Origin of the sequence: Streptomyces sp. NPDC047971 (assembly GCF_040653355.1) — a bacterium.
Classification (GTDB): domain Bacteria; phylum Actinomycetota; class Actinomycetes; order Streptomycetales; family Streptomycetaceae; genus Streptomyces.
On the sequence record NZ_JBEZNW010000026.1, the window covers coordinates 1 to 110,995 of the forward strand.

Annotated in this window: 111 protein-coding genes and 1 riboswitch (1 of these 112 cut by a window edge); of the genes, 58 read left to right on the forward strand and 53 right to left on the reverse strand. The window is 72.0% G+C overall.

What is annotated here, in order from left to right; translation table 11 throughout:
- The first annotated feature begins 235 nt into the window (after positions 1-235).
- Positions 236-1,219: a DUF2690 domain-containing protein gene (locus AB0D99_RS23230; protein WP_362365295.1), complete on the forward strand. Its 984-nt coding sequence runs from the start codon at positions 236-238 to the stop codon at positions 1,217-1,219.
- 254 nt (positions 1,220-1,473) lie between these two features.
- Positions 1,474-2,463, forward strand: coding sequence for a malate dehydrogenase (locus AB0D99_RS23235; protein ID WP_362365298.1), 990 nt, complete (start codon positions 1,474-1,476; stop codon positions 2,461-2,463).
- 201 nt (positions 2,464-2,664) lie between these two features.
- Here the strand turns inward: AB0D99_RS23235 and AB0D99_RS23240 are convergent, their stop codons facing one another.
- On the reverse strand, positions 2,665-3,408 hold the full coding sequence (locus AB0D99_RS23240; RefSeq protein WP_362365301.1) for an isocitrate lyase/phosphoenolpyruvate mutase family protein: 744 nt from the start codon (positions 3,406-3,408) through the stop codon (positions 2,665-2,667).
- Positions 3,405-3,917 carry a carboxymuconolactone decarboxylase family protein gene (locus AB0D99_RS23245; protein WP_362365304.1) on the reverse strand — a complete coding sequence of 171 codons (513 nt, stop codon included), beginning with the start codon at positions 3,915-3,917 and terminating at the stop codon, positions 3,405-3,407. The genes AB0D99_RS23240 and AB0D99_RS23245 overlap by 4 nt, the downstream gene beginning before the upstream one ends.
- A 47-nt stretch (positions 3,918-3,964) precedes the next feature.
- Between AB0D99_RS23245 and AB0D99_RS23250 the strand changes: the two genes are divergently transcribed.
- On the forward strand, positions 3,965-5,383 hold the full coding sequence (locus tag AB0D99_RS23250) for a PLP-dependent aminotransferase family protein (RefSeq protein WP_362365307.1): 1,419 nt from the start codon (positions 3,965-3,967) through the stop codon (positions 5,381-5,383).
- Between the two features lie 267 nt (positions 5,384-5,650).
- Here the strand turns inward: AB0D99_RS23250 and AB0D99_RS23255 are convergent, their stop codons facing one another.
- Positions 5,651-6,499 carry a hypothetical protein gene (locus AB0D99_RS23255; protein WP_362365310.1) on the reverse strand — a complete coding sequence of 283 codons (849 nt, stop codon included), beginning with the start codon at positions 6,497-6,499 and terminating at the stop codon, positions 5,651-5,653.
- Between the two features lie 90 nt (positions 6,500-6,589).
- Between AB0D99_RS23255 and AB0D99_RS23260 the strand changes: the two genes are divergently transcribed.
- Positions 6,590-6,880, forward strand: a complete 291-nt coding sequence (locus tag AB0D99_RS23260; RefSeq protein ID WP_362365313.1) for a hypothetical protein — start codon at positions 6,590-6,592, stop codon at positions 6,878-6,880.
- Between the two features lie 19 nt (positions 6,881-6,899).
- Entirely contained in the window at positions 6,900-8,081 is a 1,182-nt protein-coding gene (locus tag AB0D99_RS23265) for a glutathionylspermidine synthase family protein (RefSeq protein WP_362365316.1), read from the forward strand.
- A 204-nt stretch (positions 8,082-8,285) separates the two neighbouring features.
- Here AB0D99_RS23265 and rocD read toward each other — a convergent pair whose 3' ends face one another.
- A complete protein-coding gene (gene rocD / locus AB0D99_RS23270; RefSeq protein WP_362365319.1) occupies positions 8,286-9,491 on the reverse strand; it encodes an ornithine--oxo-acid transaminase in 1,206 nt (401 codons plus the stop codon).
- A gap of 107 nt (positions 9,492-9,598) precedes the next feature.
- A riboswitch (ZMP/ZTP riboswitch) is annotated at positions 9,599-9,689 on the forward strand.
- Positions 9,690-9,769: 80 nt separating this feature from the next.
- On the opposite strand from rocD, the gene glyA reads away from it, so the two are divergent.
- Positions 9,770-11,038 carry a serine hydroxymethyltransferase gene (gene glyA, locus AB0D99_RS23275; RefSeq protein ID WP_362365321.1) on the forward strand — a complete coding sequence of 423 codons (1,269 nt, stop codon included), beginning with the start codon at positions 9,770-9,772 and terminating at the stop codon, positions 11,036-11,038.
- 22 nt (positions 11,039-11,060) lie between these two features.
- Here glyA and AB0D99_RS23280 read toward each other — a convergent pair whose 3' ends face one another.
- Both AB0D99_RS23280 and AB0D99_RS23285 read right to left on the reverse strand, forming a co-directional pair.
- A complete protein-coding gene (locus AB0D99_RS23280) occupies positions 11,061-11,846 on the reverse strand; it encodes a hypothetical protein (protein ID WP_362365324.1) in 786 nt (261 codons plus the stop codon).
- A complete protein-coding gene (locus AB0D99_RS23285) occupies positions 11,821-12,381 on the reverse strand; it encodes an RNA polymerase sigma factor (protein ID WP_362365327.1) in 561 nt (186 codons plus the stop codon). Before AB0D99_RS23285 ends, AB0D99_RS23280 begins: the two co-directional genes overlap by 26 nt.
- Before the next feature lie 212 nt (positions 12,382-12,593).
- On the opposite strand from AB0D99_RS23285, the gene trpS reads away from it, so the two are divergent.
- Together trpS and AB0D99_RS23295 are read left to right on the forward strand one after the other, a co-directional pair.
- Entirely contained in the window at positions 12,594-13,607 is a 1,014-nt protein-coding gene (gene trpS / locus AB0D99_RS23290) for a tryptophan--tRNA ligase (RefSeq protein WP_362365330.1), read from the forward strand.
- Between the two features lie 93 nt (positions 13,608-13,700).
- Positions 13,701-14,291, forward strand: a complete 591-nt coding sequence (locus AB0D99_RS23295; RefSeq protein ID WP_362365333.1) for a 2'-5' RNA ligase family protein — start codon at positions 13,701-13,703, stop codon at positions 14,289-14,291.
- A gap of 84 nt (positions 14,292-14,375) precedes the next feature.
- On the opposite strand, the gene AB0D99_RS23300 is transcribed toward AB0D99_RS23295, so the two are convergent.
- On the reverse strand, positions 14,376-15,131 hold the full coding sequence (locus AB0D99_RS23300) for a decaprenylphospho-beta-D-erythro-pentofuranosid-2-ulose 2-reductase (protein WP_362365336.1): 756 nt from the start codon (positions 15,129-15,131) through the stop codon (positions 14,376-14,378).
- A 356-nt stretch (positions 15,132-15,487) separates the two neighbouring features.
- Between AB0D99_RS23300 and AB0D99_RS23305 the strand changes: the two genes are divergently transcribed.
- Positions 15,488-16,417, forward strand: coding sequence for a YihY/virulence factor BrkB family protein (locus AB0D99_RS23305; RefSeq protein WP_362365339.1), 930 nt, complete (start codon positions 15,488-15,490; stop codon positions 16,415-16,417).
- Here AB0D99_RS23305 and AB0D99_RS23310 read toward each other — a convergent pair.
- A complete protein-coding gene (locus AB0D99_RS23310; RefSeq protein WP_362365342.1) occupies positions 16,332-17,606 on the reverse strand; it encodes a D-alanyl-D-alanine carboxypeptidase in 1,275 nt (424 codons plus the stop codon). The two genes, AB0D99_RS23305 and AB0D99_RS23310, sit on opposite strands and share 86 nt — an antisense overlap.
- A 118-nt stretch (positions 17,607-17,724) precedes the next feature.
- Here AB0D99_RS23310 and AB0D99_RS23315 point away from each other — a divergent pair, with 118 nt between their 5' ends.
- The 3 genes from AB0D99_RS23315 (at position 17,725) to AB0D99_RS23325 (ending at position 21,452) form a co-directional block, all read left to right on the forward strand.
- Positions 17,725-17,970: a hypothetical protein gene (locus AB0D99_RS23315; protein WP_362365345.1), complete on the forward strand. Its 246-nt coding sequence runs from the start codon at positions 17,725-17,727 to the stop codon at positions 17,968-17,970.
- A gap of 12 nt (positions 17,971-17,982) precedes the next feature.
- Positions 17,983-19,458: a metallophosphoesterase gene (locus AB0D99_RS23320; protein ID WP_362365348.1), complete on the forward strand. Its 1,476-nt coding sequence runs from the start codon at positions 17,983-17,985 to the stop codon at positions 19,456-19,458.
- A gap of 437 nt (positions 19,459-19,895) precedes the next feature.
- Complete coding sequence (locus tag AB0D99_RS23325; RefSeq protein ID WP_362365351.1) at positions 19,896-21,452, forward strand: ABC transporter substrate-binding protein; 1,557 nt, start codon at positions 19,896-19,898, stop codon at positions 21,450-21,452.
- 67 nt (positions 21,453-21,519) lie between these two features.
- Here AB0D99_RS23325 and AB0D99_RS23330 read toward each other — a convergent pair whose 3' ends face one another.
- From AB0D99_RS23330 to AB0D99_RS23340, 3 genes are read right to left on the reverse strand one after another with little or no spacing between them, the layout of a single operon-like run.
- Entirely contained in the window at positions 21,520-22,329 is an 810-nt protein-coding gene (locus AB0D99_RS23330) for a TetR family transcriptional regulator (RefSeq protein WP_362365354.1), read from the reverse strand.
- A gap of 20 nt (positions 22,330-22,349) precedes the next feature.
- On the reverse strand, positions 22,350-22,781 hold the full coding sequence (locus tag AB0D99_RS23335; RefSeq protein ID WP_362365358.1) for a DCC1-like thiol-disulfide oxidoreductase family protein: 432 nt from the start codon (positions 22,779-22,781) through the stop codon (positions 22,350-22,352).
- 7 nt (positions 22,782-22,788) lie between these two features.
- Complete coding sequence (locus AB0D99_RS23340; protein WP_362365361.1) at positions 22,789-23,238, reverse strand: hypothetical protein; 450 nt, start codon at positions 23,236-23,238, stop codon at positions 22,789-22,791.
- 135 nt (positions 23,239-23,373) lie between these two features.
- Between AB0D99_RS23340 and AB0D99_RS23345 the strand changes: the two genes are divergently transcribed.
- Positions 23,374-24,159 carry an alpha/beta fold hydrolase gene (locus AB0D99_RS23345; protein WP_362365616.1) on the forward strand — a complete coding sequence of 262 codons (786 nt, stop codon included), beginning with the start codon at positions 23,374-23,376 and terminating at the stop codon, positions 24,157-24,159.
- Here AB0D99_RS23345 and AB0D99_RS23350 read toward each other — a convergent pair.
- Entirely contained in the window at positions 24,131-26,620 is a 2,490-nt protein-coding gene (locus AB0D99_RS23350) for a DUF4132 domain-containing protein (protein ID WP_362365364.1), read from the reverse strand. The two genes, AB0D99_RS23345 and AB0D99_RS23350, sit on opposite strands and share 29 nt — an antisense overlap.
- A 46-nt stretch (positions 26,621-26,666) precedes the next feature.
- The gene (locus AB0D99_RS23355) at positions 26,667-27,899 is read right to left on the reverse strand and encodes an MFS transporter (protein ID WP_362365366.1); all 1,233 of its coding nucleotides are present in this window, start codon (positions 27,897-27,899) and stop codon (positions 26,667-26,669) included.
- 86 nt (positions 27,900-27,985) lie between these two features.
- On the opposite strand from AB0D99_RS23355, the gene AB0D99_RS23360 reads away from it, so the two are divergent.
- Positions 27,986-28,543: a MarR family transcriptional regulator gene (locus AB0D99_RS23360; RefSeq protein ID WP_362365369.1), complete on the forward strand. Its 558-nt coding sequence runs from the start codon at positions 27,986-27,988 to the stop codon at positions 28,541-28,543.
- Here the strand turns inward: AB0D99_RS23360 and AB0D99_RS23365 are convergent.
- From AB0D99_RS23365 to AB0D99_RS23395, 7 genes are all read right to left on the reverse strand, one after another.
- Positions 28,485-29,615 carry a serine hydrolase domain-containing protein gene (locus tag AB0D99_RS23365; protein ID WP_362365372.1) on the reverse strand — a complete coding sequence of 377 codons (1,131 nt, stop codon included), beginning with the start codon at positions 29,613-29,615 and terminating at the stop codon, positions 28,485-28,487. The genes AB0D99_RS23360 and AB0D99_RS23365 overlap by 59 nt on opposite strands.
- Positions 29,616-29,724: 109 nt before the next feature.
- A complete protein-coding gene (locus AB0D99_RS23370) occupies positions 29,725-30,240 on the reverse strand; it encodes a hypothetical protein (protein ID WP_362365375.1) in 516 nt (171 codons plus the stop codon).
- Positions 30,241-30,337: 97 nt separating this feature from the next.
- Positions 30,338-31,096, reverse strand: coding sequence for a succinate dehydrogenase iron-sulfur subunit (locus tag AB0D99_RS23375; RefSeq protein ID WP_362365378.1), 759 nt, complete (start codon positions 31,094-31,096; stop codon positions 30,338-30,340).
- Positions 31,096-32,850 (reverse strand): succinate dehydrogenase flavoprotein subunit, encoded by a 1,755-nt coding sequence (sdhA, locus tag AB0D99_RS23380; protein ID WP_362365381.1) that lies wholly within the window; start codon positions 32,848-32,850, stop codon positions 31,096-31,098. Before sdhA ends, AB0D99_RS23375 begins: the two co-directional genes overlap by 1 nt.
- A gap of 25 nt (positions 32,851-32,875) precedes the next feature.
- On the reverse strand, positions 32,876-33,352 hold the full coding sequence (locus AB0D99_RS23385) for a succinate dehydrogenase hydrophobic membrane anchor subunit (protein ID WP_329116889.1): 477 nt from the start codon (positions 33,350-33,352) through the stop codon (positions 32,876-32,878).
- Between the two features lie 8 nt (positions 33,353-33,360).
- A complete protein-coding gene (gene sdhC, locus AB0D99_RS23390; RefSeq protein WP_189948009.1) occupies positions 33,361-33,741 on the reverse strand; it encodes a succinate dehydrogenase, cytochrome b556 subunit in 381 nt (126 codons plus the stop codon).
- Positions 33,742-33,933: 192 nt separating this feature from the next.
- Positions 33,934-34,425, reverse strand: coding sequence for a 2-oxo-4-hydroxy-4-carboxy-5-ureidoimidazoline decarboxylase (locus AB0D99_RS23395; protein ID WP_362365619.1), 492 nt, complete (start codon positions 34,423-34,425; stop codon positions 33,934-33,936).
- A gap of 239 nt (positions 34,426-34,664) precedes the next feature.
- Here AB0D99_RS23395 and AB0D99_RS23400 point away from each other — a divergent pair, with 239 nt between their 5' ends.
- From AB0D99_RS23400 to AB0D99_RS23410, 3 genes are all read left to right on the forward strand, one after another.
- On the forward strand, positions 34,665-36,275 hold the full coding sequence (locus AB0D99_RS23400; protein WP_362365386.1) for a glycoside hydrolase family 20 protein: 1,611 nt from the start codon (positions 34,665-34,667) through the stop codon (positions 36,273-36,275).
- A 120-nt stretch (positions 36,276-36,395) separates the two neighbouring features.
- Complete coding sequence (locus AB0D99_RS23405; protein ID WP_362365389.1) at positions 36,396-37,043, forward strand: DUF4328 domain-containing protein; 648 nt, start codon at positions 36,396-36,398, stop codon at positions 37,041-37,043.
- 61 nt (positions 37,044-37,104) lie between these two features.
- Positions 37,105-37,653, forward strand: coding sequence for a hypothetical protein (locus AB0D99_RS23410; RefSeq protein WP_362365392.1), 549 nt, complete (start codon positions 37,105-37,107; stop codon positions 37,651-37,653).
- Positions 37,654-37,738: 85 nt separating this feature from the next.
- Here AB0D99_RS23410 and AB0D99_RS23415 read toward each other — a convergent pair whose 3' ends face one another.
- The gene (locus AB0D99_RS23415) at positions 37,739-38,473 is read right to left on the reverse strand and encodes a Clp protease N-terminal domain-containing protein (protein ID WP_362365395.1); all 735 of its coding nucleotides are present in this window, start codon (positions 38,471-38,473) and stop codon (positions 37,739-37,741) included.
- 66 nt (positions 38,474-38,539) lie between these two features.
- Between AB0D99_RS23415 and AB0D99_RS23420 the strand changes: the two genes are divergently transcribed.
- From AB0D99_RS23420 to AB0D99_RS23440, 5 genes are all read left to right on the forward strand, one after another.
- The gene (locus AB0D99_RS23420; protein WP_362365622.1) at positions 38,540-39,238 is read left to right on the forward strand and encodes a DinB family protein; all 699 of its coding nucleotides are present in this window, start codon (positions 38,540-38,542) and stop codon (positions 39,236-39,238) included.
- Positions 39,239-39,356: 118 nt separating this feature from the next.
- Positions 39,357-39,935 (forward strand): RNA polymerase sigma factor, encoded by a 579-nt coding sequence (locus AB0D99_RS23425; protein WP_362365398.1) that lies wholly within the window; start codon positions 39,357-39,359, stop codon positions 39,933-39,935.
- The gene (locus AB0D99_RS23430) at positions 39,932-40,276 is read left to right on the forward strand and encodes a hypothetical protein (protein ID WP_362365401.1); all 345 of its coding nucleotides are present in this window, start codon (positions 39,932-39,934) and stop codon (positions 40,274-40,276) included. The genes AB0D99_RS23425 and AB0D99_RS23430 overlap by 4 nt, the downstream gene beginning before the upstream one ends.
- Before the next feature lie 270 nt (positions 40,277-40,546).
- Positions 40,547-41,212, forward strand: coding sequence for an RNA polymerase sigma factor (locus tag AB0D99_RS23435; RefSeq protein WP_362365625.1), 666 nt, complete (start codon positions 40,547-40,549; stop codon positions 41,210-41,212).
- Positions 41,212-42,273: a hypothetical protein gene (locus tag AB0D99_RS23440; protein WP_362365404.1), complete on the forward strand. Its 1,062-nt coding sequence runs from the start codon at positions 41,212-41,214 to the stop codon at positions 42,271-42,273. Before AB0D99_RS23435 ends, AB0D99_RS23440 begins: the two co-directional genes overlap by 1 nt.
- 155 nt (positions 42,274-42,428) lie before the next feature.
- Here AB0D99_RS23440 and AB0D99_RS23445 read toward each other — a convergent pair whose 3' ends face one another.
- Complete coding sequence (locus tag AB0D99_RS23445) at positions 42,429-43,292, reverse strand: L,D-transpeptidase family protein (protein ID WP_362365407.1); 864 nt, start codon at positions 43,290-43,292, stop codon at positions 42,429-42,431.
- Between the two features lie 194 nt (positions 43,293-43,486).
- Between AB0D99_RS23445 and AB0D99_RS23450 the strand changes: the two genes are divergently transcribed.
- From AB0D99_RS23450 to AB0D99_RS23460, 3 genes are all read left to right on the forward strand, one after another.
- The gene (locus AB0D99_RS23450) at positions 43,487-45,067 is read left to right on the forward strand and encodes a methylmalonyl-CoA mutase family protein (protein WP_362365410.1); all 1,581 of its coding nucleotides are present in this window, start codon (positions 43,487-43,489) and stop codon (positions 45,065-45,067) included.
- Between the two features lie 99 nt (positions 45,068-45,166).
- On the forward strand, positions 45,167-45,820 hold the full coding sequence (gene leuE, locus AB0D99_RS23455) for a leucine efflux protein LeuE (protein WP_362365413.1): 654 nt from the start codon (positions 45,167-45,169) through the stop codon (positions 45,818-45,820).
- An 82-nt stretch (positions 45,821-45,902) separates the two neighbouring features.
- Positions 45,903-46,718 carry a MerR family transcriptional regulator gene (locus AB0D99_RS23460; protein ID WP_362365416.1) on the forward strand — a complete coding sequence of 272 codons (816 nt, stop codon included), beginning with the start codon at positions 45,903-45,905 and terminating at the stop codon, positions 46,716-46,718.
- A gap of 166 nt (positions 46,719-46,884) precedes the next feature.
- Here the strand turns inward: AB0D99_RS23460 and AB0D99_RS23465 are convergent, their stop codons facing one another.
- Both AB0D99_RS23465 and AB0D99_RS23470 read right to left on the reverse strand, forming a co-directional pair.
- Complete coding sequence (locus AB0D99_RS23465) at positions 46,885-48,183, reverse strand: alpha-2,8-polysialyltransferase family protein (protein ID WP_362365420.1); 1,299 nt, start codon at positions 48,181-48,183, stop codon at positions 46,885-46,887.
- Positions 48,180-49,184 carry a glycosyltransferase family 2 protein gene (locus tag AB0D99_RS23470; RefSeq protein ID WP_362365423.1) on the reverse strand — a complete coding sequence of 335 codons (1,005 nt, stop codon included), beginning with the start codon at positions 49,182-49,184 and terminating at the stop codon, positions 48,180-48,182. Before AB0D99_RS23470 ends, AB0D99_RS23465 begins: the two co-directional genes overlap by 4 nt.
- Positions 49,185-49,371: 187 nt before the next feature.
- Here AB0D99_RS23470 and AB0D99_RS23475 point away from each other — a divergent pair, with 187 nt between their 5' ends.
- The 11 genes from AB0D99_RS23475 to AB0D99_RS23525 all read left to right on the forward strand — a co-directional run bounded on the left by AB0D99_RS23475 (position 49,372) and on the right by AB0D99_RS23525 (position 62,439).
- Positions 49,372-50,640 (forward strand): DUF6716 putative glycosyltransferase, encoded by a 1,269-nt coding sequence (locus AB0D99_RS23475; RefSeq protein WP_362365426.1) that lies wholly within the window; start codon positions 49,372-49,374, stop codon positions 50,638-50,640.
- On the forward strand, positions 50,640-51,821 hold the full coding sequence (locus tag AB0D99_RS23480) for an acylneuraminate cytidylyltransferase (RefSeq protein WP_362365429.1): 1,182 nt from the start codon (positions 50,640-50,642) through the stop codon (positions 51,819-51,821). The genes AB0D99_RS23475 and AB0D99_RS23480 overlap by 1 nt, the downstream gene beginning before the upstream one ends.
- Before the next feature lie 14 nt (positions 51,822-51,835).
- Positions 51,836-52,729 carry an N-acetylneuraminate synthase family protein gene (locus tag AB0D99_RS23485; protein WP_362365432.1) on the forward strand — a complete coding sequence of 298 codons (894 nt, stop codon included), beginning with the start codon at positions 51,836-51,838 and terminating at the stop codon, positions 52,727-52,729.
- Positions 52,726-53,859, forward strand: a complete 1,134-nt coding sequence (locus tag AB0D99_RS23490; RefSeq protein ID WP_362365435.1) for a hypothetical protein — start codon at positions 52,726-52,728, stop codon at positions 53,857-53,859. Before AB0D99_RS23485 ends, AB0D99_RS23490 begins: the two co-directional genes overlap by 4 nt.
- A gap of 116 nt (positions 53,860-53,975) precedes the next feature.
- Positions 53,976-55,196, forward strand: coding sequence for a M20 family metallopeptidase (locus tag AB0D99_RS23495; protein WP_362365438.1), 1,221 nt, complete (start codon positions 53,976-53,978; stop codon positions 55,194-55,196).
- Between the two features lie 262 nt (positions 55,197-55,458).
- Complete coding sequence (locus AB0D99_RS23500) at positions 55,459-56,496, forward strand: BMP family ABC transporter substrate-binding protein (protein WP_362365441.1); 1,038 nt, start codon at positions 55,459-55,461, stop codon at positions 56,494-56,496.
- Between the two features lie 196 nt (positions 56,497-56,692).
- Entirely contained in the window at positions 56,693-58,285 is a 1,593-nt protein-coding gene (locus tag AB0D99_RS23505; protein WP_362365628.1) for an ABC transporter ATP-binding protein, read from the forward strand.
- Positions 58,282-59,394 (forward strand): ABC transporter permease, encoded by a 1,113-nt coding sequence (locus AB0D99_RS23510; RefSeq protein ID WP_362365444.1) that lies wholly within the window; start codon positions 58,282-58,284, stop codon positions 59,392-59,394. Before AB0D99_RS23505 ends, AB0D99_RS23510 begins: the two co-directional genes overlap by 4 nt.
- Positions 59,391-60,680 (forward strand): ABC transporter permease, encoded by a 1,290-nt coding sequence (locus AB0D99_RS23515; protein WP_362365447.1) that lies wholly within the window; start codon positions 59,391-59,393, stop codon positions 60,678-60,680. The genes AB0D99_RS23510 and AB0D99_RS23515 overlap by 4 nt, the downstream gene beginning before the upstream one ends.
- Positions 60,677-61,081, forward strand: a complete 405-nt coding sequence (locus AB0D99_RS23520; protein WP_362365450.1) for a cytidine deaminase — start codon at positions 60,677-60,679, stop codon at positions 61,079-61,081. Before AB0D99_RS23515 ends, AB0D99_RS23520 begins: the two co-directional genes overlap by 4 nt.
- A gap of 80 nt (positions 61,082-61,161) precedes the next feature.
- Positions 61,162-62,439: a thymidine phosphorylase gene (locus AB0D99_RS23525; protein ID WP_362365453.1), complete on the forward strand. Its 1,278-nt coding sequence runs from the start codon at positions 61,162-61,164 to the stop codon at positions 62,437-62,439.
- A 185-nt stretch (positions 62,440-62,624) separates the two neighbouring features.
- On the opposite strand, the gene AB0D99_RS23530 is transcribed toward AB0D99_RS23525, so the two are convergent.
- On the reverse strand, positions 62,625-63,278 hold the full coding sequence (locus AB0D99_RS23530) for an HAD-IA family hydrolase (protein ID WP_362365456.1): 654 nt from the start codon (positions 63,276-63,278) through the stop codon (positions 62,625-62,627).
- Between the two features lie 57 nt (positions 63,279-63,335).
- Here AB0D99_RS23530 and AB0D99_RS23535 point away from each other — a divergent pair, with 57 nt between their 5' ends.
- Positions 63,336-63,605 (forward strand): STAS domain-containing protein, encoded by a 270-nt coding sequence (locus tag AB0D99_RS23535; protein WP_362365459.1) that lies wholly within the window; start codon positions 63,336-63,338, stop codon positions 63,603-63,605.
- On the opposite strand, the gene AB0D99_RS23540 is transcribed toward AB0D99_RS23535, so the two are convergent.
- The 3 genes from AB0D99_RS23540 to AB0D99_RS23550 all read right to left on the reverse strand — a co-directional run bounded on the left by AB0D99_RS23540 (position 63,606) and on the right by AB0D99_RS23550 (position 66,710).
- Positions 63,606-64,580, reverse strand: coding sequence for a sigma-70 family RNA polymerase sigma factor (locus AB0D99_RS23540; RefSeq protein WP_362365462.1), 975 nt, complete (start codon positions 64,578-64,580; stop codon positions 63,606-63,608).
- Between the two features lie 82 nt (positions 64,581-64,662).
- Complete coding sequence (locus tag AB0D99_RS23545) at positions 64,663-65,310, reverse strand: L,D-transpeptidase (RefSeq protein ID WP_362365631.1); 648 nt, start codon at positions 65,308-65,310, stop codon at positions 64,663-64,665.
- Positions 65,311-65,435: 125 nt separating this feature from the next.
- A complete protein-coding gene (locus AB0D99_RS23550) occupies positions 65,436-66,710 on the reverse strand; it encodes an MFS transporter (protein WP_362365465.1) in 1,275 nt (424 codons plus the stop codon).
- A gap of 62 nt (positions 66,711-66,772) precedes the next feature.
- Here AB0D99_RS23550 and AB0D99_RS23555 point away from each other — a divergent pair, with 62 nt between their 5' ends.
- Positions 66,773-67,726 (forward strand): LysR family transcriptional regulator, encoded by a 954-nt coding sequence (locus AB0D99_RS23555; protein ID WP_362365468.1) that lies wholly within the window; start codon positions 66,773-66,775, stop codon positions 67,724-67,726.
- Positions 67,727-67,816: 90 nt separating this feature from the next.
- On the opposite strand, the gene AB0D99_RS23560 is transcribed toward AB0D99_RS23555, so the two are convergent.
- Positions 67,817-68,593 carry an alpha/beta hydrolase gene (locus AB0D99_RS23560; RefSeq protein WP_362365471.1) on the reverse strand — a complete coding sequence of 259 codons (777 nt, stop codon included), beginning with the start codon at positions 68,591-68,593 and terminating at the stop codon, positions 67,817-67,819.
- Between the two features lie 115 nt (positions 68,594-68,708).
- Between AB0D99_RS23560 and AB0D99_RS23565 the strand changes: the two genes are divergently transcribed.
- Positions 68,709-69,863: an adenosine deaminase gene (locus tag AB0D99_RS23565; protein WP_362365474.1), complete on the forward strand. Its 1,155-nt coding sequence runs from the start codon at positions 68,709-68,711 to the stop codon at positions 69,861-69,863.
- Between the two features lie 185 nt (positions 69,864-70,048).
- A complete protein-coding gene (locus tag AB0D99_RS23570; protein ID WP_362365477.1) occupies positions 70,049-70,399 on the forward strand; it encodes a hypothetical protein in 351 nt (116 codons plus the stop codon).
- An 82-nt stretch (positions 70,400-70,481) separates the two neighbouring features.
- On the opposite strand, the gene AB0D99_RS23575 is transcribed toward AB0D99_RS23570, so the two are convergent.
- The 5 genes from AB0D99_RS23575 to afsQ1 all read right to left on the reverse strand — a co-directional run bounded on the left by AB0D99_RS23575 (position 70,482) and on the right by afsQ1 (position 74,280).
- Positions 70,482-70,682: a PspC domain-containing protein gene (locus AB0D99_RS23575; protein WP_336546973.1), complete on the reverse strand. Its 201-nt coding sequence runs from the start codon at positions 70,680-70,682 to the stop codon at positions 70,482-70,484.
- A gap of 92 nt (positions 70,683-70,774) precedes the next feature.
- The gene (locus AB0D99_RS23580; protein ID WP_362365481.1) at positions 70,775-71,356 is read right to left on the reverse strand and encodes a VanZ family protein; all 582 of its coding nucleotides are present in this window, start codon (positions 71,354-71,356) and stop codon (positions 70,775-70,777) included.
- Positions 71,357-71,474: 118 nt separating this feature from the next.
- Entirely contained in the window at positions 71,475-72,089 is a 615-nt protein-coding gene (locus tag AB0D99_RS23585; RefSeq protein ID WP_362365484.1) for a hypothetical protein, read from the reverse strand.
- Positions 72,086-73,606, reverse strand: a complete 1,521-nt coding sequence (locus AB0D99_RS23590) for a HAMP domain-containing sensor histidine kinase (RefSeq protein WP_362365487.1) — start codon at positions 73,604-73,606, stop codon at positions 72,086-72,088. Before AB0D99_RS23590 ends, AB0D99_RS23585 begins: the two co-directional genes overlap by 4 nt.
- Positions 73,603-74,280 (reverse strand): two-component system response regulator AfsQ1, encoded by a 678-nt coding sequence (gene afsQ1 / locus AB0D99_RS23595; RefSeq protein ID WP_362365491.1) that lies wholly within the window; start codon positions 74,278-74,280, stop codon positions 73,603-73,605. Before afsQ1 ends, AB0D99_RS23590 begins: the two co-directional genes overlap by 4 nt.
- 160 nt (positions 74,281-74,440) lie before the next feature.
- Between afsQ1 and AB0D99_RS23600 the strand changes: the two genes are divergently transcribed.
- Entirely contained in the window at positions 74,441-75,169 is a 729-nt protein-coding gene (locus AB0D99_RS23600) for a SigE family RNA polymerase sigma factor (RefSeq protein ID WP_362365495.1), read from the forward strand.
- A 125-nt stretch (positions 75,170-75,294) separates the two neighbouring features.
- Here AB0D99_RS23600 and AB0D99_RS23605 read toward each other — a convergent pair whose 3' ends face one another.
- On the reverse strand, positions 75,295-75,993 hold the full coding sequence (locus AB0D99_RS23605) for a hypothetical protein (protein WP_362365498.1): 699 nt from the start codon (positions 75,991-75,993) through the stop codon (positions 75,295-75,297).
- A 54-nt stretch (positions 75,994-76,047) separates the two neighbouring features.
- Between AB0D99_RS23605 and AB0D99_RS23610 the strand changes: the two genes are divergently transcribed.
- Positions 76,048-76,440, forward strand: coding sequence for a hypothetical protein (locus AB0D99_RS23610; protein ID WP_362365501.1), 393 nt, complete (start codon positions 76,048-76,050; stop codon positions 76,438-76,440).
- Here the strand turns inward: AB0D99_RS23610 and AB0D99_RS23615 are convergent.
- Together AB0D99_RS23615 and AB0D99_RS23620 are read right to left on the reverse strand one after the other, a co-directional pair.
- On the reverse strand, positions 76,370-77,935 hold the full coding sequence (locus AB0D99_RS23615; RefSeq protein WP_362365504.1) for an MDR family MFS transporter: 1,566 nt from the start codon (positions 77,933-77,935) through the stop codon (positions 76,370-76,372). The two genes, AB0D99_RS23610 and AB0D99_RS23615, sit on opposite strands and share 71 nt — an antisense overlap.
- 3 nt (positions 77,936-77,938) lie before the next feature.
- On the reverse strand, positions 77,939-78,526 hold the full coding sequence (locus tag AB0D99_RS23620; protein ID WP_362365507.1) for an NAD(P)H-dependent oxidoreductase: 588 nt from the start codon (positions 78,524-78,526) through the stop codon (positions 77,939-77,941).
- Positions 78,527-78,638: 112 nt separating this feature from the next.
- Here AB0D99_RS23620 and AB0D99_RS23625 point away from each other — a divergent pair, with 112 nt between their 5' ends.
- Entirely contained in the window at positions 78,639-79,373 is a 735-nt protein-coding gene (locus tag AB0D99_RS23625) for a TetR/AcrR family transcriptional regulator (protein WP_362365510.1), read from the forward strand.
- 57 nt (positions 79,374-79,430) lie between these two features.
- Here AB0D99_RS23625 and AB0D99_RS23630 read toward each other — a convergent pair whose 3' ends face one another.
- The 3 genes from AB0D99_RS23630 to deoC are packed head-to-tail and all read right to left on the reverse strand — an operon-like array spanning position 79,431 to position 82,712.
- Positions 79,431-80,324 (reverse strand): aldehyde dehydrogenase family protein, encoded by an 894-nt coding sequence (locus AB0D99_RS23630; protein ID WP_362365513.1) that lies wholly within the window; start codon positions 80,322-80,324, stop codon positions 79,431-79,433.
- Positions 80,317-81,753, reverse strand: a complete 1,437-nt coding sequence (locus AB0D99_RS23635) for an aldehyde dehydrogenase family protein (protein ID WP_362365516.1) — start codon at positions 81,751-81,753, stop codon at positions 80,317-80,319. Before AB0D99_RS23635 ends, AB0D99_RS23630 begins: the two co-directional genes overlap by 8 nt.
- Before the next feature lie 5 nt (positions 81,754-81,758).
- Positions 81,759-82,712, reverse strand: a complete 954-nt coding sequence (deoC, locus tag AB0D99_RS23640) for a deoxyribose-phosphate aldolase (RefSeq protein WP_362365519.1) — start codon at positions 82,710-82,712, stop codon at positions 81,759-81,761.
- 181 nt (positions 82,713-82,893) lie between these two features.
- On the opposite strand from deoC, the gene AB0D99_RS23645 reads away from it, so the two are divergent.
- Entirely contained in the window at positions 82,894-83,532 is a 639-nt protein-coding gene (locus AB0D99_RS23645) for a PH domain-containing protein (protein ID WP_362365523.1), read from the forward strand.
- Positions 83,533-83,647: 115 nt separating this feature from the next.
- Here AB0D99_RS23645 and AB0D99_RS23650 read toward each other — a convergent pair whose 3' ends face one another.
- The 3 genes from AB0D99_RS23650 to AB0D99_RS23660 form a co-directional block, all read right to left on the reverse strand.
- Positions 83,648-85,300, reverse strand: a complete 1,653-nt coding sequence (locus AB0D99_RS23650; protein WP_362365526.1) for a phospho-sugar mutase — start codon at positions 85,298-85,300, stop codon at positions 83,648-83,650.
- Positions 85,301-85,589: 289 nt separating this feature from the next.
- Positions 85,590-86,393, reverse strand: a complete 804-nt coding sequence (locus AB0D99_RS23655) for a purine-nucleoside phosphorylase (protein WP_362365529.1) — start codon at positions 86,391-86,393, stop codon at positions 85,590-85,592.
- Positions 86,394-86,634: 241 nt separating this feature from the next.
- A complete protein-coding gene (locus AB0D99_RS23660) occupies positions 86,635-87,072 on the reverse strand; it encodes a gamma-glutamylcyclotransferase (RefSeq protein WP_362365532.1) in 438 nt (145 codons plus the stop codon).
- Between the two features lie 196 nt (positions 87,073-87,268).
- Between AB0D99_RS23660 and AB0D99_RS23665 the strand changes: the two genes are divergently transcribed.
- Positions 87,269-88,708 (forward strand): NAD(P)H-quinone dehydrogenase, encoded by a 1,440-nt coding sequence (locus AB0D99_RS23665; protein WP_362365534.1) that lies wholly within the window; start codon positions 87,269-87,271, stop codon positions 88,706-88,708.
- A 165-nt stretch (positions 88,709-88,873) separates the two neighbouring features.
- Positions 88,874-89,830, forward strand: a complete 957-nt coding sequence (locus tag AB0D99_RS23670) for a DeoR/GlpR family DNA-binding transcription regulator (protein ID WP_362365537.1) — start codon at positions 88,874-88,876, stop codon at positions 89,828-89,830.
- Positions 89,831-89,979: 149 nt separating this feature from the next.
- Here AB0D99_RS23670 and AB0D99_RS23675 read toward each other — a convergent pair whose 3' ends face one another.
- Together AB0D99_RS23675 and AB0D99_RS23680 are read right to left on the reverse strand one after the other, a co-directional pair.
- Entirely contained in the window at positions 89,980-90,525 is a 546-nt protein-coding gene (locus AB0D99_RS23675) for a helix-turn-helix domain-containing protein (RefSeq protein WP_362365540.1), read from the reverse strand.
- A gap of 85 nt (positions 90,526-90,610) precedes the next feature.
- On the reverse strand, positions 90,611-92,365 hold the full coding sequence (locus AB0D99_RS23680; protein ID WP_362365543.1) for a biotin carboxylase N-terminal domain-containing protein: 1,755 nt from the start codon (positions 92,363-92,365) through the stop codon (positions 90,611-90,613).
- 361 nt (positions 92,366-92,726) lie between these two features.
- Between AB0D99_RS23680 and AB0D99_RS23685 the strand changes: the two genes are divergently transcribed.
- Positions 92,727-93,152 carry a hypothetical protein gene (locus AB0D99_RS23685; protein WP_362365546.1) on the forward strand — a complete coding sequence of 142 codons (426 nt, stop codon included), beginning with the start codon at positions 92,727-92,729 and terminating at the stop codon, positions 93,150-93,152.
- A 13-nt stretch (positions 93,153-93,165) separates the two neighbouring features.
- Here AB0D99_RS23685 and AB0D99_RS23690 read toward each other — a convergent pair whose 3' ends face one another.
- The 3 genes from AB0D99_RS23690 to AB0D99_RS23700 all read right to left on the reverse strand — a co-directional run bounded on the left by AB0D99_RS23690 (position 93,166) and on the right by AB0D99_RS23700 (position 94,629).
- Positions 93,166-93,771 carry a nucleoside triphosphate pyrophosphatase gene (locus tag AB0D99_RS23690; protein WP_362365549.1) on the reverse strand — a complete coding sequence of 202 codons (606 nt, stop codon included), beginning with the start codon at positions 93,769-93,771 and terminating at the stop codon, positions 93,166-93,168.
- A gap of 19 nt (positions 93,772-93,790) precedes the next feature.
- On the reverse strand, positions 93,791-93,919 hold the full coding sequence (locus AB0D99_RS23695) for a hypothetical protein (RefSeq protein WP_362365552.1): 129 nt from the start codon (positions 93,917-93,919) through the stop codon (positions 93,791-93,793).
- A gap of 71 nt (positions 93,920-93,990) precedes the next feature.
- Complete coding sequence (locus AB0D99_RS23700; protein ID WP_362365555.1) at positions 93,991-94,629, reverse strand: TetR/AcrR family transcriptional regulator; 639 nt, start codon at positions 94,627-94,629, stop codon at positions 93,991-93,993.
- Between the two features lie 70 nt (positions 94,630-94,699).
- Between AB0D99_RS23700 and AB0D99_RS23705 the strand changes: the two genes are divergently transcribed.
- Positions 94,700-96,064: an MFS transporter gene (locus AB0D99_RS23705; RefSeq protein ID WP_362365558.1), complete on the forward strand. Its 1,365-nt coding sequence runs from the start codon at positions 94,700-94,702 to the stop codon at positions 96,062-96,064.
- A 47-nt stretch (positions 96,065-96,111) separates the two neighbouring features.
- Entirely contained in the window at positions 96,112-97,359 is a 1,248-nt protein-coding gene (locus AB0D99_RS23710; protein WP_362365561.1) for an SGNH/GDSL hydrolase family protein, read from the forward strand.
- Positions 97,360-97,496: 137 nt separating this feature from the next.
- On the opposite strand, the gene AB0D99_RS23715 is transcribed toward AB0D99_RS23710, so the two are convergent.
- Complete coding sequence (locus AB0D99_RS23715; RefSeq protein WP_362365564.1) at positions 97,497-97,706, reverse strand: acyl-CoA carboxylase epsilon subunit; 210 nt, start codon at positions 97,704-97,706, stop codon at positions 97,497-97,499.
- Positions 97,707-97,715: 9 nt separating this feature from the next.
- Positions 97,716-99,320, reverse strand: a complete 1,605-nt coding sequence (locus AB0D99_RS23720) for an acyl-CoA carboxylase subunit beta (RefSeq protein WP_362365566.1) — start codon at positions 99,318-99,320, stop codon at positions 97,716-97,718.
- A 133-nt stretch (positions 99,321-99,453) separates the two neighbouring features.
- Between AB0D99_RS23720 and AB0D99_RS23725 the strand changes: the two genes are divergently transcribed.
- The 4 genes from AB0D99_RS23725 to AB0D99_RS23740 all read left to right on the forward strand — a co-directional run bounded on the left by AB0D99_RS23725 (position 99,454) and on the right by AB0D99_RS23740 (position 103,923).
- Entirely contained in the window at positions 99,454-100,305 is an 852-nt protein-coding gene (locus AB0D99_RS23725) for a biotin--[acetyl-CoA-carboxylase] ligase (RefSeq protein WP_362365569.1), read from the forward strand.
- 164 nt (positions 100,306-100,469) lie between these two features.
- Positions 100,470-101,609, forward strand: a complete 1,140-nt coding sequence (locus AB0D99_RS23730) for an adenylate/guanylate cyclase domain-containing protein (protein ID WP_362365572.1) — start codon at positions 100,470-100,472, stop codon at positions 101,607-101,609.
- Positions 101,610-101,845: 236 nt separating this feature from the next.
- Entirely contained in the window at positions 101,846-102,643 is a 798-nt protein-coding gene (locus AB0D99_RS23735; protein ID WP_362365575.1) for an enoyl-CoA hydratase-related protein, read from the forward strand.
- Between the two features lie 125 nt (positions 102,644-102,768).
- Positions 102,769-103,923, forward strand: coding sequence for a GGDEF domain-containing protein (locus tag AB0D99_RS23740; RefSeq protein WP_362365578.1), 1,155 nt, complete (start codon positions 102,769-102,771; stop codon positions 103,921-103,923).
- 97 nt (positions 103,924-104,020) lie between these two features.
- On the opposite strand, the gene AB0D99_RS23745 is transcribed toward AB0D99_RS23740, so the two are convergent.
- From AB0D99_RS23745 to AB0D99_RS23755, 3 genes are all read right to left on the reverse strand, one after another.
- Entirely contained in the window at positions 104,021-104,545 is a 525-nt protein-coding gene (locus AB0D99_RS23745; RefSeq protein ID WP_362365581.1) for a VOC family protein, read from the reverse strand.
- Between the two features lie 69 nt (positions 104,546-104,614).
- Positions 104,615-105,547 (reverse strand): hypothetical protein, encoded by a 933-nt coding sequence (locus AB0D99_RS23750; protein WP_362365585.1) that lies wholly within the window; start codon positions 105,545-105,547, stop codon positions 104,615-104,617.
- Between the two features lie 451 nt (positions 105,548-105,998).
- Complete coding sequence (locus tag AB0D99_RS23755; RefSeq protein WP_362365588.1) at positions 105,999-106,235, reverse strand: hypothetical protein; 237 nt, start codon at positions 106,233-106,235, stop codon at positions 105,999-106,001.
- A gap of 109 nt (positions 106,236-106,344) precedes the next feature.
- Here AB0D99_RS23755 and AB0D99_RS23760 point away from each other — a divergent pair, with 109 nt between their 5' ends.
- The 5 genes from AB0D99_RS23760 to AB0D99_RS23780 form a co-directional block, all read left to right on the forward strand.
- Positions 106,345-107,154, forward strand: coding sequence for a Scr1 family TA system antitoxin-like transcriptional regulator (locus AB0D99_RS23760; RefSeq protein WP_362365591.1), 810 nt, complete (start codon positions 106,345-106,347; stop codon positions 107,152-107,154).
- Complete coding sequence (locus AB0D99_RS23765; RefSeq protein ID WP_362365594.1) at positions 107,147-107,332, forward strand: DUF397 domain-containing protein; 186 nt, start codon at positions 107,147-107,149, stop codon at positions 107,330-107,332. Before AB0D99_RS23760 ends, AB0D99_RS23765 begins: the two co-directional genes overlap by 8 nt.
- Positions 107,333-107,794: 462 nt before the next feature.
- Positions 107,795-109,807 (forward strand): RICIN domain-containing protein, encoded by a 2,013-nt coding sequence (locus tag AB0D99_RS23770; RefSeq protein WP_362365597.1) that lies wholly within the window; start codon positions 107,795-107,797, stop codon positions 109,805-109,807.
- Between the two features lie 157 nt (positions 109,808-109,964).
- Positions 109,965-110,612 carry a hypothetical protein gene (locus AB0D99_RS23775; RefSeq protein ID WP_362365600.1) on the forward strand — a complete coding sequence of 216 codons (648 nt, stop codon included), beginning with the start codon at positions 109,965-109,967 and terminating at the stop codon, positions 110,610-110,612.
- Between the two features lie 195 nt (positions 110,613-110,807).
- Positions 110,808-110,995 carry the 5' portion of a hypothetical protein gene (locus AB0D99_RS23780; RefSeq protein ID WP_362365604.1) on the forward strand. 523 nt of this gene lie beyond the right edge of the window, so the window shows 188 of its 711 coding nt (coding positions 1-188); its start codon is at positions 110,808-110,810; its stop codon lies beyond the right edge, outside the window.

Genomic DNA, 110,995 nt, shown 5'->3' on the forward strand with positions numbered 1-110,995 from the left:
GGCGCCCCCCCCCCCCCCCCCCGGGGCCGCCCGGCCCCCGCCTCCATTCGAGGGTCATGTACGTGCCAATGTGGTTCAAGGTCCGTCAGCGCCTTGTGGCACGGAAGTGACCATTCCGCCACGTCCCGGGTGCGCGTCCGATTCGTACGGACCCGTGCGCTCCTGCCCCGGGAACTGCCATCCTGGCCCGGAGCATCCTTCTGGGGGGAAACAGGGGGACAAGGGGGGAACGCGCATGCCTCGTTGGAAAGCCCTGCCGGACGAACTCGACCCGCGAATAACGGAGTTCGCGAGCCAGTTACGTCGGCTGATCGACCGCAGCGGACTGAGCCTCGCCGCCGTCGCGGACCGCACCGGCTACAGCAAGACCTCATGGGAGCGCTATCTCAACGGTCGACTCCTCGCGCCCCGCGGCGCCGTCGTCGCGCTCGCCGAGGTGACCGGCACCGACACCGGCCACCTCACGACGATGTGGGAGCTCGCCGAACGCGCCTGGAGCCGCTCCGAACTGCGCCGCGACCTCACCATGGAAGCCCTGCGGATCTCCCAGGCGCGCGCCGCCCTCGGGGATCCCGGCGCAGGGACCAACGCCTCGACCGAGACCCGGGGAGGGAGCGGGGACGGCCCGGCGCCCGTCCGGCACGCCACCGCCCCCGCCGGACCCGCGCCACCGGCCCCGCCGCCACCCCGGCCGTCCACCGGCCCCTCCCGTCGGCGTCGCGCCGCACTGATCCTGACCGGTCTCCTCGGCGCCCTGCTCTTCGCCGTCGGCGCCGTGCTCCTCACCGACCTCGGGGACCGCTTCGCCGGCGACGACGGGAGGAAGGCGGTCGGGCCGGCGACCGCGACTCCGAGCGCCCCGCCGAGCACCACCCTCCCCGCAGGGGTGAAATGCGCCGGCGCCGGCTGCGCGGGCCAGGACCCGGAGGCGATGGGCTGCGGAGGCGCCTTCGCCACCACCGTCTCCCGCGCCCGCGTCGGCACCACCGGCCAGGTCGAGGTGCGGTACAGCCGGACCTGCCGCGCCGCCTGGGCGCGGATCACCGGGGCGGCCCCCGGCGACACCGTCCGCGTCACCGCCGCCGGTACCAGCCAGAACGCGACCGTGGACGCCGACGCCGACGCGTACACACCGATGGTCGCCGTGGCCGAGGGCGCGGACGCGACGGCCTGCGCGACGCTCCGCAGCGGGACGCGGGGGTGCACCGGCGAGGGATGAGGGCACCGCGGCCCGGCGCGGCGAGGACGGCGGGCGGGCGGTCGTCGCGCCGCTGCCGGGCGCGGAAGCAGTCGGGTGGCAGTGAGCCGGACCACAAGGGGGTGGGGGTTGAGGGGGTCCCGGGTCGGATAGCCTGACCGCTGGATATCTCTTCACGTCGAGACATCGGGCGGACCGATCGATCGTCGATCAAGAGGAGATGTCCTGCATCAGGGGCAGGGACCCCCACCGCCAGCTGTCTTACGGAGATCGCCATGACCCGCACTCCCGTGAATGTCACCGTCACCGGCGCGGCCGGCCAGATCGGCTACGCGCTGCTCTTCCGCATCGCCTCCGGCCACCTGCTCGGCGCGGACGTGCCGGTCAAGCTGCGCCTCCTCGAGATCCCGCAGGGCGTCAAGGCCGCCGAGGGCACCGCCATGGAGCTCGACGACTGCGCCTTCCCGCTGCTCAAGGGCATCGACATCTTCGACGATCCGAACCAGGGCTTCGAGGGCGCGAACGTGGCCCTGCTCGTCGGCGCCCGCCCGCGCACCAAGGGCATGGAGCGCGGCGACCTGCTCGCCGCCAACGGCGGCATCTTCAAGCCGCAGGGCAAGGCCATCAACGACCACGCCGCGGACGACATCAAGGTCCTCGTCGTCGGCAACCCGGCCAACACCAACGCCCTGATCGCCCAGGCCGCCGCCCCGGACGTCCCGGCCGAGCGCTTCACCGCGATGACCCGCCTGGACCACAACCGCGCGCTCTCGCAGCTGGCGGCCAAGACCGGTGCGTCCGTCGAGGACATCAAGCGCCTCACCATCTGGGGCAACCACTCCGCGACGCAGTACCCGGACATCTTCCACGCGGAGATCGCCGGCAAGAACGCCGCCGAGGTCGTCGACGACGAGGCGTGGCTGGCCGACACCTTCATCCCGACCGTCGCCAAGCGCGGCGCGGCGATCATCGAGGCCCGTGGCGCGTCCTCGGCCGCCTCGGCCGCCAACGCCGCGATCGACCACGTCCACACCTGGGTCAACGGCACCGCCGCGGGCGACTGGACCTCCATGGGCATCCCGTCGGACGGCTCCTACGGCGTCCCGGAGGGCCTGATCTCCTCGTTCCCCGTCACCTGCACGGACGGCACGTACGAGATCGTCCAGGGCCTCGACGTCAACGACTTCTCCCGCGCCCGCATCGACGCCTCGGTCAAGGAGCTGGCCGAGGAGCGCGACGCGGTCCGCGAGCTCGGCCTCATCTGATCCCGAGCCCCCAAGGCCCTCTCCGCCCCCGGTCGTCCGCGACCGGGGGCGGAGTCGTGTCCGCTCCCGGCCGCCTGGGCCGGGGTGCCTCTGGCGTCGCATGAGCCGGGTGGGGGGAGCCGGGTCGCCCGAGCCGGGTCGCATGAGCCGGGGCGCGGGGGCCGGTCGCCCGCGCCGGGGTGCGGGGGCCGCCGGGTCGCCTCAGCCCGGGAGTCGGAACCCGCCCAGTCCTTCCGCCAGTTCCGCGACGCCCCGCAGGGTGCGCAGCAGCAGCCCGTGGCCGAAGGTGATCCGGGCCGCGCCCAGCCGTCCGAGTTCGGCGGGCGACGGCCCGTCCGGCAGGGAGAGCACGTTCAGCGGTGCGTCGAGCTCGGCGCGCAGCAGCGGGAGATGGGCCGTCGGCGCTTTGATCGGGTAGACGCAGTCCGCGCCGGCCGCCGCGTACAGCCTCGCCCGCTCGATCGCGGCCTCGGCGTCGTCCACCCCGCGCACATAGGTGTCCACGCGCGCGTTCAGGAAGAGCCCCGGCCCGGCCGCCGCCCGGACCTCCGCGAGCCAGGCGGCGTGCTCCCGGGGGTCCTTGAGCCCGCCGGAGCGACCGCTGTCCTCCAGGTTCATCCCGGCCGCCCCGGTCTCCAGGACCCGGGCCACCAGCTCCTTCGGGGGCAGGCCGTAGCCGTCCTCCAGATCGGCCGTGACCGGTACGGAGACGGCCCGTACGACCCTCGCCACGGCGGCGAACATCTCCTCGGGCGGGGTCTCGCCGTCCTCGTACCCGAGGGAGGCGGCGATCCCCGCGCTCGGCGTGGCCAGCGTCGGGAAACCGGCGCGCTCGAAGACCCGCGCGCTGGCCGCGTCCCACGGGCCCGGCACGACCAGCGGATCGTCCGCCGCCCGCCCGGAGTGCAGGGCACGCAGCGCGTCGGAGGGGGTCGCGGGGGTCAATTCGCGTACTGCCCGGGGGTGTAGTGGCCCGGGGTCAGGCGGGTGGTGACGCCGATGCGGTTCCAGGCGTTGATGACCGTGATGGCGGCGATGACGCGGGCGAGCTCCTGCGGGTCGAAGTGGGCCGCGGCCTTCGCGTAGACGTCGTCGGGGACGAAGCCGTCGGTGAGGACGGTGACGGCCTCCGTCAGCGCGAACGCGGCCAGCTCGCGCTCGGTGTAGAAGTGCCGCGACTCCTCCCACGCCGACAGCTGAACGATCCGCTCGACCGACTCGCCCTCCGCCAGCGCGTCCTTCGTGTGCATGTCGATGCAGAACGCGCACCGGTTGATCTGCGAGGCCCGGATCTTGATCAGGTGGTACAGGGTCGGGTCGACGTCCTTCGCGGCCGCCTGCTCCAGCCGGATCATCGCCCGGTAGAAGTCCGGGACCTGCTCGGCGAGGTTGAGGCGGGGAGCGTGCTCATGGGCGTACTCGGTCTTCGAGGTGTCGTGCGTCGTGGTCGTCATGGTCTTCACCGTACGGCCGGGATGGCGCAGGAGTATGGTCCAATCCCATGGCGAACGAGTGGGCCACTTTCGGGGCCGACCTCCATCTGGAGCTGCGGGGCACGGGTCTGCGGACGGGGCTGATGGACGCCCTGCGGGAGGCGGTGCGCAGCGGGCGCCTGGCGGCGGGCGCGCGGCTGCCGTCCTCCCGCTCGCTCGCCGCGGACCTCGGGGTGGCCCGCAACACCGTCGCCGATGCGTACGCCGAGCTGGTCGCGGAGGGATGGCTGACCGCCCGGCAGGGCTCCGGGACACGGGTCGCCCAGCGGGCCGTGCCGCGCCGGCCGGCGGCCGGCGCGGGCGCGCGGCCCCCGGTGACGGCACCCCGGCCGACCGCGGCCCGGCCGACGTACGACCTGAAGCCGGGCACGCCCGACCTCGCGTCCTTCCCGCGCGCCGAGTGGCTCAAGGCGTCCCGGCGCGCGCTCACGGCCGCGCCGCACGAGGCGTTCGGCTACGGCGATCCGCGCGGCCGGATCGAACTGCGCACCGTGCTCGCCGAGTACCTCGCCCGGGCGCGGGGCGTGTACGCGCGGCCGGACCGGATCGTGATCTGTGCCGGCTTCGTGCACGGGCTGATGCTGATGGGTCAGGTGCTGCGGGCCCGCCGCGTCCGGGAGGTGGCGGTCGAGTCGTACGGGCTCGACGCGCACTGGGAGCTGTTGCGCAGTGCGGGGCTTCGGCTGCCCGCCCTGCCGTACGACGAACTCGGCACCAGGACCGAGGGGTTGGCCGAGATGAGGGGGGTGGGTGCGGCGCTGATGACGGCCGCCCACCAGTTCCCGCTCGGTGGCGCGCTCCACCCCGACCGGCGGGCGGCGGCGATCGACTGGGCGCGCGCCTCGGGCGGGATCGTCCTGGAGGACGACTACGACGGCGAGTTCCGCTACGACCGCCAGCCGGTGGGCGCGCTCCAGGGCCTCGACCCCGAGCGGGTCGTCTACATGGGCACCTCCAGCAAGTCCCTGGCGCCCGGGCTGCGACTGGCGTGGCTGGTGGTGCCGGAGCGCCTGGTGGACGAGGTGGTGGCGGCCAAGGGGCGGGTGGACTGGGTGTCCAGCTCGCTGGAACAGCTGACCTTCGCGGAGTTCCTCGCGTCGGGCGCGTACGACCGGCACGTCCGGGCGATGCGGCTGCGCTACCGGCGCAGGCGCGACGAACTGGTGGAGGCGGTGGCCGCGTGCTCCCCGGAGACCCGGGTGAGCGGCATCGCCGCCGGTCTCCACGCGGTCCTTGAACTCCCGCCGGGCCTGGAGCCCGCGGTCCTGCGCTCCGCCGCGTGGCAGGGCCTGGCCCTCTTCGGCCTCAACCGCTTCCGCCACCCGGACGTCCCGACGACCCAGGACGGTCTGGTCGTGGGCTACGGCACGCCCCCGGACAGCGGCTGGGCGGGCGCCCTGGCGGCCCTGTGCCGCGTCCTGCCCTGAGGCGGTGCTCCGGTCGCTGAGGCGGTCCCCCGGTCGTGTGCGGGGCTCACGTCGGACTGTCCGGGGCTCCGGCCCTCGTGGGCGTTCCCGCGGCGGGTGGGGCGCCGCGCGAGCCGGGCGTTGCCCCGCGGCGGGTGGGGTGCCGGGCCGGGCGATTCCCCGCGCCGGGGCGGCCCTGGGCTCGTGGGCGCCCCCGCGGCGGGTGGGGCGCGAGCCGGGCGTTTCCGCATGCCGGGCCGGGCGATTCCCCGCGCCGGGCCGGGACGGCTACCGCGCCGGGGGCGTCGTCGACAGGTCCGGTTCGGGCAGGGGTGTCGGGGGCTCGCCGAAGCGCGCCAGGACCAGCGCCCCGGCCAGCGCGACCAAGAAGCCCAGGATCGCCAGCCAGCCCAGGCCCGCCCGCGTCTGGTCGCCCAGCCAGATCACCCCCACCAGCGCCGGGCCGATCGTCTCGCCCAGGACCGCGCCGGCCGTCGCCGTCGTCACCGAACCCCGCTGGAGCGCCGAGGTCAGCATCACGTACGCCGTCCCGCCGCCCAGCAGCAGCGCGTACACCGCGGGGTTCGCGAGGTCCCAGCCGTCGATCAGCCGGACCGCCACCTCCACCACCCCGAACCCGAAGCCCGCGAGGAGTCCGAGCGCCAGCGCCCGCGGCCGGCCGGGCAGCCGTCCGGCGGCCGTGCCCAGTCCCAGCACCGCGAACGCCGCCGCGAGCATCGCCCACCGCAGCGCCTCCGACGAGCTCTGCTCGCCCTCGTCGCCCGCGGAGAGGGCGAGCATCGCCAGACCGGCGCACACCACGCCCACCGCCGCCCACTCCATCCGGTGCAGCCGGACCTTGAGCAGCCATGACGCGGCCACCGCCGTGACCGCCAGACTCGCCGCGAGCGCGGCGCCCACCATGTAGATCGGCAGGGTCAGCAGCGCGACGATCTGCAGCCCGAACCCGATCCCGTCCAGGGCGAGGCCGGCCAGATACCGCCATTGCCGCATCGCCCGCAGTTGCAGCGCCACGTCGACTCCGGCGCCTGTCCCGGGCGCCGCCTCGCGCGCGCCGAGCGCCTGCAGCACCGATGCCATGCCGAAGCAGAGCGAGGATCCGAGCGCACAAATCATCCCGAAGAGCACAAAGGGACTCTAGTGCGAGGGCGTTCGGACAGCGGCCTAAACTGTGCGGTCGCTGACCACGCGATCGGAAGGACTGACATGCGCAGGCTGAGGTCGAGCACGGTCGTGCTCGGGGGTATGGGGGTGCTCGCGGCGACGATCACGTCCTGCGGCTCCGAGCCGGACCGGCGGTGTGTCGACCCGCTGACGCGCGAGAAGCTGCCGAGCTACGAGTGCGAGAGCGGCAGTGGCAGCGGCAGCAGCAGCTCCACGCGCGGTTCGTACTACTACGGCGGCAGCGTGAGCGACAACAGGGTCAGCGGCGGCAGCTTCGACAAGACGGCCGTCGACACCGGCGGCTTCGGCTGTTCCGGTTCCGGCGGCGGCTGAGCGGGACGGACCGTACGACATGCGGCGGCACACGATCGAACCCCGGCCGGGGTGGCAGCAGACGGTGGAGGAGCAGGGGCTCATCTACCCCCTGACCCGCTACCCCGACGACTCCCTGCGCCCGTACTGGGACGAGAGCGCGTATTACTCCTTCACCCTTCCCGAGGTCGAGGCCCTTGAGGAGGTCGTCGAGGAGCTGCACGCCATGTGTCTGGCGGCGGCGGCGCACATCGTCGAGAAGGATCGCTTCGCCGATCTGGGGCTCACCGACCCCCGGCTCGTCTCCCTCGTCGCCGAGTCCTGGCGTCGCCGGGCCGAACTGCCCTCCCTCTACGGACGGTTCGACCTCCGCTACGACGGCACGGGCCCGGCCAAGATGCTGGAGTACAACGCCGACACCCCGACCTCGCTGGTCGAGGCCGCGAGCCCGCAGTGGTTCTGGATGGAGGAGCGCTTCCCCGGCGCCGACCAGTGGAACTCGCTCCACGAGCGGCTCGTCGACGCCTGGAAGCGCCAGGCGAGGCTGCTGCCCCCCGGCCCCCTGCACTTCGTCCACTCCGACGGGGACGAACTCGGCGAGGACCTGATGACCGTCGCCTATCTGCGCGAGACGGCCCAGCAGGCCGGGCTCGACACGGAGGCGCTCTCGGTCGAACGGATCGGTTGGGACCGGCTGTCGGGGCGGTTCGTCGACGACCGGCTCCGGTTCATCCGCAGCTGCTTCAAGCTCTACCCGTGGGAGTGGCTCACCACCGACCGCTTCGGCCCCCACGTCCTGGACACCCTCGACAACGGCGGCGGTACGGGCACGACCTGCTGGATCGAGCCCGCCTGGAAGATGCTGCTCTCCAACAAGGCGCTGCTCGCGATCCTCTGGGAGCTCTATCCGGGCCACCCCAACCTGCTGCCCGCCTACCTCGACGGCCCCCGCGAACTGGCCGCGACCGGCGGCTACGTCGCCAAGCCGCTGCTCGGTCGCGAGGGCGCCGGCGTCACCGTCCACGAGTCGGGCTCCCCGGCCGTGGAGCGTGAGGAGCCCTGCTGCTACCAGGAGTTGGCCCCGCTGCCCGACTTCGACGGGAACCGCGTGGTGCTCGGCGCCTGGGTCGTGGAGGACGAGGCGGCGGGGCTCGGAATCCGTGAGTCGGCGGGCCTGATCACGGACGAGTACGCCCGCTTCCTGCCGCACGTCATCCTCTGACCCCACCGCCGACCCGAGCCCCCGGCCCCGCCGGGGCCGGGGGTCGGCCGCCCCCGGAGCGACCTCGGGACGGACGCCCGCGCCCGCCGGAACTGGCGCCGCCGGCGGGGACGGACGCCCGCCCGCCAGGGACCGGCGCCCGCGCGCCCGTCCCCGGAGCGACCTCGGGACGGACACCCGTCCCTCGGGGAGCGGGCGTCGGTGTCAGTCCGAGAGCACCGCCCGCAGCTGCTCCAGACCCCAGTCCAGATCCTCCTTGCTGATGACCAGCGGCGGCGCGATCCGGATCGTCGAACCGTGCGTGTCCTTCACCAGGACGCCGCGCTCCATCAATTTCTCGGAGATCTCCCGGCCCGTGCCCCGGGACGGGGCGATGTCCACACCGGCCCACAGCCCGCGCCCGCGCACCGCCTCCACGGCGCCTCCGCCCACGAGCAGCCCCAACTCGGAGTGGAGATGCTCGCCCAGCTCCGCCGCCCGCTGCTGGTACTCCCCGCTCCGCAGCATCGCGATCACCTCCAGCGCCACGGCGCACGCCAACGGGTTCCCGCCGAACGTCGACCCGTGCTCACCCGGCCGGAACACCCCGAGCACATCCCGGTCCGCGACCACCGCCGAGACCGGGACCACACCGCCGCCCAGCGCCTTGCCCAGGACGTACACGTCGGGCACCACGCCCTCGTGCTCGCAGGCGAAGGTCCGCCCGGTCCGGCCGAGGCCCGACTGGATCTCGTCGGCGATGAAGAGCACGTTCCGCTCGCGGGTCAACTCCCGTACCCCGCGCAGATACCCGGCGGGCGGCACCAGGACCCCCGCCTCGCCCTGGATCGGTTCCAGGAGCACCGCCACGGTGTGCGCGGTGACCGCGCGCTCCATCGCCGTCAGATCCCCGTACGGAACGATCTCGAACCCCGGCGTGTACGGGCCGTAGTGGTCGCGGGCCTCGTGGTCCGTGGAGAAACTGACGATCGTCGTCGTCCGGCCGTGGAAGTTGTTCGCCGCGACCACGATCTTCGCGTGCCCGTCCGGCACGCCCTTGACCTCGTAACCCCACTTCCGCGCGGTCTTCACCGCCGTCTCGATGGCCTCCGCGCCGGTGTTCATCGGCAGGACCATCTCCTTGCCGCACAGCTCGGCCAGCCGCGTACAGAACTCCGCGAAGCGGTCGTGGTGGAAGGCTCTCGACGTGAGCGTCACCCGCTCCAGCTGGGCCCGCGCGGCATCGATCAGCCGCCGGTTGCCGTGCCCGAAGTTGAGCGCCGAGTACCCGGCGAGCATGTCGAGGTAGCGGCGGCCCTCGACATCGGTCATCCATGCCCCGTCCGCCGAGGCGACGACGATGGGCAGGGGGTGGTAGTTGTGAGCGCTGTGCGCCTCCGCGGAAGCGATCGCGTCTTGCGTCCTCGACACGGGATCTCCGTTCGTCCTGCGGCCTGGGGCGGGTGTGGCCCCTTTTTCTATCGTCGCTCGGATGCCGGACGAAGAAACCTGGGTGACGGCGCGCCCGCTACGCTGGAAACACGCACGGCGACTGGCGTACGGGGAAGCGACCCCGGGGGAGCCGTGCGCGGCAGACCACACGAGATGCCGCCCGCCTGGGCATCTTCGGGAGACCGAACATCCCGTGTGGTGCCGCCCAGTCGAGCTGAGCCGTACCCCGGGATCCGCCGAAGGCCCGGAGGAACGCCATGAACCACCCCACCCCGCACCCCGCCCTCACCGCCACCGACCCCGAACTCGCCGCGCTCGTCGTCGCCGAGGAGCTGCTCCAGGCCGAGACCCTGCGCCTGATCCCCAGCGAGAACTACGTGTCCCGGGCCGTCCTCGAAGCCTCCGGCACCGTCCTCCAGAACAAGTACAGCGAGGGTTACCCCGGCCGCCGGTACTACGAGGGCCAGCAGAACATCGACCAGGTCGAGAGCCTCGCGATCGAGCGCGCCAAGGCCCTCTTCGGTGTCGACCACGCCAATGTGCAGCCCTACTCCGGCTCCCCGGCCAACCTCGCCGTCTACCTCGCCTTCGCCGAGCCCGGCGACACCGTGATGGGGATGGCACTGCCCATGGGCGGTCACCTCACCCACGGCTGGGGCGTCTCCGCGACCGGCAGGTGGTTCCGGGGCGTGCAGTACGGCGTACGCCAGGACACCGGGCTGATCGACTTCGACGAGGTCCGCGAGCTCGCCCTCAAGGAGCGGCCCAAGGTGATCTTCTGCGGGGGCACCGCACTGCCTCGCACCATCGACTTCGCCGCCTTCGGCGAGATCGCCCGCGAGGCCGGTGCCGTGCTCGTCGCCGACGTCGCCCACATCGCCGGCCTGATCGCCGGCGGCGCCCACCCCTCCCCGGTCCCGCACGTCGACGTCATCTCGACCACCACCCACAAGACCCTGCGCGGCCCGCGGGGCGCCATGCTGATGTCCCGCGAGGAGCACGCCAAGGCCCTCGACAAGGCCGTCTTCCCCGGCCTCCAGGGCGGCCCGCACAACCAGACCACCGCGGCCATCGCCGTCGCCCTGCGCGAGGCGGCCCAGCCCTCCTTCCGCGACTACGCCCACGCGGTCGTCGCCAACGCCAAGGCCCTCGCCGAGGCCCTGCTGGCCCGCGGCTTCGACCTCGTCTCCGGCGGCACCGACAACCACCTGATCCTGATGGACCTCACTCCCAAGGAGGTCCCCGGCAAGGTCGCCGCCAAGGCCCTCGACCGGGCGGGGATCGTCGTCAACTACAACACCGTCCCCTACGACCCCCGGAAGCCCTTCGACCCCTCCGGCGTCCGCATCGGCACCCCCTCCCTCACCTCCCGCGGCCTCGGCACGGAGCACATGGCGCAGGTCGCCGAATGGATCGACCGGGGCGTCGCGGCGGCGGGCGCGGGCGACGAGGACGCGCTCCTCGCGATCCGGGCCGAGGTCGCGGAGCTGATGGCGGCCTTCCCGGCCCCGGGCCTCCCGGCCTGATCCCCCCGGTCGGCGCGAAGGCTCAGCCGACCGACTCGGCTATCCGGCGCGCCTTCTCCAGGGAGGGCTCGCCCTCCAGGCGCAGGGTCAGGGCTCCCGCGTTCCTCGTCCAGAGGAGCGTGGGGCCCGCCGTGCGTATCGCGTGGGTCCACTCCTCACCGCTCGCGTCCGTCAGCGGGAAGCGCAGCCGATGCGGCTCGGCGAACCAGTAGCCCTCCGTGCCCTCCGGCAGATCGACCCACTCCGGCCGCGTCTGCACCAGCTTGCCGAAGGCCGCGGGGAGCCGCGCCGGGAACTCGTCGAGCCGGACCGTCCGGCCGTCCTTCCGCCAGCACAGGCTGATCACCGCCCGCCCCGGCTCCGCCGAGCCGGTCACCGAGACCGCGTCGGGCGCGCCGAGCGCGCTCGGTATCAGCGGGGTGAAGCCGGCCTCGCGTTCGGCGTCCTCCAGCGACACCGGGTCGGCGCACTCCGGCACCGTCGCGTCCCGGCCGGGGTGCGCGCCGGGGTCGTACCGCACCTCCACCCCTCCGAAGCCGAACCAGTCCGCCACCGTCGCCCGGACCGGTGGTGTGAGCACGAGCACCACCAGGACCCCGGAGAGGGCCGCGAGAAGGGCCTTCCACCGCCGACGCAGCCACGCGAACCGCAGCCACGACAACCGGGCCCGGGGGGCCGGCGGCGCCGGCACCCGTTCCGCCAGGAGCTGGGCCAGCACCCGCTCGGCCATCGTCTCCCCGCTCACGTCCGGCACTCTCAGAGCCCGTCCGAGGTCGCGCAGCTCATCCGGGAGCCCGTCGTCCTTCATGCTCGTCACCTCCCTCTAATGCCAGTCCGAGCTTCTTCAGCGCCCGGCTCAGCCGGGACTTCACCGTGCCCCGCGGCCAGCCGAGCGCCTCGGCCGTCTCCGTCTCGTCCAGCTCCAGCAGATACCGGTGGATCACCACCTGCCGATGGTCCTCGCCGAGCCCGTCCAGCGCCGCGAGCAGCCGCCGCCGGCGCTCGCCCTCCTCCGCCGCCACCGCCGGATCGGCTCCGTCCGGTATCAGCGGCTCGCCCGAGAGCAGCTCCGCCTCCCGCCCCGCGACCGCCCGCTGCCGACCCGCCGAGCGCACTGTGTTCCTCGTCTCATTGACCACGATCCGCAGCAGCCACGGCCGGAACGCGGCGCCGTCCCTGAACCGCCCCAGCGACCGGTACGCCTTGAAGAACGCCTGCTGCACCACGTCCTCGGCCTCCGCACCCGCTCCGTACGCCACGGCCGCCCGCAGCGCGACAGCGGTGTGCGCGCGGACCAGCGTCGCGTACGCCTCCGCCTCCCCGGCGCGCACGCGTGCGATCACCGCGGCTTCGGCTTCCCCTTCGCCCGCCCGCCGTCCACCGCCACCGTCGAACGGGGTCCCCCCAGACTCCGTCAGGGGGGACCCCCGGCGCGCCGCCCCGCTGAATTCCAAGACCCGGCCCCCCTCCAGCGTCCTCACACCTTTGATACACCGGCAGAACGGGATCGGTTCCCAGTCCGGGAACGCCTCCCGCACCTGAGAGAATGGGGAACATGGCCTCTGACGTTCCCCGTGTGCTCTCCGGAATCCAGCCCACCGCAGGCTCGTTCCACCTCGGCAACTACCTCGGCGCCGTCCGCCAGTGGGTCGCCCTGCAGGAGACGCACGACGCCTTCTACATGGTCGTCGACCTGCACGCGATCACGGTCCCGCAGGACCCGGCGGAGCTGCGTTCCAACACGCGGCTCGCCGCCGCCCAGCTGCTGGCCGCCGGTCTCGACCCCGAGCGCTGCACGCTCTTCGTCCAGAGCCACGTCCCGGAGCACGCACAGCTCGGCTGGATCATGAACTGCCTCACCGGCTTCGGCGAGGCGTCCCGCATGACCCAGTTCAAGGACAAGTCCGCGAAGCAGGGCGCCGACCGGGCCACCGTCGGTCTCTTCACGTACCCGATCCTCCAGGTCGCCGACATCCTCCTCTACCAGGCCAACCAGGTCCCGGTCGGCGAGGACCAGCGCCAGCACATCGAGCTGACCCGCGACCTCGCGGAGCGGTTCAACGGCCGCTTCGGCCAGACGTTCACGATCCCGGCGCCGTACATCCTCAAGGAGACGGCCAAGATCTACGACCTGCAGGACCCGACGATCAAGATGAGCAAGTCGGCGTCGACTCCCAAGGGTCTGATCAACCTGCTCGACGAGCCGAAGACGACGGCGAAGAAGGTCAAGAGCGCGGTCACCGACACGGACACGGTCATCCGCTTCGACCCGGAGAACAAGGCCGGCGTCTCCAACCTGCTGACCATCATGTCCACGCTCACCGGGACCGGCATCGCCGAGCTGGAGAAGAGCTACGAGGGCAAGATGTACGGCGCGCTGAAGACGGACCTGGCCGAGGTCATGGTGGACTTCGTCACGCCGTTCCGGACCCGTACGCAGGAATATCTGGACGACCCGGAGACGCTGGACTCCCTCCTGGCCAAGGGAGCGGAGAAGGCGCGCGCCGTCGCCGCGGAGACGCTGGCGCAGGCGTACGAGAGGCTGGGCTTCCTGCCCGCCAAGCACTGAGTCCAAGGACCCTGGCCTCAAGGGTGGTGCAGGCCGCACACTGGCGGCTGCACCACCCACCGACAGAGAAGACCGACGACGGAGGAGAACGACGTGGGGACCGTAACGCTCGGCGTTTCGATCGCGGTCCCGGAGCCCTACGGCAGCCTGCTCCAGGAGCGGCGCGCGGGCTTCGGGGATCCCGCCGCGCACGGCATTCCGACCCATGTCACCCTCGTCCCGCCGACGGAGGTCGACGAGGAGCGGCTGCCGGCGATCCGGGCGCACCTCGCCGAGGTCGCCGCCGGCGTCCGCCCCTTCCCGGTCCGGCTGAGTGGCACCGGAACGTTCCGCCCGCTGTCACCGGTCGTGTACGTCATGCTCGCCGAGGGCGTCTCCGCCTGCGCGTGGCTGCAGGAGCGGGTCCGGGACGAGTCCGGGCCGCTGGTGCGCGAGCTGCAGTTCCCGTACCACCCGCACGTCACCGTGGCGCACGGCATCTCCGAGGAGGCGATGGACCGGGCGTACGAGGAGCTGACCGACTTCGAGGCGGCCTGGACCTGCTCGTCCTTCGCGCTGTACGAGCAGGGCTCGGACGGGGTGTGGCGGAAGCTCCACACGTACGAGTTCGGCGGCTGCCACACCGTGCCCGCCGTCCCGGCCCAGGGCACCCCGGTCGACAGCCCGACCCCCGCCGCCGGCTGACCCCCGCCGACCGGCGGCCGGTGACCCCGACCGCCCGGCCGGCCCGCTCCTGACCCCGACCGCCCCGGCCCCCGGCCGCCCGTCTCACACCGGCAGGCGCCGGAAGACCGGCCTCGGGACGTGCCGGAGCGCCGACATCACCATCCGCAGCGTCCCCGGCACCCACACCGTCTCCGAGCGCCGCCGCAGCCCCAGCTCGATCGCCGTCGCGACCGCCTCCGGCGTGGTCGCCAGCGGGGCCTTCGCGAGGCCGGGCGCCGTCCGTGAGCGCACGGAACCCGGCCGTACGACCATCACGTGCACCCCCGTCCCCTGCATCGCGTCCCCGAGCCCCTGCGTGAACGTGTCGAGACCGGCCTTGGACGAGCCGTAGATGAAGTCGGCGCGGCGGGCGCGTTCCCCGGCCACGGACGAGAGCACCACCAGCGAGCCGTGCCCCTGCGCCTGCAGCGCCGCCGCACAGACGAGCGCGGCGGAGACCGCTCCCGTGTAGTTGGTCTGGGCGACCCGGACGGCGGCGAGCGGGTCGGCCTCGTCGTGGGCCTGGTCGCCGAGGACCCCGAAGGCGAGCAGCACCAGGTCGACGTCCCCCTCCGTGAAGATCTTGCCGAGCCGCTCCGCGTGCGACTCCGGGTCGAGGGCGTCGAACGGAACGGTGCGCACGTCCGCCCCCAGTACCCGCAGGGAGTCGGCGGCGGCCGTCAGGGCGGGGGAGGGGCGCCCGGCGAGCCAGACCGTGCGGGTGCGGCGGGCGATCAGCCGGCGGGCGGTGGCGAGCCCGATCTCGGAGGTTCCGCCGAGGAGGAGCAGGGACTGCGGGGTGCCGAAGGCGTCCTTCATGACGATCAAACTCCTCGGTGAGCATCGGAGGGCGGGACGACGGAGGAGGTCCGAGGGTGACGACGGACCGTGGGCCGCGCGGGGCGCAGGGCGTGGCCCGGCCGCCGGGGCTCGACGGGGTGTCGCCCCCGTTTTGGCCGTGGAGGCGACCGTATCGCCCTACATGTGATCGATGCCTGCTTTGCGCGTATTTCGTCGAAATGGGTGATCAACCGACCGTCGGAAGAGATTGTTCGCGGTGGCCGACACGGCGTCAGAGGCCGTCGTGGGCGCGGTTCTTGTGGGCGGGTCTGCGATTCTGAGGCCCGGACGCCCGCATTCCGGTCAATCGGTGGATCAAGGGGTATGCGCACGACATGGACTGGCTGACCAAGCTCCCCGTCATCGGCCCCTGGGTCGCCCGACTCATGCGGACGCACGCCTGGCGCTCGTACGAGACCCTCGACGCCGCCCACTGGACCCGGCTCGCGGCCGCCATCACCTTCATCAGCTTCCTCGCGCTGTTCCCCCTGATCGCCGTCGCGGCGGCGATCGGCGCCGCGCTGCTCAGCCAGGAACAGCTGGACAAGATCGAGGACAAGGTCTCCGACCAGGTCCCCGGCATCTCCGACCAGCTCAACATCGGCGGGCTCGTGGACAACGCGGGCACGATCGGCCTCATCGCCGGCGCGCTGCTGCTCTTCACCGGCATCGGCTGGGTCGGCTCGATGCGGGAGTGCCTGCGCGTGGTCTGGGGGCTCGACGACGAGGACGAGGGCAACCCCTTCGTGCGCAAGGGCAAGGACGCGCTCGTGCTGTTCGGGCTCGGCGCGGTCGGGCTCTGCTCGCTCGCCGCGTCCTGGCTCGGCTCCACCGCCGTCGGCTGGAGCGCCGACCGGGTGGGGATCTCCGGCGAAGGGGCCACCGGGATCCTGCTCCAGGTGGCCTCCGTCGCCGTCGCCGCCGTCGCGGGCTTCCTCGTCCTGCTGTACCTGCTGACGCTGCTTCCCGGCGTCCGTCCGCCGCGCCGCCGGCTGGTGGTGGCGGCGGTGATCGGGGCGGTCGGCTTCGAGCTGCTGAAGCTGCTGATCGGCGGCTACATGCGGGAGGTCGCGGGGAAGTCGATGTACGGCGCGTTCGGTGTTCCCGTCGCGCTGCTGCTGTGGATCAACTTCACCGCGAAGCTGCTGCTCTTCTGCGCGGCCTGGACCGCGACGGGGGCTAGTGAGTCGGCTCGCCGCCGTCGTCCTCAGGAGACTTCGGACGACGACCGAGGACCAGCTCCGGCAGCGGCCAGCGACGGTTGACGAGGAAGACCGCGCCCGCGAGCAGCACCAGCACCCCGCCGGCCACGCCGAGCGCGATCCCGGCGCCGCCGGACTTCGATCCGGCCGCCGAGCTCTCGGCGGTACCCGCGTCCGGGGCGTGCTCGCCCGGGGCGGGCGTGGAACCGTCGCTCCCGGTTCCCGTGTTCGTCCGGGCGGACTTCGGCGGCACCAGCCGGCCGACGGGCGTCACCTTCCCGGACGCCGCGAAGCCCCAGTCGAGGAGCCGGGCGGTCTCCTTGTAGACCGCGTACTGCTCCTTCGAGGAGGGGTTCATCACCGTCACGAGCAGCACCTTGCCGTTGCGCTCCGCGACGCCGGTGAAGGTGGAGCCGGCATGCGTGGTGCTGCCGTTCTTCACGCCCGCCATGCCCTGGTACGGCGCGACGCCGAGGGCACCGGTCAGCAGCCGGTTGGTGTTCTGGATCTCGAAGGTCTCGCGCTTCTTGCCCGGCTTCTGCTCGCCGGGGAACGTGGCACGTGCCGTGGCCGCGTACTCCCGGAAGTCCTCCTTCTGCATCCCGCTGCGCGCGATGAGGGTGAGGTCGTACGCGGAGGAGACCTGGCCGGGGGCGTCGTAACCGTCGGGCGACACGACGTGGGTGTCGACGGCCTGGAGCTCCTCGGCGTGGTCGTTCATGTCCTGCACCGTCTTCCGGATGCCGCCGTTCATCTCGGCGAGCACCCGCACGGCGTCGTTGCCGGAGCGGAGGAAGACACCGAGCCAGAGGTCGTGGACGGTGTAGGTCTGCTTCTCCTTGACGCCGACGAGGCTGGAGCCCGAGCCCATCCCCTGGAGTTCCCTGGGGTCGACGGTGTGGCTCGTGGTCTTGGGGAACCTCGGCAGGACCGTGTCCGCGAAGAGCATCTTGAGCGTGGAGGCGGGGGCGAGCGGCCAGTGGGAGTTGTGCGCGGCGAGCACGTCGCCGGTCTCCGCGTCCGCGACGATCCAGGACCGCCCGGTCAGCTCCTTGGGGAGGACCGGGGCGCCCGCGCCGAGCTTCACCTGGGTCCCGGGCAGGCTGAGCTGCTTGCCGCCGACGGAGGCCATGGCGGCGGGAGGCTTGGGCTGTTGGTCCTCCTTGTTGTCCGCATGCGCCGGGGAGACGGCGACAAGGGGGAGCAACGCGGCAGCGGTGACCGCCCAAGCGGTCTTCTTCGATGCAGACACGATCGAAAACGTACAGGTACGCGTCGGGGAACCGAACGCCGCGGGGCGGTTCGCCCCGGGGCGTCCACCCGGACGCCCCGGCCGTGGGGGCCGTGCGACCGGCGGTGATACTGGGGCTATGAAGCTCAGCCGTCCCGTCTCCTGGTTCCTGCTCGCCTTCGGGGTGTGGAGCTGGTTCATCTGGATCACTTTCGTCAAGAACCTGTGGAACGACGGGAGCGGTCTCGCCTTCGACGACGCGGGCGACCCGACGGCCTACTTCTGGGTTCATCTGCTGCTCGCCATCACGTCCTTTGTCCTGGGGACGGTGGTCGGCGTGATCGGGTTGCGTGGCGTGCGCGCATTGCGTCGCGAACGCGGATAGGGGTTGGGGCGCGTGCTCGTCTTCCTGCTGGTCCTGGTCGTGGTCCTCGCCCTGCTGGGCGGGGTCCACTGGTACGTGTGGAAGCGGCTGGTCCGCGATGTGACGCTCGCCGGGGGCACGGCACGGCGCCTGGGTACGGCGGCGGCCTTCGTCCTGCCCGTCCTGTCGCTCGCCGCCCTCACCGCTGGCCGGGCGGGGGCCCCGTTCTGGCTCCAGCAGGTCGTGGCGTGGCCGGGCTTCCTCTGGCTGGCCCTGCTGCTCTACGTGACGCTCGCCCTCGTGATCGGCGAGGCGGTCCGCCCGCTCCTGCGACGATGGCTCGAAGGCCGCGCCGACAGGGCGGCCGGTGACGGCCGGGACGGTCCGGCATCCGTGGCGGAACCCACGGACCCGGGGCACGGCGGACCGCGCGCCGGGACGCCGGTCGGCGTTCCGGTCGCCGCGGCCGGGGGCGGCGCCTCGGCTCCGGTCGGCGGCTCCGCTCCGGTCGGCGGGCTGCTGACCGAGGTCGACGCGGAGCCGTCGCCGACCGGACCGGCGGACGCGGCCGAGCCGGCCCACGGCGCCGGTGACACCGGTCCCGACGGCGGGAACGGTGCGACGGGCGGCTCCGCCGCCACCGGTCCCGCCGATGCCGGCGGTCCCGCCGGTGCCACCGCCGTGTCGCGCCGGCTCTTCGTCTCGCGGGTCGTCGGCGGAGCCGCGGCCGCCGCCGCGATCGGCACGGTCGGGTACGGGACCTACGGGGTGCTGCGCGGGCCCCGGGTCAAGCGGGTCACGGTGCCGCTCGCGAAGGTGCCGCGCGCCGCGCACGGCTACCGCATCGCCGTCGTCTCCGACATCCACATCGGGCCGATCCTGGGCCGCGCCCACAGTCAGCGCATCGTCGACGCCATCAACGCCACCCAGCCCGACCTGATCGCCGTCGTCGGCGACCTCGTCGACGGGACGGTGGAGAACCTCGGGGCCGCCGCCGAACCCCTCGCCCAGCTCAGGGCGCGGCACGGCTCGTTCTTCGTGACCGGCAACCACGAGTACTTCTCCGGTGCCGACGCCTGGGTCGACCACGTCCGCGAGCTCGGCCTGCGGCCGCTGCGCAACGAGCGGGTGGAGATCGCCGCCGGCTTCGACCTCGCCGGGGTCGACGACATCGCGGGCGAGAGCGAGGGCCAGGGCCCGGACTTCGGTGCCGCGCTCGGCGACCGCGACCGGGCGAAGGCGGCCGTCCTGCTCGCGCACCAGCCGATCGTCATCCACGACGCCGTCCGCCACGGCGTCGACCTCCAGCTCTCCGGCCACACCCACGGCGGCCAGCTCTGGCCCGGCAACTACCTCGCCGAACTCGCCAACCCGACGGTCGCCGGACTGGAGCGGTACGGCGACACCCAGCTCTACGTCTCGCGCGGCGCGGGCGCGTGGGGACCCCCCGTGCGGGTCGGCGCGCCCTCCGACATCACCCTCGTGGAGCTGGCCTCCAAGCAGGCGTGACACCGGACTCCCCGCCGGGGTGCCGCACCCAGCCCGGGTGCCGCACCCTGCGTGGGCGACGGCCCGGGGCGGCGGGCGTGGTGACGTGCGTGGCCGGACGCCGGGCGCCGAGGCCGGCGACGGGCGTCGGGCGACGGACGCCGGGCGCCGAGGCCGGCAACGGGCGTTGGACGCCGGACGCCGGACGCCGGGCGCCGGACGCCGGGCGACGGATGCCGGACGCCGAGGCCGGCGACGGGCGTCGGTTGGGACATCGGGGCCCCTCCGGGGCGGAACCAGGTGTGGCGGGTGGGCGTAAGTCCCTCTATCCCGGACATATGCGTGCAGTGTGAAGGTTTACTCTTCCACATGTGAAATCCGTGTGATTGGGTGGCGCCATCGCGGCATGGCTGGGCGCCGCCGCGCCAGGGGTGGGCACGAAAAAAGGAAGCACGGCGATGCGGTCGACGATCCGTCTGCGGATCCTCATCACTTGTGGAGTTCTGGTGGCCGCCGGGGTGGGAGGCTGGCAGCTCCTTCCCTCCGACGACGTCCGGAAGGACCCCATCACCGTCGGTACCACCGACGAGGTGTCCTCGCTCGACCCGGCGGGCGCGTACGACGCCGGTTCCTGGGCGATGTACAGCAACGTCTTCCAGTCGCTGCTGACGTTCAAGCCGGGCTTCACCACACCCGTCCCCGACGCCGCCGAGAGCTGCAAGTTCGTCGGGACCACGCTCACCACGTACGCGTGCGACCTCCGTGACGACCTCACCTTCGCCAACGGCCGCAAGGTCACCGCCGAGGACGTCAAGTACTCCTTCGACCGGATGCTGGGCATCAAGGCCGACGTCGGCCCCGCCCCGCTCTTCCCGACCCTGAAGAAGGTCGTGGCCGAGGGCCGGACCGTCACCTTCAGCCTGAGCGGCCGGGACGCCACCTTCCCGCTGAAGCTGGCGACGGGCGCCGGGTCGATCGTCGACCGCACCCAGTACCCGGAGAAGAAGCTGCGGGAGGGCACCACGGTCGAGGGCTCGGGGCCGTACGTCCTCAAGGAGTACAAGCCCGGTGAGAGCGCCCGTCTCGAACCGAACCCGAACTACCGGGGCGCGGTCGGCAAGACCGGCGGACCGGTCGTCGTCCGGTACTTCACCGAGTCCGAGGAGCTCGCCTCCGCCTGGAACACCAAGCAGGTCGACGTCACGCACCGGCAGATGCCGCCGGAGTTCCTCTCCCGGCTGGGGACCGAGAAGGACACGGCCCGGATCACCGAGGCGCAGACCGCCGAGATCCGCAATCTCTACTTCAACGTGAAGTCCCCGTCGCCGATGGCGAAGAAGGCGGTCCGGCAGGCCGTCGCCGCGGTCATCGACCGCCCGGCGATCGTCACCGGCGCCTACCACGACACGGTCGAGCCGCTGTACTCCCTCATCCCGCAGGGCTTCAACGGCCACAGCACTTCGTTCTACGACAGGTACCCCGAGCCGTCCCGGGACAAGGCGGAGGGCCTGCTGGAGGACGCCGACATCGAGACCCCGGTCTCCTTCACCCTCGGCTACCGCAAGGACGCCACCTACGGCGCCGAGGCGGCCGAGATGAAGCGGCAGCTGGAGGCCACCGGGCTGTTCAAGGTGAAGCTCGTCGAGGCGGAGTGGAAGGACTTCCAGCAGGCGTACGTGAAGGGCGACTACGACGCGTACCCCGTCGGCTGGCTCCCCGACTTCCCGGACTCCGACAGCTTCACCGCCCCGCTCGTGGGGACGGGCAACGCGATGCACAACGGCTTCGCGAGCGGCAAGATCGACCAGCTGATCTCCGCCACGCAGCAGTACAGCGACCGGGCGGCGGCCGCCAACGACTTCGAAGCCATCCAGGAGCAGGTGGCGGCCGACGTGCCGCTGGTGCCGCTGTGGCAGAAGAAGGACTACGTCCTGGCGACGGCCGACGTCGCGGGTTCCCAGTACCTGACCGACGGCACCGGGATCTGGCGGCTGTGGGAACTGAGCTGGATCTGACCGCCCGCTGAGGCCGAGGGCCCCGAGTCGACCTGCGACTCGGGGCCCTCGGCGCGTGTGCGGAGCGTCAGTCCTTCTCCCCGGCCGTCCTCTCCTTGGACGTCTTCGTCTTCGGGGTGGCCCGCTTGGGCTTGCCCGAGGCCGCCATGCCGGCCGCCGTCGGCATGAAGTCGGCGAGCAGGTCGTGCGTCTCGCGGACCAGAGGGCGCAGCAGCCGGAAGCGGGAGAGCGAGATCGCCCGGGCGGTGACCGGAGCGAGCCGCTCGACCAGCCGCCGGCTGTTGGCGCAGCCCTCGGACCGGTCGTACACCCAGAAGAGGACCAGCCCCATCTGCTGGAGCCAGAGCAACTGGGGCAGCGGCTCGGCCAGTTCGGGGTCGACCTTGACGTCGGCCCCCGAGATGACCCTGCGGTGGACCTCGATCGCGGCCTCGCGCGGGCCCTCCGACTCCGGGGAGAACGGGCTGAGCGGGCTGTCCGGGTCGGCCGCGTTCTTGAAGAACTGGGCCGCGAACTCGTGGTACGGCTCGGCGATGTCGAGCCAGCCGAGGAGGACCCCGCGGATGCGGGCCGTGAGGTCCTTCTCGCCGCCGTCGAGGACGTCGGCGACGGCGGTCTGGTGCTCCTCGGCGATGCGGTCGTAGAAGCCCTGGACGAGGTGTTCCTTGGAGGCGAAGTAGTAGTACGCGTTGCCGACGGAGACCCCTGCCTCCTGGGCGATGGCCCGCATCGTCGTCTTGTCGTAGCCGCGCTCCTTGAAGAGCCGGAGCGCGGTTTCGAGGATGAGCGTGCGGGTCTGTTCGCTCTTCGCGGCCTTCGCCGGGGCCTTGGCCCCGGAGGCGGGCTCGCCGGTCTCTGCGGGGTGCACTTCCTTCACGTCCTTCACAGTGCCCGAGCCTAGCCGGGCACGCCGGGCACTTCGCAGTGCCCGTCCTCGCAGGCCGGTCCGTCGCCCCTGATCGCCTCGCGCCACGTGGCGGCGGCCAGGACGGTCGCCCGGGCGAGGGGCTGCCCGGCCGGGGTGGCCAGCCAGTGGGCCTTGGCCCGGTGGTCGGCCAGTGCCCAGAGGCAGACGATCCAGGCGGACGCGGCGCGGTAGATCTGCCCCCGGTCCCCGATCACGGTGATCTCCTTCAGGGTGGAGCCGTGGTCGAGGCCGGGGAAGCGGCGCCGGGCCTCCTGGGAGGCGGCGGGGACGAGGTCGAGCGGGACGAGCTGCCGCTGCCGCATGAGCCAGTGCCGCAGATGGACACAGAGCGAGCAGTCGGCGTCGTACAGCACGGTCAGGCGGTGCACCGGTGTGACCGGTCGTCCGGTCGGCGTCGTCATGGCCGGTTCACGCGCCGGCGCTCGCGCCCGTGGCGGGCGGTGCCCAGGGGCCGCCGCTGCCGGACTGCCGGGTCCAGCCCTGCGGGGGCACCGGCGGGACCTGCTCGCGCTCCATCACTCCCCGGCGACGGATCTTGTTGAGGACGTAGACGTTGGCGAGGTGCATCACGCCGAGGACGAGGAGCACCACGCCGAGCTTGACCGAGAGGGCCTCGAAGAGCGACCGGGCGTCGGCCACGGCCTCGTCCTGGCTGAGGTAGAGGGCGACGAAGCCGAAGTTGACGAGGTAGAACCCCACCACCAGGAGGTGGTTCACGGCATCGGCGAGCTTCTCGTTCCCGTGCAGGACGTCGGAGAGGAACACCCTTCCGTTGCGGCTGAGTGTGCGGGCGACCCAGATGGTCAGAGCCACGCTGATCAGCAGATAGACGATGTACGCGACGACAGTGAGGTCCATGCCCCACGCTCCTTTGAACGCGTTCAAAAGCTGGCAGTCATGACTGTAGACCCTCGTTTGAACATGTTCAACCAGGGGGTGGGGGCGGGCGGGAAATCCCGGGGCGGTCGGGGCGCCGGCCGCCTAGAGTGGCTGCTGATGCTCTTCCATGACGTGGCCGGTGAAGGCCCTTCCATAGTTGTCCTGCTCCACTCCGGCGTCTGCGATCGGAGGATGTGGGACGCGCAGTTCGCGGCACTGGCCGCCGCCGGTCACCGCGTGGTGCGCTGCGACCTCCGCGGCTTCGGCGAGACCCCTGTCGACCGCTCGTTCACCCACTGCGACGAGGTCGTGGAACTCCTCGACGCCCTCGGCGTCGAACGGGCCGCCCTCGTCGGCTCGTCCTTCGGCGGCGAGGTCGCCCTGGAGACCGCGGTCCGCCACGCCGGCCGCGTCTCCGCGCTCGCGCTGCTCTGCTCCGGCATACCCGACTTCGACCCGAGCGACGAGCTGCGCGCCTGGGGCCGCCGCGAGGACGAGCTGCTCGAAGCCGGTGACGTGGACGGGGCGGTCGCCCTCAACGTCGACACCTGGCTCGGACCGGAGGCCGACGACGAGGCCCGCGAGCGGGTGCGGGTGATGCAGCGCCGCGCCTTCGACGTACAGCTCGCCGCCCCCGAGGAGTTCGAGCGGGGCGACGCCGGGGTGACGTCGGCGGAGCTGACCGGGATCGACGTCCCGTGCCTGGTCGTCTCCGGAGCCCATGACGTGCCCGACTTCCGGGAGATGTCGGCGCGCCTCGCGACGCTGATCCCCGGCGCCCGCCACGTCGAGCTGGAGTGGGCGGCCCATCTCCCCGCCCTGGAGCGCCCGGAGGAGACGGGCGCGCTGCTCGCCGGCTTCCTGGCCGAGGTCAGAGCCCCCGGCGTATCCGTGAACTGATCGCGCGGTCGGTGATCTCCGCGTCGGCGGCGAGCAGGAACGCCTTCGAGAGGATCACCGACAGCGTCCCGCCCTCCTCCTCGTACGGCAGGAACACCCTCTCCGGGGCCTGCGGCGAGCGGCCCGGCTCGATGTGCAGCAGGGCGTCCTCCGGCTCCATCAGGACGACGCCCGAGCCCAGATGGATCCGGTACGCCCGGAGCTCGCCGCGGACCCGCAGGAACCGCTCCGTCAGCTCCGTCCGGTCGGCGATGCCGGTGCGCGGCAGCAGCCGGGCCAGCGTCTCCCGGCGGATCCGCGCCGCAGCGGTGAGCTCGCCCGACGACCAGCTCTGCCGGTATCCGTCGTACGCCCGCTCGTCCTCGCGGTCCCGCCACTCCGGGTCCGCGCCGATCGACGCCACCCCCACGAACAGGTCGACGTCCCGCAGCGCCTCCGACAGCGGGAGCGCCGGTACGTCGGCCGGTGCGACCCGCTCCCAGGCCCCCCGCGCCCCGGCCGAGGCGGCGCGGCGCTCGAAGCGGACCGGGCCGGTGGAGCAGAGCGCGGCGACCCCGTCGCCGGAGGCGCCCGCGTCGACCAGCTCGACCAGGAACCGGGCCCGCAGGAACACCCCCTCGTCGACCGGCAGATCCCCCGGGCGCGGCAGGTCCCGCGTCATCTCGGAGGAGCCGCTGTCCCCGAAGTACCCGAGGGCGTCACCGGTCCAGCCGCGCTCTGTCATCAGCGCGCGGGCCTGGCCGTAGCGCAGGACGTGCCCGGCGAATCGGGGCGAGCCGGAGCCGGCCGCCCCCTCGGCCGGGCCGAGGGGGTAGACCTCGCGGAAGACCTGCTTGAACGGCTGGCGCAGTTCCCGCTCCGTCAGCTCGGCCCGCCACTCGCCCACTTCCTCGGCCTCGGACCGGATCGGATGCCACAGGCGCAGCCGGGACCCGGGGGAGACCGGGACCGCCGTGCCGTCCGCCCCGGCCAGGGCCCAGCCGCCGGCTGTCCGCTCCGGCACCCCGGCCGTCCAGCGCTCGTCGGCGTCCGGCGAGACCTCCCACAGCAGCGCGCGGGAGACGGTACCGGTCACGGGGTGGTCGATGTAGTAGCGCTCCCAGTCGCCCGCCGGCCAGATCGTGCCCGCCGCCAGGTGTTCCTCCAGGCGCGCCCGCTCCAGGGCCAGCAGGGTCCGGAGCTCCTTCGACGCGGCGCGGAGCGGCGCCAGTCGCTCGCCGTACCCCTCCCGGATCGCCTTGGGCGCCGACTTCAGCACCCTGCCCTGGGGGCCCAGGAACGACAGCGAGGCCACGCCCGGCTCCTGCGCGCGGAGCACGGCCGTGTACTCCCCGAGCGCCTCCTCCCGCATTCCGCGCCCGTCGAGCCCGTGCGTCGGCACCCCGCGCTCGCGCAGCATCGCGGGCGTGAGCCCGGCCCGTCCGGCGACGGCCTCCAGGGCCTTGGCGATGCCCTTGGCGACCGTCCTGTTGAGCACCTTGCCCTTGAGCCGCCCGAGCCACTGGACGGCGTCGCCGGCCCGCTCTCCCTCGCAGGCCCCGAGGACGGCGACGGCGGTGGTGGCCAGCGGCCGGCTGCGGCACTCGCCGCCCGATCCGCCGAGCCCCGTGCCCGCGTGGAGCGCGATGGCGCCGGTCAGCGGGACGGTCCAGCCCGCGTCCAGATCGAGGGCCGTCCACAGCAGTCCTCGCACGAGGCACGTGTTGCCTTCGCCCAGGAGGCCCCGGCCTTTCATCCCCCAGGGGTTGAGATCGGTGACCGCGTGCTCGGGCTGCGCGGCGATCCCCTCAAGCAGCCGCCGCACCAGCTCCGCACCGGAATCCGTCTCCGCGACAAGGGCCGATGCCTGCCTGCGCCAGGTCCTGGTGACCTTGACCTTGTCGACGAGGGCACAGTGCGCGAGGAACGCCGTCGCTCCCGGCCCCGCGAGCAGCTCCGCAAGCGCGGCCCGCATCGCGGGTCCGTAGTCGTCATGGGCGTCGAGCAGATGCCGCGGCAATCGGCCCTCGAAGACCGGCGTCTCGCGACGCAGCAGCGCGTCGATCCGGTCGCGTACGGCGGTGAACTCGTCGCTCTGATGGACGCGGAGGTGCTCGGCGGTACGGCGCAGCGCCCGAACCCGGGGTCGATCGAACTCCTCGGCCTGCTCGGCGGCCGACAGCGCTATCGGCGCGAGCGCCCTGAACCTGCCCTCCAGCTCGTGCGGAGCGACCTCGGCGTCGTTCCCCATCAGCCGCGCGAGCAGCACCTGCGACTCGTCCGTCGACCAGCCGAGTCGCTGGCCGGCGAGATGATCCAGCGCGCTCGCCACGACCGGATCGTCGCGGCGGCACATCGTCCGGTGGAGCAGCAGCGCGCTCTCCCGTCGCCCCGCCGGGTCCAGTCCGTTCAGGAACTCCCGGACCCGGCCTGCCTCCAGTGCCGCTGCCAGCCCGCTCTTCACGCTCGTGGTCCCCACCATGCGTATGACGGTAGGGGACACCACCGACAGCGCGCGCTCCCGCCCCTCAGCGGAAGTTCCGTACCCCCGGAACCAGCGCCGTCCCCAGGCAGCAGCCGCCGACCAGCACCGCGGCGGCGATCAGCGGGACCTCGGGGCCCCAGGCGGAGGCGGCGAGCGGGGCCAGGGCGTAGCCGAGCGGCATGGCGGCCAGGGAGAGCAGCCAGTCGTAGGACGTGACACGGGCCAGTGTGTGCGCGGGGATGGCCCGTTGGACGGCTGTCTCCCAGACGGGGGAGAGGAAGCCCAGGCCGGCCTGGGCGATGCCGTAGGCGGCGATCGTCACCGGCGCGGGGGCGGGCAGGGCGAGCAGCACCAGCGGCAGGGCGTACGTGGCGAGGCCGAGGTTGGCCGTGAGGACCGGGCGCCGGGGGCGCGCGCGGTGGGCGAGCAGCGAGCCCAGCAGCAGGCCCACCGCGCCGGTCTGGACGAGTGCCAACCAGACCTCCTCGCCGCCCAGCCGGCCGAGCGCGATCGACGGGCCGAGGGTCATCAGGACGGCCGCCGCGCCGTTCCAGGCGCTGTGGCCGACGAGGCTGGTCCAGTACCAGTCGCGGGACCTGACCTCCTGCCAGCCCTCCTTGAGGTCGGCGCGCAGCGAGCGGCGGGGGATCGGCACCCGCTCGACCCGTACGGCGAGGAGCAGCAGGGCGCTGATCGCGAACGTCGCCGCGTCCAGGACGAAGGCCCACCCGGCGCCCGCCGTGAGGACCAACGTGCCGGCGAGGGCCGGTCCGCCGATACGGGTGGCGCTCTTGGCGATGCTCATGGCCGCGTTGGCGCGCTGCAGGGCCTCCGGGGCCACGGTCCCCTTGACGAGGGGCGACCCGGTCGGCATCGAGAACGCGCCGGCCGCGCCGCCGAGGACCTCGGCGGCGGCGATGACCCAGAGGGACGGGCTGCCGCTCAGCAGTTGCGCGCCGACGAGGAGTTGGGTCGCGCACCGGACGAGGTCGGTCGTCAGGGCGACCGTGCGGGCGTTGAAGCGGTCGCCGACGACTCCGCCCACCGGCAGCAGGACCAGCTTGGGGACCATCGCGCAGGCCAGGACGAGCGCGAGCGCGGAGGACGAGCCGGTGGCCTCCCAGACGGCGATGGCGAGAGCGGCGGGGATCGCGGCGTCGCCGAGGAGGGACAGGGTCCGGGCGGTGAAGAGCAGCCGGAACGAGCGGCTGCGCAGCGGGTGCGGGACGGGGGAGGGCGCGGACACGGGTGCCGTGTCGGAGGGGGCCGAAGGCATGACCATGAGAGTATTTCGGTACCGAATGATTCGTCAACGAAATATTCGACGTCGAAGGACTCGCGATGTCGACGTACGATCGACCCATGGAGTCGACCGAGCCCTCCGAGCCTTCGGGGCAGACGCAGCGGGACTGGACCGACGCGCACGTGGCCCAGTGGCAGCCGGTGCTGCCCGGTCTCGACCCGGTCGTGGAGGGTGCCGTCACCCGGATGAAGAAGCTCTCCGTCCATCTGCGGCGGGTGCGCGAACAGTCCCTCGTGGACTTCGACCTGGAGCGGTACGAGTTCGACACCCTCCACAAGCTCGCGGGCCGCGGCGGCAGCGCCGCGCCCTCCGAACTGGCCCAGGACCTCGACCTCGCCCCCGCCTCGGTCACCGGCCGCCTCGACGCCCTGGAGAAGCGCGGTTTCGTCCGCCGCACCCAGTCCACGGCCGATCGCCGCCGGGTCGTCGTCGAACTCACCGCCTCGGGCCGCGAGACCTGGCTCGGCGCGATGGACGTCCTCGGTCACGAGGAGTACCGCCTCCTCGGCGTCCTCGACGAGGGCGAACGCACCCTCCTCAACGACCTGCTCCGCCGGATCATGATCGTGGCAGAGGCGCCGCCGGACGCTTCCCCCGGCGCTCCTCGTACCCCTTGAACCCCGCCTGGGCGATCCGGATGACCCGGGCCACCTCCTGGTCCACGTCCTCGCCGGTCGGCAGCGTGGAGTACACCACCACCCGGTCCAGGTCCGGAGTCGCGAACACCCCGCTCGTGTGGCCGTGGTTGGTGCCGGTCTTGCCCCAGACCAGCGGGCCGCCTCCGGGCAGCCGGATCCGCGTCAGGCCGCCGTAGCTGAAGTCCGCGCCGGGTATCGGCGGAGTCGTCGACAGCAGCCTCCGCTCGGCGGGCGCCAGCAGATCGCCCCGGAGCAGGGAGTTCATGAAGCGCGTGAGGTCGGGGGCGGTGGAGACCATGCCTCCCTCGGCCCAGGCCACGTCGTCGGCGGGGAGCGAGGTGTCGCGCAGGCGCAGCGGGCGCAGCACCCGGTCGCAGAGCTCCGAGCCGTACGTCCGGCCCGTCACCTTCTCGACGATCAGACCGACGATGAAGTAGTTGACGCCGTTGTACCGGACGGTCGCGCCGGGAGCCGTCGGGGTGCCGCAGGACAGCGCGGAGGTCACGCTCTCCAGCGGCGTCCCGGGCCGGTAGCACTCGGGCTTCTGCAGACCGCTGGTGTGGCTCAGCAACTGCCCGACGGTGATGGGCGCGTACGAGGAGGGCAGCAGGCCGGGCAGCAGCTCCTGCACGGTGTCGTCCAGCGACAGCCGTCCCTCGCCGACGAGTTGGAGCGCCACGGCCGAGGTGAAGAGCTTGGTGACGCTGCCGACGGGGAAGCGCGCGTCCGCCGGTGCCGTCCACTCGCCCGAGGTCCCGGTCCACCGCCCGTCGCGCCCGGAGACCTTGACCATCGCCCCGCGCACATGGTCGTCGGGCAGCCCGGCGAGGGCGGCCCGCAGCGCGGCCCGGTCGAGGGTCCCGCCCGGCGCGCCGTGTGCCACGGGCGGTGCCGTGACCGAGATCGCGGCCGGGGGCGCCGCCGACGGTGCCGTGCGCGCGCCCGGGGTCGCCGCCGTGGCCGGCACGGTCGCCGCGAGCACGCCGACGAGGGCGGCCCCCGCCGCCGCCGTCATCGCCCAACCCGACCTGCTGATACGTGAGTTCGTCATGGACCGAGCATCCCGCCGGCCGGTCCCCCGACCCATCGGGGAAGACCCTGGCCGACCCCCGAAGCGACCCGGAAGGGACCGACGTCCGGCAGCCCCTGCGCGGTGAGCGCTACATGCTCAGCGAGCGCGCGTAGTTGAGCTGCGCCATCACGCGGTGCATGGTGTCCGGTCCGGTCGCCGGGATCATCGTGGCGTGGTGCCGGCCGCCACTGGTCACCGTGACCTGGATGAAGCCGGTGGTCGTCTTCTCCTTCATGAGCAGGAACAGCAGGCCCAGCAGGCAGAAGATGAAGAAGATGACGGCCAGCACGATCGCGACCGTCGGCATCTTCTCCTCGGTCCGCGACATGTCCATCGCGTTCCACACCGCGCCCTTGAGCGGCATCGCCCCGGCCGGAGTGATGATCTGGTCCCCGACCACGGTGATGTCCCCGAGGCTCAGCACCGGCGCCCCGCCGCCCTGCATCGCCGGAGGATGCTGCGGCGGGACCGGAACGCCCGGCAGCGTCGGCTGGTACTGCTGCCCCGGTACCGGCTGCGGATACCCGTAACCGGGCGTCCCCGCCTGCTGGTCGGGACCCCACTGGTACTCGCCGCTGTCCTTGTAGGGGTTCGGCTCGCTCATCTCTCCCCGTCCTCCATCACGAAAAAGCCCGCTGACGAAAAAGCCCGCTTCTGCACGCTGAGCGTACAGAAGCGGGCTTCCCCGCAGTGACCAGGTGTCAGAAGCGGCGCGTGATCAGCGCGCGCTTCACTTCCTGGATCGCCTTCGTGACCTCGATGCCACGCGGGCAGGCGTCCGTGCAGTTGAACGTGGTGCGGCAACGCCACACGCCGTCCTTGTCGTTCAGGATCTCCAGGCGCTGCTCGCCCGCCTCGTCACGCGAGTCGAAGATGAAGCGGTGCGCGTTGACGATCGCGGCCGGACCGAAGTACTGGCCGTCGTTCCAGAAGACCGGGCAGGACGACGTGCACGCGGCGCAGAGGATGCACTTGGTGGTGTCGTCGAAGCGCTCGCGGTCCTCGGCCGACTGCAGACGCTCGCGCGTCGGCTCGTTGCCCTTGGTGACCAGGAACGGCATGACGTCCCGGTACGCCTGGAAGAAGGGCTCCATGTCGACCACGAGGTCCTTCAGCACCGTGAGGCCCTTGATGGCCTCGACGGTGATCGGCTTCTCGGGGTTGATGTCCTTGATCAGCGTCTTGCAGGCGAGCCTGTTCTTGCCGTTGATCCGCATCGCGTCCGAGCCGCAGATGCCGTGCGCGCACGAGCGGCGGAAGGTCAGCGTGCCGTCGACGTCCCACTTGATCTTGTGGAGGGCGTCGAGCACGCGCTCCTTGGGGTCGATCTCGATCTGGAAGTCCTCCCAGACCGCGGCGTCCGACACCTCGGGGTTGAAGCGCCGGATGCGCATCGTGATCGTGATGTACGGAGAGGCGGCGGACTCCGCCTCGACCTTGTCCAGTACGGGGGTAGCCATCAGTACTTACGCTCCATCGGCTGGTAGCGGGTCTGGACGACCGGCTTGTAGTCGAGACGGACGGTCTCGGAGCCGTCCTCGCCGACCTCGCGGTACGCCATGGTGTGGCGCATGAAGTTGACGTCGTCGCGGTTCGGGTAGTCCTCGCGGTAGTGACCGCCGCGGGACTCCTTGCGCGCCAGGGCGGAGACCGCCATGACCTCGGCCAGTTCGAGCAGGTTGCCCAGCTCGATCGCCTCGAGGAGGTCCGTGTTGAAGCGCTTGCCCTTGTCCTGGATGGACACGTTCTCGTAGCGCTCGCGCAGCTCGGCGATCTTCTCGACGGCCGTCTTGATCGTCTGCTCGGTGCGGAACACCATCACGTTGGCGTCCATCGTCTCCTGGAGCTCGCGGCGGATGTCGGCCACCCGCTCGTTGCCCGTGGAGCTGCGCAGCTTCTCGATCAGCGAGACGACGAGCGACTCCGGGTTCTCCGGAAGCTCGACGAAGTCGCTCTTGGCGGAGTACTCGGCGGCGGCGATGCCGGAGCGCTTGCCGAAGACGTTGATGTCGAGCAGCGAGTTGGTGCCCAGACGGTTGGCGCCGTGCACGGAGACGCAGGCGACCTCGCCGGCCGCGTACAGACCCGGGACGACGGTGGTGTTGTCGCTGAGGACCTCACCCTCGACGTTGGTCGGGATGCCGCCCATGGCGTAGTGCGCGGTCGGCTGGATCGGGATCGGGTCCGTGTAGGGCTCGATGCCGAGGTACGTACGGGCGAACTCGGTGATGTCCGGGAGCTTGGCGTCGAGCTGCTCCGGCGGAAGGTGCGTCAGGTCCAGGTAGACGTGGTCGCCCTCGGGACCGCAGCCGCGGCCCTCGCGGATCTCCGTGTAGATGGAGCGGGAGACGACGTCACGGGACGCGAGGTCCTTCATGACCGGCGCGTACTTCTCCATGAAGCGCTCGCCGTCCTTGTTGCGGAGGATGCCGCCCTCACCACGGGCGCCCTCCGTCAGCAGGATGCCCATGCGCCAGATGCCCGTCGGGTGGAACTGGAAGAACTCCATGTCCTCCAGCGGCAGGCCGCGGCGGTAGCAGGCCGCCTGGCCGTCACCCGTCAGCGTGTGCGCGTTGGAGGTCACCTTGAAGAACTTGCCCGTGCCGCCGGAGGCGTAGATCACGGCCTTGGCCTGGAAGATGTGGATCTCACCGGTGGCCAGCTCGTACGCGACGACGCCGGCGGACTTCTTGACGCCGTCGACCTCGGTGATCAGCTGGTCCAGGACGTAGAACTCGTTGAAGAACTCCACGCCCTCCTTGACGCAGTTCTGGTACAGCGTCTGGAGGATCATGTGGCCGGTGCGGTCCGCGGCGTAGCAGGACCGGCGGACCGGCGCCTCGCCGTGGTTGCGGGAGTGGCCGCCGAAGCGACGCTGGTCGATGGTGCCGTTCGGGGTCCGGTTGAACGGCAGACCCATCTTCTCCAGGTCGAGGACGGCGTCGATGGCCTCCTTCGCCAGGATCTCGGCGGCGTCCTGGTCGACCAGGTAGTCACCGCCCTTGACCGTGTCGAAGGTGTGCCACTCCCAGTTGTCCTCCTCCACGTTGGCGAGCGCGGCGGCCATGCCGCCCTGCGCGGCGCCCGTGTGGGAGCGGGTGGGGTAGAGCTTCGTCAGCACGGCGGTGCGGCTGCGCTTCGTCGCCTCGATGGCGGCGCGCATGCCGGCGCCACCGGCCCCGACGATGACGGTGTCGTACTTGTGGATCTTCATGACGTGGATTACCTCTGCCCCGTGCCTAGCGGATGTTCGGGTCGAAGGTGAAGATCACCAGCGTGCCCAGAAGGATGGTGAACACCGTGGCGGTGTACAGCAGGCCCTTGAGCCACAGGCGCGTGTTGGCCCGCTCCGCGTAGTCGTTGATGACCGTGCGGAGGCCGTTGGCGCCGTGCAGCATGGCGAGCCAGAGCATCAGCAGGTCCCAGACCTGCCAGAACGGGGACGCCCAGCGGCCGGCCACGAAGGCGAAGCCGATCTTGGAGACGCCGCCGTCGAGGAAGAGCTGGATCAGCAGGTGGCCGAGGACCAGGACCACGAGGACGATGCCCGAGAGGCGCATGAAGAGCCACGCGGCCATCTCGAAGTTGCCTCGGGTCGCCCGCGGCGTCTTGCCGGTGCGCTTGCGGGGGGCCTCGATGTACGGGGCCGGGTTGTCCACGTCGTAGTGGGCCGCGCCCTCGACGGGACCGATCGCGGAAGTGGTGTCAGCAGACATGTCTGGCGTCAGCTCCCGAACAGTTCACGTGCGGCGTGGCCGAGGACGGGGTAGATCGAACCCGCCATCAGCACGACCCAGATGCCCACGACGGTCCAGAGCATCTGCTTCTGGTAGCGCGGGCCCTTGGACCAGAAGTCCACGGCGATGACCCGCAGGCCGTTCAGCGCGTGGAAGAGGATGGCGGCGACCAGGCCGTACTCGAGGAGTGCGACGATCGGCGTCTTGTACGTGGCGACCACTTCGTCGTAGGCCTCGGGGGAGACGCGGACGAGAGCGGTGTCCAGCACGTGTACGAACAGGAAGAAGAAGATGAGGACGCCGGTGACTCGATGAGCCACCCAGGACCACATTCCTTCCCGGCCGCGGTACAGCGTTCCAGCCGGCACGGAAAAACCCTCCGGGAGCGGGGATCAGGGTCGGCCGGCTTCAGTGTCGGTCTGACCCGGCCGGGTACGGTCCACCGGCCCCGGTCATCGTAGCGACGACTTGTCGGTTCGTTCGCGCGGGGTCCATAGGTGTGATCAAAGAGGCACGGACGGACTATCGGCTGGGCGGGAATCGCCGCATTCCGGACGGATTCACAGGGCGGCGATGCGGAAGGTGAGCCGGGCGCGGGCGAGTCGGCGGAGCTCGTCGGCGGCGATCACCCGCTCCTCCTCGGGTTCGTTGCCGAGTCGTGACCGGATGCCGGCGAGGACCTGGTCGAGGCGCTCACCGGGGCGGACGCCGTCGAGGCTGATCACGAAGGCGTGTCCGAACCTGCTCTCGTACGCGGCGTGGGCGGCCCGCAGGGCGGTGTGCGCCGCGGGCGGGGCGTCGGGGTGGGGCGCGGCCGAGGACTCGGCGGCCAGCGCCTCGTCGAGCTCGGCGCGGGACAGGTCGTATCCGGCCTCGTCGGCGGCGGCGAGCAGCGCGTCGACGGTGGGGTACGGACGGTGCGCGGCCACCCGTTCGGCCCAGCGGCCGCTGTGGCAGCAGGCCAGGAGCAGCTCCTGGGCGAGCGGGGCCGGGGCCACGTTGAAACGCCTGAGGCCGGCGAGGTGCGGGGGGCTGCCGTGCTGGGCGGGTATCGCGGGAGTGGCGGCGGAGCCCAGGTTCCGGGAAGAGGCACGGGTGTCGCTGGTCAGCGTGGGCTCCGGGAAAGATGGGGTGGGTGTGACGCAACGTTATCGATGGGCAGGGGAAACTGTCCGACGGATGCGCGAATTTCACCCGGAAGGGAGAGTTTCGGAACGAACGCGTGACGTTTCGGAACAGCCGTACGCCCCCGAATGGCCCCGCCTCGCTCCCTGGGGGAGGATTCGCAGTGATGCGGTACGCCATACGAGGGCCCCATGTGGGCCCGACCCTCCTCGCGGCCGCGGTGGCACTGGCCACCGTGACGGCCTGCTCCGACGGTTCGTCCGCCGCCCCCGGCGGCCCCTCGTCGGGAGCCGGAACGCCCTCGTCGGCGACCTCGGCCCCGGAGCCGAGCCCCACGCCCACCCGGACGTACCCGCTCTCCACCGCCCCGCTCACCGTCCCGGCCGTCCGCACCCACGAGGCGGCACGCGGGCCCGGCTGGCGCCCCGCGCCCGCGGCCGGTGTCGTCATCGCGAAGGGCAGCGAGGGGCTGGCCGACGAGGGCCGGCTGCTCGCCGGCGAGCTGAAGATCGCCTACCGGGGGGCCGTCGCGGCCCGCGCCGGCGACGTCGAGCTGGCGCTCGGCGGCAAGGGCGCCCCCGAGTCGTACACCCTCACCACCCGCGACGACCGGGTCCGGATCACCGGCCCCGACCAGGCGGGCGTCTTCTACGGCACCCGCACGCTCAAGCAGTCGGTGAACGGCTCGGGCGCGATGCCCGAGGGCACCGTCACCGACGCGCCCGCCAAGCCCCAGCGCGGGCTGAACCTGGACATCGCCCGCAAGTTCTTCACCGCGGAGTGGATCGAGGCCCGGCTCAGGGAGATGGCCGACCTCAAGCTCAACCAGTTCGGTCTGCACTTCTCCGACGACCAGGGCTTCCGGATCGAGTCGGACACCCACCCCGAGATCGTGTCGGCCCAGCACCTCACCAAGGCGGAGGTGCGCCGCATCCTCGCGCTCGCGCAGACCCTGCACATCACCGTCGTGCCCGAGATCGACTCGCCCGGACACCTCGGCGCCGTCCTGCGCGCCTATCCCGAGCTGCGGCTGCTCAATGTCCAGGGGGTTCCGCGCCAGGGCGCCATCGACATCTCCAAGCCCGCCTCGGCGAAGCTCATCGACGAACTGCTGCGCGAGTACGCCGGGCTCTTCCCCGGCGGCTGGTTCCACGTCGGCGCCGACGAGTACCAGGCGCTGACCGTTCGCGACCCGGCGGCCTCCTATCCGCAGCTGGCCACGGCGGCGCGCCAGAAGTACGGACCGCAGGCGGGCGTCCAGGACCTGGCGGAGGGCTGGCTCAACGACCGGGCGGCTGTGGTCCGCTCCACCGGCAAGGTGGCGAAGGCGTGGAACGACGGCTTCTTCCGGGGCGGGGTCGTCACCGCCGACAAGGACATCGAGGTCGAGTACTGGACCGGCAAGGAGATCGGGGCCCGGCCGCCGATCGAGTACCTCCAGGAGGGCCGCCGGGTCGTGAACCTCAACGACGAGTTCCTGTACTACGTGCTCGGTGAGCCGAACCAGTTCACCTACCCCACCGGCCGCCGCATCTACGAGCAGTGGACCCCGCTCGTGCTGCGCGGCACGACGCCGGTCCCGGCGCGGTACGCGTCCCAGATCCTGGGCGGCCGGTTCGCGGTCTGGTGCGATCTGTCCCAGTCGCAGACCCAGGCGCAGGTGGCGGACGGGATCCGGATGCCGCTGACGGCGACGGCGCAGAAGCTGTGGGACTCGCGGACGCCGACGATGAGCTGGGACCAGTTCCGGGCGCTGGCGGTGAAGGTGCGGGGCTGACCGGGGTTCTCCCCGTGGACGCGGATCTTCCGCGTCGCATACGGTCCCCAGCGCGGTGGCCGCCCGGCCGCCCTGGTGCCTCGGGGAGAGGCACCGCTCATCCGTGGGGTCCGTTCCGTCATGCTCCGCAATCCCGTTGGTCTGTCGTACGCCGTGGTGACGCTGCTCGCCGCGCTCGGAGTGGCCGACGCGGCGCTCTTCGCCGCCGCCGTCGACGTACGGCTCCTCATGACCGGCGATCTGAAGGACCACCCCGACCCCGAGGGCTTCGGCCACATGGGGGTCGACGTCGCGGCGGCGCTCCAGGTGATCGTCCAGCTGGCGCTCACCGTCGTCTTCATCGTCTGGTTCCACCGGGTCCGCAAGAACGCCGGGGTCTTCGCGCCCGACGTGCACCGCGGCGGGCCCGGCTGGGCCATCGGCGCCTGGTTCGTCCCGATCGCCAGCCTCTGGTGGCCCCGGAGCGTCGCGGTCGGCACCTGGCGGGCGAGCCGCCGGGACCCGTACGGCGACGGCAAGGGCGAAGGGGAGTCGCTCGCGGTGCTCAACTGGTGGTGGGCCTTCTGGATCATGACCGACGCCGTGAGCCTCTTCGCCACCTCGGTGTACGACGACGCCGACACGGTCGAGGAGTTCGCGGCGGGGGCCGGCCTTCTCATGGGGGCGGCCGCCCTGGACATCACGGCGATCGTCCTCGCGATCCGCTTCGTCCGCCGCCTGACCTCTATGCAGCACGCGAAGGCCACTGGCATGATTCCGGCCGCGTAGTGACGTAATCGCGCCAAGTGACGCAGTAAGGGAAGTACAGCGTCCGCAACGGGAGGCCCCGATGAGCCTGCTGGAACTGATCGACCGCGCCGACGAGCGGAGTCTGGCGGCCGCCGGGCTCGCCTGCCTGGACCGGTGTCTGCCGCTGCTCGCCCCCGAGGGCGGGGAGGTGCTGCGGCCCGTCTGGGCGGCGGTCGCGCGTGGCGACGGCGGGGCCTGGGGCGAGGCGATGGCCAAGGCCCGCGTCGAGCTGGCCGGCGACGTCGAGGCCGGGGCCGCGGCCGGTCTCGTGCGGGAGATGCTGGACGCCGCGCCCCCGGAGTGGGCCGAGGAGCCGCTGCGGGCCTGGGCCTCCGGATGCTCCGTCACCGCGCTCGCCCTGCACGGCCGGTACGACGCGGCCGAGGTCACCGACGAGTCGATCGCGCGATGCCGGGCCGGGGACGGGGCCGGTGCCGGTCCGCTCCTCGCCGGTGAGCTGCGCCGCCAGGAGACCGTCCTCGAATCCGTCGCGCAGGGGCCGACCGGTCTGCGCCGGGCCCGCGAGCTCTCCACGGAGGGCGGTCGCGTGCTGCGCGCCGTCGTCTCCCGCCGGGCGCGTACGGCCTGACGGTCCGAAGGACCGAGTGTCTCCGGGGAAACGATTCGGCCGGGCACCCCCCGCGGGGTGCCCGGCCGCTGCCGTCACGGCGTCGTCAGCCCTTCGGGTCCACCGCGAGCTGCTCGATCGCCGCCGTGATGTCCCCCTCCGCCCGCTCCTTGTCGAGGCCGAGGCCGGTCAGGACGCCGTCGCCGTCCTCGTACTCCAGCAGCGCCAGCAGGATGTGCTCCGTGCCGACGTAGTCGTGGCCGAGCCGGAGTGCCTCGCGGAAGGTCAGTTCCAGGACCTTCTTCGCCGCCGCGTCGTACGGGGTGAGCGCGGGCGCCTCCTCGGCCGCCGGGGGCAGCGTCGGGGTGACCGCCTCGCGCAGCGCCTCCGGAGACACGCCCTGCGCGGTGATCCAGTGCATCGCGATGCCCTCGGGCTCGGCGAGCAGACCGAGGGCCACGTGCCCGATCCCGATCTCGGCGTTGCCCGCGGCCGTGGCCTCGTTCTGGGAGGCCACCACCACGTTCCTGGCGCGGGGGGTGAAGCGGCTGAACCCCGCGTTCGGGTCCATCTTCTCCGCGTCCGGGTCCTTGGGGACGAAGCGCTTCTGGGCGGCCTGGCGGGTGACGCCCATGCTCCTGCCGATGTCGGTCCAGGAGGCGCCGGAGCGTCGCGCCTGGTCGACGAAGTGACCGATCAGATGGTCGGCGATGTCGCCGAGGTGGTCCGCCGCCATCACCGCGTTCGACAGCTGGTCGAGCGCGTCGGTGTTGGTCTTCTTGATGGCTTCGATGAGGTCGTCGAGCCGTACGGGGACGTTCATGCCGACTGGTTTCGTCATAGAGGCAACCCTAGGTTGACAGTCCTGAGGTGTCAACCTTCGGTTGACAGTTCGACGGGCGTCATGATGACCGCCATGACGACGACGAGCGGCCTCACCGCACCCGGCATCACCGCCGACGACCTTCAGCACGCCGTCCGCCTCTCCCTCACCACCCTGCGCGGCGCCGCCGCCACGACCACCGCCGCCGACTGGCGGCGTCCCGCGGCCACGCTGACCTGGAGCTGCTGGGAGACCGTCGAGCACCTCGCCGACGACCTCTTCGCCTACGCCGCCCAGCTCGGCCTCGACGCGCCGGCCCTCGGCACCGAGGTGCCCTTCCTCGTCGAGCGGCGCCGGGAGGGCGGCCCCGCCAACGTCACCTACGCCGACCCCGGGTCCGGCACGACCGGGCTGCTCCAGGTCCTGGAGTCGTGCGGCGCGATGCTGGCCGCCGTCGTCCGCACGGTCCCCGCGGACCGGCGCGCGTACCACTGCTTCGGCCTCTCCGACGCCGAGGGCTTCGCGGCCATGGGGATGGTCGAGACCCTCGTCCACACCCATGACGTCGCCGCCGGTCTCGGCGTGCCGTTCCATCCGCCGGCCGGCCTGTGCGGCCAGGTCCTCGCCCGGCTCTTCCCCGACGCCCCCACGGACACGGACCGCTGGCCGACCCTCCTGTGGGCCACCGGCAGGGGCGAGCTCCCCGGGCACGAACGGCGCACCGCCTGGCGCTGGTTCGCCGCGCCGAGAGAGCCGGGAGCGGCCCACGACACGACGGTGTGAGCGGACGTTCCTCGCGCACCAGTGACGTTTCCCCGGGGCCGCGCGCTGAAGGGAAGGGGGACGGCGCGTCGCGCCCTGCCTCACGGGGGCACGGGTACGTCGGCACGAAGAGGGAAGCGTGGGCGCGGACGACGGGGAACTGGGGATCCTGGTCGGGCGTGCCCAGCGCGGGGACGAGGACGCCTTCGCGGCGGCCTACCGTCTGGTGCAACCCGGGCTGCTCGGCTATGTGCGGGGCCTGGTCGGCGAGGACGCCGAGGACGTCGCGTCGGAGGCATGGCTGGAGATCGCCCGGGACCTGGGGCGGTTCCGCGGCGACGGCGCCGGGTTCCGCGGCTGGACCGCGGCGATCGCCCGCAACCGGGCGCTCGACCATCTGCGCCGGCAGCGCCGGCGGCCCCGCACCTCCGCGCTCGAACAGGACGTACTGGAACTCCCCGGCGGTCACGACACGGCGGCCGCCGCCCTGGAGAGGCTCTCGACGGAGCAGGCGCTCGCCCTCGTCCGCGGCCTGCCGCGCGACCAGGCCGAGGCCGTGCTGCTCCGGGTCGTCGTCGGGCTCGACGGGCCCGCGACCGCCCGCGTCCTGGGCAAACGCCCCGGGGCGGTCCGCACCGCGGGCCACCGGGGCCTGCGGCGACTGGCGGAACTGCTCGCCGCCACCGAGCCGACACGACGGCGGAAGGATGGGACATGACACGCGAACCGGACCCGCTCGCCACCGCGCTGAGCGCGGCGCTGCGGGGCGAGGAGGGCGGAGCCGGCGCGGACGAGGCCCGGGTGCGTGAGGCGTTCCGCGTGGCACGGGACACCGGGCGGCGCGCGTCGCGCCGCACCAGGCGGCGGGACGACTGGCGGCCGGCTCCGGTACGGGGACGGTGGCGCGGCTCCCTGCGGACGACGGCGTTCGGTGTCGCCGCGACGGTGCTGCTCGGCGGTGTCGCGGTGGCCGCGTCCGGAAACCGCGCGGCCAGGGGCGGGAACGGCCGCGCCGGCCGGCGCTCGAACCGCCCGCGCGCCAAGGGGCGAAAGCGCTGAAAGGCCCGGTGACAAGGAGGACGACCGGGGCCGCCACCCCCCACAGGAGAGGCCCCGGTCGCCGTCCGCCGGAGCCGCAGCACGGCCCCGTACTCCCTACAGCGCCATGGATGCGTTTTCTGTCACACCGCCCGGCACCCCTAGAAGGTTGCAGGTTGTACAAAGACCGGACGAACATGGACGCGGCGACGGGGAAGGACGTAGCGTGCTGATGCGCGCCGGCTGGTGCGGCGGTGATGACCAGCCGCGATGACGAACAGGTTGTGGGGATTGCTGGGGGACGACGCGGAGCTGACGGCCGCGGTGCTCGCTGCGCAGAACGGGGACGAGGACGCCTTCCGTACTGTGTACCGCGCCGTGCACCCCCGGCTGCTGGGCTACATACGCACGCTCGTCGGGGACGCCGACACCGAGGACGTCGCCTCGGAGTCCTGGCTCCAGATCGCGCGCGACCTCGACCGTTTCAGCGGCGACGCGGACCGGTTCAGGGGCTGGGCGGCACGCATCGCCCGCAACCGCGCGCTCGACCACATCCGGATGCGGGGCAGGCGCCCCGCGTCCGGCGGAGACGAGACCGAACTCACCGACAAGCCCGCCGACTCCGACACCGCGGGCGAGGCCCTGGAAGCACTGGCCACCGGCCACACCATGAATCTGATCGCCCAATTGCCGCAGGACCAGGCCGAGGCCGTCGTCCTGCGCGTCGTCGTCGGCCTGGACGCCAAGAGCGCCGCCGACACCCTCGGGAAGCGCCCCGGCGCGGTGCGCACCGCCGCGCACCGAGGTCTCAAGCGCCTCGCCGAACTCCTCCACGCGGAGGGCGACGGCAGCGGAGCCCCGCTCGGGGGAGTACCGCCGCAGCGCGGCCGCAGGCCGGGGGCTTCGGTCCCCGGTGGTGTGACGCAATCGCGCGCGCGGACGCAGAAGGACATGTGATGGCCGACGAGCGGTACCCATGGCTCGACCAGGAGGCCGCGGAGCGGCTGCTCCGTGGCGAGCCGGTCGACGCCGTCGACGATCACGCCCGCGACCAGGTCGAGCGCCTCGCCGAGGCCCTCGCGTCGGCCCGGCCGTTCGCCGACGCGCCGGACGCCGAACTTCCCGGCGAGCAGGCGGCCCTGGCGGCCTTCCGCAAGGCCACCGCCGAGCGCTCCCTCGCCATGTCCCCGGTCCCCTTCGCGCCCGACGCCGCCGAACTCGGCGGCGTACGGCTCGGGCGGGTGCCCGCAGCCCGGCAGTGGGGACGCTCGCTGCGGTACGGACTGGCCGCCGCGGTCGCCGCCGTCGCCGTCGGCGGGGTCGCCGTCGCCTCCGGCACGGGCATGTTGCCCTTCCAGGACCGGGAACGTCCGGCGCCGGCCGGCTCCGTCTCGGCGGTGGAGATACCGGAACCGGTCGCCTCCGGCTCCCCGGACGAGGGCTTCGGCACGGCCACGCCGTCGCCGCCGCCCCCGGGAGAGGAACGGAGCCCCGACGCGTCCCCCTCGCTCTCCACGCCCCCGTCGACGCCCGGAACCGGCGGTACGGGCGGCGAGGACCACGCCACCCCCGAGCCGGGGAGGACCACGTACCCCGCCGACCGGGACCGGGACAGCCTCGCCGCCAAGATCGTCAAGGCGTGCCAGGACTACCGCGCCGGACGCCTCGACGACAGCGCGGAGCGCCGGCTCACCGATTCCGTGCGCAAGGGCGAGACGGTGCGGCGCTACTGCGACCGCGTCCTGGCCGCCGGCTCCACCGGCGGCGCCACCAGGGAACCGTCCACCGCGCCCTCCGGCGGCAGCGGCGACGGCAGGGGCGACGACGGCTCCTCCGGAGAGGGCGATCGAGCGGGAGCCCCTTCGGGCCCCGGCGGCACGGGCCGCGACGACCACCGTGGCGGGGGCCGCCACGACAGCCGCGCCGACGACCGCGGCGACGGCCGCGGGAAGCACCGCGCCGACGGCCGGAACACCGGCCGAGACCACCGTTCCGACCGCCCCGGGAAGCCGGCGTAACACTTTTCGGCCCGTCGGCGCAGTACTGAGTGAGCCGACTGGTCATCGGCCGCGCAGAGAGCCGGGGTTCCCCCCGTACCTTCGGCTCCGCGCACCCGGCGCGGGTGGGACACGTTCCCCCGGTCCCACCCGCGCCCTTTCTCCCTACCGCGCCGCTACCAGTGGACGACGACCTTGTCGCCGACCTTCACCTGGTCGAAGAGGGCCGCGAGCTTCACCTTGTCCCGGACGTTGACGCAGCCGTGCGAGGCCCCGTTGTAGCCGCGGGCCGCGAAGTCCGACGAGTAGTGCACGGCCTGGCCACGGCTGAAGTACATCGAGTACGGCATCGGCGTGTGGTAGAGCTTCGACCAGTCCTGGCGGACCTTTCGGTCGACCTGGAAGGTCCCCTCGCGGGTCGGGGTGTTCTCCGAGCCGAAGCGGACGTCCATCGACGACACCACCTTGCCGTCGATCATCCAGGCCAGCGTCCGGCTCTCCTTGCTGATGCACAGCACCCGGCCGGTCATGCAGCGCGCGTCCGGCTTGTCCAGCTTGTTGGTGGTGGACGGCTTGAGCTCGTCCGCCGTCGGCTCGCGCGTCATCGCCAGCAGCCGCTGCCAGGTGGTCTCGTCGACCGAGCCGGTCTGCGGCAGCTCCCGCTTCTTCTGGAAGGCCGTGACCGCGCCCCCGGTCATCGTGCCGTAGAACCCGGTGGGCGCGCGGTCGAAGTAGCCGATCTGGCGCAGCCGCGCCTGCAGCTCGCGCACCTTCGCGTTCTCGTCCCCGTCCTTCATCAGGACCTTGCCGGTGGGCTGCGCGGTGGTGGGCGTGGAGGACGGCTTGTCGTCCGTCGTCGGCGTACCGCTCGGCTCGGCCGTCGGCGAGGTCGGGGCCGGCGCCGGGGACGAGCTGGTCGGCGCGGCGCTCGTCGACGGCGACGTGCCCCCGCCGCCGGCCGCCTGGGCCGTACAGCTGGTGGCGAGTGCCACGGCGGCCACGGCCAAGAGTGCTCTGGGTATGACGGACGAACGGCGCATCGGAAGCCCCCCGGAATGTGTCTGTGTACCTATTGGATGCTTCCCGTGCCCGCTTGGTTGCGCACCCGCCACAAGTACGGAGGATGCTGGTGAGGAAGGTCCCGGCGTGCGGCGCTCCGAGCGCCGTGGTGCCGGAGCCACAGTCCGCCGCGGGGGTCGTTGCCGCGGTGCAGGCCCACCGGGAGGCAGAGCAGATGGTGCGCGAGACGGAGTCGGGGCTCCCCATCGAGCCGGTCTACGGACCGGACGCCCTGGACGGGTGGGAGCCCGCCGAGAAGCTCGGGGAGCCGGGCTCGTACCCCTTCACGCGCGGCGTGTACCCGTCCATGTACACCGGCCGCCCGTGGACCATGCGCCAGTACGCCGGCTTCGGCACCGCGGTCGAGTCCAACGCCCGCTACAAGCAGCTCATCGCCAACGGCACGATGGGCCTGTCCGTCGCCTTCGACCTGCCGACCCAGATGGGCCACGACTCCGACGCGCCGATCGCGCACGGCGAGGTCGGCAAGGTCGGCGTCGCCATCGACTCGATCGACGACATGCGGGTGCTGTTCGACGGGATCCCGCTGGACCAGGTCTCCACCTCGATGACGATCAACGCCCCCGCCGCCCTCCTGCTGCTCCTCTACCAGCTCGTGGGTGAGGAGCAGGGCGTCCCCGCGGACAGGCTGACGGGCACCATCCAGAACGACGTGCTCAAGGAGTACATCGCCCGGGGCACGTACATCTTCCCGCCCAAGCCCTCGCTGCGGCTGATCGCGGACATCTTCAAGTACTGCCGGGCCGAGATCCCGAAGTGGAACACGATCTCGATCTCCGGCTACCACATGGCCGAGGCCGGTGCCTCACCCGCGCAGGAGATCGCCTTCACCCTCGCCGACGGGATCGAGTACGTCCGTACCGCCGTCGCCGCCGGCATGGACGTCGACGACTTCGCGCCCCGGCTCTCCTTCTTCTTCGTGGCCCGTACGACGATCCTGGAGGAGGTCGCCAAGTTCCGGGCGGCCCGCCGGATCTGGGCGCGGGTGATGAAGGAGGAGTTCGGAGCGGAGAACCCGAAGTCGCAGATGCTCCGCTTCCACACCCAGACCGCCGGTGTGCAGCTCACCGCCCAGCAGCCCGAGGTCAACCTGGTGCGCGTCGCCGTCCAGGGCCTCGCGGCCGCCCTCGGTGGCACGCAGTCCCTGCACACCAACTCCTTCGACGAGGCCATCGCCCTGCCGACGGACAAGTCCGCCCGGCTGGCGCTGCGCACCCAGCAGGTCCTCGCCTACGAGACCGATGTGACCGCCACCGTGGACCCGTTCGCCGGCTCGTACGTCGTGGAGAGGATGACGGACGACGTCGAGGCCGCCGCGCTGGAGCTCATGCGGAAGGTCGAGGAGCTGGGCGGCGCGGTCAGCGCGATCGAGCGCGGCTTCCAGAAGAGCGAGATCGAGCGTTCGGCCTACCGCGTCGCGCAGGAGACGGACAGCGGCGAGCGCGTCGTCGTCGGCGTCAACCGCTACACGATCGACGCCGAGGAGCCGTACGAGCCGCTGCGCGTCGACCCGGCGATCGAGGCCCAGCAGGCCGCGCGGCTGGCCGCGCTGCGCTCCGAGCGGGGCCGCGCGGCGGTGGACGCGGCGCTCGGCGAGCTGAAGCAGGCGGCCGAGGGGACGGACAACGTCCTGTACCCGATGAAGGCCGCGCTCAAGGCGCGGGCCACCGTCGGCGAGGTGTGCAACGCGCTGCGGGAGGTCTGGGGGACGTACACCCCGTCCGACGTGTTCTAGGGGTGCCGCGCCGATCCGGCGGCCCGCCACGCACCCGGGAGATTCCGCATCGCGAAACACGGGAGCGGACAGTCGCACCCGCGTGCGAGACTCCGTCCCATGCTGGGAGTCACCGATCTGCCGACCTATCTCGCGGGCCTCGTCCTCATCATCCTGCTGCCCGGGCCGAACTCGCTGTACGTGCTGTCCGTCGCCGCCCGCAAGGGCACCCGGACCGGATACAAGGCCGCCGCCGGCGTCTTCACCGGGGACGCCGTCCTCATGACGCTGGCCGCGCTCGGTGCCGCCTCGCTGCTCCAGACCACACCCCTGCTCTTCATGATCGTGAAGTACGCGGGCGCGGGCTATCTCACCTGGATGGCCATCGGCATGCTGCGCGCCGCGTGGGGCATGTGGCGCAGCCGCGGCGAGCTGACGCCCGAGGAGCCGGAGGCGGCCCCGGCCGCCGGGGAGAACCCGTACCGCCGCGCGCTGATCATCAGCCTCTTCAACCCGAAGGCGATCCTCTTCCTGATCTCCTTCTTCGTGCAGTTCGTGGACCCCGGATACGCCTACCCGGCCCTGTCCTTCCTGGTGCTCGGCACGCTGCTCCAGATCAGCAGCTTCCTCTACCTCACGATGCTCATCTTCGGCGGGACGCGGCTCGCGTCCGCGTTCCGGCGGCGCAGGCGCCTCTCGGCAGGGGCGACCTCGGCGGCGGGCGCGCTCTTCCTCGGCTTCGCGGCCAAGCTGTCCCTCAGCAGCGCCGCCTGACCCCGGCCGCAGCGCCGCCTCGGCCCTCGGGCGGCGCCGCCTTGACCCTGACACCGTGTGAGGCCGTTCCGTAGGAGACGTCATGTTCACCATCGGAGACTTCGCCCGGCACGGGCGGGTGTCGGTCCGGATGCTGCGCCACTACGACGCCATCGGACTCCTGCACCCGGCCCATGTCGACCCGCACAGCGGCTACCGCTTCTACGAGGCCGACCAGCTGGCCCGCCTCAACCGCGTCATCGCGCTCAAGGAGCTCGGCTTCACCCTCGAACAGGTGGGGTCGATCCTCGACGAGCAGGTCGGCCCGGAGGAGCTGCGCGGCATGCTGCGCCTGCGCCAGGCCGAGCTGGAGACGGCCCTGGCGGAGGCGGCGGGACGGCTGGCCCAGGTCGGCGCGCGGCTCCGAGCCATCGAGAGCGAGGGACGCATGTCCACGCAGGACGTCGTGATCAAGAAGGTGCCGCCGGTCCGGCTCGCCGAGCTGAGCGGGGAGGCGGCGGGCTTCGGCGAGATCGGCCCGGTCATCCAGCCGCTGTACGAGCGGCTGTGCGCGACCCTGGAGGCCGCGGGCGTGACCGGGTTCGGCCCGGGCATCGCGTACTACGAGGACACGGGCCGCGGGGACGGCTCGATCGTCGTGCACGCGGGGATGACGGTCCCGGCCGGGGCCGAGGCGGCGGGCGTCGACATCGTCGTGCTGCCGGCCCTGGAGGAGGCGGCCACGGTCGTCCACCGGGGCCCGATGGACGAGATCCTGCCGAGCGTCCAGACCCTGGCCACCTGGATCGACGCCCATGGCTACCGCTCGGCGGGCTATCCCAGGGAGCTGTACCTGGAGTGCCCGGACGACCGGGCGAAGTGGGTGACGGAGCTCCAGGAGCCGGTCGTCCGCGCGTAGTCGCGGCGCGCGGGGCGGGCCTGGGCGCATCCCGCGGCCGGGGCCCGCCCCGTGGCAGAGGCGTACCCACGCGGCCGGGGGACCGGCGGCGGGCGCACTCCGCGCCGTGGGCCCGGGGCCCGGGCCCCTCCGCGGTCCGGGCCCCTCCGCGGTCCGGGCCCCTCCGTCACCTCGCGAGGGCCCGCTTCAGGCGCAGCGCGCGCCGGGCCAGCCTGCGGACCCGGGGGTGGCGCGGGACCGGGATGCCGCCCGGGAGCCCCAGGACGGTGAGTCGGCGGCGCGTGAAGTAGTGCCGGGTCCGCTCGGCCAGCGGCCCCGACAGATGACGCGTCGCCGCACCCCGCAGATCACCCCGGACCTTGGGCTGCATCGCGAACCCGACCGCCGCGACCAGACCCGCCAGCGCCTCGTCGTCCGGCGCCTCGACCGCCGCGCCCTCCAGGTCGGGGACGAGCGCGTCGACGAGGGTGAGCGGTACGCGGTTGCTGTTCTGGTACGGGGTCAGCCGGTCCAGGACCGTCCGGGTGCCGACCCGGGCCACCGGGATCCCGTAGAAGGCCCGTGCCGTCATCAGCGCCGTCGAGAAGCAGCCGACCACCAACGCGGGCCGCAACTCCCGGTACACCACCTCCGCGAGCACCGGCCGGTCGAGAACGGTCAGTTCGGCGCCGAGCGCCGCCGCCTCCTCGGCCAGCCTCCGTGTCCAGGCGTCCGGCGCCGTCGGGTGCGGCTTGAAGACCAGGCTGCGGTGCCCCCGCGCGATCGCGCCGCGCACCATGCGGACGTGGAGCTCCTCCTCCTCGGCCGGGGTGAGCAGCGAGAGCGCCGCCAGGTACTGGCCGAGCAGCAGTGCCGGACCGTCCTCCTCGGCGGCCGAGTCCGCCAGCTCCGCCACCACCTTGGTGAACGCCTCCGCGGGCACCACCTCCGCCGTGGCCCCGAACTCCGCGAGCAGCAGCGGCGCGAGCCCGGGCACCAGATCGAGATGGAGCAGTCGGCGCACCCGCTCGCCGACCAGCGGGTCGATCTTGTTGCGGGTCGGGCCGTAGCTCATCAGCCCGTCCGCGTACACGTCGAGCGGAGCCTCGGAGAACAGGCGGGCGATCGTCAGGGCCGGTGCGACCTGCACCGATTCCACGACCAGTTCGACCCGGTCGTCGCCGAGCCCCCACAGCAGCCGCAGATGGCGCTCCAGCATCGGGAGGTCGTCCGCGCGGGGCGTCCAGCCGGACGGGTGGAGCGGGGAGATCGCCTCGTTCCAGGACAGCACGCCGTCGAACCGGCCGCGCAGCCGCTCGAAGCCGGGCATCTCGGCCGGCGACGGCGTCGTCTCCGGCACCGCCGCGTTGTTGCCGACCAGCAGGAGGCGCCGGTCGGCCGGGCCGAAGCAGCCGCTGTCCAGGGCGGCGGCCAGCGTCGTCACGCCGTAGAGGGTCGACGCGTAGAAGATCTGGGTGGTGCTCACGCGGCGGCCCCCGAGGCCGAAGGAGCGGGCAGGGAACCCGTGCCCACGCGGCGGCGGCGCAGCCTGCGCAGGACGGCCGCCCGTTGTTCGTCCATCGAGCCGAGCGCGTCACCGAGCACGTCCTGGGGCATGCGCCGCAGAGCCGCCGCACTCATCGAACGCAATTTCTTCGCCACGGCCGGTTCGAATCGTTCGGCCGACGAAATGTGGTGCGAAATAAGAGCGCAATACGTGCGGACGGCCTTCGGGAGAAGCTGTTCCGCGTCGACGTCCTGCGCCGTTTCTTCGATCACCTGGTCGAAAGCGCGGATGAAATCCAGCTGCCGTACATCTCCTATCTGGGTGAGCGAGGTGGAGACCCCGCGCCGGTAGAAGATCCCCAGCGTGCTGACGGCGGCGAAGGAATCCGCCTCCCGGTGCAGCTTCCAGATCCACGGCCGGTCCTCCGCCGTCCGCAGCCCCGGCGTGAAGTGCAGCAGGCCGCGGTCCAGCAGCCGCCGGTGGTACATCCCCGCCCAGGCGTACGGGTAGTCCACCGAGGTCGTCCGGTCGGCGGGCAGGATGGCGTCGCGCGGACGCAGCACCTCGCCGCGCCGCCCGACCGGCGACCGGCGCACGGAGCGGTTCCGCCCCGTGCACACCACGTGGTCGGTACGGAGGAAGTCGCAGTCCAGCTCGTCCATGGCCGTCACCAGCCGCGCGAAATGGCCGGGCGCGAGCCAGTCGTCCCCGTCCAGGAAGGCGAGGTACCGCCCGCGCGCCGCGTCGAGTCCGGTGTTGCGCGCGGTGGCAAGCCCCTCGTTCCGCGCGTGTCTGACGAGAACGGCCCCCGGGACCTCTCGTACCGCCCGGTCGAGGAGCTCCGGCGTCCCGTCCGTCGAACAGTCGTCGACGAGAAGGAACTCGAAGTCCTCACGGGCGTTCGCGCGCAGGCTTGCGAGGGTGTCGGGGGCATATGTCTGCACGTTGTAGAACGGCACGACGACGGAGAGCTTGACCACCCGGCCGACGCTAGGCGCCGCCCCGGCATTCGTTCTGACCGACAGAGAGATGTTCGGTGAACACGAAGAGGCGGGCGCATTAACCGCCCCCGATCCCATCCATTGTCAGAAGCGGGAAGGGCTCTGTTCACCGTTTGTTGTGGCCCAGTTGGGCCGGGAAACGAAATGCCTCTCTAGCGTCCTCGACGTGCCAGCAAGTACCAATGCAGCGGTACGCGTCGCCGTACTCGCCGACTCCGACACCCGGTGGAAATGGGGCGCGCTCACCGCACGCCGCATCGCGGCCGCCGAGCCCACCGGCTTCGTCCTGCGAGGCCGGGCCACGCCCACCGCGCGCCAACTCGCCGAGACCGGGGTGTCCACGACACCCCCGCGCGAGGTGACGGGCGCGGAGTTCCTCCGGGAGGTACGGGACGGGGCGTACGACCTCGTCGTCCTCTCCCTCGTCGGCGGCACGGTCCGCGCGGTCCTCCAGGGCATCGCCGACCTGGGCATGGCACGCCGCCCGGTGATCGTCACCGGCTACGTCGGCGTCGTCTACGAGAAGCTCGCCGACGGGCTGCTCCTGCGCCACGGCGCCGACGTCGTGCTCGCCAACTCCCGCCACGACGCCGAGCGTTTCCGCGCCGTGTACGAGGGAGTGGGCGCCGACCCCTCCTCCGTGGTGGAGGCCGCGCTGCCGTTCCTCGGCGGAGCGCCCTACACCCCCGAGACCGGCCGGGACACCCTCGTCCTCGCCGCCCAGCCCTCCGTACCGGTCACCCGCGCCGACCGGACGTACCTGCTCCGCAGGCTCGTCGAGCACGCCAGGCTGCACCCGGGCCGCGAGGTCCTGCTCAAGCTCCGCTCCAAGCCCGGCGAGCACACCACCCACGTGGAGGAGCTGCCGTACCAGAGGCTGGTCCGCGACCTCGACCCCCCGCCCAACTTCCGCCTGGTGTACGGGCACATGGGCGAGGTCCTGGACCGCACCGACCTGCTGGTCACCGTCTCCTCGACGGCCGCCCTCGAAGCGCTCCACCGGAGGATCCCCACGGCGATCCTCACCGACCTGGGCGTCCGCGAGGTCCTCGGCAACCACCACTTCATCGGCTCGGGACTGCTGACCTCCTTCGACCGGCTCGACGCCGACGAGCGCCCGAAGCCGGACGAGGAATGGCTCTCCCGGCAGGGCGTCGCCGCCGGGGGCTCCTACGAGAGGGCCTTCGACGCGGCCCGCGACCGGGTCGCGGATCTGCTCGCCGGCCCACCGCTGCCCCCCATCACCCCCTACTACACAGCGGAGACGGCCCCCGGCTATCTGCCCGGCATCCTCGCCCGCCACCGCCTCGACGTGACCGCCCCGGAGACCCGCGACAGCGGGCTGCGCCGGATCGTCCGCGAGGCGGCTCGGGGCGCGTACCGCCACGGCGTCCAGCGCGTGGCCCCCGTCATCCGCCGCCTCGGAGAACTCTGATGACCACGACCGTGCTTGCCGTCGTCCCGGCGCGGGGCGGCTCCAAGGGCGTGCCCGCCAAGAACCTCGCCGCGGTGGCGGGCCTCCCGCTGGTCTCCCGCGCCGTCCGCGCCTGCCTCGGGGCCCGACTGGTCACCGACGTCCTGGTCTCCACGGACGACGCGGCGATCGCGGCGGCCGCCCGCGCCGCCGGAGCGGAGGCGGTCCACCGCCCGGCGGCCATCGCCGGCGACACGGCGACCAGCGAGTCGGCCGTCCTGCACGCCATGGACGCCTTCGAGGCCACCCACGGCCGCCGCGTCGACGTCGTCCTCCTCGTCCAGTGCACCAGCCCCTTCCTCACCGCGGAGGAGGTGAACGGCACCGCCGAGAAGGTCACCACCGGCACCGCCGACACCGCCTTCACCGCGGCACCCGCCCACGGCTTCCTGTGGCGCGACGGCACGGACGGCGCCCACGGCGTCAACCACGACAAGGCGCACCGCCCCCGCCGACAGGACCGCGAGGCCGAGTACCTGGAGACCGGGGCCGTCTACGCGATGGACGCCGAGGGCTTCCGCACCCACGGACACCGCTTCTTCGGCCACACCGCGATCGTCGTCACCGACCCCGCCCGGGTCCTGGAGATCGACGACCCGCACGATCTCGCCCGGGCCCGCGCGCTCGCGCCGCTGCTCGACACCCCCGTCTCCCCGCGCTTCGCCGAGATCGACGCCGTCGTCCTCGACTTCGACGGCACCCAGACCGACGACCGCGTCCATCTCGACTCCGAGGGACACGAGTTCGTCTCCGCGCACCGCGGCGACGGCCTCGGCGTCGCCGCCCTCCGGCGCGCCGGAATGCCCGTCCTGATCCTCTCCACCGAGCAGAACGCGGTCGTCGCCGCCCGCGCCCGCAAGCTCGGCGTCCCCGTCCTGCACGGCATCGACCGCAAGGACCTCGCCCTCAAGCAGTGGTGCGAGGACCAGGGCGTCGACCCCCAGCGCGTCCTCTACGCCGGCAACGACGTCAACGACCTCCCGTGCTTCCACCTCGTCGGCTGGCCCGTCGCGGTGGCGAGCGCGCACGACTCCGTACGGGCCGCCGCCCGTGCGGTGACCCTCACCCCCGGTGGCTCGGGAGCCGTCCGCGAGATCGCGGCATGGCTCCTCGGGCCCGAGCTCGACACCCCCAACTCGTAAGGAACGTCACGGATATGAACACGCGCACTCGTACCTTCGGCAGCAAGTCCGCCGGCCCGGGCCACGCCGTCTACGTCACCGGCGAGATCGGCATCAACCACAACGGCGAGCTCGAGAACGCCATCGCGCTCATCGACGTCGCCGCCGACGCCGGCTGCGACGCCGTGAAGTTCCAGAAGCGCACCCCGGAGATCTGCACCCCGCGCGACCAGTGGGACATCGAGCGCGACACCCCCTGGGGCCGCATGACCTACATCGACTACCGCCACCGCGTGGAGTTCGGCGAGGACGAGTACCGCGCCATCGACGAGCACTGCAGGAAGCGCGGCATCGACTGGTTCGCCTCCCCGTGGGACACCGAGGCCGTCGCCTTCCTGGAGAAGTTCGACGTCCCCGCCCACAAGGTCGCCTCCGCCTCCCTCACCGACGACGAGCTGCTGCGCGCCCTGCGCGAGACCGGCCGTACGGTCATCCTGTCCACCGGCATGTCCACCCCGAAGCAGATCCGTCACGCGGTCGAGGTCCTCGGCTCGGACAACATCCTGCTCTGCCACGCGACGTCCACGTACCCGGCGAAGGCCGAGGAGCTCAACCTCCGCGTGATCAACACGCTGAAGGAGGAGTACCCGAACGTCCCGATCGGCTACTCCGGCCACGAGACCGGCCTCCAGACCACCCTGGCCGCCGTCGCGCTCGGCGCCACCTTCGTCGAGCGCCACATCACCCTCGACCGCGCCATGTGGGGCTCCGACCAGGCCGCCTCGGTCGAGCCGCAGGGCCTGCAGCGCCTGGTCCGCGACATCCGCACCATCGAGACCGCGCTCGGCGACGGCGTCAAGAAGGTCTACGAGTCGGAGCTCGGCCCGATGAAGAAGCTCCGCCGGGTCCAGGGGCTCGTCGCCGCATGACCGGCCAGCTGGCGTTCGTCGAGAGCCCGGTCCAGCTCCTGAACGTCCTGGAGTGGGCGCACGCCCAGTCGCCCTCCGCCCTCCCCGCGCCGTCCCCGGGAGGAACGGGCTCCGCCCTGGCTCCTGCCGGGGGCGCGGGGGCCCCGGCGGGCCTGATCCTCGTCGTCCTCTCGCCGACGGACCCCATGTCGCGCGGCCAGCTGCGCCGGATGGCCCAGCTGGCCCGTGACGACGGGTTCACCGTGCGCTGGCAGGAGGCCCGCGACGGCCGGGGCGCACTCGCCCGTACGCTGCGGGACCTCACCCCGCTGCTGAGGGCGGCGGAGCGGGTGATCGTCGGGGACCCCTTCTCCCGCTACGTCCAGCTGCTGCTCACGCTCTTCGCCCCGAAGCAGCTGACCGTCGTCGACGACGGCACCGCCACCATGGAGTACGCCGCCCAACTGGCCCGTGGCGAAAGGCTGGTGCGCTGGCACCGGCGCGGCAGCGGACGGGGGCCCCGTGAACTCGTGCTCGCCCCCGTCTCGGCCGCGGCCCGGCGCAAGCTGGCCCCCACGCGTCGCCGAGCGGTCGAGATCTTCACCTCGCTCCCGGTCGAACCGCCGCCGGGAACCACCGTCACGGCGAACACCTTCGCCTGGACCCGGGCCCGCTTCGGCCCGCCCCGTCTGACCCGGGGCTCCGACCTGGTCGGCACCTCGCTGGTGGAGACCGGCGTCATCGACGCGGACCGGTACACGCGGGCCGTCGCCGACCTCGCGGCCGACCACGGGGCCACCCGCTACTTCGCCCACCGTCGCGAGAGCGCGGAGAAGCTGCACCGAATCGCGGTGGAGACCGGCCTGGAGATCGTCCGGCCCGACCTGCCCCTGGAGCTGATCGCCCGACGCGGCCCGATCGGCCGCACGGTGGTCAGCTTCCCCTCGACGGTCGTCCACACCCTCCCGCTGGCCCTCGCGGGCACGGGCGTGAAGGTGGCGGTGTGCGAGATCGCCCCGGAGTGGCTGAAGGCGAACGCCTCCCCCCGCGCCCAGGGCTTCCTGGCCGGCGTGGCGGGTACGGCGGCCCACGAGGTGGACCGGCTCACGGCGCGCGCCACCCCGACGGCGGAACGGTTCGAATTCGGGTGAGCTTACCCACACGGGGTGGTCATCAAGCCTGGGGAACCGAGATTCTTTCCCCTAACGGGCTGAAGTTTTCGTGATCAACGGGCAGTTGATCTCCGAAGGGGCCTACCCTTCAAAAGGTGAACCAGTTGAAGTCCCGCGAGCCCGGCTCCGTCGCTCTGCCCGGAACGCTGTCCGAACCCCTGCGCACCGAACTGATCGTGTTCCGCAGGGACTTGCACATGCACCCCGAGCTCGGCAACCAGGAGTTCCGTACCACCGCTGCGCTCAAGGCCCGCCTGGAGGCGGCCGGACTCGCGCCTCAGGTGCTGGCCACCGGCACCGGGCTCATCTGTGACATCGGCACCTGGGACAGAGGCCGTCCCATGCTGGCCCTGCGCGCCGACATCGACGCGCTGCCCATCCCGGACGTCAAGACCGTCTCGTACCGCTCCACCGTGCCCAACCGCGCCCACGCGTGTGGCCACGACGTCCACACCGCCACGGTCCTGGGCGCCGGTCTCGTGCTCGCCGAGCTCGACCGGAAGGGGCTGCTTCCCCAGGCCGTACGGCTGATCTTCCAGCCCGCCGAGGAGGTGCTGCCCGGCGGCGCCGCCGACACCATCGAGTCCGGCGTCCTGGACGGCGTCGGCCGGATCATCGCGGTCCACTGCGACCCGAAGGTGGACGCCGGCCGGATCGGGCTGCGCCCCGGCCCCATCACCTCCGCCTGCGACCGGCTGGAGGTCACCCTCGACGGGCCCGGCGGCCACACGGCCCGCCCGCACCTCACCACCGACCTGGTCACCGCCGCCGCCCGGGTCGCCACCGACGTCCCGGCCCTGCTGTCCCGGCGGGTGGACGCTCGTTCCGGGCTCGCGGTCACCTGGGGCCGCATCGAGGCCGGCCACGCCTGCAACGTGATCCCGCAGCACGCCGAACTCTCCGGCACCGTCCGCTGCCTCGACCTGCCCAGCTGGCGGGAGGCCCCCGACCTGGTGCATGCGGCCATCGACGAGATCGCCACGCTCCACCGCGCCAAGTCGACCATCAACTACGTCCGGGGCGTCCCCCCGGTCGTCAACGATCCGGTCATCACCGAGCTGCTCCGCGACGCGATGACCGCGCGCCGCGGACCGTACGCGATCGAGGACACCGAGCAGAGCCTCGGCGGCGAGGACTTCTCCTGGTACCTGGAGCACGTCCCGGGCGCCATGGCCCGCCTGGGCACCCGCGTCCCGGGCGACACGACACGCCGTGACCTCCACGCGGGCGACTTCGACGTGGACGAGCGGGCCATCGCGGTGGGCGTCGAGCTCTTCACCGCCGCCGCGCTGATCGACGGAGCGCCGAAGCACTGACGGCCGAGGGGGCGTCCGCGTCCCCTCCGCCATCCGGGTCGACACGGAGCGGAGCGTCGCCGTCCATCCGCTCCATGTGACCGGTCGGCGTGTATAACCGGTCGTGCCGGGGCGGCCGGTCTCCGTCGTTCGCTTGGCTCGTTCGCGACGATCCGATAACGACTCATGAACGGGTCTTTAACTGACATCTACGCGCGTTACGATCCACGCGAAACCAGCGCCGGAAGAGGCGCTTTCGGTCAGTCTCGAAGGGACCCTCCTCTTGCGCCGGGTATCCAAGATCGTTTCCGCGTCCGCAGTGACCGCGGCCCTCGCTCTCACCGCCACCGCTTGTGGTGAGTCGTCCACCGAGTCCGGTTCCGACTCGGGCACCATCAAGGTCGGCATGGCCTACGACGTCGGCGGCCGTGGCGACAACTCGTTCAACGACTCCGCCGCCCGTGGCCTCGACAAGGCCAAGGCCGACCTCGGTGTCGAGACCAAGGAGCTCACCGCCAAGACCGGTGAGACCCCGGCCGACCGCGAGCAGCGCCTCACCTCCCTCGCCGAGGGTGGCTTCAACCCCGTCATCGGTGTCGGCTTCGCCTACAAGGACTCCATCGACAAGGTCGCCGCGAAGTTCCCGAAGACCACCTTCGGCCTGGTCGACTCGGTCTCCGACGTGAAGAACGTCGACTCGATCGTCTTCACCGAGGAGCAGGGCTCCTACCTCGCCGGTGTCGCCGCCGCGCTGAAGTCCAAGGACGGCAAGATCGGCTTCATCGGTGGTGTCGACACCCCGCTGATCAAGAAGTTCGCCGCCGGCTTCCAGCAGGGCGTCAAGGACACCAACCCGAACGCCTCGGTCACCATCCAGTACCTGTCCACCGGTACGGACTTCTCCGGCTTCGGCGCCCCGGACAAGGGCAAGGCCGCCGCCAAGGGCATGCTCGACAAGGGCATCGACGTCATCTACGCCGCCGCGGGCGGCTCCGGCGCCGGCGCCATCGAGGCCGTCGCCGCCAAGCCCGGCACCTGGGCGATCGGCGTCGACTCGGACCAGGCCAAGGACCCGGCCCTGTCCAAGTACGCCGGTTCGATCATGACCTCCATGGTCAAGAACGTGGACACGGGTGTCTTCGAGCTGATCAAGTCCGTCCAGGAGGGCAAGCCGGCGACCGGCACGCACGTCTACTCGCTGGCCGAGAACGGTGTCTCCCTGACCACCACCGGTGGCCACCTCGCGGACATCCAGGCCAAGCTGGACGAGGCCAAGAAGAAGATCATCGACGGCCAGATCAAGGTCAACACGACCCTCTGACCTCCGTCGGAAAGGGGCCCGGAGAGCGGCTTCGGCCGACACTCCGGGCCCCCTTCACACGTCTGCCCGCGGGCAGTTGAACGATTTTCCAAAAGCTACGCGCGTAGCGTGCGCCGTACAGGGTATTTTTCGCCACCGACAGCGCCTGCGCACCGCCTCATCCCCTCCTCACGCTCCCTGCCTAGGAGAGTGCGTCATCAAAGCCTCCAGCACCAGCAGTCCCAACGCCGTAGAACTCCGCGGCATCACCAAGCGTTTCCCCGGAGTCGTGGCCAACCACGACATCGACATCACCGTGCGCCGCGGCACCGTGCACGCCCTCGTGGGCGAGAACGGCGCGGGCAAGTCGACCCTGATGAAGATCCTCTACGGCATGCAGAAGCCGGACGAGGGCACCATCACGGTCGACGGCGAGCTGGTGACGTTCAACAGCCCCGGCGACGCCATCACCCGCGGTGTCGGCATGGTGCACCAGCACTTCATGCTCGCGGACAACCTCACGGTCCTCGAGAACGTCGTCCTCGGCTCCGAGAAGCTGTACGGCATCGGCGACAAGGCCCGCGCCAAGATCAAGGAGATCTCCGACGCGTACGGCCTCGGCGTCCGTCCCGACGTGCTCGTCGAGGACCTCGGTGTGGCCGACCGCCAGCGCGTGGAGATCCTCAAGGTCCTCTACCGCGGCGCCCGCACCCTGATCCTGGACGAGCCGACCGCCGTGCTCGTCCCGCAGGAGGTCGACGCGCTCTTCGACAACCTGCGCGAGCTCAAGGCGGAGGGCCTGACGGTCATCTTCATCTCGCACAAGCTGGGCGAGGTCCTGTCGGTCGCCGACGAGATCACCGTCATCCGCCGCGGCACCACGGTCGGCACCGCCGACCCGAAGCACACCACGACCAAGCAGCTCGCCGAGCTGATGGTCGGCGCCGAGCTGCCCTCGCCGGAGACCCGCGAGTCGACGGTCACGGACGTGCCGATGCTGACGGTCCAGGACCTGTCGCTGAGCGCCGTCGACCCCGACGGCGTGGTCCGCGCGGTCCTCGGCGGCATCACCTTCACCATCCACAAGGGTGAGGTGCTCGGCATCGCCGGTGTCGAGGGCAACGGCCAGTCCGAGCTCGTCGACACGATCATGGGCATGCGCAACGCCGACCGGGGTGTCGTGACCCTCGACGGCGCCGACATCTCGTCCGCCCCGACGCGCAAGCGGCGCGAGGACGGCATCGGCTGCATCCCCGAGGACCGCCACCGTCACGGTCTGCTCCTGGAGGCCCCCCTCTGGGAGAACCGCATCCTCGGCCACGTCACCGAGAAGCCGAACTCCAAGGGCGCGATCCTCGACCTCAAGGCCGCCCGCAAGGACACCGAGCGGATCGTCCGCGAGTACGACGTCCGTACCCCCGGCATCGAGGTCACCGCGGCCTCCCTCTCCGGCGGCAACCAGCAGAAGCTGATCGTCGGCCGCGAGATGAGCCACGACCCCAAGCTGCTGATCGCCGCGCACCCCACCCGGGGCGTGGACGTCGGTGCGCAGGCGCAGATCTGGGACCAGATCCGCGAGGCGCGCCGGGAGGGCCTGGCGGTCCTGCTGATCTCCGCCGACCTCGACGAGCTGATCGGCCTCTCCGACACCCTGCGCGTCATGTACCGCGGGCGTCTGGTCGCCGACGCCGATCCGGCGACGATCACCCCGGAGGAGCTGGGCTCGGCCATGACCGGCGCCGCCGCCGGTCACCTTGAGCACGAAGAGAGCCCTGAGGGCACCGACGGCCCGGAGGACGAGGCCCGATGAAGAAGTTCGACAAGGAGCGGCTGCTCCTCGGCATCGCGGCACCGCTGCTCGCGATCGTCGCCGCCTTCCTGATCACCGCCCTGGTGCTCGCGGCGACCGGCAAGGAGCCGTTCAGCGCCTTCGGGATCATGTTCGACTACGGCATCAAGTCGGACAGCCAGGTCTACATCATCAACAAGGCGACGACGTACTACCTGGCGGGCATCGCGGTGGCCATCGGCTTCCGCATGAACCTGTTCAACATCGGTGTCGACGGCCAGTACCGTCTCGCGGCGTTCTTCGCCGCCGCCGTCGGTGGCGCGCTGACCCTGCCGGGCATCATCCAGATCCCGCTGATCATCATCACCGCGATGATCGTCGGCGCGATGTGGGCCGGCATCGCCGGTGTCCTCAAGACCACCCGGGGTGTCAGCGAGGTCGTCTCCACGATCATGCTGAACTTCATCGCGACCGCGATCATCGGCTACCTGCTCCAGCCCGGCCGCCTCGGCCACCTGGACGCGGCCGGTACGAAGGTCGCGACGACCCCGCTGCCGGAGTCCTCGCACTTCTTCGAGTTCCCGACCACGCCGACCCCGGTCTACGGCTTCGTCGTCGTCGCGGCCATCGCGGGCGTCGGCTACTGGTTCACGCTCTCCCGCACCCGCTTCGGCTTCGACCTGCGCACCGTCGGTCAGTCCGACACGGCGGCCGCGGCCTCCGGCGTCAACGTCAAGCGGATGGTCGTCACCTCCATGCTGATCTCCGGCGCCATGGCCGGTCTGATCGGTATGCCGACGCTGCTCAACGACAGTTACGAGTTCGGCGGCGACTTCCCCGTCGGCATCGGCTTCACCGGTATCGCGATCGCCCTGCTGGGCCGCAACCACCCGATCGGCATCGCGCTGGCCGCGATCCTCTGGGGCTTCCTGGAGCGCGGCGGCCAGCAGCTGGAGTTCGAGGACTACGACCGGGAGATCGTCGGCGTCATGCAGGGCGTCATCGTCCTCTGCGTCGTCATCGCCTATGAGGTCGTCCGCCGCTACGGCCTCAAGCGCCAGCAGCGTCAGGTCGGCGAGAAGCTCGCGGCCCAGGCCCGTTCCAACGACTCGACGGAGGTGTCGGCGTGACCGCCACGGCGACTTCCACCCCGCCGCCCGCCGCTCCCAAGGCGGCCGGTGGCAAGGGCGGCCGCACCCGGCTCTCCCTTCCCTGGATCCTGCTGATCGTCGCGGGCGGGCTCGTCGCCCTCTCCGCCGTCCGCGCCATCACCGGCGCGCAGGACCTCACCTCGGCCGGCCAGATCGGCGCCGCGCTCTCACTCGCCGTGCCGATCGGCCTCGCCGGTCTCGGCGGTCTGTGGGCCGAGCGCGCGGGTGTGGTGAACATCGGCCTCGAAGGCATGATGATCCTCGGCACCTTCTTCGGTGCCTGGGCCGGCTGGCAGACCAGCCCGTGGCTCGGCATCCTCGCCGGCATCCTGGGCGGCATGGTCGGCGGTCTCGTGCACGCCGTCGCCACGGTCACCTTCGGCGTCGACCACATCATCTCCGGTATCGCCATCAACATCCTGGCCGTCGGTTTCACCACCTACTTCGCCAAGCTGTGGTTCAACTCCGGCGAGGCGGCGGCGAAGGGCGGCAGCCCCAAGCAGTCCCCGCCGGCCGAGGAGATCACCTCGGTCACGATCCCGGGTCTGTCCGACTGGCTGGCCGACATCGAGAAGCACCACTGGTTCCTGATCTCGGACCTCGCCGGCATCCTCGGCGGCCTGGTCACCAACGTCTCGGTGGTCACGATCATCGCCGTGCTGCTGGTGATCGGCACGTTCTTCGTGCTGTGGAAGACCGCGTTCGGTCTGCGCCTGCGCTCCTGCGGTGAGAACCCGATCGCCGCCGAGTCCCTCGGCGTCAACGTCTACAAGTACAAGTACATCGCCGTGATCGTCTCCGGCGGCATGGCCGGTCTCGGCGGCGCCTTCCTGTCGCTGGTCACCTCGCACATCTACAACGAGGGCCAGACCGGTGGCCGTGGCTACATCGGCCTCGCGGCGATGATCTTCGGCAACTGGCGCCCGGGCGGCCTCGCGATGGGTGCGGGTCTGTTCGGCTTCGCCGACGCGCTCCAGCTGCGCAGCGGCGGCGAGTCCGTGCACGCGCTGCTCCTGCTGCTCTTCGCGGTCCTCGTCGCGATCGCGGCCTGGAAGGCGTACAAGAAGCGCTGGATCACCTCCTCGATCGCCACCGTCATCGGTGTCGGCGTCTTCATCTGGTACCTCGGTACGGAGACGGTCCCGGTCGAGTTCGTCAGCGCCACGCCGTACGTGGTGACCCTGCTGGTGCTGTCGCTCTCCGCGCAGCGCCTGCGGATGCCCAAGGCGGACGGCATGCGCTACCGCAAGGGCGAGGGCAAGTGACGCCCAGCGCCGCGGAGCCGGACTGGGAGACCCTCCGGAAGGCTGCCCGGGACGCCATGTCCCGGGCGTACGCCCCGTACTCGGGCTACCCGGTCGGCGCCGCCGCGCTCGTCGACGACGGGCGCGTGGTCTCCGGCTGCAACGTGGAGAATGCCTCGTACGGCCTCGGGCTGTGCGCGGAGTGCGGGCTCGTCTCGCAGCTCCAGGCCACGGGTGGCGGCCGGCTGACCCACTTCGTCTGCGTGGACGGCCGGGGCGAGACCCTGGTGCCGTGCGGGCGGTGCCGGCAGCTGCTGTTCGAGTTCGGCGGCCCCGAGCTCGTCCTGGAGACCCCGCAGGGGCTGGTGACGCTGGCGGAGATGCTGCCGCAGGCGTTCGGCCCCGGCCACCTCGACAAGTAGGACCTCGGAGCGGCCCTTCCGGCACGATGGGAAGGGCCGCTCCTCCTTTCCCCCTCTATGCGCGTAGAAAGAGGCACCACATGGACGTCATCTCCGTCATCCGCACCAAGCGGGACAAGGGCGAGCTGAGCCCCGAGCAGATCGACTGGGTCATCGACGCCTACACCCGCGGCGAGGTCGCGGACGAGCAGATGTCGGCCCTGGCCATGGCGATCCTGCTCAACGGCATGAACCGCGGCGAGATCGCCCGCTGGACCGCGGCGATGATCGCCAGCGGCGAGCGCATGGACTTCTCGTCCCTGTCCCGCCCGACCTCCGACAAGCACTCCACCGGTGGCGTCGGCGACAAGATCACCCTCCCGCTTGCCCCGCTCGTCGCCGCCTGCGGCGCAGCCGTGCCGCAGCTGTCGGGCCGGGGCCTCGGCCACACCGGCGGCACGCTCGACAAGCTGGAGTCCATCCCGGGCTGGCGCGCGCTGCTCTCCAACGAGGAGATGCTGCACGTCCTGGACACCACGGGCGCGGTCATCTGCGCGGCCGGCGACGGCCTGGCCCCCGCCGACAAGAAGCTCTACGCCCTGCGCGACGTGACGGGCACGGTCGAGGCGATCCCGCTGATCGCGTCCTCGATCATGTCGAAGAAGATCGCCGAAGGCACCGGTTCGCTCGTCCTGGACGTCAAGGTCGGCACCGGAGCCTTCATGAAGAACATCGAGGACGCGCGGGAGCTGGCCTCGACGATGGTCGGCCTCGGCACGGACAGCGGGGTGAAGACGGTCGCCCTGCTCACCGACATGTCGACCCCGCTCGGGCTCACGGCCGGCAACGCCCTCGAGATCCGTGAGTCCGTCGAGGTCTTGGCGGGCGGCGGCCCGGCGGACGTCGTCGAGCTGACGATCGCGCTGGCCCGCGAGATGCTCGACGCGGCCGGGATCAAGGACGCGGACCCGGCGAAGGCGCTGGCGGACGGCTCGGCGATGGACGTCTGGCGTCGCATGATCGCGGCCCAGGGCGGCGACCCGGACGCGGCCCTCCCGGTCGCCCGCGAGACGCAGGTCGTCACGGCGTCCTCGTCGGGCGTGCTCACCCGCCTCGACGCGTACGACATCGGCATCGCCGCCTGGCGCCTCGGCGCCGGCCGGGCCCGCAAGGAGGACCCGGTGCAGGCCGGCGCCGGCGTCGAGATCCACGCCAAGCCGGGCGACACGGTCACGGCGGGCCAGCCGCTGGTGACCCTGCACACGGACACCCCGGAGAAGTTCGACTACGCCCTCACGTCCCTGGACGGCGCCTGGGACATCGCCCCGGCGGGCACGGACTTCACCCCGAGCCCGATCGTCCTGGACCGGATCGCCTGACGCACTCCGACCTATGCCGGAGGCTCATCCGAGTGAACGGGACCGGTGGACCCCCACCGGTCCCGTTCGGCCTGCTGGGATCGGTGACGCGCCGAAGGAGGAGATCGCCATGAGCGACACGGCGCACATGCCAGACGCCGCGGGGCCCGCCCTTCGGGCGGACGGCGCCACTTTCGATACACGCCCTAGAAGGCGGCCCGTGCCTCCGCCAGCAGCCCCGGCAGCTCGCGCATGTCGTCGAAGACCACCGTCTCCGCGCCGGTCAGCCGGTCCGCCCGGGTGAGGCCGCCGGAGTAGCCGAAGGCCCGCATCCCCGCGGCGCGGGCGGCCCGGACCCCGTAGGGGCTGTCCTCGACCACCGCGCAGCGCGCGGGCGCCGCACCCATCGTGGCCGCCGCGTGCAGGAAGAGATCCGGGGCGGGCTTGCCGCGCGCGACGTCGCGCGCGCTGAAGATGCGGCCCTCGAAACGGTCCAGCAGGCCCACCCGCGTGAGATTCCGGCGGATCGAGGCGTGGCTGCCGTTCGACGCCAGGCAGAAGGGCACGTCCAGCGCGTCGAGCACATCCGTCACGCCGTCCACCACCGTCAGCTCCGCGTCCAGGGCCTCGTCGTACAGGTGCTTGTACGCCCGGTGCCAGTCCGGCTCCAGGGCGCGTCCGAGCCGCTCCTCCAGGATCGCCGTCAGCATCTCCGTCGAGGAGCCCACGAACTGTTCGACGACCTCGGCCTCGGTGAACTCCGCTCCCATGAGGGCGAAGACCTGTCGGTCCACCCGGCAGTAGATCCGCTCGCTGTCCACCAGGACGCCGTCACAGTCGAAGATCACCAGTTCCACCATGGCCCGCACCCTATAGGGGGTCCGATGAGTTCCGGCCGCGGCGGAGGTCTCCCAGTCGTGGACCCCACTCGACCGCTCGTTCTGACCCTTGCCGCCCGCGCCACCCCGGCCGAGATCGCCCGGCTGTGCGCCGTACTGGAACGGTGGCCTCCCACCGACGTGATCTGTGACGTCGGTGGGCTCGCCCATGCCGATCTCGCGGCCGTGAACGCCCTGGCCCGGCTGAAGCTCGCCGCCGGGCGCCGCGGGCATCGGCTGCGGTTCGAGGGCGCCGGGGACGAACTCCGGCTGCTCCTCGACCTGGTCGGTCTGGCAGACCTCGTATGACTACGCGTCGAGCCGCTCCGGCAGGTCGAAGAGCGGGAACCAGCGCTTGGTGTCCAGGAAGAAGTCCATCCCACCGACCTTGCCGTCCCGCAGCTCCAGGACGATCAGCGCCCACGGGCTGAAACCGCCCTCGGGGTCCGGGTGGTACTGCGCGAACGCCGGCGAGCCGTTCGCCACGGTCGGCACCAGCTTCGAGCCCGCGCAGACCTCGCCGACCCCGAGCATCCAGCCCACGATGTCGTCGTGTCCCCGCAGCCACAGGTCGTACGGCGGCATGGACATCGTCGCGTCCTCGTGCAGGAGCGCCGTCAGCGCCTTCATGTCGTACCCCTCGAAGGCGGCGACATAGCGCTCGAGGAGCTCCTTCTGCTCCTCGTCCAAGGGGTCCGCGGTGTCCGAGACCGTCGGCTCGTTCTCCGCGATCGTGGCGCGCGCCCGCTGGAGCGCGCTGTTCACCGAGGCGACCGTGGTGTCGAGCAGCTCCGCGACCTCGCTCGCCTTCCAGGCGAGCACCTCGCGCAGGATCAGCACGGCCCGCTGCTTCGGCGGCAGATGCTGCAGCGCGGCGACGAACGCGAGCCGTACGGTCTCGCGGGACACCGCCGTCTCCGCCGGGTCGGCCACCGACGGCAGCACCCGTCCGTCCGGCACCGGCTCCAGCCAGGTGATCTCCGGCCGGGCGTTCAGCTGGGCCTGGGCGACCGGGGTCGCGGCGGTGAGATCCATCGGCCGGGCCCGCTTGTTGCCCGCGTTCAGCGAGTCGAGGCAGACGTTGGTCGCGATGCGGTACAGCCAGGAGCGCAGCGACGAGCGCCCCTCGAAGGAGTCGAGGGACCGCCAGGCGCGGACCATCGTGTCCTGCACGGCGTCCTCGGCCTCGAACGAGGAGCCGAGCATCCGGTAGCAGTAACCGGTCAGCTCCCTGCGGTACTTCTCCAGTTCGGAATGCCGGTCGGCGGTCGCCAGGTCACTCATGCAGGTCCACCCCACTCGCCCCTCACCGGCACCAGCGTTGTGCCGATGAGGGGAAGCTACCGCAGCCCACTGACAGCGCGGGTCAGGTTCCGGGCTTCCGTCCGTAGACGTACACGTCGTCACCGTTCCTGAGCAGGTTCCAGTACGCCTTCGCGTCCGCCGTGCGCATGTTGACGCAGCCGCCCGAACCCGGCGGGTTCCACATGGACTTGGTGGTGGAGTGGAAGGCCTGCCCGCCGTCGAAGAACTGCGAGTACGGCATGGACACGTGGTAGATCGTCGACCAGTGGTTGATGTTGCGCCAGTAGATCCTCTTGAGGCCGGTACGGGTCTCGGTCCCGTCCTTGCCCGTACGGACGGGCACCGGACCGTACTTCAGGCGCGCGCCGTCCTGGATCCAGCTCAGCTGGCGCGTCAGGTCGACGCAGGCGATCCGGCCCTTGTTGGTCGGGCACTTCCCGGCCGCGTTCGGGTTCTTCCCCGCCGCCTTCTGCGCCAGCATGGTGGACATCGTCCGCCAGGTCAGCGGACCGGCGTACCCCTGCGTCGGGGTGATGCCGTGCGTGCGCTGGAACGCCTGGATCGCCTTGCAGTCGGCGAGCGACTGCCTGCCGTCCACCGGCCGCCCCAGGAACTTCTCCACCTGCTTCTGGTACGGCCCCGTCGTCACGTTGCACGAGGCCGCCTGCGCCGGTGCCGCGCCGAGGGCGACCGTCAGCGGCACCACCATGGAGGTGATGCCGACGGCCGCCAGGGCGCGCGCTTTGATCCGGTTCATGATCACCAACTCCCCCTTGAGTCCTAAGACTTAGGACGATCGGGGGAGCGGTGCGGTTGTACGGATCCGGAACGGATTCAGTGCGCCGTACGGAGCCGGGGGCACCGGGCCTCGGCACGCGCCGCCACCCGCGCGCTGTGGCTGCCGTAGAGCGTGATCGACACGACGCCGAGGACCGCGACGAGGCCCAGGAGGACCGTGCCGGCCCAGCCTCCGGTGTGGAAGGCGATCGCGCCGAGCGTGCCGCCCGCGCTGCTGCCGAGGTAGTACGCGGACTGGTAGAGCGCCGACGCCTGGGCCCGGCCGGTCTTCGCCGTACGGCTCACCGAGGAGGAGGCGACCGCGTGCCCGGCGAAGAAGCCGGCCGTGATCAGGACCAGGCCGAGCAGGACGGCGGCCAGGGCGTCGGCGAGCGAGAGCAGCAGTCCCGCGGCGGTCGTGCCGACGGCCAGGTAGAGCGCCCCGCGCCGGCCGAGACGGCCGACCAGCTTCCCGGCGGCGGCCGAGGAGACCGTACCGACGAGGTAGACCAGGAAGATCGAGCCGACCACACCCTGCGGGAGCGAGAACGGAGCCTCGACCAGGCGGTAGCCGATCACCGTGTAGACCGCGCCGAACACCGTCATGAACAGCGCGCCGATCGCGTACAGCCGCATCAGCAGCGGGTCGGCGAGGTGGGCGCGGACCGTCTTCGCCAGTGCCTTCGGGTTCAGCGAACCGGGCGTGAAGTGGCGGGCCTTGGGAAGCAGCAGCCGGAAGACGACCGCGCAGGCCACCGCCATCAGACCGACCGCGAGGAGCCCCGCGCGCCAGCCCCACATCTGGGACGCCCACCCGGTGACGATGCGGCCGCTCATGCCGCCGATCGAGTTGCCCGCGACGAACAGGCCGATCGCGGCGATCAGCGCCTTCGGCCGCACCTCCTCGGCGAGGAACGCCATGGCGGAGGCGGGCAGGCCCGCGAGCGCCGCGCCCTGGACCGCGCGCAGGGTGATCAGCCATTCGAGGTTCGGGGCGAAGGGGACGAGCAGGCCGACGATCACCGCGACGGCGAGCGACCAGGTCATCATCGTGCGCCGCCCGAGGCGCTCGGAGAGGGCGCTCAGCGGGAGGACGAGGAGGGCGAGCGCGCCGGTGGCGGCGGAGACCGTCCAGGAGGCCGCGGACGCGGTGGCGCCGAACTCCGCCGAGATCGCGGGGAGGAGGGCCTGGGTGGAGTAGAGGAGAGCGAAGGTGGCGAGTCCGGCGGCGAAGAGGGCGAAGCTCATACGGCGGTAGCCGGAGGCACCGGGGGCGAGGCGGGTGTCGGCGGCCGTGCTGGTGGCGGCCGCCTTGGTACTGGCGGAAGGCATGTCTCGAACGTAGGACGATTCGTTTCATGCGTCCAATGCACGGAACTGCTGTAATCGTTCCCATGGTGCATGAGTACAGGTCACAGGGTCGGCTGTCACCGAGTAGTTACGAAGAAGACATGGGGCTGGTGCTCGCGCCCCGGCTCGCGTACTTCGCGGCCGTGGCCCGGCACGAGCATGTGACCAGGGCGGCGGCCGAGATGGGCGTGCCGCAGTCGACGCTGTCGCGGGCGATGGTCCGGCTGGAACAGGACCTCGGGGTGGCGCTCTTCGCCCGCAAGGGCCGCACGGTCTCGCTCACCCCGGCCGGCCGCGCCTTCTACGCCTCGGCCGAGCGGGCGCTCGCCGAGGTGGAGCGGGCGGCCGACTCCGTGCGGGCGGACGCGGACCCGGCGGCGGGGCGGGTCGCCTTCGGGTTCCTGCACACCATGGGGTCCGAGACCGTCCCCGGACTCATCCGCGCCTTCCGGGTCGACCACCCCCGGGTCCGCTTCACCCTCGTGCAGAACTACGGCGAGGCGATGATCGAACGGCTGCGGGCGGGGGAGCTCGACCTGTGCCTGACCTCGCCCGTGCCCGACGCCCCCGACCTGGTGGCCCGCCGCATCGACGAGCAGCGGCTGCGGCTCGTCGTCCCCGACGACCACCGGCTCGCCTCGCGCAAGCGGGTGCGCCTCGCGGAGGCCGCCGAGGAGACCTTCGTGACCCTGGAGCCCGGGTACGGGCTGCGCCGCATCACCGACGACCTGTGCGCCGAGGCCGGGTTCACCCCGCGTGTCGCCTTCGAGGGCGAGGAGGCCGAGACCCTGCGCGGACTGGTCGCGGCCGGTCTCGGCGTCGCCCTGCTGCCCCCGCCGGCCGTTCCGCGCCCCGGCGTCGTCGAACTCACGGTGACGGCCCCGCGCGCGGTCCGGGAGATCGGCGTCGCCTGGCTGGACGGCCACCCCGACACGGCGCCGGTGGCGGCCTTCAAGAAGTTCCTGCTGAGCAAGCGGGGCAGCCTGCTGCCGGAGTAGCGGCCCGGGCGGGGCTCTCCGGACACGCCCTGGGGCCGTATCGAAGGGAGCGCCGTCCGCCCGCGGGGCGGGCGGGCTTCGATCCGCGCCCTAGCGGCGCGGCCCGCTGCCGAATCCCGCCGCCAGGGGCATCCGCAGGCCCAGCGGCGGCGGGGCCGCCAGGGCGTCGGCGACCGGGCGGGCGTAGGGGCGGGTGAAGAGCGACCCCAGGACGAAGTCCGCGGTCAGGGAGCGGACTTCGTCGTCGTACTGGCGCAGCGCGTGGCCGTCCGAGTGGACCTCGAAGCGGCAGGTGTCGCGGTTCGACTTCTTCGCGCGCTCCGCGAGCCGGTACGACAGCTCCGGATCCGTCCGCGCGTCGTTCGTGCCGTGCGCGATCAGGACCCGGCGCCCCACCAGCTGGCGCACCGGCTCCGGCTCCGCCGCCACGTCGTCCTCCGGCAGCCAGGGAGCCAGCGCGCACACCGCGTCGACCGCCGGGTGCCCGGCCGCCCGCAGCGCGGCCCGCGCGCCCATCCCGTGGCCCACGAGGCAGACCGGCACCTCGCCGTAGCGCCGCACCGCCTCCGCCACCGCCCAGGACGCGTCCGCCGCCAGCTGGGCGTCCGGGCCGTTCCAGCCGCGCCCGCGATAGCGCACCACGTGCACCACGAGACCGTCCGTCCGCCCCGCCGCGGCGAGACGCCGCCCCAGCGGCAGCAGTGCCACATGCGCCCGGACCGAGGCGCCTCGCCCGGACGCCACCTCCCCGTCGGGGAGGAGCAGGACCACACCGCCCACCGCCGTTCCGGGGTGCGATGCGCCGACGGGCCGTCCGAGCCGGGGTGTCCGGCTGCCGGCAGTCCCTACGAGTGCGGAGTGCGCCATGACAGAACAGTCTCAGAAGCCGAGGTGTACGCCATCCGTACGCGCGGTCACTGTTACGTATCGAGAAGCGAGTTGAGGAGGGGCGCTCTACGCGCGTAGGGGCTAGAGTGCGGAAATGACGAGCCAGATCCTCAACGTCCCCACCGCGGACCAGATCCGCCGCGCCCCGAAGGTCCTGCTCCACGACCACCTCGACGGCGGACTGCGTCCCGGCACGATCATCGACCTCGCCCTCCAGCAGGGCTACGACGGTCTTCCCGAGACCGAACCCGACAAGCTCGGCATCTGGTTCCGCGAGGCCGCCGACTCCGGCTCGCTGGAACGCTACCTGGAGACCTTCGCGCACACCTGCGCCGTCATGCAGACCCGCGAGGCCCTCGTCCGGGTCGCCGCCGAGTGCGCGGTCGACCTCGCCGAGGACGGCGTCGTCTACGCCGAGGTGCGGTACGCCCCCGAGCAGCACCTGGAGGCGGGACTCACCCTGGAGGAGGTCGTCGAGGCCGTCAACGAGGGCTTCCGCGAGGGGGAGCGGCAGGCCAGGGCGAGCGGCCACCGGATCCGCGTCGGCGCGCTGCTCACCGCGATGCGGCACGCCGCCCGCGCTCTGGAGATCGCCGAACTCGCCAACCGCTACCGCGACTCCGGTGTCGTCGGCTTCGACATCGCGGGCGCCGAGGCCGGCTACCCGCCCACCCGCCACCTCGACGCCTTCGAGTACCTGAAGCGCGAGAACAACCACTTCACCATCCACGCCGGCGAGGCCTTCGGGCTGCCGTCCATCTGGCAGGCCCTGCAGTGGTGCGGTGCCGACCGGCTGGGTCACGGCGTCCGCATCATCGACGACATCGAGATCGGCGAGGACGGCTCGGTGTCGCTCGGCCGGCTCGCCGCGTACGTACGGGACAAGCGCATCCCGCTGGAGATGTGCCCGACCTCCAACCTCCAGACCGGTGCCGCGGCCTCCATCGCGGAGCACCCGATCGGTCTGCTCCGCAAGCTCCACTTCCGGGCGACCGTCAACACCGACAACCGCCTCATGAGCGGCACCAGCATGAGCCGGGAATTCGAGCTGCTGGTCGAGGCATTCGGATACACGCTCGACGACATGGCGTGGTTCTCCGTCAATGCGATGAAATCAGCATTCATTCCTTTCGATGAACGCCTCGCGATGATCAATGACGTGATCAAGCCCGGATATGCCGAGCTGAAGTCCGAATGGCTGTTCCAGCAGACCGCTGCGACCAGCGGTTCTTCCGCTCGGGCGGAGTGAGTCCGGGGCGAGGGAGAGCTCCGGACGAGGAGTCGGGGCGGCCGGAGGCGTGACCTCCGGCCGCGTTTCGGTGTTTGCTCGGGTGTCATGTGAATGGCTGGATCGCAAAGCCGCTCTGCATTCCCCGCAAAACCCTGCTTTCCCCGAAGCTCCAAGATCCCCAAGATCCCAAGGATGATTCTCTGATGAAGCAGTCTGCCGCCAAGACGCTCGGTGTCGCCGCTCTCGGTGCCGCTTTCGCCGCTGCCGCCGCCGGCACGGCCTCCGCCGCATCGCCGCTGCCCGCCGCGCCCGACGCGCTCGGCCTGGTCACCCAGACCCTGCCGCTGGGCGACGTCACCGAGCTCCCCGACGGCGCCGGCGAGTCCCTCCTGGGCGGCCAGGCCGCCGTCGACCAGGGCGTCAAGACCCTTCCGGCCGCCGCCGGTCAGGCCATCGAGCACGCCCCGCTCGACAGCGCCACCGGCGCGCTGGGCGGCACCCCGGTCGGCGGTCTGCTCGGCGGCCTGCCGCTGAACGGTCTGCCGATCGGCTGATCACGCACACCACCCCACACGCCGATGGGGCGCGCACCCGGACCGGGTACGCGCCCCATCGGCGTCTGTGCGTCCTGTGCCCCTACCAGGCCGTGCTCGCCGACTTCTCCGTCGGCAGAAGCAGCCACAGCGCCAGGTACAGCAGGAATTGCGGACCGGGCAGCAGGCACGAGACGAGGAAGATGACCCGCATGGTGGTGGCCGAGGTGCCGAAGCGCCGTGCCAGCGCTGCGCACACTCCGCCGATCATGCGTCCGTCACGGGGGCGGGCAAGTGCGGCCATGGTGGGCTCCTTCGCGAGGTGTCTCCGGGAGCCGCTCCGTCGGGCTCCCGATGACTCCATGCTCGCTCCGGACCGGGGGACAAAGCGTCGGTCTACGGGGCGATGCCGACCCTGGGAATCGTCGGGGTAGCCCCCTGAGGGCCCTCATCCCGCAGCAGGGTCGAACCCCGGCCGCGCCTGCTCCCGGAGGGGGACCGGCCCGTCAGCGGACCCCTCCCGCGACGGAGCCGCGCCCGGCCCGCCGGCACCAGCAGCAGATGGGCCAGCGCGACGCCCACGGTGTTCAGGAGCAGCGAGTCGACGTCCACGACCTGCCCGGGCACCGCGGTCTGGAGCAGCTCGACGGCGAGGGAGACCAGCGCTCCCGCGGCGACGGTACGGGCCAGGGAGGCCAAGGGCGACACGTGGAGCCGGCCGTCGGCCATCGGGAGCAGGACACCGAGCGGGGCCAGGAGCAGCAGCCCTCCGCCGATCCGCCGGGCGGCCTCGGCCGGGCCGAGCGCCAGATCGGCCTTGATCCCGGCGAGTGGGGTCAGGTTCGGCGCCGTCACCCAGGCCACGTCGCGTGGGCTGAGTGCCACCCAGGCGACGAGGAGCAGATGCGCGAGGAGGAAGACGAACCCCGCCACGCGTACGACCACGGCGGCACTGCCGCCCGAACCTTGACGCTGCACGCTCCCCAAGACGCGTCCCGTGCCGGAATCGGTTCCGCCGCCGACCCGACGGCTCGCCCGGGACGAGGCGCACGCCGGGTCGGGTGGACCGGGGCGCCTCCGCGTCCGTTCGCTCCGGTCAGCTCGCCGTCGGGTCCGGTGCCGCCGCCGTCGGGGCCGCCGACTCGGGGCGCTCCCTCAGTTCGGCCGTGCACCGGTAGCGGTGCGGCGGATAGCCGCCGGGGCCGCCGAGGGCGACCGTGTCCCCGCCCGCGCCCGCCGAACTCCGGGCGAGGGTGCAGACGATCTGCGCGAGAGCCGTGGGCGTCAGGTCCTCGGGCTGCCGGCTCAGCCGCAGCGTGCCGGCCGGATCGCCCTTGTGGCCTCCGGTGACGGCCAGCGGCCCCTTCACCGCCGTGGAGAACCCGGCCTGCCGCTCGGTGTCCGAAGGCTCGCTCAGCAGCTGCGTGAGCAGCGTCGACGCGGTCCGTACCCGGTCCCCGTCGGCCTTCTCCTCGGGCAGCGGCGACCGGCGGTCCACCGGTTCCAGCTGCGAACCGCACAGCAGGAACACCTGGACCGGCATCCCCGAGGTCTGCGTGGCGACCTCGTCACCCGACACGCTGCACGGCACCCGCGAAGGCGCCGGACCCGCGTCCACGGGCACCGATGTCGTCCTGATCCCGCAACCGGAGGCGAGCGCGACGGCCACGAAGGCCGCCGCCAGGACTCCCGTACGGCGAAGCCCGCTCAACTCTCCTCCACCTCGCCCTGCTCGCCGCCGACGGCCGCGCCCGCGTCCGTGTCGGCATCGGCGTCCTGCGGAAGGCGCAGGACGAACACCGCGCCGTCGCCGTCCGGCGAGTTCGCGGCGGTGATCGAACCGCCGTGGATCAGCGCGTTCTCCATGGCGATCGACAGGCCGAGACCGCTGCCGTCCGAACGCGGCCGGGACGCGCTCGCCTTGTAGAAGCGGTCGAACACATGCGGCAGGACCTCCTCCGGGATGCCCGGACCATGGTCCCGAACCTCGATCACCAGCTCGCCGTCCTCCGTGCGGATCGCCACCCGCACCGGCGATCCGCCGTGCTTGAGCGCGTTGCCGATGAGGTTCGCGAGGATCACGTCGAGCCGTCGCGGATCGAGCCGCGCCATGATCCCGCGCTCGGCGTCCAGCTCCACGGCGTCCAGCCAGGCGCGGGCGTCGATGCACGCGGTGACCTGGTCGGCCACGTCGACGTCGTCGAGGACGAGCCGCGCGGTGCCCGCGTCGAAGCGGGTCACCTCCATCAGGTTCTCCACCAGGTCGTTCAGCCGCCGCGTCTCGCTCACCACGAGCGCCACGGCCGGCGCGATCATCGGGTCGAGGGAGTCCTGCTCGTCCTCCAGGACCTCGGTGACGGCCGTCAGCGCGGTCAGGGGAGTGCGCAGCTCGTGGGACATGTCCGCGACGAAGCGCCGACTGGACTCCTCCCGCGCGCTCATGTCGTCGACCTTCTTCTGCAGGGACTCCGCGGCGCTGTTGAACGTCCGTGACAGATCGGCCAGTTCGTCCGTGCCCGAGACCCGCAGCCGGGTGTCGAGCTTCCCCTCGCCCAGCTGCCGGGCCGCTTCGCCGAGCCGGTGCACCGGCCGCAGCACGGTCGTGGCGGCGGCCTGGGCGAGCAGCGCGGAGCCGACGAGGGCGAGCGCGGTCGCGATCCCCAGGGACCAGGCGAGCGAGTTCAGATCCGCCCGCTCGGCGTCCAGGGACTTGAACATGTAGCCGGTCGGTCCGCCCCCGTCGACCTTCGCCCCGCCCACCAGGTACGGCGTCTGGCCGCGCTGCGTGCGCTGCCAGAACAGGTGGTACGGGTAGGCGTTGCCGTCCGTGAGGGGCTGCTCGGTCTCCACCTGGTCCCGCAGCGCGTCCGGGACATCGGCCAGCGTGAAGGTGTCCGGGTTCGAGGCCCCGATGATCGGCTTGCCGGCGTCCCGCTCCCCGAGCAGCAGCACGCTGTAACCCGAGCTTCCGCCCGCCATCTGCTCGGCCGTGCGCCGCAGGTCCTCCTCGGTGGGCTGCAGCGGCAGCGTCGCCGCCCGGTTCTGCATCTCCTGCCGGAAGTCGTTCAGCGCCCCGTCCTGGGTGCGGGTCAGGACCGCCTCGCGGTTGAGCCAGTACGCGATCCCGGAGGCGGACACGGCGGCCGTGAGCGCCACCAGGGCGAAGACGACGACCAGCCGCAGCCGCAGGCTGGTGAAGCGCAGCCCCGCGAAAATCCCTCGTCTCACGCAGGGACGTCCAGTCGGTAGCCGACGCCGCGCACGGTACGGATCAGGGTCGGCGAGGACGGCACGTCCTCCACCTTGGCGCGCAGCCGCTGGACGCAGGCGTCGACCAGGCGGGAGTCGCCCAGGTAGTCGTGCTCCCACACCAGGCGCAGCAACTGCTGGCGCGACAGGGCCTGTCCGGGCCGCCTGCTCAGCTCCAGGAGCAGTCGCAGCTCGGTCGGCGTGAGCTGGAGGTCCTCCCCGTTCTTCGTCACCGTCATCGCCGAACGGTCGATGACGAGCGAGCCGAACGTCGCCGAGTCCGTGGACTCCCGCTCGCCGCGCCGCAGTACGGCCCGGATCCGGGCGTCGAGGACCCGGCCCTGGACGGGCTTGACGACGTAGTCGTCCGCGCCGGACTCCAGGCCGACGACCACGTCGATGTCGTCGCTCCGCGCGGTCAGCAGGATGATCGGCAGCTGGTCGGTGCGCCGGATGCGCCGGCACACCTCGAAGCCGTCGATCCCGGGCAGCATGACGTCCAGGACGACCAGGTCCGGACGCTGCTCGCGCAGGAGCTTCAGGCCGTCCTCGCCCGTCGCCGCGGTGGCCACTCGGTGGCCCTGGCGTGTCAGGGAGAGTTCGAGGGCCGTGCGGATGGCGTCGTCGTCCTCGATCAGCAACAGGAAAGGCACGGACGCCATTCTGTCCCATGAGGCCATCGGAGTTCGACTGTGCGGCGGCACCGACCCCTGTGACACGGCTGTGACAGTCGGCGGACACCGCGATGAAGTGGGCCGGGCAAGCTTCTTGGCACACGGACAGAAACCCACTCCAACCGACGGGGGGCGCGAGATGAACGCACTGCACAGCACCACCACGAGCGCAGTGGTCACGCGTCTCCACGATGTCGTCGTGCGGGGCGGGACGGAGAAGTCCGGCGGTGTGAACGGGCGGGGGTGCGTTCGCAGCGTCGGGCGTCAGCACAAGGCGCCGTACATGGTCGCCGTGGCTGACGGGGGAGCGGCGTACGGGGAGGTCTCGGGGGAGCGGCAGTCGGTGTCGGAGGCGGAGTTCACCGCCTACGTCCAGGAGCGCCGCGCCTCCCTGTACGCCACCGCCTACCACCTGACCGGTGACCGTTTCGAGGCGGAGGACCTGCTCCAGAGCGCGCTGTTCTCGACGTACCGCGCCTGGGACCGGATCAGCGACAAGGCGGCGGTGGGCGGCTACCTGCGCCGCACCATGACCAATCTGCACATCAGCGCGTGGCGTCGGCGCAAGCTCAACGAGTACCCCACCGAGGAGCTGCCGGAGACGGCGGGCGACACGGACGCGATGCGGGGGACCGAGCTGCGGGCGGTGCTGTGGCAGGCCCTGGCCCGGCTGCCCGAGCTCCAGCGCACGATGCTGGTGCTGCGCTACTACGAGGGCCGTACGGATCCGGAGATCGCGGAGATCCTGGACATCAGTGTCGGCACGGTGAAGTCGAGCATCTGGCGCTCCCTGCGCCGGCTGCGCGAGGACGAGGTCCTGAGCTTCGGCCGTGACGAGGAGGAGTCCTTCGGCGAGCTGGTGGCCTGAAGGCAGGGGGGCAACGGGGGAAAGACGGGGGACGTACGGGGGTACGGGGGAAAACAGCGCGGGTCGGACAAGCCGGGGGGGCTTGTACGACCCGCGTTTCTCGTTTCTCTTCGTCCCGGCCCTCGTTACGCCCGCGCCGCCGGTGTCCGGTGACGGCCGGCCGCTGCCGCGGCCAGCCGGCCCAGGGCCTCGTCCCTGGCGCACGGGTGGGCGCCCAGTTCGGTCTGGCGGGCCACGATCGAGCGCTCGGAGCGCATCAGTCGCCAGCCGCGACGCAGCAGGAAGGGGACGGACTTGCGGCCCTCCCTGAGATCCCGCAGGAGCCGGCGGCGGAACGTCGTCGAGGGGCGGCCGCGCAGGCACAGGGCGTCGGCGAGGACGCCGAGGTCCTGGCAGCGTTCCACGATCTCCGCGGCGAAGATCCCCTCCGCGACGAACAGCGGGGTCCGGCCGATGTCGAAGGTGTCGCGGTCCACTCGCGAGCTGGTGGCGAGGTCGTAGACGGGGACGTCCGTACGGCCCGTGCGGCACAGCTCCACGATCGCCGCGACGGCGGTCTGGGCGTCCCAGGAGTCCGGGGAGTCCCAGTCGATGTCGGCGCTGCCCGCGACGAGCGGGAGCGTCGGGTCGCCGGCCTCCTTGTAGAAGTCGTCGAGACGCAGGACCGGGAGACCGGTGACGGCGGCGAGGGACGACTTGCCGGAGCCTGAGGGGCCCGCGAGCAGCACGACGCGGGTCGGGATCGGTAGGGAACTCACGGGACACCAGTGTGAAGCATTCCCCCGGGCAGGGGACCCCCGAGGGAGGTGGTTGGTATCGAGCATCACACCTCAACTACGCTCGGTGCCTCCCTGATTACCCAAAGCTGAAGGACTCTCATGGCGCGTCACAAGGAATCCAGGCCCTCCCGCGGCGGTGCCCTGCTGAAGGCCGGGCTGACCGCGACGGCGGCGGGAGCGGCGGTGCTCGGTCTGGGCGCCGCCGGTGCCCAGGCGGCGGCCCCGCTGCCGCTGCCGATCGACTCGATCGCCGGCAGCGACATCTCCTCGGCCCTCGGGGCCACCGGTCACGCCGTCGGCCCGCTGACCAGTCTCCAGCTCGACCCGCTGGCGAACACCGGTGTCGATCCGCTGGACAACGGGGTCGGCACGCAGATCGCCGACTTCAAGCCCGTGGGGACGAACCTGGTGACGGACCACGTCACGAAGGGCGGCGGGCTGGACGATCTGCCGCTGGTCGGTGAGGTGACGGGGCTGCTTCCGACCAACTAGCGGCGTCGGGGGCCGCCTCGGAGGCCGTGTCGGGAGCGGCTCCCGGGGCGGTCCGCAGGGGGATCTCCCGTACGAACCAGGACGCGGCGAAGGCGAGTGCGGCCAGCGCGGCCGTGCCGAGGAGCACCCCGTGCAGCCCGCTCGTCACCGCCGCCGCGAATTCCTCCCGTACGGCCACGGGCAGCTCCCTCAGCTCCGCCGGTGTCAGCCGGGTGTCCGCGTCGGCGAGGCGGGCGGTGAAGACCGCGCCGAGCACCGCCACGCCGAGCGAGCCGCCGAGGGTGCGGACGAGGGTGACGGTGCCGCTCGCCGCGCCCATGTCGCGCGGCTCGGCGCTGTTCATGGTGATCAGCAGTGTCGACTGCATGAGGAAGCCCATGCCCGCCCCGATGACGAGGGTGAGTGCCGAGGCGACGGCGGTCGGGGTGTCGACGTCGAGCGTGAGCAGGATGAGCGCGCCGGCCGTCATCAGCGCGCCGCCGAGGATCGGGTGGGCGCGGTAGCGGCCGGTTCGGCCGATGGCGCGGCCGGTCGCCAGCTGGACCGAGATCATCCCCAGCATCAGCGGCAGCAGGAGCATCCCGCTCGCGGTGGACGACTGGCCGCGCGCGAACTGCAGGTACTGCGGAAGGTAGTTCATCGCCGCGAGCATCCCCGCGCCGACGAGGAGGCTGAGGAGCTGGGCGAGGGCGAAGTTGCGGCTGCGGAAGAGGCGGGGCGGGATGACCGGCTCCTCGGCCCGTCGTTCGACCCGTACGAACAGGGTGAGGGCGATGGCGGCGACGGCGCCGAGGCCCAGGATCCGCGGTGAGGTCCAGGCGTGGCCGGTGCCCGCCCAGCTCGCCAGGAGGGTCAGGGCGAGGATGCCGAGGGTGAGGAGCAGGGCGCCGCGCCAGTCGACGCGGGCCCGGATCCGCTCGGTGCGCACCTGGATGCCGGTCCCGACGATCAGCAGGGCGGCGAGGCCGACGGGCACGTTGACGTAGAAGGCCCAGCGCCAGTCGAGGTGGTCGGTGAGGAAGCCGCCGAGCAGCGGGCCGCCGACGAAGGCGACCGGCAGCGTCGCGGCGCTGATCGACTGGACCCTGGCGCTGTCGCGGGGCGCGACGATCACCCCGATGAGCGCGAACGCGCCGACCATCAGGCCGCCCGCGCCGATGCCCTGGAGCGCCCGGAAGGCGATGAGCTGCCCCATGTTCTGGGCGAGTCCGGAGAGGACCGAGCCGAGGAGGAAGACGGCGACGGAGGCGAGGTAGCTGCCCTTGCGGCCGTACAGATCGCCGATCTTGCCCCAGAGGGGGGTCGCCACGGCGGCGGTGAGGAGGTAGGAGGTGACCACCCAGGAGAGGTGGTCGAGGCCGCCGAGCTCCCCGACGATCGTGGGCAGCGCCGTGCCGACGATGGTGCCGTCGAGGGTGGCGAGGACGATGCCGAGCATCAGTCCGGTGATCCCCAGGTAGGGGATGCGGGCTTCGGGTTCGCGGGGTGTCGTCATGGCTCAGGCCGCGTAGGGCTTCTTGGCGCGGGCCTCGCGAAGGGCCTCGGCCCACCAGGCGAGTCGGTCGAGCATCGCGGTCGCGGCCGCGTCCGCCGCGGGGTCGGTGGCCTTGCCCTCCTGGTCGAACTGTCCCCAGACGCCCTGGAGTCCGACCGCCTCGCGGACGGTGACGGCGTGCAGTTCGGCGAAGACCCCCCGCAGGTGCTCGACGGCGCGCAGGCCGGCGGAGAAGCCTCCGTACGCGACGAAGCCGACGGGCTTGGCGTGCCACTCCTCGCCGTGCCAGTCGATGGCGTTCTTCAGGGACGCGGGATAGCTGTGGTTGTACTCGGGGGTGACGACGACGAAGGCGTCGGCGGCGGCGAGGCGCGGGGAGACGGCGGCGAGGAGCGCGAGGTCCTCGTCGGCGGCCGGGGCCTGGCCGAGCTGTGGGAAGACGACGGGCAGCGGGGTCTCGGCGAGGTCGATGAGGTCGACGGTCATGTCGGGGCGGGCGGCGGCATGGGCGTGCAGCCAGTTCGCGACGACGGGGCCGAGGCGGCCGTCGCGGGTGGAGCCCTGGACGACGGCGACGTGGAGCGGATGCATGGGTCCCCCGGAACGTGGATGTGTACGGCGTATCTTTTCGGTGTACAACGTACACGCGAGTGTGTACGTCGTCCACCGGGCATACGCTGTACGCGAGGAGAGGGAGGCCGTCGTGGCGAAAGAGGACGAGACGGAACGGGTCTCGCTGTGGGAGCGCCTGGAGCGGCCGCAGGCGGCGCCGCGCGCTTCCCTGACCGCGCAGCGGATCGCGGAGGTCGCGGTCGACCTGGCCGACCGTGAGGGGTTCGCGGCCGTCACCATGCGCCGGATCGCCACCGAGCTCGGTGTGGCGCCCATGGCCGCCTACCGGCACGTCTCCGGCAAGGACGACCTGTGGGCGCTGATGGTCGACCGCGTGTCGGCCGAGATGGAGCCGGCCGAGCAGCCGGGGAGCTGGCGGGAGACGCTGCGCGCGTACGCGGTGCGGACCCGCACGATGATGGTGCGCCACCCCTGGCTGGCCCAGCTGCCCATGCCGCTCTTCGCGCTCACGCCGAACCGGATGGCCGCCGCGGAGCGCCAGCTGGCGTCACTGGACGGGCAGGGCCTCGACGTCGACACGATGATGGCCGCGTTCCGGACGGTCAGCAGCTACGTGCAGGGGGCGACCCAGGCGGAGGTGGCCCTGGCGCAGTACATGCGGGAACAGGGCTGGGAGAGCCCCGACGAGACGCGGCGGGCGCTCGCCCCGCAGATGTCGTACCTGATGGAGACGGGGAGGTACCCGACGTACCGGCGCTACACGGAGGCGGCGGCGCGCAAGGACGACGCGACATGGCAGTTCGAGACGGGCCTGGAGTCCGTGCTGGACGGGGTGGCCGGGCTGGTGGAGCGCGGCCGGTCCTGACGGGGCGGACATGACGAACGGCCCCCGGGGTCCACCCGGGGGCCGTTCGTCACGGTGCTAGTACGCCGAGCCGCTCGCGCCCAGCGAACCCGTCGGGTGCCAGACCGTCTTCGTCTCCAGGAAGGCGGTCATCCGGTCCGTGCCCGGGGACTCGGTGAAGTCCACCGCGCGCGGGCGCAGGACGCGCTTGAGGTTGTCCGCCGCCGCGATCTCCAGCTCGCGCGCCAGATCGGCGTCCGCCCCCGTCAGGTCGATCGCGTTGACGTCCTGGTGGGCCGCCAGGTGCGGGCCCATCTCGGCGGCCTTGCCCGAGAGGATGTTGACCACGCCGCCCGGCAGGTCCGAGGTGGCGAGCACCTCGCCCAGGGAGAGCGCCGGCAGCGGGGACTTCTCGCTCGCGATCACCACCGCCGTGTTGCCCGTCGCGATGACCGGGGCGATGACCGAGACGAGGCCCAGGAACGAGGAGTCCTGGGGCGCGATCACGGTGACGACGCCCGTCGGCTCCGGGGTCGACAGGTTGAAGTACGGGCCGGCGACCGGGTTGGCGCCGCCCACGATCTGGGCGATCTTGTCGGTCCAGCCCGCGTACCAGACCCAGCGGTCGACGGCCGCGTCGACGACCGCGCCGGCCTTGGACTTCGACAGGCCCTCGGCGTCCGCGACCTCGCGGACGAACTGGTCCCTGCGGCCCTCCAGCATCTCGGCGATCCGGTAGAGGATCTGGCCCCGGTTGTACGCCGTCGCGCCCGACCAGCCGCCGAACGCCTTGCGCGCGGCGACGACCGCGTCACGGGCGTCCTTGCGGGAGGAGAGCGGTACGTTCGCCAGCCAGTTGTCCTTCGAGTCGCTCACCTCGTACACCCGGCCGCTCTCGGAGCGGGGGAACTTGCCCCCGACGTACAGCTTGTAGGTCTTGAAGACGTTCAGGCGCGTCTGCTGCTCAGACATCGAGGTAGGCCTCCAGACCGTGACGGCCACCCTCGCGGCCGAAGCCCGACTCCTTGTAGCCGCCGAAGGGCGAGGTCGGGTCGAACTTGTTGAACGTGTTGGCCCAGACGACACCGGCCCGGAGCTTGTTGGCCACGGCCAGGATCCGCGAACCCTTCTCCGTCCAGATGCCGGCCGACAGGCCGTACTGGCTGTTGTTGGCCTTGGCGACCGCCTCGTCCGGCGTACGGAACGTCAGCACGGACAGGACCGGGCCGAAGATCTCGTCGCGGGCGACGGTGTGCGCCTGGGTGACGTTGGTGAAGAGCGTCGGGGCGAACCAGTAGCCGGCGGACGGCAGCTCGCAGGCCGGCGACCAGCGCTCGGCCCCCTCCGACTCGCCCTTCTCGACCAGCGCGTGGATACGGGAGAGCTGCTCGGCCGAGTTGATGGCGCCGATGTCCGTGTTCTTGTCCAGCGGGTCGCCGAGGCGGAGGGTGGAGAGCCGCCGCTTCAGGGAGTCGAGCAGCTCGTCCTGGACCGACTCCTGGACCAGGAGGCGGGAGCCCGCGCAGCAGACCTGGCCCTGGTTGAAGAAGATGCCGTTGACGATGCCCTCGACGGCCTGGTCGATGGGGGCGTCGTCGAAGACGATGTTGGCGCCCTTGCCGCCCAGCTCCAGGGTCACCTTCTTGTCCGTGCCGGCGACCGAGCGCGCGATGGACTTGCCGACCGCGGTCGAACCGGTGAAGGCGACCTTGTTCACGTCGGGGTGCTCGACGAGCGCGGCGCCCGTCTCCCCGTAACCGGGGAGGATGTTGACGACGCCCTTGGGCAGGCCCGCCTGGCGGCAGATGTCCGCGAAGAACAGGGCGGTGAGCGGGGTCGTCTCGGCGGGCTTCAGGACGACCGTGTTACCGGTCGCGAGCGCCGGGGCGATCTTCCACGCCAGCATCAGGAGCGGGAAGTTCCACGGGATGACCTGGCCGGCCACGCCGAGCGGGCGGGGGTTCGCGCCGTAGCCCGCGTGGTCGAGCTTGTCGGCCCAGCCCGCGTAGTAGAAGAAGTGCGCGGCGACCAGCGGGAGGTCCGCGTCGCGGGTCTCCTTGATCGGCTTGCCGTTGTCCAGGGTCTCCAGGACGGCGAGCTCGCGGCTGCGCTCCTGGATGATCCGGGCGATCCGGAAGAGGTACTTGGCGCGCTCGGAGCCGGGCAGCGCCGACCACTTCTCGAACGCCTTCCGCGCCGCCCTCACCGCGCGGTCCACGTCCTCGGTGCCCGCCTGGGCGACCTCGGAGAGGACCTCCTCGGTGGAGGGGGAGACGGTCTTGAAGACCTTGCCGTCGGCCGCGTCGACGAACTCGCCGTCGATGAACAGGCCGTACGAGGGGGCGATGTCGACGACGGACCGGGACTCGGGCGCCGGTGCGTACTCGAATGCAGATGCCATGATGATCAGTCCACCGTCACGTAATCGGGGCCGGAGTAGCGGCCGGTCGCCAGCTTCTGACGCTGCATGAGCAGGTCGTTGAGCAGGCTGGAGGCACCGAAGCGGAACCAGTGGTTGTCCAGCCAGTCCTCGCCGACGGTCTCGTTGACCAGGACCAGGAACTTGACGGCTTCCTTGGTGTTGCGGATACCGCCCGCGGGCTTCACACCGACCTGGACGCCGGTCTGCGCGCGGAAGTCGCGCACGGCCTCCAGCATCAGGAGCGTGTTGGCCGGGGTGGCGTTGACCGCGACCTTGCCGGTCGAGGTCTTGATGAAGTCGGCGCCCGCCATCATGCCGAGCCAGGAGGCGCGGCGGATGTTGTCGTACGTCGAGAGCTCGCCGGTCTCGAAGATGACCTTGAGGCGGGCCTCGCCGGAGGCCTCCTTCACCGCCAGGATCTCTTCGTAGACCTTCATGTAGTTCCCCGCGAGGAACGCGCCGCGGTCGATCACCATGTCGATCTCGTCGGCGCCCGCGGCGACGGCGTCACGGGTGTCCGCGAGCTTCACGGGGAGGGCGGCGCGGCCGGCCGGGAAGGCCGTGGCGACGGAGGCGACCTTGACGCCGGAGCCCTTCAGGGCCTCCTTCGCCGTGGCCACCATGTCGGGGTAGACACAGACGGCGGCGGTCGTCGGGGTCGTGCGGTCGGACGGGTCGGGGTTGACGGCCTTGGCGGCGAGCGCCCGGACCTTGCCCGGGGTGTCCGCGCCTTCGAGCGTCGTCAGGTCGATCATGGAGATGGCCAGGTCGATGGCGTACGCCTTCGCCGTGGTCTTGATCGAGCGGGTTCCGAGGGACGCGGCGCGCGCCTCCAGGCCGACGGCGTCGACGCCGGGCAGCCCGTGGAGGAAGCGGCGCAGCGCACTGTCGGACGTCGTTACGTCGGCAAATGGTGCTGCGGATGCAGTGGTGGGCATGGTCACCAGTCGAGCATATCTACGCGCGTAGCGACCTGTACAGCCCCCGGGTTTCCGAACGGGGTCGCCGACGCCCCGGGAGGGGCCGCGCACCCGTTTCCGGAACCCCCCGGCCGGGGGGTGCGCGGGGCCGCTCCCTCCACCCGAGCCCGCCCGTACCCGGTGAGGCAGAATCGGCACCATGACGACCCAGCCCCCGCAGCAGCCCACCGAGCCGACCTACGCCGACCGCGTCTTCCGGTCGCCCCTGGGCATCGCGGGCGGCGTCCTGCTGCTCGGGCTGACCGGATGGTTCTGCGTGGACGCGATGGTCCGCGGCGAGGGACGCACGCCCTGGGTCGCCCTGGCGGGTCTGCTCTTCGTCGTGCCGCTCGTCGTGGCGTTCACGATCCGCCCGGTGGTGACGGCGAACGAGGACCGCCTGCGGATCCGCAATCCCTTCCGTTCCGTCGTCCTGCCCTGGGCCGCGGTGGCCGACGTCCGCGCCGGGTACTCCAGCGAGGTGCTCACCCGTGACGGGGCGAAGTACCAGCTCTGGGCCGTCCCCGTCTCGCTGCGCCAGCGCAAGCGGGCGGCGCGCCGCCAGGCGCGGGCCGCCCAGGACGACCCGCACGGCCGCACCTCCGTCCACGCGCGCGTGGACGACAAGGACCGGCTCGCCCCGGCCGACCAGACTGTCGCCGACCTGCGCGATCTCGCCGAGCGCTGCGCCACGCGCCCGAGCGCGCAGGGGGAGCCGCAGACGCGCTGGGCGTACGAGATCATCGCGCCGTCCGCCGCCGGTCTCGTGCTGCTGGTCGTCCTGCTCGCCACCGGCTGAGGCGCCCCGCCGGTCCGCGCCGCGTTCATCCGTACGGGAACGGCCCGGGCGCGTACGGGAACGGCCCGGGGCCCGTACGGAACCGCTTCCGTACGGGCCCCGAGCCGTTCGACGCTCAGAGACCGGCCGCCTCCGACAGGTCCCGCTTGATCGCGGAGAGCACCTCGGCGCCCTTCGCCCGGGCCGACGCCAACCCGCTCGCGTCGGCGACCGGGACCACGACCTCCAGGTAGCACTTCAGCTTGGGCTCGGTACCGGAGGGGCGGACGATGACCCGGGCCTTGTAGTCGCCCTCCAGGTAGTAGCGCAGCCCGTCCGTCGGGGGCAGGGACTCCGTGCCCTTCGTCAGGTCCTCCGCCGTCGTCACCGTCAGCCCCGCGAGGTGGACAGGCGGCCGCGACCGCAGCGCGCTCATCGCGTTCGCGATGATGCTCAGGTCCTCGACGCGCACCGACAGCTGGTCCGTGGCGTGCAGCCCGTGGGCGACCGCCAGGTCGTCGAGGAGGTCCGTCAGCGTACGGTCCCGCTCCTTGAGCTCCGAGGCCAGCTCGGCCACGAGCAGCGCCGCCGTGATGCCGTCCTTGTCGCGGACGCCCTCGGGGTCGACGCAGTAGCCCAGCGCCTCCTCGTAGCCGTACCGCAGACCGTCCACGCGGGCGATCCACTTGAAGCCGGTCAGCGTCTCCTCGTGGCCGACGCCCGCCGCCTCGGCGATCCGGCCGAGCAGCGAGGACGACACGATCGACTCGGCGAACACGCCCCGAGCGCCCTTGTGCACCAGGTGCGCCGCCAGCAGCGAGCCCACCTCGTCGCCCCGCAGCATCCGCCAGCCGCCCTCGACGGTCGGGTCGGGCACCGCCACGGCGCAGCGGTCGGCGTCCGGGTCGTTGGCGATCACGATGTCGGGGTCCACGGCGCGGGCCGCCTCGAAGGCGAGGTCCATCGCGCCCGGCTCCTCCGGGTTCGGGAAGGCGACGGTCGGGAACGCCGGGTCGGGCTCGGCCTGCTCGGCGACGAGCGCGGGCGCCGGGAATCCCGCGCGGGCGAAGGCGGCCGTCAGGACCTCCTTGCCGACGCCGTGCATGGCCGTGTAGACGGTCCGCACGGTACGGGGGGACCCGGGGCTCAGGACGGCGTCCGTACGCGCCAGGTAGGCGTCCAGGACCTCGTCGCCGAGGGTCTCCCAGCCCTCGGCCGGCCGCGGCACGTCCTCCAGGGAGCGCACCGCGTCGATCTCGGCCGCGATCTCGGCATCGGCCGGCGGCACGATCTGCGAACCGTCGCCCAGGTACACCTTGTAGCCGTTGTCGCGCGGCGGGTTGTGGCTCGCGGTGACCTCGACTCCGGCGACCGCGCCCAGATGCCTTATGGCGTACGCGAGGACGGGCGTCGGCAGCGGACGCGGGAGCAGCGCGGCGCGCAGTCCGGCGCCGGTCATCACGGCGGCGGTGTCACGGGCGAAGTCGGCCGACTTGTAGCGGGCGTCGTAGCCGATGACGACGAGCCCGTCGTGCCGGCCCTTGGCCTTGAGGTACGCGGCGAGTCCCGCGGCGGCCCTGATGACCACCGAGCGGTTCATCCGCATCGGGCCCGCGCCCAGCTCGCCGCGGAGTCCGGCGGTGCCGAACTGGAGCGTGCCGGCGAAGCGGGCGGCGAGCTCGTCGCCCGCACCGGCCTCGATGAGCGCGGCGAGCTCCTCGCGGGTCTCACTGTCGGGGTCCTCGGCGAGCCAGGTCTGGGCCCGGGCGAGGAGGTCGTCCTGCGTCACGGTGTGCCTTTCGGAGGTGCGGGTGGGGCGGGCGCGGGGTGGGGCGCGGTGTCGGGTGGGCCGCTGCGCGGAGCCTTTCCCCGCCCCGTCCCTTCCCGAACGGGGGCACGCCCCCGGACCCCTGCTTGGGGGTCCCGGCACGCCCGTGGGGCGTAGCGGACAGCGGCCGGGTCCTCGGGCGCCGGACGGGCCGGGGTGCCGCCGCGCGGGCGGGCCCGGCCCCGTCGGGAGCCCCCGCGCCCTCAGGGCGCGGGGGGAGTCCGAGGCGCGGGGGCCGCGCGGCGGTCCGTCAGATCCGGTCCAGGACGCGCGTCAGCAGCTCGCCCATCCGCGCCGCCGAGTCGCGTCCCGCCTGGAGGACCTCCTCGTGGTTCAGCGGCTCGCCCGACAGGCCGGCCGCCAGGTTGGTGACCAGGGAGATGCCCAGGACCTCGGCGCCCGCCTCGCGGGCCGCGATGGCCTCCAGGACGGTGGACATGCCGACCAGGTCGCCGCCCATGACGCGGACCATGTTGATCTCGGCCGGGGTCTCGTAGTGCGGCCCGGTGAACTGCACGTAGACGCCCTCTTCGAGGGTCTCGTCGACCTCCTTGCACAGCGCGCGCAGCCGCGGCGAGTACAGGTCGGTGAGGTCCACGAAGTTCGCGCCGACGATCGGGGAGGCGGCCGTCAGGTTGATGTGGTCGCTGATCAGGACCGGCTGGCCGGGGCGCATGCCCTCGCGCAGGCCACCGCAGCCGTTGGTCAGCACGATGGTCTTGCAGCCGGCGGCGACGGCGGTGCGCACGCCGTGGGCGACGGCGGCGACGCCCCGGCCCTCGTAGAAGTGCGTACGGCCCAGGAAGACCAGGACGTGCTTGGCGCCGATCTTGTACGAGCGGACCTTGCCGCCGTGTCCCTCGACGGCCGGGGGCGGGAAGCCGGGAAGCTCGGTCACGGGGAACTCGGCCTCCGGAGCGCCGAGCGCGTCGACGGCGGGCGCCCAGCCGGAGCCCATCACGAGGGCCACGTCGTGGGTGTCGATTCCGGTCAGCTCGCGAAGACGCGCGGCAGCGGCCTCGGCGGCCTCGTACGGGGTGGCAGTTGCGTTCACTGACTCTCTCGCCTCGGGGAGGGGGGTCCGAGGGGGGAGCCCCGGACGGATTTCCTACGCGCAGAAGCGTAGCCCGAGAATCCCTACGCGCGTAGATGACGATGCTGACGGACATGCGATCGTTGTCTTGTCGTTTCCGACGAATGGCGTAGCGGGGGCCACACCGCACGTTCCGCCAGTCCGATACCGCCATGAACCGGGTCCGGACGCTCGCACGGGCACGAGCGGCGCCCGGCGGCGCCTAGCAAGGGCGCTTGCGCAGCTCCATCACGTAGTCGTGCGGCGCCCCCGCCGACTCGGCGGCGTCCGCGATCTCGCCGAGGTAGCGCGCGGACGGCAGCCCGCCCTCGTACGCGTTCAGCACGTACAGCCAGGTCGGCTCCTCGCCGTCCAGGGTGTGCACGCGGACCCGCATCCGGCGGTAGATGTCGAGGCCGACACCCTCCCAGCGGTCCATGGAGTCCTCGTCCATCGGCGCGATGTCGTAGAGCGCCACGAACACCTGGGACCGCGGCGCCTCGACGATCGTGGGCAGCGCGCCCTCCCAGCCCATCTGCTCGCCGCCGAAGGTGAGCCGCCAGCCGTTGAGCCAGCCGGTGCCGCGCAGCGGGGAGTGCGGGGCGCGGCGGGTCATGAGCCGCGCGTCGAGGTTGCCGGCGTACGCGGCGTAGAGCGACATGGGGTCGAGGGTACGGGAGGGGAGCGGGTGCACGCGGAAGCCGGTGGTGGGGGCCGTATGGAGGCCCCGGCGCGAGCCCACCCCCGGCGTACGGGACAATGGGGTACGCACTTGAAGCGTGCGGGACAATGGCGTACGCACTGCAGCCCAGCGGGGGGACCCCCCGGCAGAACGAGAGCGCGAGGCGTAGATCCCTGTGACCCGGATCGTGATCATCGGCGGCGGACCCGGCGGATACGAGGCTGCCCTGGTGGGCGCCCAACTCGGCGCGGAGGTGACCGTCGTCGACTGCGACGGCCTCGGCGGCGCGTCCGTCCTGACCGACTGCGTCCCCTCGAAGACCCTCATCGCGACGGCCGAGGTGATGACGACCTTCGACTCCTCGTACGAGGAGCTGGGCATCATCGTCGCGGACGACACCCCGCACGTGGAGCAGGCCGCCCGCGTCGTCGGCGTCGACCTCGGCAAGGTCAACCGACGGGTGAAGCGCCTCGCGCTCGCCCAGTCCCACGACATCACCGCCTCCGTCACCCGCGCCGGCGCCCGCGTCCTGCGCGGCCGCGGCCGGCTCTCGGGCCGCCAGGCCGTGGACGGCTCCCGCCAGGTGATCGTGACCTCCGCCGACGGCTCGGAGGAGGCGCTGACCGCCGACGCCGTGCTGATCGCGACCGGCGGCCACCCGCGCGAGCTGCCCGACGCCCAGCCCGACGGCGAGCGGATCCTGAACTGGACCCAGGTCTACGACCTCAAGGAGCTCCCCGAGGAGCTCATCGTGGTCGGCTCGGGTGTGACGGGTGCCGAGTTCGCCGGCGCCTACCAGGCGCTGGGCTCCCGGGTCACCCTGGTCTCCTCCCGCGACCGCGTGCTGCCCGGCGAGGACCCGGACGCCGCCGCCGTCCTGGAGGACGTCTTCCGCCGCCGCGGCATGAACGTCATGGCCCGCTCGCGCGCCGAGTCGGTCAAGCGGGTCGGCGACCGTGTCGAGGTGACCCTCGCCGACGGCCGGGTCATCTCCGGCTCCCACTGCCTCATGGCGGTCGGCGCCATCCCGAACTCGGCCGGCATGGGCCTGGAGGAGGCCGGGGTCAGGCTCAAGGACTCGGGCCACATCTGGACCGACCGGGTCTCCCGCACCTCGGCGCCGGGCGTCTACGCCGCCGGTGACGTCACCGGTGTCTTCGCGCTCGCCTCCGTCGCGGCGATGCAGGGCCGGATCGCGATGTACCACTTCCTCGGCGACGCGGTGGCCCCGCTGAACCTGAAGACGGTCTCCTCGAACGTCTTCACCGACCCCGAGATCGCCACCGTCGGCTTCACCCAGGCCGACGTGGACGCGGGCAAGATCGAGGCCCGGGTCGTCAAGCTGCCGCTTCTGCGCAACCCGCGCGCCAAGATGCAGGGGATCCGCGACGGCTTCGTCAAGATCTTCTGCCGTCCGGGCACCGGGATCGTCGTCGGAGGCTGTGTCGTCGCGCCGAAGGCGAGCGAGCTCATCCACCCGATCTCGATCGCGGTCGACAACAATCTGACGGTGGAACAGATCGCAAACGCTTTCACGGTGTACCCCTCCCTGTCGGGCTCGATCGCGGAAGTGGCACGGCAGTTGCACACCCGAAAGGCGACGGGCGAGGGCTGACCCGCCCCCCGCCTGCGGAGATCTGGACAACCCCCGGCAAGGCGGGACAAGGAACGATCAACGACGGGGCCTCCCATACCACTTGGGGGCCCCGTCTGTGCGCATCTTCTGCAATTCGGCGCATAGTGCTGAAAATCATCTGCCGGTCACGTTACTGTCGGTTTCGTGTTCGCTGCAGAACGTCGTCAGTTGATCCTCGAAATGGTGCGCGCCAATGGAGCCGTGTCGCTCCGTGAGCTCGCCCGCGTCGTCCAGACCTCAGAAGTGACCGTACGGCGGGACGTGCGGGCACTGGAGGCAGAAGGACTCCTCGACCGCCGGCACGGCGGTGCGGTACTGCCGGGCGGGTTCACCCGAGAGTCCGGCTTCCCGCAGAAATCCCACCTCGCGACCGCGGAGAAGACGGCCATCGCCGACGTCGCCGCGAGCCTGGTCGAAGAGGGCGAGGCCATCGTCGTCGGCGCCGGGACGACCACGCAGGAGCTGGCCCGCAGGCTCGCCCGCGTGCCCGGTCTGACCGTGGTCACCAACTCCCTGCTCGTCGCCCAGGCGCTCGCCCACGCCAACCGGGTCGAGGTCGTCATGACCGGCGGCACGCTGCGCGGCTCGAACTACGCGCTGGTGGGCAGCGGGGCCGAGCAGTCCCTCCAGGGGCTGCGGGTCTCCCGGGCCTTCCTCTCCGGCAGCGGCCTGACCGCCGAGCGCGGCCTGTCCACGTCCAACATGCTCTCCGCGAGCGTGGACCGGGCGCTGGTGCAGGCGGCGGCGGAGGTCGTGGTGCTGGCCGATCACACCAAGCTCGGCACCGACACCATGTTCCAGACGGTGCCGACCGACGTGATCACCCGCCTCGTCACCGACGAGCCGCCGGCGCACGACGACCGGGCCGCCACGGAGCTCCAGGCCCTCGCCGACCAGGGCGTCCAGATCGCGGTGGCGGGGACGGGACCGGGTGGTGACGCGGTCCCCCCGGGCGGCGGCCGCCCGCGCCGTGACGTTCCGCTTCCCGGTCAGCGCGCCCGGCATCAGCCCGGCCAATTCCGCGGAGCCGCGGCCTCGTTGGCGAGTGACGTGCTGCAACCGGAGCGAACGGCCCGGGTCGCGGACATGCGCAGGCGCTGAGAGGGGGCGTCCCTGGCGCGGGGGCCAGGACGCACGCGGGGAGGCCGGGTGCCCGGAGGCCGGCACCCCGGAGCGTCGGAACACTCCGGGAGGTCGAGCGCCCGGACGCGTCGGGGCGAGCCCGGGCCCGGCTCCCGCCGCTCGTCGGTTCAGCTCTTCATACCGCGCAGGGTCAGGGCCAGCAGGCGGTCCGGCAGTTCCTCGTCGTCCGGGTTCTGCTCGGCCGCCAGCGCGATCGCGTTTGTGAGCTGCATCAGATCACCGATCGACACGTCCGCGCGGACCGTACCGGCCTCCCGGGCCCGGCCCAGCAGGACCTCGCCGGCCGCGCGCAGCGGGACGTCGCACTGGGCGAGCGCCGAACTCCCGTCCCGCGAAGCCGACATGAGCGCCCGGGCGAAGCCCCGGTACTCGACCGCGTGGGTGATCAGGGTGCGCAGCCACTCCACGAGCGCGCGACACGGCTCGTCGGCCGCCGCGAGTTCGCGGCCCCGCTGGAGCAGTGCGGCCAGGGCCTCCTGGAACACGGCGTTCACCAGCGCGTCCCGGGTGGGGAAGTGGCGGTACAGCGTGCCGATGCCGACTCCAGCGCGCCGGGCGACGTCCTCCAGGGAGGCGTCCGTGCCGTGCTCGGCGAAGACTGCGCGGGCCTCGGTCAGCAGCCGCTCGTGATTGCGGCGCGCGTCGGCGCGCATGGGGGCTCCTCGGTCGGGCGAAGGGCCCGCAGGCGGTGTGCCTGCGGGCCCTTCCCATCGTACGAACGGCCTGCGCCGTCGGTCGTCAGTCCTTGATCTCGCAGATCGCGGAGCCGGAGGTGATCGACGCGCCGACCTCGGCCGACAGGCCCTTGATCGTGCCGGAGCGGTGCGCGTTGAGCGGCTGCTCCATCTTCATGGCCTCCAGGACGACGATCAGGTCGCCCTCCTTGACCTCCTGGCCCTCCTCGACGGCCACCTTCACGATGGTGCCCTGCATCGGGGAGGCGAGGGTGTCGCCGGAGGCGGTCGGGCCGGACTTCTTCGCGGCACGGCGCTTCGGCTTGGCGCCGGCGGCCAGACCCGTACGGGCCAGGGACATGCCGAGCGAGGACGGGAGCGAGACCTCCAGGCGCTTGCCGCCGACCTCGACGACGATCGTCTCGCGGCCGGACTCGTCCTCCTCGGCCTCGGAGCCCGCCGGGGCGAACGGCTTGATCTCGTTGACGAACTCGGTCTCGATCCACCGGGTGTGGACACGGAACGGGTCCGCGGTGAACGCCGGGTCGACGACGACCGCCTGGTGGAACGGGATGGCCGTGGCCATGCCCTCCACCTTGAACTCGGCGAGCGCGCGGGCGGCGCGCTGGAGCGCCTGCTCGCGGGTGGCGCCGGTGACGATCAGCTTGGCCAGGAGCGAGTCCCAGGCCGGGCCGATGACCGAGCCGGACTCGACGCCTGCGTCCAGACGGACACCGGGGCCGGTCGGCGCGTCGAAGGTGGTGACGGTGCCGGGCGCGGGCAGGAAGTTGCGACCCGGGTCCTCGCCGTTGATACGGAACTCGAAGGAGTGACCCCTTATGGCCGGGTCGTCGTAGCCCAGCTCCTCGCCGTCGGCGATCCGGAACATCTCGCGGACCAGGTCGATGCCGGTGACCTCTTCGGTGACCGGGTGCTCGACCTGGAGACGGGTGTTGACCTCCAGGAAGGAGATCGTGCCGTCGAGGCCGACCAGGAACTCGACCGTGCCGGCGCCGACGTAGCCGGCCTCCTTCAGGATCGCCTTGGACGCGGCGTACAGCTCGGCGTTCTGCGCCTCGGAGAGGAACGGCGCGGGCGCCTCCTCGACGAGCTTCTGGTGGCGGCGCTGGAGCGAGCAGTCACGGGTGGAGACGACGACCACGTTGCCGTGGGAGTCGGCCAGGCACTGGGTCTCGACGTGCCGCGGCTTGTCGAGGTAGCGCTCGACGAAGCACTCGCCGCGGCCGAAGGCCGCGACGGCCTCACGGACGGCGGAGTCGTAGAGCTCCGGTACCTCTTCGAGGGTGCGGGCGACCTTCAGACCGCGACCGCCACCACCGAAGGCGGCCTTGATCGCGATCGGCAGGCCGTGCTCCTCGGCGAAGGCGACGACCTCGTCGGCGCCGGAGACCGGGTCGGGCGTGCCCGCGACGAGCGGGGCGCCGGCGCGCTGGGCGATGTGACGGGCCGCCACCTTGTCGCCGAGGTCGCGGATGGCCTGCGGCGGCGGGCCGATCCAGGTCAGACCGGCGTCGAGCACGGCCTGGGCGAACTCGGCGTTCTCGGAAAGGAACCCGTAGCCGGGGTGGATCGCGTCCGCGCCCGAGTCCTTTGCGGCCTGAAGCACCTTGGCCATGTCCAGATAGCTGGCGGCCGGGGTGTCACCGCCCAGAGCGAACGCCTCGTCGGCCGCCCGGACGTGCAGAGCGTCCCGGTCCGGATCGGCGTAGACGGCTACGCTGGCGATCCCGGCATCCCGGCAAGCACGGGCGACACGGACAGCGATTTCGCCACGGTTGGCGATGAGCACCTTGCGCACGATGGCTCCCTCCTTGAAACAAGCTGAGTTTAGGGACTGCCGACACGGCACTTCGACCCGTCCCCAGTGGTGAGCTTGCCCACACGGAGCGTGATACGAGGCTTGCTCGGGTCGTGAAATCCCTTGTCGTACCACGGTACGCAGGGTTCCTCTACGGCACAGTAGCTCCGAGGTGTGGCACAGGTCTCTGTTCAAGCGGCCAGTCGCGTATCGGGTTTCTTTGTGGAGTCCCTACGAATGGCGCAATGATTCTTTGCCGCCGCATCGGTGTGTGCGGACCCTTGTCCGAAGGTTTACCCGGCAGTAGCCTTCGCGCTGTCATCTGTACTGCAGGTAACAGTCGTTTCAGGGGGTGGCCCAGGTGGCCCGCAGACCGATAGCTCTCGTGACGGCGGCGGTGCTCTTCCTGGAAGCCCCGGGCATCGTCGTGCTCAACGCCGTCATGGCGCGCTTCGTCGAGATCCAGTCGATGTCCCTCGACGGCCTCGACCCGGACCACATGGTGACCGGTACGTGGGCCCTCGGCATCGTCTCCGGGCTGCTCCTCGCGCTCTGCGCGACCGTCGCCCTCGTCGCCGGCATACGTGACAAGCGCCCCGGGCGCGCCGGCCGGGGCCTCCTCATCGGCTGCGCCGTGGTGCACGGTGTGCTCGGCGCGGTGACGATCGGTCTGATCGGCTGGGGTGCCTTCGCGTTCATGACCGTGGTGCTCGGCCTCGTCGTGCTGACGCTGGTGGCGTACGGAAAGGGCGCCGACGCCCCGGCCGAGGCGGCGGCGCCCGCGTAGGACCGGCGCGGTCTCAGGTCCACAGGTCGGTGATGGAGACCCCCAGCTTGGCGAGCAGGTTGCGGAGCAGGGGCAGGGAGAGGCCGATCACGTTGCCCGGGTCTCCGTCGATGCCGTCGATGAACGGTGCCGAGCGCCCGTCGAGCGTGAAGGCGCCCGCCACGTGCAGTGGTTCGCCGCTCGCCACGTACGCGGCGATCTCGGCGTCCGTCGGCTCACCGAAACGGACGACGGTCGAGGCGGTCGCCGACTCGTAGCGCTTGGCCGCCGTGTCGTACACGCAGTGACCCGTCTGGAGGATGCCCACCCGGCCGCGCATCGCCTTCCAGCGCGCGGTGGCCTCCTCGGCGTCGGCCGGCTTGCCGAGGGCCTGCTTGTCGAGCTCCAGGACCGAGTCGCAGCCGATGACCAGGGCGCCGAAGGCCTCGGGGCGCGCGGCCACATGGGCGGCCTTGGCCTCGGCGAGCGCGAGGGCGAGTTCGGCGGGGGTCGGCGCGCGCATCTTGTCCTCGTCGACGCCGCTCACGATGACCTCGGGGGCGAGTCCGGCCTGCCGCAGCAGTCCGAGACGGGCGGGCGAGGCGGAGGCGAGCACGACACGGCGGCGATCAGCAGTCATGGGGGAAGCGTAGCCAGTGTCAGTGGAGGCCGACCACGAACATCGCCACCACCATCGCCAGGGCCAGCAGGATGGACGCGCGACGCAGCATGGCCTGCATGTCGCGCATCTCCTCCGGCGGCTCGTTCTTCGGGTCGGACCACAGCATGGCCACGATCCTGCTGGCAGGAGGGCCCCGGCGCCTGAGTACCCGTACTCAGGAGCCGGGGTGCCAACGGACTAATCAGGCGTGGTGAACACCCCCTCGCCGGCCGCCGCCAGTGCCGCCCCGGCCGCGCGCTCCGCGTCCGCGGGGCCCAGCGGCTCGCGCGTGATCATGAAGCGGTAGTAGAGCGGGGCCGACACCGCGCGCAGCAGCTCGATGCCGTCGGTCCCGGCGGGGACCTCGCCGCGGGCCGCGCCGCGCTCGACCACCGGGGCCCATTCCTGCAGGCGGGCCCGGTAGAAGCCGTTCAGCGCCTCGGCGCACTCCTCGTCGCAGGCCGCGGCCGCGATGACCGCACGGAAGACGGCGCCCATCCGGGGGTCGGTGAGGGTCTTGGTGACGAGCGCGGCGTTGGCCCGCAGGTCGCCCGCGAGGCTGCCGGTGTCGGAGGCCGGCAGGGACTGCTCCGCCATGTCGCGCAGCAGGTCGGCGACGAGTCCGACGGGAGAGCCCCAGCGGCGGTAGACGGTCGTCTTGCCGACGCCGGCGCTCGCGGCGACGTGGTCCATGTTCAGCGCGTGGAAGCCCGCGGCGGCCAGGGCGTCCTCGGTCGCGTCGAGGACGGCCCGGCGCACCTTCGCGGTACGGCCCCCGGGGCGCACGGTGCCGGGCACGGCCGGCTGGCTCTCAGTCAAACGGGTCTCCTGTTCCATTAACGCCTTCGAGTCTGCTACGGTACGGGACATCTTAACGGAACAAGAAGCCCATTAATGGGGGTCGTTCATGGCTGCCACCACACTCGGATCCCGCACCGACATCCGTACCGACCGCATGGACGGACGGATGCGGCTCGTCCTCCTCGTCCTTCTCGTCGCCCAGTTCATGCTGGCCGTCGACTTCTCGATCCTGAACGTCGCCCTGCCCGCCGTCGGCGAAGGACTCGGCTTCACCCTGGGCAACCTCCAGTGGATCGCCACCGCCTTCGCCCTCGCCGCCGCCGGATTCACCCTCCTCCTCGGGCGCGTCGCCGACATCGTCGGCCGCCGCCGCCTCTTCCTCGCCGGGATGGCGCTCCTCGCCCTCTCCTCGCTCGTCGGCGGTCTCGCCACGACCCCCGCGACGCTGATGGCCGCACGGGTCGCCCAGGGCCTCGCCACCGCCGCCGTCACACCCGCCGGGCTCGCCCTGCTCACCTCCTCCTTCCCGGAGGGGCCGCTGCGCGCCAAGGCGCTCGGCCTGAACGGCGCGCTCATGTCGGCCGGCTTCACCATCGGCGCCGTCCTCGGCGGTGTCCTGACCGACCTGCTCTCCTGGCGCTGGGCCTTCTTCATCAACGTGCCGGTCGCCCTCGCCGTGCTCCTCGTCGCCCCCGTCGTCCTGCGGGAGAGCCGCCCCGCCGTCCGCCCCCGCCTCGACGTCCCCGGCGCGATCACCGTCACCGGCGGCCTGCTCGCCCTGGTCCTCGGCCTCACCACCGAGCCCCTGGCGCTCCCCGTCGGCGTCGCCCTGCTCGTCGCCTTCTGGTTCGTGGAGCGGAGGGCCGCCTCACCCCTCGTACCCGTACGGATCCTCACGCGCCGCACCGTCGTCCACGGCAACCTCGCCGGGCTCGTCGCCTTCGTCACCGAGACCTCGCTGGTCTTCCTGATGACGCTCTACCTCCAGGACGTCCTCGGCTTCTCGCCGCTCGCCGCCGGTCTGTCGTTCGGCGTCCGCGGCGCGGGCACGGTCCTCGGCGGGGTGTACGCCTCCCGGTTCATCGGCCGCTACGGAGCCCGGGCCGCCCTCGTCTTCGGGGGGCTCCTCCAGGCGGCCGCCACCCTCTCCCTGTACGGCCTGGGCGACGACCGCGGCGGGCTCTGGCTGCTGCTCGCCGGCACCTTCGCCGGCGGCGTCGGCAACATGCTCGCCATCGTCGGCTTCATGGTCACCGCCACCTCCGGACTGCCCGACTCCGAACAGGGCATGGCGACCGGACTCGCCACCATGACCCAGCAGATCGGCATCACCATGGGCACGCCGATCATGAGCGCCGTCGTGGTCGGCTCCGCCACGGTCCTCGACGGCATCGGCCTCGCGATCCTCGTCAACGCCGCCATCGTCCTCGCCGGAGCGCTGGGGGCCGCCCTCTTCCTGCGCCGCTCCTGACCGCCCCTCACCCCCCGCGTACGCCCCCTGCCCCGGAAGGACCCGTCATGAAGAAGCTCCTCGCCCCGCTGCTCGCCGCCGCCCTCGGCCTCACCCTGCTCTCCGGCACCCAGACGGCCGGTGCCCGCCCCGCACCCGACCCGCGGTGGCACGCCGCCTGGGGCGCCGCCCCGCAGCTCCCCGCGACCGGCTTCACCGCCAACTGGTCCCAGGAGGGCTTCTCGCGCCAGACCCTCCGCCAGGTCGTCCGCGTCACCGAGGACGGCGACCGGGTCCGGATCAGGCTCAGCAACGCCTACGGGACCTCACCCCTGGCCGTCACCGGCGCCACGGTCGCCCGCACCACGACCGGCGCCGCCGTCGAACCCGGCTCGGTACGCCACCTCACCTTCGGCGGGAAACGGTCCGTCTCGGTCCCGGCCCACGGCGAGCTGCGCAGCGACCCGGCCCGACTCGACCTCGGAAGACTGGAGTCGGTGACCGTCACCCTCTACCTCGCCGGCACCACCGGTCCCGCCACCTTCCACTCCCAGGCATGGGCCGACAGCTACCGCGCCGAGGGCGACCACCGCGCCGACACCACGGGCCACGCCTTCACCGCCCGCAGCCGGTCCTGGTACTACCTCAACGGCGTCGAGGTCAGCGGCGGGACCCCGCCGCGCAAGGGCGGCGTGGTCCTCTTCGGCGACTCCATCACCGACGGCTTCGGCTCCACCCCGAACGCCGACCGCCGCTACTCCGACGCACTCGCCGAACGGATCGACCGCCCCGTCGTCAACGCCGGCATCGGCGGCAACCTGGTCCTCAACGACTCGGCCTGGTACGGCGAACGCTCCACCGCCCGGTTCCGCCGCGACGCCCTCGACCAGCCCGGCGTCACCACCGTCGCCCTGCTCCAGGGAGTCAACGACATCGGCTTCGCCGAGGCCGCACTGAAGCCGGACCCGCAGCCCACCTACAAGCCCTCGCCCGTCGTCACCTCGGCGGAACTCATCTCCGCCTACCGCCGGCTGATCGACGCGGCGCACGCCCGCGGAGTGCGGGTCGTCGGCTCGACGCTGCTGCCCTTCAAGGGCACCAGCCACTGGGGCCCGACCGCCGAACGGACCAGCGCGGAGGTCAACCACTGGATCAGGACCTCGGGCGAGTTCGACGCGGTCGTCGACTTCCAGCGGCTCCTCGCCGACCCGAAGGACCCGAAGGCGCTGAACCCGGCGTACGCGGACGCGGACCGGCTGCACCCCAACGACGCCGGCTACCGCGTGATGGCCGCGGCGGTCGCGCCCCTCGTCTGACCCCGGAACACGCGAGGGCTCTGCCCCCGGAACACGCGAGGGCTCTGCCCCCGGAACACGCGAAGGCCGGACCTCCCGCACAAGAGGTCCGGCCTTTCGGGGTGCGTGGACCGGCGTCGACCGGCCGGTGGGACCGGCTAGACCGGCCAGTAGGAGCGCGCCCAGGAGCGCGGCCCCGGGCGGGGCCGTACCGCGCGCGCGATCCGTGACGGGTCCGACCAGCTCTCGGGAACCGCCGGGCCGTCGGCCGCGGACGCCGCCGCCGTCGCCGCGGCCCGGGCCTGGACCACCGCCAGTGCGGCGGCCAGCTCCTCCGGGGTCGGGTTTCCTCGTACGACCTTGATCACAGCGGCTCCTTACAGGGGGATGTTGCCGTGCTTCTTCGGAGGCAGGGATTCCCGCTTCGTCCGCAGCTGACGCAGGGCCTTCACGATCTGCGGGCGCGTGTCGGACGGCAGGACCACCCCGTCGATGTATCCGCGCTCGGCGGCGATGTACGGGTTGAGCAGCGTGTCCTCGTACTCCTGGATCAGCCGTGCGCGCACCGCCTCCAGGTCCTCGCCGTTCGCCTCCGCCTCCGCGAGCGTCCGACGGTGCAGGATGTTCACCGCGCCCTGCGCGCCCATGACCGCGATCTGCGCCGTCGGCCAGGCGAGGTTGAGGTCCGCGCCCAGGTGCTTGGAGCCCATGACGTCGTACGCGCCGCCGAACGCCTTGCGCGTGATGACCGTGATCAGCGGGACCGTCGCCTCGGCGTACGCGTAGATCAGCTTGGCGCCCCGGCGGATGATGCCGCCGTACTCCTGGTCGACACCCGGCAGGAAGCCCGGCACGTCGACGAAGGTGATGACCGGGACGTTGAAGGCGTCGCAGGTGCGGACGAAGCGCGCCGCCTTCTCGGAGGCGTTGATGTCCAGACAGCCGGCGAACTGCATCGGCTGGTTGGCGACGATGCCGACGGGGAAGCCCTCGACCCGGCCGAAGCCGGTCAGGATGTTCGGCGCGAACAGCGCCTGGGTCTCCAGGAACTCGCCGTCGTCCACGATGTGCTCGATGACGGTGTGCATGTCGTACGGCTGGTTCGCGGAGTCCGGGATCAGGACGTCCAGCTCGCGGTCCTCGTCGTTCACCTCCGTCTCGGCGACCTCGGGGAAGGCCGGCGGCTCCGAGAGGTTGTTCGAAGGGAGGTACGACAGCAGGGACTTGACGTACTCGATCGCGTCCTTCTCGTCGCCCGCCATGTGGTGCGCCACGCCGGAGGTCGTGTTGTGCGTCCGGGCGCCGCCCAGCTCCTCGAAGCCGACGTCCTCGCCGGTGACCGTCTTGATGACGTCCGGACCGGTGATGAACATGTGCGAGGTCTGGTCCACCATCACCGTGAAGTCGGTGATCGCGGGGGAGTAGACCGCGCCGCCCGCGCAGGGGCCGACGACCAGGGAGATCTGCGGGATCACACCCGAGGCGTGGGTGTTGCGGCGGAAGATCTCGCCGTACATGCCGAGGGCCATGACGCCCTCCTGGATGCGGGCGCCACCGGAGTCGTTGATGCCGACGACCGGGCAGCCCGTCTTCAGGGCGAAGTCCATCACCTTCATGATCTTCTGGCCGAAGACCTCGCCGAGGGCTCCGCCGAACACCGTGAAGTCCTGCGAGAACACGGCGACCGGGCGCCCGTCGACGGTGCCGTAGCCGGTGACCACGCCGTCGCCGTAGGGCCGGGTCTTCTCCAGCCCGAAGTTGGTCGACCGGTGTCGGGCCAGCTCGTCGAGCTCCACGAAGGAGCCCTCGTCGAGCAGCAGCTCGATGCGCTCCCGCGCGGTCAGCTTGCCCTTCGCGTGCTGCTTCTCCACGGCACGCTCGGAACCGGCGTGGGTCGCCTCGTCAATACGGCGCTGCAGATCCGCGATCTTGCCCGCGGTCGTGTGAATGTCGATCTCTTGCGGCTCTACCGACTCGGACATCGGGATGCTGCTCCCTGCCTGGTCACGGGGGTTCGTTGGCTACGAATGGGCTAATGCTCGGCTACTGATCCGTAGGGTATCGACGCCGATACCGTTCGGCACTGCGGTCTTTGCCACACCTAGTCTGGCTTGCATGACGTCCTCTCATGGCTCAGGAGGGCCGTGGTCCGACCTGGACCGGCCCCCGCTCAACGCCGCCTCGCTGCGCCGTGCTCTCGTGCTCCCCGACGGCCTCTGGACCTCGCTCGACGTGGTCACCACCACCGGCTCCACCAACTCCGACCTGGCCGCCCGCGCCGACGAGCTGCCCGAAGGGGCCGTGCTGGTCGCCGAGGAGCAGACCGAGGGCCGCGGCCGCCTCGACCGCAGCTGGATCGCTCCCGCCCGGTCCGGACTCTTCCTCTCCGTCCTGCTCAAGCCCGCCGTGCCGGTGCACCGGTGGGGCTGGCTGCCCCTGCTGACCGGGGTCGCGGCGGCGACCGGGCTCGCGAAGTCCGCCGGAGTGGACCTTTCCCTCAAGTGGCCCAACGACCTGCTGGTTTCGGTCGGGGACGAGGAGCGGAAGACCGGCGGCATCCTCGCCGAGCGGGCGGGCGAGGACGCCATCGTCGTCGGGCTCGGCATCAACGTCACCCTGCGTGAGGACGAGCTGCCCGTCCCGGCGGCCGGCTCGCTGCTCCTCGCGGACGCGATCTCGACCGACCGGGACACCCTGCTGCGCTCCGTCCTGCGTTCCCTGGAGCACTGGTACGGGGAGTGGGTGCGGGCCGACGGCAACCCCGCCGCCTCCGGCCTCCAGGAGGCGTACACGGCCGGCTGCGCGACCCTCGGCCGCCGCGTCCGGGCCGACCTGCCCGGCGAGCGGATGCTGGAGGGCGACGCGGTGGCGCTGGACGGCGACGGCCGCCTGGTGGTGGCGACGGAGGGCGGCGGCACGGAGGCCGTCTCCGCGGGCGACATCGTCCACCTCCGCGCGGAGGGCTGAGCACCCGGCGTCGTGGGCGCCCGTTCGGGGTGGTGGAACGGGCGTCCCGAACACGGTGAGGTGGACGTTACGGCGTGAGCTGGCACACACCTGTCGTATCGTGGAGCGCGATCCAGGCGACAGATCGGCAGGGCAGTGGGCAGGGAACGGGCAGGAGGCGGCCGGTGACCGTCGACGACGCGCACAACGGCGGCGAGGCCGAGCCACCGGCGTACCCCACCCCCCACCATGTGGTCGACCACACGGCGGAGCCGACGGACGACCCGCTCGCCATCCGCCTCGAACAGCTCATCCTCGGCGCCGACCGCCGCTACACCCCCTTCCAGGCCGCCCGCACCGCCGGCGTCTCCATGGAGCTGGCGTCCCGCTTCTGGCGGGCCATGGGCTTCGCGGACATCGGCCAGGCCAAGGCGCTCACCGAGGCCGACGTCCTCGCCCTGCGCCGACTCGCCGGTCTCGTCGAGGCGGGTCTGCTCAGCGAGCCGATGGCGGTGCAGGTCGCCCGGTCCACCGGGCAGACGACCGCCCGACTGGCCGAATGGCAGATCGACTCCTTCCTGGAGGGCCTCACCGAGCCGCCCGAGCCCGGCATGACCCGTACCGAGGTCACGTATCCCCTGGTCGAGCTGCTCCTGCCCGAGCTGGAGGAGTTCCTGATCTACGTCTGGCGCCGCCAGCTCGCCGCGGCCACGGGCCGTGTCGTGCAGGCCGCCGACGACGAGGAGATGGTCGACCGGCGGCTCGCGGTCGGCTTCGCTGACCTGGTCGGCTTCACCCGGCTGACCCGCCGCCTGGAGGAGGAGGAGCTCGGCGAGCTGGTCGAGGCATTCGAGACGACCTGCGCCGACCTGGTCGCCGCACACGGCGGGCGGCTGATCAAGACGCTCGGCGACGAGGTGCTGTACGCGGCCGACGACGCCGGGACGGCCGCCGAGATCGCCCTGCGGCTGATCGAGACGCTCAGTCACGACGAGACCATGCCCTCGCTCCGGGTCGGCATCGCCTTCGGCACGGTGACGACCCGCATGGGCGACGTCTTCGGTACGACGGTGAACCTCGCGAGCCGGCTCACCTCAATAGCTCCCAAGGACACCGTGCTGGTCGACGGCGCGCTCGCGGAGGAGCTCACCCGGACCGGCGACGCGCCGGTCTCGGAGACGCAGGCGGCCGAGGAGGCGGCCCGCGCCGAGAAGGAGGGCGAGGAGCCCCCGACGTACCGCTTCGCGCTCCAGCCGATGTGGCAGCGCCCCGTCCGCGGCCTCGGCGTCGTCGAGCCCTGGCAGCTGGGCCGCCGCCCGACCTAGGGGGTGCCGTGCGGACCAGGCCGGGGTCACGGGGCCTGGCACGCGCTCCCCCGTAGCCCTCCGGGCACGGGAGGTGCCCCCACGCCGCGTTGTCGTCAGTCGCCAACGCTCCGCGTCGGCTCCCTCCTCCGCCTTGCGATCGCACGCACCAGACCCCGCTCCCTGATCCGGCCTGCTCCGCACGGCACCCCCTAAGATCCCGGTGAACAGTCGTTAACCGGGAGGGTGTGTCGGTCATGTCCGAGCAGTCCGAGCAGCGCTTTGGTGAGTTCGTCGCGGTCCGCAGGGAGGGGTTCGTCGCCGAGCTCGTCCTCGACCGGCCCAAGGCGATGAACGCCGTCTCCTCCGAGATGGCCCGCTCCATCGGCGCGGCGTGCGCGGCCCTCGCCGACGACGCCTCGGTCCGGGTCACGGTGCTGACCTCCTCCAACGACCGGGCCTTCTGTGTCGGCGCCGACCTCAAGGAGCGCAACTCCTTCACCGACGCCGAACTCGTCCGCCAGCGCCCGACCGCCCGCGCCGCCTACACCGGCGTCCTCGAACTGCCGATGCCGACCATCGCCGCGGTGCACGGCTTCGCGCTCGGCGGCGGCTTCGAGCTGGCGCTCGCCTGCGACGTGATCGTGGCCGACGCGACGGCCGTGGTCGGACTTCCCGAGGTGTCCGTGGGCGTGATCCCCGGCGGTGGCGGTACGCAGCTCCTCCCGCGCCGGGTGGGCGCGGCCCGCGCGGCCGAGCTGGTCTTCACCGCGCGCCGGGTCGAGGCCGCCGAGGCCCGTGAGCTGGGACTCGTCGACCTGCTGGAGGAGGACGCCCGCACGGCCGCCCTGGAGCTGGCCGGACGGATCGCGGCGAACTCCCCGGTCGGACTGCGCGCCGCGAAGCGCGCCATGCGGCTCGGTCAGGGGCTCGACCTGCGGGCCGGCCTGGAGGTCGAGGACGCGGCCTGGCGCTCCGTGGCCTTCTCGGGCGACCGCGCGGAGGGCGTGGCGGCCTTCAACGAGAAGCGGAAGCCCGCGTGGCCGGGTGAGTGACCCTGCCTCTTCGGCGGCCGCGTGAGTAACCGCTGAACGGCTGAGAAATGTCGAAAATCTTCGCAATGTGACTTTCCGTGACGCCTCGCCAGTGAAAACGGATGAAACGTCCCTAAGCTGGAGCAATGGGAGAGGACGTGCGGCTACGGGCCGTGGTGGCGCTGGCGCAGGCGATGGCGGCGGCGCACACCCCGCGCGAGTTCTGGCGGGCGGCGGCGCTCGGCGCCCGTGACGCGCTGGGCGGGCACTTCGCCGCACTGTCCGTCTGGGAGCGCGACCGCGGCCGGCTGAAAGTGCTGGTGAACGCGGGGGAGCGGGCCGTCGGGGAGGAGGAGTTCCCCGACGCCGAGACCTATCCCGTCCACCAGTTCCCGGAGATCACGGAGTTCCTGCACGCGCAGTGGGCGGGCGGCGGCGAGCCGGACGCCTGGGTGGAGACCGCCGGCGACCGCGTCCCGACCGGCCGCGTCACCGGGCTGCGCAAGCGCGGACGCGGCTGCTGCGTGGTCGCGCCGATCGTGCTGCACGGCCGGGCCTGGGGCGAGCTGTACGTGGCGCGCCCCGCCGGGGCGCCGGTCTTCGACCGGCACGACGCCGACTTCGCGGCGGTGCTCGCCGCCGTGGTGGCGGCGGGCATCGCCCAGGCGGAGCGGCTGGAGGAGGTGCGGAAGCTGGCCTTCACCGACCCGCTGACCGGCCTCGCGAACCGCCGCGCCGTGGACACCCGGCTCGACGAGGCGATCGAGCGCTACCGGACGGACGGCTCCGTCGTGAGCCTCGTGGTCTGCGACCTGAACGGCCTGAAGCGCGTGAACGACACCCACGGTCACGCCGTGGGCGACCGGCTGCTCGAACGGTTCGGATCGGTGTTGTCCCGGTGCGGCGCGATGCTCCCCGGCGCCCTGTCGGCGCGTCTCGGCGGCGACGAGTTCTGCCTGGTCTCGGTGGGTCCGACGGCCGACGAGGTGGTGGCGGTCGCGGACGAGCTGTGCGTACGGGCCGGGGAGCTGGAGCTCGGTGAGGGGGTCGCCTGCGGGGTGGCGTCGACGGGCGACCCGATCGGCCCGCTCAAGTCCGCCCGCCGCCTCTTCCGCCTGGCCGACGCGGCCCAGTACCAGGCGAAGGCGGCCCGCTCCGTGAAACCGGTCGTGGCGGGCCGGGACGGCACGGTCATCCCCCTCGCGGACGCCCCGCCGGGAGCCAGGGACCGCCGCCGCTTCCGCGACGCCCCGCCGGCCGCGCCGGAGGGACGGGGGCCGGAGGGTCCGCCGGGGCAGTGAGCGGCCGGGCCGGAGGGGTGTGCCGAGGCCATCCCGTACGCATCACCTTCGTCGTCCGCCACCCGTGGTCCCGACGGTGCCGCTCCCCGCGACGGGGTCAGAGGGTCGGGCGCCGCGGGGGGCTGGCCACCCCTGTCTCCCGACCGCTCAGTGCGGCGTCCAGCGTCTCCTGGGCCACGCGCATCGCGTCGGCGTACTTCGGCTCGGACATGCGCTCCCAGGCCCGGTCCGGTGCGACGTCCTCCACCCGGCTCACCACCCACCAGATGTTGCCGAACGGATCCCGCACCCGGCCCCCGCGATCCCCCCACGCGCTGTCGGCGCACTCGGTGACGACCTGTGCCCCGTGCTTGACCGCGGCCGCCATGGCGGCGTCCGCGTCGGGGACGTAGACGCGCAGCAGCGAGGGCATCGCCGGCCAGTCGGGCCGTCGGTCGAACGCCAGGACGACCGTGTCGCCGACACGGATCTCGCCGTGCCCGATGGTGCCGTCCTCGACCGGCACCCGCGCGACTTCCTCGCCGTCGAACGCGGCGGTGATGAAGTCGAGCAGTGCGCCGGTGTCGTCGGTGACCACCCACGGTGCGACGTTGGTGTAGCCCTCGGGTGCGGTGTGACTCATCGGTCTCGTCCCCTCGTGCGGTTCTTCCTGACGTGACGACCCTAGGACGCAACTAGGACGACTAACGGCCTAGATGACAGGCGAATCCAGCACCCCTTCGGCCGTAGCCCCGTTCGCTCTCGAATCGCCGGTACAGGCGGCGCAGTGGGTTTCGTCTGCGAGCGGGCGGAAGAGCATCGGCTGGACGTGGTCGCCCGCGCACTCCCGGGTCCCGGCGAGGCGTGCGGAGACGCGGGGGCCGGTGGAGGCGGGCTGGGCGAGCCGGCGTGGTGGGACGTCGCGGAGCAGATGGCGCAGGAGGCCGCCCGGGCGGTGGACGGGCGTGTTCGCGCCGGGGAGGCCGCGCAGGACGTGTTCGTGGATGTCGGCGGGGGTGTGTCCGGCGGCGAGCCAGCGGGCGGTGAGGCAGGTCAACTCCTCCCGCATTCCCGGGGGGATGTGGCGCAGGGCGGGCGAGAGGAGGGGGAGGGCGGTGACGAGGGCGCGGGCTTCCTCGGGGACGTCGTCCGGGGCCGGTCGGCTCGTCACGGGCTCGGGCGGAGGGTTGGAGGTGTCTTCCACCGGGTGTTTCTTTGGATGACCGCCGGTCGACGGGGCGGTCGGTTCACCGACGGCCGGAATCCGGGGACTCGGTGCCACCTGCGGCGGCACCCTTTCGCCGCAGGTCGGTACGGGTGCGGAGCCGAGGAGCTTGGCGGCCTCGGCGGCACTCAACGGGACGCTGGAGACGAGCTGTTGGGTGATCCAGAGGCCCCCGGGTGCCTGGACGCGCCGTTCGTGGACGAAACCCTCGTCCTTGAGCTGGCGTTTGGCGCGGGTGAAGGCGGTTGACCCGATCCGGGCACGTTCGGCGGTGCGGGAGAGGGATTCCCTGGCGCCCTGGGGGAGGGAGAGTTGCCAGGTGAGGAGGCGAACGGCGTCGGAGCCGAGGCGGGGATGCCGGATCAGCTCGTGGGAGAGCTGGGTGAAGGCGCGCGGGGGCGCGCTAAGGTGCCGGTACATCACGGTGGGAGTTGTTGCCTTCCACTGGTGGTTCAGGCCCTCGCTGACGGTTGCCGCCGTCGCGGGGGCCGATTTGTTGTGGCGACCGTACCGCACGGAAAGTAGTGATGCCGGTGCGTTGAGTGAATATGCCCCGAACGTGTGCGTCGCGGGTGGCAGCCAACTCGCCCCGATCGTCGTCCGGTTGAACGCGAGGAGGCGAGCCCCCGGGAACTCGCCTCCGGCGGCTACCTCGCCGAAAGTGACGCGGGCGACGTGCTGATGATCCGCAGGGCCCCGCGCGGGGTCATGCTCGCCCGCTCTTCCGGGCTCGCCGTCCAGCAGTGTTCGACCGGGGCCTGCCACACGTGCCCGCTTGGTCGGGCCAGCGTCAGTGCGGTGCCGTTCACGTCGCGCACTTCGCCCGTCAGGGCTCGGGTCGCGTCCGTCACGACGTCGCCCCTCCGGTACGTCATCGTTCCCGCCGGGCCGCGCGCAGGACGGCGGTCAGCTTCTTGGCGCCGCTCAGAGTGACGGTGCCGAGGCCGTACAGGTGGATGTCCGCGCCTGCGCCGCGCCTGACGTCGCGGTACAAGCCGGTGGAGGGGAGGCCGGCCGCTTCCATGGCGGCCTTGAGGTCGTGGAACACCTGGGCGGCCTCGGGCTCGGAGACGGGGCGGATCGGAGGGGCGTTCGTGGGCGTGCTCATGGAGGGCTCTCTTTCTGGTGGATCTCCTCCGGGACGACTCCACGATCGCGCCGACAGCCCTACGCTCACCAGGGGTGGGGTTTCCGAACAGGATCGGGAAACGAGGCATATGCCGGCCGAGAGCGAGATCGACCCGAGCGAGAGCCTGGAGAGCTTCATCGCCGACATGGTCCGAGACGCGCGGAAACGTCACGGGTGGCGGCAGGCCGATCTGGCCGCGAAGGTCTTCAGCAGCACCACGCGGGTCTCGGAGATCGAGAACGGGGAGCCGCCGGATCTCGCCCTCGGACGCCAGCTCGACCAGGTGCTGGAGCTGGGCGGTTCGCTGGTGAACTTGCTGGTCATCCGCAACCAGGCCGCCTTCCGTGACTATGCGCAGGGGTTCCTTCGGGACCAGGCCCGAGCGCTGGCCGTCTACGAGTTCTCCCTCGTGGTGCCCGGCCTGCTCCAGACTCCTGGGTACGCGAGAGCGATCATGCGGTTGGAGGACCCTGACGGTGTGACCGACATCGAGGCGTCCGTTCGACGGCGCAGTGAGCGACAGGCTGTCTTCACCGGTCCGCAACCGCCTTGGCTGTGGGTGGTTCTCGACGAGTCCGCCTTGACCAAGGTCATGGGGTCGAGGCAGGTCATGCGCGAGCAGATCGAGTGGTTGCTCGAAGCGACCGAGCTACCGTTCATCAACGTGCAGATCCTGCGGACCGACCGCGCCGCCATCCGCGGTTCGGTGAGCCTCTTGACTCTCCCGTCGGGCGAACGCACTGCCTACACCGAGGGTTTCGGCACCGGCCGCTACGTGGTCGAAGCGACAGAGGTCACCCTCTTCCAGAAGATCTATGATCGGCTCCACGCCGATGCCCTCGGGGTCGACGAATCACGAGAGTTCATGCGTGACGTACTGGGGAAATGCGATGACTGAGCCGATATGGCGCAAGAGCACGTACAGCGGCAACAACGACAACTGCGTCGAGGTCGCCGACAACGCTCCCCGCATCGTCCGCGTCCGGGACAGCAAGGACCACGCCCAGGGCGAGCTGGCCGTCGCCCCCGCCGCCTGGGCCTCGTTCACCGCGTTCGTGCGCGCCCGCACCGTCTGACCCTTCCCGCTCTCCGGTCCGTACGCGGCTCTCGGCCCGCCGCCGTGAGGGCGCCCGGGTCCCCGAACACCTCAACGTGAGGGGGCGGTTGCGTGGCGTGCGGGCGATTCCTCACGGCTTGTGACGGGAGGAATTCACGAGGTAGTAATTGGGTGAAACCTTTACTGAATTGCCGTCAATAGGCCCCCCTCGTCTATCTCGATTCGATAACGAGATCCCTCGAAAAGGTCTGGGCCATTGGGGTCTCTCGCTTCAACTCGGCCCATCTGCAACAAAATTGACTGTTCATCAAATACCGCGGTAAAGGTAACAGTCAGATATCTCAACCGCCATTCCCGTTTGCCCGAATTCTCCACCGCACCCGTCTGGCAGGCTTCGCGCACCCACTCCTCCGACCAAGGATTTGAGGTGCGCATGACTAGACATCGCAGAAGACGTGAACATCGGCGCAAGCCGAGGGGGTTGATACTCATCACCGCCGCCATCGCATCGGCGGCGGTGATCGCCGGAGGCATCGCCTACTCCGGAATGGGGGACGACGCCCAGGCCGGGACATCCGCCCGGGCGGAGGCGCCCGCACAGGCCGGGTCCACCACGGGCACCCTCGCGCCGGCCGCCGTCCCGGCCAAGGACGAGGAGCCGAAGCCCATCGTCGACGTGCCCGCCAACGACGCTTCGCGCGGCATGGTCTACGACGGCCTCAAGGCGGCCGACAAGGGTGACCGCTGCACAGGCGTCTACCGCACCGATGCGGGGCTGTGCACCCATGGGCCCGACGCCCCGCCCAAGGGCGTGGACATCAAGGCGGACGTGGCCCCCGCGGTCACGGCCAAGGCCCCCGCGGCCGACCCGGCCAAGCCCGCTTCGGGCGCCACGCAGGGCGGCGGGCGTCCCCAGGACGCGCCCGCCGCCGACGCCGGCAGCGCCAAGGCCGGGGCCGCCGCGGCCCCGAAGCCGGCGGCCTCGTCCGGTGGTCAGGCCGTCGCCGCGGGCCCCGCGGGCCAGACCGTCCAGTGCGACGGGGACGGAAGCACCGGCAACCGCGTGCAGGTCGTGTACGTGCACGGCCCCGACCGCGACCGGTACGCCGAGTACGTCGCCTCGTTCCGCAAGTGGGCCGCCGACGCCGACCTCATCTACTCGGCCAGCGCCAAGGAGACCGGCGGCGTACGCCACATCCGCTACGTGACCGCGGCGGACTGCACGCCGACCGTGCTCAACATCGAACTTCCGGCGTCCGCGCTCGCCGAGTTCAGCGCGACCAACAGGGCGCTCGCCGGCAAGGGCCTCGACCGGCGCGACCGCAAGTACATGATCTTCGCGGACTCCAAGGTCTACTGCGGCATCGGCACGTTCGCCGGTGACGAGCGACCGGGCCAGAACAACCAGAGCAACTTCGGCCCCTCCTACGGGCGCACCGACGCCGGTTGCTGGGGCGGTCACACCGCGGCGCACGAACTGGGCCACAACCTCGGCGCGGTCAACAACAGCGCCCCCAACACCAGTCGTGGCGCGCACTGCACGGACGAGTACGACGTCATGTGCTACTCGGACACCCCGTACTACCCCACGATGCGGTACGTGTGCTCCAACCAGGCGGCCGAGAACATCCTGGACTGCAACCACGACGACTACTTCCACACCAACCCCAAGGCCGGCAGCTACCTGGCCACCCACTGGAACGTCGCCGACAACCAGTTCCTGATGCGTTCCGGGGGCGGCACGACCCCCGACCCGGGCCCCAGCCCGACGCCCACACCCACTCCGACGCCCACGAAGCCCACCGGCGGACCGGCGGTGACAGCAGGACAGATCCAGTCCACGGCCGCCGTCGTGAGCTGGCCCAAGGTCGACGGCGCCGCCTGGTACCAGGTCCTGCTGGACGGCAAGCACCTGACCTGGGTCCAGTCGCAGTCGCTGCGCATCTACAACCTCCGGCCCGGAACCGAGTACAAGGTCGCCGTCTCGGTCCGCGACGGGTCCGGCCGTGACAGCGGGGCGGGAAGGGCGACCTCCTTCCGTACGGCCGACGCGAGCGGCGGCACGACCACCCCCGGCACCCGCTACACCCTCGGCAACTCGGGCACCGGCATGGCCGCCGAGGTGTGGGGCGGACGCTCCGCCGACGGCACGGTGCTCGTCGGCGCGCGTGCCAACGGCTACGCCCAGCAGCAGTGGCTGTTCGACGACGCCGGCGGCGGGCTCGTCCGCATCCGCTCCGCGGTCTCGGGCAAGTGCCTGCAGACGGGCGGCGCCCCCGCCGTGGGCATGTGGATCGCGCAGCAGCCCTGCGGTGGCACCGCCACGCAGAAGTGGAAGCTGTCCAGCCGCGGCGGAGCGATCACCGTGACCGACCCGAGCGGCGCCTACGCCCTGACGGTGAGCGACCGCCCGTACTACGGGAGCTGGCTGCTCGACCTCCAGCGCGCCAACGGCTCCGCGACGCAGGCGTGGACGGTCCAGAAGATCTCCTGACCGGCCGTCGGACCGGGGTCCTCGCGGCCCCGGTCATCCGCACCGGCGTCGGTGGACGGCGCCCGCGCGCGACCGTCCACCGACGCCGGTTCCCCCGCGGTGCGTCCCCACCGCACCACGTCCCCACCGCATCTCACGCACCAGGAGCACCGCAACGATGCGTACACGCCCTGCCTTCCGCGCCTTCACGGCCCTCGGTTTCCTGCTCACGCTCGTCGCCCAGGCCCTGGCCATGCCGTCCACCGCCCGAGCCCACGGCGACACCGTCAAGGTGGTGGTGACCGGGCAGCGGGACGGTCACGTCACGACCGAGATCACCTGGGAGAACGACGGGGACGCGGTCGAGGAGACAGTCGCCGCCACGGTGAACGCGACCAGCGTCGACCGGACCCGCTCCATGGGGCCGTGGCGGTTGGTCCGCGTCCCCGGCACGCGCGCCGGCTGGATGACCGCGGAAGTCCTCGCTCCCGGCAACTGGAAGGTCACCGTCGACGTGGGGTTCCCCGCACTCGGCCACGGGGAGGCGGAGATCGCCGTTCCGGTGGTCGACCCGGTGCCGCCCAGTGCCCCCACCCCCACCGCGTCCGCCCCGCTCCCCTCCGCACCGGCGCCGTCCTCGGCCGCGCCCTCCTCGGCCGCGACGGGCCCGGCCGATCCGTCCTCGCCTTCGCCCTCGTCCTCCCCGGGCGTGACCAGCGGTGGTGGTCGCACCGGTTGGTGGACCACGGCCGGCCTGGTCGGAATCGCGCTCGTCGGCGCCGCTGTCGGCCTGTGGCTGCGACGGGCACGCGCCGGCAGGCGCTGAGGGCGGGCTCCGCGGGGCCGTCGGGCGCCGTCCCCGAGGTGTGCACGGCCGCTGCGCGGGGACGCCGTGCCCGGCCGTCCCGCAGCCGGTCGGTTCCGGGTGCGTAACGAGGTGTCCCGGGGCTTGGTCTCCGGGTCCGTGCCGCGAGACCATTTGCTGCTTTCGGTGCGGTGCCGGGCGGGTGAGGGGTGGGGCATGAGGCGTGCTGTCGTGGTCGTGGCCGGGGTGGCGCTCGTCGTCGGGCTCGCGGCGTGCGGGGAGAGGGACGGCGGCGTCGGTGCGAAGGCTCCGGAGCCGCCGCGTGTGACGGTCACCGCGTCGGTGACGCCGTCCCCCACCACCGCGTCGGCGTCCCCGTCCGTCGTCGCCGAGCCCAGTCCCAC

Excerpts from the sequence above, each read along its gene's own strand:
- AB0D99_RS23370 (WP_362365375.1), bottom strand. The coding sequence starts at position 30,240 with ATGAGCGAGCCGAACCCCTACAAGGACAGCGGCGAGTACCAGTGGGGT.
- AB0D99_RS23630 (WP_362365513.1), bottom strand. The coding sequence starts at position 80,324 with ATGTCTGAGCAGCAGACGCGCCTGAACGTCTTCAAGACCTACAAGCTG.
- AB0D99_RS23350 (WP_362365364.1), bottom strand. The coding sequence starts at position 26,620 with ATGGTGGGGACCACGAGCGTGAAGAGCGGGCTGGCAGCGGCACTGGAG.
- AB0D99_RS23735 (WP_362365575.1), top strand. The coding sequence starts at position 101,846 with ATGTCCGAGCAGTCCGAGCAGCGCTTTGGTGAGTTCGTCGCGGTCCGC.
- AB0D99_RS23300 (WP_362365336.1), bottom strand. The coding sequence starts at position 15,131 with ATGAAGGACGCCTTCGGCACCCCGCAGTCCCTGCTCCTCCTCGGCGGA.
- AB0D99_RS23385 (WP_329116889.1), bottom strand. The coding sequence starts at position 33,352 with ATGTCTGCTGACACCACTTCCGCGATCGGTCCCGTCGAGGGCGCGGCC.
- AB0D99_RS23705 (WP_362365558.1), top strand. The coding sequence starts at position 94,700 with ATGGCTGCCACCACACTCGGATCCCGCACCGACATCCGTACCGACCGC.
- AB0D99_RS23400 (WP_362365386.1), top strand. The coding sequence starts at position 34,665 with ATGCGGTACGCCATACGAGGGCCCCATGTGGGCCCGACCCTCCTCGCG.
- AB0D99_RS23325 (WP_362365351.1), top strand. The coding sequence starts at position 19,896 with ATGCGGTCGACGATCCGTCTGCGGATCCTCATCACTTGTGGAGTTCTG.
- AB0D99_RS23700 (WP_362365555.1), bottom strand. The coding sequence starts at position 94,629 with ATGGAACAGGAGACCCGTTTGACTGAGAGCCAGCCGGCCGTGCCCGGC.
- AB0D99_RS23420 (WP_362365622.1), top strand. The coding sequence starts at position 38,540 with ATGACCGCCATGACGACGACGAGCGGCCTCACCGCACCCGGCATCACC.
- AB0D99_RS23710 (WP_362365561.1), top strand. The coding sequence starts at position 96,112 with ATGAAGAAGCTCCTCGCCCCGCTGCTCGCCGCCGCCCTCGGCCTCACC.
- AB0D99_RS23365 (WP_362365372.1), bottom strand. The coding sequence starts at position 29,615 with ATGACGAACTCACGTATCAGCAGGTCGGGTTGGGCGATGACGGCGGCG.
- AB0D99_RS23335 (WP_362365358.1), bottom strand. The coding sequence starts at position 22,781 with ATGACGACGCCGACCGGACGACCGGTCACACCGGTGCACCGCCTGACC.
- AB0D99_RS23525 (WP_362365453.1), top strand. The coding sequence starts at position 61,162 with ATGGACGTCATCTCCGTCATCCGCACCAAGCGGGACAAGGGCGAGCTG.
- AB0D99_RS23545 (WP_362365631.1), bottom strand. The coding sequence starts at position 65,310 with ATGGTGGTGCCGCTGACGGTCGCCCTCGGCGCGGCACCGGCGCAGGCG.
- AB0D99_RS23510 (WP_362365444.1), top strand. The coding sequence starts at position 58,282 with ATGAAGAAGTTCGACAAGGAGCGGCTGCTCCTCGGCATCGCGGCACCG.
- AB0D99_RS23760 (WP_362365591.1), top strand. The coding sequence starts at position 106,345 with ATGCCGGCCGAGAGCGAGATCGACCCGAGCGAGAGCCTGGAGAGCTTC.
- AB0D99_RS23230 (WP_362365295.1), top strand. The coding sequence starts at position 236 with ATGCCTCGTTGGAAAGCCCTGCCGGACGAACTCGACCCGCGAATAACG.
- AB0D99_RS23610 (WP_362365501.1), top strand. The coding sequence starts at position 76,048 with ATGGCGCGTCACAAGGAATCCAGGCCCTCCCGCGGCGGTGCCCTGCTG.
- AB0D99_RS23600 (WP_362365495.1), top strand. The coding sequence starts at position 74,441 with ATGAACGCACTGCACAGCACCACCACGAGCGCAGTGGTCACGCGTCTC.
- AB0D99_RS23660 (WP_362365532.1), bottom strand. The coding sequence starts at position 87,072 with ATGTCGCTCTACGCCGCGTACGCCGGCAACCTCGACGCGCGGCTCATG.
- AB0D99_RS23740 (WP_362365578.1), top strand. The coding sequence starts at position 102,769 with ATGGGAGAGGACGTGCGGCTACGGGCCGTGGTGGCGCTGGCGCAGGCG.
- AB0D99_RS23675 (WP_362365540.1), bottom strand. The coding sequence starts at position 90,525 with ATGCGCGCCGACGCGCGCCGCAATCACGAGCGGCTGCTGACCGAGGCC.
- AB0D99_RS23565 (WP_362365474.1), top strand. The coding sequence starts at position 68,709 with ATGACGAGCCAGATCCTCAACGTCCCCACCGCGGACCAGATCCGCCGC.
- AB0D99_RS23755 (WP_362365588.1), bottom strand. The coding sequence starts at position 106,235 with ATGAGCACGCCCACGAACGCCCCTCCGATCCGCCCCGTCTCCGAGCCC.
- AB0D99_RS23540 (WP_362365462.1), bottom strand. The coding sequence starts at position 64,580 with ATGAGTGACCTGGCGACCGCCGACCGGCATTCCGAACTGGAGAAGTAC.
- AB0D99_RS23645 (WP_362365523.1), top strand. The coding sequence starts at position 82,894 with ATGACGACCCAGCCCCCGCAGCAGCCCACCGAGCCGACCTACGCCGAC.
- leuE (WP_362365413.1), top strand. The coding sequence starts at position 45,167 with ATGCTGGGAGTCACCGATCTGCCGACCTATCTCGCGGGCCTCGTCCTC.
- deoC (WP_362365519.1), bottom strand. The coding sequence starts at position 82,712 with ATGCCCACCACTGCATCCGCAGCACCATTTGCCGACGTAACGACGTCC.
- AB0D99_RS23360 (WP_362365369.1), top strand. The coding sequence starts at position 27,986 with ATGGAGTCGACCGAGCCCTCCGAGCCTTCGGGGCAGACGCAGCGGGAC.
- AB0D99_RS23280 (WP_362365324.1), bottom strand. The coding sequence starts at position 11,846 with ATGAAGGACGACGGGCTCCCGGATGAGCTGCGCGACCTCGGACGGGCT.
- glyA (WP_362365321.1), top strand. The coding sequence starts at position 9,770 with ATGAACCACCCCACCCCGCACCCCGCCCTCACCGCCACCGACCCCGAA.
- AB0D99_RS23450 (WP_362365410.1), top strand. The coding sequence starts at position 43,487 with ATGGTGCGCGAGACGGAGTCGGGGCTCCCCATCGAGCCGGTCTACGGA.
- AB0D99_RS23765 (WP_362365594.1), top strand. The coding sequence starts at position 107,147 with ATGACTGAGCCGATATGGCGCAAGAGCACGTACAGCGGCAACAACGAC.
- AB0D99_RS23690 (WP_362365549.1), bottom strand. The coding sequence starts at position 93,771 with ATGACTGCTGATCGCCGCCGTGTCGTGCTCGCCTCCGCCTCGCCCGCC.
- AB0D99_RS23605 (WP_362365498.1), bottom strand. The coding sequence starts at position 75,993 with ATGCTCGATACCAACCACCTCCCTCGGGGGTCCCCTGCCCGGGGGAAT.
- AB0D99_RS23745 (WP_362365581.1), bottom strand. The coding sequence starts at position 104,545 with ATGAGTCACACCGCACCCGAGGGCTACACCAACGTCGCACCGTGGGTG.
- AB0D99_RS23750 (WP_362365585.1), bottom strand. The coding sequence starts at position 105,547 with ATGTACCGGCACCTTAGCGCGCCCCCGCGCGCCTTCACCCAGCTCTCC.
- AB0D99_RS23485 (WP_362365432.1), top strand. The coding sequence starts at position 51,836 with ATGAACACGCGCACTCGTACCTTCGGCAGCAAGTCCGCCGGCCCGGGC.
- AB0D99_RS23340 (WP_362365361.1), bottom strand. The coding sequence starts at position 23,238 with ATGGACCTCACTGTCGTCGCGTACATCGTCTATCTGCTGATCAGCGTG.
- AB0D99_RS23430 (WP_362365401.1), top strand. The coding sequence starts at position 39,932 with ATGACACGCGAACCGGACCCGCTCGCCACCGCGCTGAGCGCGGCGCTG.
- AB0D99_RS23490 (WP_362365435.1), top strand. The coding sequence starts at position 52,726 with ATGACCGGCCAGCTGGCGTTCGTCGAGAGCCCGGTCCAGCTCCTGAAC.
- AB0D99_RS23725 (WP_362365569.1), top strand. The coding sequence starts at position 99,454 with ATGACGTCCTCTCATGGCTCAGGAGGGCCGTGGTCCGACCTGGACCGG.
- AB0D99_RS23235 (WP_362365298.1), top strand. The coding sequence starts at position 1,474 with ATGACCCGCACTCCCGTGAATGTCACCGTCACCGGCGCGGCCGGCCAG.
- AB0D99_RS23560 (WP_362365471.1), bottom strand. The coding sequence starts at position 68,593 with ATGGCGCACTCCGCACTCGTAGGGACTGCCGGCAGCCGGACACCCCGG.
- AB0D99_RS23415 (WP_362365395.1), bottom strand. The coding sequence starts at position 38,473 with ATGACGAAACCAGTCGGCATGAACGTCCCCGTACGGCTCGACGACCTC.
- AB0D99_RS23255 (WP_362365310.1), bottom strand. The coding sequence starts at position 6,499 with ATGATTTGTGCGCTCGGATCCTCGCTCTGCTTCGGCATGGCATCGGTG.
- AB0D99_RS23375 (WP_362365378.1), bottom strand. The coding sequence starts at position 31,096 with ATGGCTACCCCCGTACTGGACAAGGTCGAGGCGGAGTCCGCCGCCTCT.
- sdhA (WP_362365381.1), bottom strand. The coding sequence starts at position 32,850 with ATGAAGATCCACAAGTACGACACCGTCATCGTCGGGGCCGGTGGCGCC.
- AB0D99_RS23410 (WP_362365392.1), top strand. The coding sequence starts at position 37,105 with ATGAGCCTGCTGGAACTGATCGACCGCGCCGACGAGCGGAGTCTGGCG.
- AB0D99_RS23445 (WP_362365407.1), bottom strand. The coding sequence starts at position 43,292 with ATGCGCCGTTCGTCCGTCATACCCAGAGCACTCTTGGCCGTGGCCGCC.
- AB0D99_RS23695 (WP_362365552.1), bottom strand. The coding sequence starts at position 93,919 with ATGCTGTGGTCCGACCCGAAGAACGAGCCGCCGGAGGAGATGCGCGAC.
- AB0D99_RS23460 (WP_362365416.1), top strand. The coding sequence starts at position 45,903 with ATGTTCACCATCGGAGACTTCGCCCGGCACGGGCGGGTGTCGGTCCGG.
- AB0D99_RS23355 (WP_362365366.1), bottom strand. The coding sequence starts at position 27,899 with ATGCCTTCGGCCCCCTCCGACACGGCACCCGTGTCCGCGCCCTCCCCC.
- AB0D99_RS23575 (WP_336546973.1), bottom strand. The coding sequence starts at position 70,682 with ATGGCCGCACTTGCCCGCCCCCGTGACGGACGCATGATCGGCGGAGTG.
- AB0D99_RS23615 (WP_362365504.1), bottom strand. The coding sequence starts at position 77,935 with ATGACGACACCCCGCGAACCCGAAGCCCGCATCCCCTACCTGGGGATC.
- AB0D99_RS23720 (WP_362365566.1), bottom strand. The coding sequence starts at position 99,320 with ATGTCCGAGTCGGTAGAGCCGCAAGAGATCGACATTCACACGACCGCG.
- AB0D99_RS23635 (WP_362365516.1), bottom strand. The coding sequence starts at position 81,753 with ATGGCATCTGCATTCGAGTACGCACCGGCGCCCGAGTCCCGGTCCGTC.
- AB0D99_RS23440 (WP_362365404.1), top strand. The coding sequence starts at position 41,212 with ATGGCCGACGAGCGGTACCCATGGCTCGACCAGGAGGCCGCGGAGCGG.
- AB0D99_RS23775 (WP_362365600.1), top strand. The coding sequence starts at position 109,965 with ATGCGTACACGCCCTGCCTTCCGCGCCTTCACGGCCCTCGGTTTCCTG.
- AB0D99_RS23570 (WP_362365477.1), top strand. The coding sequence starts at position 70,049 with ATGAAGCAGTCTGCCGCCAAGACGCTCGGTGTCGCCGCTCTCGGTGCC.
- AB0D99_RS23250 (WP_362365307.1), top strand. The coding sequence starts at position 3,965 with ATGGCGAACGAGTGGGCCACTTTCGGGGCCGACCTCCATCTGGAGCTG.
- AB0D99_RS23480 (WP_362365429.1), top strand. The coding sequence starts at position 50,640 with ATGACCACGACCGTGCTTGCCGTCGTCCCGGCGCGGGGCGGCTCCAAG.
- AB0D99_RS23315 (WP_362365345.1), top strand. The coding sequence starts at position 17,725 with ATGAAGCTCAGCCGTCCCGTCTCCTGGTTCCTGCTCGCCTTCGGGGTG.
- AB0D99_RS23265 (WP_362365316.1), top strand. The coding sequence starts at position 6,900 with ATGCGGCGGCACACGATCGAACCCCGGCCGGGGTGGCAGCAGACGGTG.
- AB0D99_RS23530 (WP_362365456.1), bottom strand. The coding sequence starts at position 63,278 with ATGGTGGAACTGGTGATCTTCGACTGTGACGGCGTCCTGGTGGACAGC.
- AB0D99_RS23550 (WP_362365465.1), bottom strand. The coding sequence starts at position 66,710 with ATGCCTTCCGCCAGTACCAAGGCGGCCGCCACCAGCACGGCCGCCGAC.
- AB0D99_RS23620 (WP_362365507.1), bottom strand. The coding sequence starts at position 78,526 with ATGCATCCGCTCCACGTCGCCGTCGTCCAGGGCTCCACCCGCGACGGC.
- AB0D99_RS23305 (WP_362365339.1), top strand. The coding sequence starts at position 15,488 with ATGGACTGGCTGACCAAGCTCCCCGTCATCGGCCCCTGGGTCGCCCGA.
- AB0D99_RS23555 (WP_362365468.1), top strand. The coding sequence starts at position 66,773 with ATGGTGCATGAGTACAGGTCACAGGGTCGGCTGTCACCGAGTAGTTAC.
- AB0D99_RS23260 (WP_362365313.1), top strand. The coding sequence starts at position 6,590 with ATGCGCAGGCTGAGGTCGAGCACGGTCGTGCTCGGGGGTATGGGGGTG.
- AB0D99_RS23405 (WP_362365389.1), top strand. The coding sequence starts at position 36,396 with ATGCTCCGCAATCCCGTTGGTCTGTCGTACGCCGTGGTGACGCTGCTC.
- AB0D99_RS23245 (WP_362365304.1), bottom strand. The coding sequence starts at position 3,917 with ATGACGACCACGACGCACGACACCTCGAAGACCGAGTACGCCCATGAG.
- trpS (WP_362365330.1), top strand. The coding sequence starts at position 12,594 with ATGGCCTCTGACGTTCCCCGTGTGCTCTCCGGAATCCAGCCCACCGCA.